The sequence below is a fragment of the Ensifer sp. NM-2 genome (assembly GCF_003024455.1).
Taxonomy (GTDB): Bacteria; Pseudomonadota; Alphaproteobacteria; order Rhizobiales; family Rhizobiaceae; genus Ensifer; species Ensifer canadensis.
In genome coordinates, this window is the sequence record NZ_PVZR01000027.1 from 1 (window position 1) to 91,100 (window position 91,100).

Annotated in this window: 89 protein-coding genes and 4 pseudogenes; 45 read left to right on the top strand and 48 right to left on the bottom strand. The window is 60.1% G+C overall.

The features are described from left to right. The 6 genes from C6558_RS33160 to C6558_RS33185 form a co-directional block, all read right to left on the bottom strand. Positions 1 to 236, bottom strand: a 236-nt coding sequence (locus C6558_RS33160) for a sugar phosphate nucleotidyltransferase (protein WP_158268989.1), incomplete at its 3' end; no start/stop codon positions are given. Further along, positions 233 to 1,144, bottom strand: coding sequence for a dTDP-4-dehydrorhamnose reductase (rfbD, locus tag C6558_RS33165; RefSeq protein ID WP_107028315.1), 912 nt, complete (start codon positions 1,142 to 1,144; stop codon positions 233 to 235). The genes rfbD and C6558_RS33160, both read right to left, overlap by 4 nt. Then, on the bottom strand, positions 1,141 to 2,196 hold the full coding sequence (gene rfbB / locus C6558_RS33170) for a dTDP-glucose 4,6-dehydratase (RefSeq protein ID WP_107028364.1): 1,056 nt from the start codon (positions 2,194 to 2,196) through the stop codon (positions 1,141 to 1,143). Before rfbB ends, rfbD begins: the two co-directional genes overlap by 4 nt. Positions 2,197 to 2,214: 18 nt before the next feature. Beyond that, positions 2,215 to 2,787, bottom strand: coding sequence for a dTDP-4-dehydrorhamnose 3,5-epimerase (gene rfbC, locus C6558_RS33175; protein WP_107028316.1), 573 nt, complete (start codon positions 2,785 to 2,787; stop codon positions 2,215 to 2,217). Positions 2,788 to 2,848: 61 nt separating this feature from the next. Continuing rightward, positions 2,849 to 3,958 carry a hypothetical protein gene (locus tag C6558_RS33180; protein ID WP_107028317.1) on the bottom strand — a complete coding sequence of 370 codons (1,110 nt, stop codon included), beginning with the start codon at positions 3,956 to 3,958 and terminating at the stop codon, positions 2,849 to 2,851. Next, the gene (locus C6558_RS33185; RefSeq protein ID WP_158268990.1) at positions 3,955 to 5,886 is read right to left on the bottom strand and encodes a glycosyltransferase; all 1,932 of its coding nucleotides are present in this window, start codon (positions 5,884 to 5,886) and stop codon (positions 3,955 to 3,957) included. The genes C6558_RS33180 and C6558_RS33185 overlap by 4 nt, the downstream gene beginning before the upstream one ends. Positions 5,887 to 6,476: 590 nt before the next feature. Here C6558_RS33185 and C6558_RS33190 point away from each other — a divergent pair. After that, on the top strand, positions 6,477 to 6,806 hold the full coding sequence (locus C6558_RS33190; RefSeq protein WP_244494747.1) for a DUF6516 family protein: 330 nt from the start codon (positions 6,477 to 6,479) through the stop codon (positions 6,804 to 6,806). Beyond that, the gene (locus C6558_RS33195) at positions 6,803 to 7,174 is read left to right on the top strand and encodes a hypothetical protein (protein WP_107028319.1); all 372 of its coding nucleotides are present in this window, start codon (positions 6,803 to 6,805) and stop codon (positions 7,172 to 7,174) included. Before C6558_RS33190 ends, C6558_RS33195 begins: the two co-directional genes overlap by 4 nt. Positions 7,175 to 7,483: 309 nt before the next feature. Here C6558_RS33195 and C6558_RS33200 read toward each other — a convergent pair whose 3' ends face one another. The 9 genes from C6558_RS33200 to C6558_RS33240 form a co-directional block, all read right to left on the bottom strand. Continuing rightward, the gene (locus tag C6558_RS33200) at positions 7,484 to 8,509 is read right to left on the bottom strand and encodes a sulfate/molybdate ABC transporter ATP-binding protein (RefSeq protein ID WP_057204526.1); all 1,026 of its coding nucleotides are present in this window, start codon (positions 8,507 to 8,509) and stop codon (positions 7,484 to 7,486) included. Continuing rightward, positions 8,506 to 9,393 carry a sulfate ABC transporter permease subunit CysW gene (cysW, locus tag C6558_RS33205; RefSeq protein ID WP_107028320.1) on the bottom strand — a complete coding sequence of 296 codons (888 nt, stop codon included), beginning with the start codon at positions 9,391 to 9,393 and terminating at the stop codon, positions 8,506 to 8,508. The genes C6558_RS33200 and cysW overlap by 4 nt, the downstream gene beginning before the upstream one ends. Positions 9,394 to 9,395: 2 nt before the next feature. Beyond that, the gene (gene cysT, locus C6558_RS33210) at positions 9,396 to 10,217 is read right to left on the bottom strand and encodes a sulfate ABC transporter permease subunit CysT (RefSeq protein WP_057204530.1); all 822 of its coding nucleotides are present in this window, start codon (positions 10,215 to 10,217) and stop codon (positions 9,396 to 9,398) included. A gap of 92 nt (positions 10,218 to 10,309) precedes the next feature. Continuing rightward, positions 10,310 to 11,296 (bottom strand): sulfate ABC transporter substrate-binding protein, encoded by a 987-nt coding sequence (locus tag C6558_RS33215; protein ID WP_107028321.1) that lies wholly within the window; start codon positions 11,294 to 11,296, stop codon positions 10,310 to 10,312. 160 nt (positions 11,297 to 11,456) lie between these two features. Further along, complete coding sequence (locus tag C6558_RS33220) at positions 11,457 to 12,275, bottom strand: sterol desaturase family protein (RefSeq protein ID WP_199197095.1); 819 nt, start codon at positions 12,273 to 12,275, stop codon at positions 11,457 to 11,459. A gap of 85 nt (positions 12,276 to 12,360) precedes the next feature. Then, complete coding sequence (locus tag C6558_RS33225) at positions 12,361 to 13,158, bottom strand: 3-methyl-2-oxobutanoate hydroxymethyltransferase (RefSeq protein WP_107028323.1); 798 nt, start codon at positions 13,156 to 13,158, stop codon at positions 12,361 to 12,363. Positions 13,159 to 13,211: 53 nt separating this feature from the next. Continuing rightward, on the bottom strand, positions 13,212 to 14,438 hold the full coding sequence (locus tag C6558_RS33230; RefSeq protein WP_107028324.1) for an NAD(P)/FAD-dependent oxidoreductase: 1,227 nt from the start codon (positions 14,436 to 14,438) through the stop codon (positions 13,212 to 13,214). A gap of 39 nt (positions 14,439 to 14,477) precedes the next feature. After that, entirely contained in the window at positions 14,478 to 14,795 is a 318-nt protein-coding gene (locus tag C6558_RS33235; RefSeq protein ID WP_025428998.1) for a MocE family 2Fe-2S type ferredoxin, read from the bottom strand. Positions 14,796 to 14,831: 36 nt separating this feature from the next. After that, the gene (locus tag C6558_RS33240) at positions 14,832 to 15,923 is read right to left on the bottom strand and encodes a fatty acid desaturase family protein (protein WP_107028325.1); all 1,092 of its coding nucleotides are present in this window, start codon (positions 15,921 to 15,923) and stop codon (positions 14,832 to 14,834) included. Positions 15,924 to 16,088: 165 nt separating this feature from the next. Here C6558_RS33240 and C6558_RS33245 point away from each other — a divergent pair, with 165 nt between their 5' ends. Then, positions 16,089 to 17,120 carry a LacI family DNA-binding transcriptional regulator gene (locus tag C6558_RS33245; RefSeq protein ID WP_107028326.1) on the top strand — a complete coding sequence of 344 codons (1,032 nt, stop codon included), beginning with the start codon at positions 16,089 to 16,091 and terminating at the stop codon, positions 17,118 to 17,120. A 519-nt stretch (positions 17,121 to 17,639) separates the two neighbouring features. Here C6558_RS33245 and C6558_RS33250 read toward each other — a convergent pair. Next, positions 17,640 to 18,689, bottom strand: coding sequence for a capsular biosynthesis protein (locus C6558_RS33250; RefSeq protein ID WP_107028327.1), 1,050 nt, complete (start codon positions 18,687 to 18,689; stop codon positions 17,640 to 17,642). A gap of 350 nt (positions 18,690 to 19,039) precedes the next feature. On the opposite strand from C6558_RS33250, the gene C6558_RS33255 reads away from it, so the two are divergent. The 4 genes from C6558_RS33255 (at position 19,040) to C6558_RS33270 (ending at position 23,787) form a co-directional block, all read left to right on the top strand. Continuing rightward, the gene (locus tag C6558_RS33255) at positions 19,040 to 19,852 is read left to right on the top strand and encodes a TIM barrel protein (RefSeq protein WP_107028328.1); all 813 of its coding nucleotides are present in this window, start codon (positions 19,040 to 19,042) and stop codon (positions 19,850 to 19,852) included. A 237-nt stretch (positions 19,853 to 20,089) separates the two neighbouring features. Then, positions 20,090 to 21,019, top strand: a complete 930-nt coding sequence (locus tag C6558_RS33260; RefSeq protein WP_107028329.1) for a sugar ABC transporter substrate-binding protein — start codon at positions 20,090 to 20,092, stop codon at positions 21,017 to 21,019. Positions 21,020 to 21,184: 165 nt separating this feature from the next. After that, a complete protein-coding gene (locus C6558_RS33265) occupies positions 21,185 to 22,726 on the top strand; it encodes a sugar ABC transporter ATP-binding protein (RefSeq protein ID WP_025429004.1) in 1,542 nt (513 codons plus the stop codon). A 35-nt stretch (positions 22,727 to 22,761) separates the two neighbouring features. After that, complete coding sequence (locus C6558_RS33270; RefSeq protein WP_057204556.1) at positions 22,762 to 23,787, top strand: ABC transporter permease; 1,026 nt, start codon at positions 22,762 to 22,764, stop codon at positions 23,785 to 23,787. A gap of 121 nt (positions 23,788 to 23,908) precedes the next feature. Here the strand turns inward: C6558_RS33270 and C6558_RS33275 are convergent. Both C6558_RS33275 and C6558_RS33280 read right to left on the bottom strand, forming a co-directional pair. After that, positions 23,909 to 24,285 (bottom strand): annotated as a pseudogene (locus C6558_RS33275) (DUF2213 domain-containing protein); the annotation flags it as partial. A gap of 416 nt (positions 24,286 to 24,701) precedes the next feature. After that, positions 24,702 to 25,473: pseudogene (locus tag C6558_RS33280) on the bottom strand (anti-CBASS protein Acb1 family protein); the annotation flags it as partial. A 162-nt stretch (positions 25,474 to 25,635) separates the two neighbouring features. On the opposite strand from C6558_RS33280, the gene C6558_RS33285 reads away from it, so the two are divergent. After that, positions 25,636 to 25,989, top strand: coding sequence for a hypothetical protein (locus C6558_RS33285; RefSeq protein ID WP_057218776.1), 354 nt, complete (start codon positions 25,636 to 25,638; stop codon positions 25,987 to 25,989). 5 nt (positions 25,990 to 25,994) lie between these two features. Here C6558_RS33285 and C6558_RS33290 read toward each other — a convergent pair whose 3' ends face one another. Then, positions 25,995 to 26,267: a putative metallopeptidase gene (locus tag C6558_RS33290; RefSeq protein ID WP_371412322.1), complete on the bottom strand. Its 273-nt coding sequence runs from the start codon at positions 26,265 to 26,267 to the stop codon at positions 25,995 to 25,997. A 196-nt stretch (positions 26,268 to 26,463) separates the two neighbouring features. On the opposite strand from C6558_RS33290, the gene C6558_RS33295 reads away from it, so the two are divergent. Both C6558_RS33295 and C6558_RS33300 read left to right on the top strand, forming a co-directional pair. Then, on the top strand, positions 26,464 to 26,793 hold the full coding sequence (locus tag C6558_RS33295; RefSeq protein ID WP_146160940.1) for a hypothetical protein: 330 nt from the start codon (positions 26,464 to 26,466) through the stop codon (positions 26,791 to 26,793). 474 nt (positions 26,794 to 27,267) lie between these two features. Then, positions 27,268 to 27,507 carry a hypothetical protein gene (locus tag C6558_RS33300; RefSeq protein ID WP_107028331.1) on the top strand — a complete coding sequence of 80 codons (240 nt, stop codon included), beginning with the start codon at positions 27,268 to 27,270 and terminating at the stop codon, positions 27,505 to 27,507. Between the two features lie 50 nt (positions 27,508 to 27,557). Here the strand turns inward: C6558_RS33300 and C6558_RS41810 are convergent, their stop codons facing one another. Then, positions 27,558 to 27,908 (bottom strand): DUF2750 domain-containing protein, encoded by a 351-nt coding sequence (locus C6558_RS41810; protein ID WP_107028332.1) that lies wholly within the window; start codon positions 27,906 to 27,908, stop codon positions 27,558 to 27,560. A gap of 227 nt (positions 27,909 to 28,135) precedes the next feature. Here C6558_RS41810 and C6558_RS33310 point away from each other — a divergent pair. The 3 genes and pseudogenes from C6558_RS33310 (at position 28,136) to C6558_RS41815 (ending at position 29,292) form a co-directional block, all read left to right on the top strand. Then, positions 28,136 to 28,395, top strand: a pseudogene (locus C6558_RS33310) (CopG family ribbon-helix-helix protein). Then, positions 28,395 to 28,670 carry a type II toxin-antitoxin system RelE/ParE family toxin gene (locus C6558_RS33315; RefSeq protein WP_107028334.1) on the top strand — a complete coding sequence of 92 codons (276 nt, stop codon included), beginning with the start codon at positions 28,395 to 28,397 and terminating at the stop codon, positions 28,668 to 28,670. Before C6558_RS33310 ends, C6558_RS33315 begins: the two are co-directional and overlap by 1 nt. Positions 28,671 to 28,785: 115 nt before the next feature. Continuing rightward, entirely contained in the window at positions 28,786 to 29,292 is a 507-nt protein-coding gene (locus tag C6558_RS41815; RefSeq protein ID WP_158268991.1) for a hypothetical protein, read from the top strand. Between the two features lie 333 nt (positions 29,293 to 29,625). Here C6558_RS41815 and C6558_RS33330 read toward each other — a convergent pair whose 3' ends face one another. The 3 genes from C6558_RS33330 to C6558_RS33340 form a co-directional block, all read right to left on the bottom strand. Then, positions 29,626 to 30,282 (bottom strand): NUDIX domain-containing protein, encoded by a 657-nt coding sequence (locus tag C6558_RS33330; protein ID WP_107028337.1) that lies wholly within the window; start codon positions 30,280 to 30,282, stop codon positions 29,626 to 29,628. A gap of 397 nt (positions 30,283 to 30,679) precedes the next feature. Then, complete coding sequence (locus C6558_RS33335; RefSeq protein WP_107028338.1) at positions 30,680 to 32,059, bottom strand: sensor histidine kinase; 1,380 nt, start codon at positions 32,057 to 32,059, stop codon at positions 30,680 to 30,682. Beyond that, positions 32,056 to 32,733, bottom strand: coding sequence for a response regulator transcription factor (locus C6558_RS33340; protein WP_107028339.1), 678 nt, complete (start codon positions 32,731 to 32,733; stop codon positions 32,056 to 32,058). The genes C6558_RS33335 and C6558_RS33340 overlap by 4 nt, the downstream gene beginning before the upstream one ends. Positions 32,734 to 32,810: 77 nt before the next feature. On the opposite strand from C6558_RS33340, the gene C6558_RS33345 reads away from it, so the two are divergent. Beyond that, positions 32,811 to 33,878, top strand: coding sequence for an ABC transporter substrate-binding protein (locus tag C6558_RS33345; protein ID WP_107028340.1), 1,068 nt, complete (start codon positions 32,811 to 32,813; stop codon positions 33,876 to 33,878). Positions 33,879 to 33,983: 105 nt separating this feature from the next. Here C6558_RS33345 and C6558_RS33350 read toward each other — a convergent pair whose 3' ends face one another. Further along, a complete protein-coding gene (locus tag C6558_RS33350) occupies positions 33,984 to 34,898 on the bottom strand; it encodes a LysR family transcriptional regulator (protein ID WP_107028341.1) in 915 nt (304 codons plus the stop codon). 94 nt (positions 34,899 to 34,992) lie between these two features. Between C6558_RS33350 and C6558_RS33355 the strand changes: the two genes are divergently transcribed. Further along, positions 34,993 to 35,790, top strand: coding sequence for an NAD(P)H-dependent oxidoreductase (locus tag C6558_RS33355; RefSeq protein WP_107028365.1), 798 nt, complete (start codon positions 34,993 to 34,995; stop codon positions 35,788 to 35,790). A 238-nt stretch (positions 35,791 to 36,028) separates the two neighbouring features. On the opposite strand, the gene C6558_RS33360 is transcribed toward C6558_RS33355, so the two are convergent. After that, positions 36,029 to 36,466 (bottom strand): type II toxin-antitoxin system VapC family toxin, encoded by a 438-nt coding sequence (locus C6558_RS33360; protein ID WP_107028342.1) that lies wholly within the window; start codon positions 36,464 to 36,466, stop codon positions 36,029 to 36,031. Next, positions 36,466 to 36,711, bottom strand: coding sequence for a type II toxin-antitoxin system VapB family antitoxin (locus C6558_RS33365; RefSeq protein ID WP_025429025.1), 246 nt, complete (start codon positions 36,709 to 36,711; stop codon positions 36,466 to 36,468). The genes C6558_RS33360 and C6558_RS33365 overlap by 1 nt, the downstream gene beginning before the upstream one ends. 480 nt (positions 36,712 to 37,191) lie before the next feature. On the opposite strand from C6558_RS33365, the gene C6558_RS33370 reads away from it, so the two are divergent. The 4 genes from C6558_RS33370 (at position 37,192) to C6558_RS33385 (ending at position 40,578) form a co-directional block, all read left to right on the top strand. Beyond that, positions 37,192 to 38,136, top strand: coding sequence for a tripartite tricarboxylate transporter substrate binding protein (locus tag C6558_RS33370; RefSeq protein ID WP_107028343.1), 945 nt, complete (start codon positions 37,192 to 37,194; stop codon positions 38,134 to 38,136). Further along, entirely contained in the window at positions 38,133 to 38,624 is a 492-nt protein-coding gene (locus C6558_RS33375) for a tripartite tricarboxylate transporter TctB family protein (RefSeq protein ID WP_025429027.1), read from the top strand. The genes C6558_RS33370 and C6558_RS33375 overlap by 4 nt, the downstream gene beginning before the upstream one ends. A gap of 14 nt (positions 38,625 to 38,638) precedes the next feature. After that, positions 38,639 to 40,156 carry a tripartite tricarboxylate transporter permease gene (locus C6558_RS33380; RefSeq protein ID WP_025429028.1) on the top strand — a complete coding sequence of 506 codons (1,518 nt, stop codon included), beginning with the start codon at positions 38,639 to 38,641 and terminating at the stop codon, positions 40,154 to 40,156. Positions 40,157 to 40,410: 254 nt separating this feature from the next. Further along, complete coding sequence (locus tag C6558_RS33385) at positions 40,411 to 40,578, top strand: hypothetical protein (RefSeq protein ID WP_107028344.1); 168 nt, start codon at positions 40,411 to 40,413, stop codon at positions 40,576 to 40,578. Positions 40,579 to 40,781: 203 nt separating this feature from the next. On the opposite strand, the gene C6558_RS33390 is transcribed toward C6558_RS33385, so the two are convergent. Further along, positions 40,782 to 41,054 carry a hypothetical protein gene (locus C6558_RS33390; RefSeq protein ID WP_025429029.1) on the bottom strand — a complete coding sequence of 91 codons (273 nt, stop codon included), beginning with the start codon at positions 41,052 to 41,054 and terminating at the stop codon, positions 40,782 to 40,784. Between the two features lie 116 nt (positions 41,055 to 41,170). Further along, entirely contained in the window at positions 41,171 to 42,274 is a 1,104-nt protein-coding gene (locus C6558_RS33395; RefSeq protein WP_025429030.1) for a DUF475 domain-containing protein, read from the bottom strand. Between the two features lie 451 nt (positions 42,275 to 42,725). Here C6558_RS33395 and C6558_RS33405 point away from each other — a divergent pair, with 451 nt between their 5' ends. From C6558_RS33405 to C6558_RS33415, 3 genes are all read left to right on the top strand, one after another. Next, on the top strand, positions 42,726 to 43,634 hold the full coding sequence (locus tag C6558_RS33405) for a DMT family transporter (protein WP_057220283.1): 909 nt from the start codon (positions 42,726 to 42,728) through the stop codon (positions 43,632 to 43,634). Positions 43,635 to 43,725: 91 nt separating this feature from the next. After that, positions 43,726 to 44,121: a VOC family protein gene (locus C6558_RS33410; protein ID WP_057204593.1), complete on the top strand. Its 396-nt coding sequence runs from the start codon at positions 43,726 to 43,728 to the stop codon at positions 44,119 to 44,121. 130 nt (positions 44,122 to 44,251) lie between these two features. Beyond that, positions 44,252 to 45,028: an ABC transporter substrate-binding protein gene (locus C6558_RS33415; RefSeq protein WP_057204595.1), complete on the top strand. Its 777-nt coding sequence runs from the start codon at positions 44,252 to 44,254 to the stop codon at positions 45,026 to 45,028. A gap of 355 nt (positions 45,029 to 45,383) precedes the next feature. Here the strand turns inward: C6558_RS33415 and C6558_RS33420 are convergent, their stop codons facing one another. The 3 genes from C6558_RS33420 to C6558_RS33430 form a co-directional block, all read right to left on the bottom strand. Then, positions 45,384 to 46,703 carry a glycosyltransferase gene (locus C6558_RS33420; protein ID WP_158268992.1) on the bottom strand — a complete coding sequence of 440 codons (1,320 nt, stop codon included), beginning with the start codon at positions 46,701 to 46,703 and terminating at the stop codon, positions 45,384 to 45,386. A 310-nt stretch (positions 46,704 to 47,013) separates the two neighbouring features. After that, a complete protein-coding gene (locus tag C6558_RS33425; protein ID WP_107028346.1) occupies positions 47,014 to 48,144 on the bottom strand; it encodes a DegT/DnrJ/EryC1/StrS aminotransferase family protein in 1,131 nt (376 codons plus the stop codon). Between the two features lie 105 nt (positions 48,145 to 48,249). Then, entirely contained in the window at positions 48,250 to 49,293 is a 1,044-nt protein-coding gene (locus C6558_RS33430) for a Gfo/Idh/MocA family protein (RefSeq protein ID WP_057204602.1), read from the bottom strand. 361 nt (positions 49,294 to 49,654) lie between these two features. On the opposite strand from C6558_RS33430, the gene C6558_RS33435 reads away from it, so the two are divergent. From C6558_RS33435 to C6558_RS33445, 3 genes are read left to right on the top strand one after another with little or no spacing between them, the layout of a single operon-like run. Next, positions 49,655 to 50,653 (top strand): GNAT family N-acetyltransferase, encoded by a 999-nt coding sequence (locus tag C6558_RS33435; protein WP_057204604.1) that lies wholly within the window; start codon positions 49,655 to 49,657, stop codon positions 50,651 to 50,653. 33 nt (positions 50,654 to 50,686) lie between these two features. Further along, positions 50,687 to 52,048 (top strand): FAD-dependent oxidoreductase, encoded by a 1,362-nt coding sequence (locus C6558_RS33440; RefSeq protein WP_084814901.1) that lies wholly within the window; start codon positions 50,687 to 50,689, stop codon positions 52,046 to 52,048. Further along, entirely contained in the window at positions 52,041 to 52,820 is a 780-nt protein-coding gene (locus C6558_RS33445) for a bifunctional 2-polyprenyl-6-hydroxyphenol methylase/3-demethylubiquinol 3-O-methyltransferase UbiG (protein WP_057204608.1), read from the top strand. The genes C6558_RS33440 and C6558_RS33445 overlap by 8 nt, the downstream gene beginning before the upstream one ends. Positions 52,821 to 53,887: 1,067 nt before the next feature. On the opposite strand, the gene C6558_RS33455 is transcribed toward C6558_RS33445, so the two are convergent. The 5 genes and pseudogenes from C6558_RS33455 to C6558_RS41195 form a co-directional block, all read right to left on the bottom strand. Continuing rightward, positions 53,888 to 54,265 carry a helix-turn-helix domain-containing protein gene (locus C6558_RS33455; RefSeq protein ID WP_057204609.1) on the bottom strand — a complete coding sequence of 126 codons (378 nt, stop codon included), beginning with the start codon at positions 54,263 to 54,265 and terminating at the stop codon, positions 53,888 to 53,890. A gap of 504 nt (positions 54,266 to 54,769) precedes the next feature. Continuing rightward, the gene (locus C6558_RS40440; protein WP_199197096.1) at positions 54,770 to 54,967 is read right to left on the bottom strand and encodes a hypothetical protein; all 198 of its coding nucleotides are present in this window, start codon (positions 54,965 to 54,967) and stop codon (positions 54,770 to 54,772) included. Positions 54,968 to 54,977: 10 nt separating this feature from the next. Next, positions 54,978 to 55,883, bottom strand: a complete 906-nt coding sequence (locus C6558_RS33465) for a nucleotidyl transferase AbiEii/AbiGii toxin family protein (protein WP_107028347.1) — start codon at positions 55,881 to 55,883, stop codon at positions 54,978 to 54,980. After that, a complete protein-coding gene (locus tag C6558_RS33470) occupies positions 55,873 to 56,493 on the bottom strand; it encodes a type IV toxin-antitoxin system AbiEi family antitoxin domain-containing protein (protein ID WP_107028366.1) in 621 nt (206 codons plus the stop codon). The genes C6558_RS33465 and C6558_RS33470 overlap by 11 nt, the downstream gene beginning before the upstream one ends. A 223-nt stretch (positions 56,494 to 56,716) precedes the next feature. Beyond that, a pseudogene (locus tag C6558_RS41195) lies at positions 56,717 to 57,370 on the bottom strand (tyrosine-type recombinase/integrase); the annotation flags it as partial. A 284-nt stretch (positions 57,371 to 57,654) separates the two neighbouring features. Here C6558_RS41195 and C6558_RS33480 point away from each other — a divergent pair. Next, positions 57,655 to 58,404, top strand: coding sequence for an SDR family oxidoreductase (locus tag C6558_RS33480; protein ID WP_082523430.1), 750 nt, complete (start codon positions 57,655 to 57,657; stop codon positions 58,402 to 58,404). Positions 58,405 to 58,426: 22 nt separating this feature from the next. Here the strand turns inward: C6558_RS33480 and C6558_RS33485 are convergent, their stop codons facing one another. Continuing rightward, positions 58,427 to 59,290: a LysR substrate-binding domain-containing protein gene (locus tag C6558_RS33485; protein WP_107028348.1), complete on the bottom strand. Its 864-nt coding sequence runs from the start codon at positions 59,288 to 59,290 to the stop codon at positions 58,427 to 58,429. A gap of 105 nt (positions 59,291 to 59,395) precedes the next feature. Here C6558_RS33485 and C6558_RS33490 point away from each other — a divergent pair, with 105 nt between their 5' ends. After that, entirely contained in the window at positions 59,396 to 59,806 is a 411-nt protein-coding gene (locus C6558_RS33490) for a 4-oxalocrotonate tautomerase family protein (protein ID WP_107028349.1), read from the top strand. Positions 59,807 to 59,877: 71 nt separating this feature from the next. Here C6558_RS33490 and mmsB read toward each other — a convergent pair whose 3' ends face one another. The 4 genes from mmsB to C6558_RS33510 form a co-directional block, all read right to left on the bottom strand. Further along, entirely contained in the window at positions 59,878 to 60,774 is an 897-nt protein-coding gene (mmsB, locus tag C6558_RS33495; RefSeq protein WP_107028350.1) for a 3-hydroxyisobutyrate dehydrogenase, read from the bottom strand. A gap of 55 nt (positions 60,775 to 60,829) precedes the next feature. Further along, positions 60,830 to 61,894 carry an enoyl-CoA hydratase/isomerase family protein gene (locus C6558_RS33500; RefSeq protein WP_057204621.1) on the bottom strand — a complete coding sequence of 355 codons (1,065 nt, stop codon included), beginning with the start codon at positions 61,892 to 61,894 and terminating at the stop codon, positions 60,830 to 60,832. Positions 61,895 to 61,906: 12 nt separating this feature from the next. Next, positions 61,907 to 63,049: an isobutyryl-CoA dehydrogenase gene (locus C6558_RS33505; RefSeq protein WP_199197098.1), complete on the bottom strand. Its 1,143-nt coding sequence runs from the start codon at positions 63,047 to 63,049 to the stop codon at positions 61,907 to 61,909. Between the two features lie 122 nt (positions 63,050 to 63,171). Further along, entirely contained in the window at positions 63,172 to 64,590 is a 1,419-nt protein-coding gene (locus C6558_RS33510; RefSeq protein WP_057218849.1) for a short-chain fatty acyl-CoA regulator family protein, read from the bottom strand. 141 nt (positions 64,591 to 64,731) lie between these two features. On the opposite strand from C6558_RS33510, the gene C6558_RS33515 reads away from it, so the two are divergent. From C6558_RS33515 to C6558_RS33545, 6 genes are all read left to right on the top strand, one after another. Further along, the gene (locus C6558_RS33515; protein ID WP_025429056.1) at positions 64,732 to 66,264 is read left to right on the top strand and encodes an acyl-CoA carboxylase subunit beta; all 1,533 of its coding nucleotides are present in this window, start codon (positions 64,732 to 64,734) and stop codon (positions 66,262 to 66,264) included. Between the two features lie 11 nt (positions 66,265 to 66,275). Continuing rightward, positions 66,276 to 66,566: a hypothetical protein gene (locus C6558_RS33520; protein WP_025429057.1), complete on the top strand. Its 291-nt coding sequence runs from the start codon at positions 66,276 to 66,278 to the stop codon at positions 66,564 to 66,566. A gap of 30 nt (positions 66,567 to 66,596) precedes the next feature. Then, complete coding sequence (locus C6558_RS33525; protein WP_107028352.1) at positions 66,597 to 68,600, top strand: acetyl/propionyl/methylcrotonyl-CoA carboxylase subunit alpha; 2,004 nt, start codon at positions 66,597 to 66,599, stop codon at positions 68,598 to 68,600. Between the two features lie 178 nt (positions 68,601 to 68,778). After that, entirely contained in the window at positions 68,779 to 70,917 is a 2,139-nt protein-coding gene (gene scpA, locus C6558_RS33535; RefSeq protein WP_107028354.1) for a methylmalonyl-CoA mutase, read from the top strand. Positions 70,918 to 71,125: 208 nt separating this feature from the next. Next, positions 71,126 to 71,707, top strand: a complete 582-nt coding sequence (locus tag C6558_RS33540) for a VOC family protein (RefSeq protein WP_057204634.1) — start codon at positions 71,126 to 71,128, stop codon at positions 71,705 to 71,707. Between the two features lie 28 nt (positions 71,708 to 71,735). After that, positions 71,736 to 72,464 carry a glutathione S-transferase family protein gene (locus tag C6558_RS33545; protein ID WP_057204636.1) on the top strand — a complete coding sequence of 243 codons (729 nt, stop codon included), beginning with the start codon at positions 71,736 to 71,738 and terminating at the stop codon, positions 72,462 to 72,464. A gap of 46 nt (positions 72,465 to 72,510) precedes the next feature. Here C6558_RS33545 and C6558_RS33550 read toward each other — a convergent pair whose 3' ends face one another. Continuing rightward, positions 72,511 to 73,143 carry a hypothetical protein gene (locus tag C6558_RS33550; RefSeq protein WP_057204638.1) on the bottom strand — a complete coding sequence of 211 codons (633 nt, stop codon included), beginning with the start codon at positions 73,141 to 73,143 and terminating at the stop codon, positions 72,511 to 72,513. Between the two features lie 33 nt (positions 73,144 to 73,176). After that, a complete protein-coding gene (locus C6558_RS33555; protein WP_057204640.1) occupies positions 73,177 to 74,571 on the bottom strand; it encodes a selenium-binding family protein in 1,395 nt (464 codons plus the stop codon). Between the two features lie 248 nt (positions 74,572 to 74,819). Here C6558_RS33555 and C6558_RS33560 point away from each other — a divergent pair, with 248 nt between their 5' ends. Further along, complete coding sequence (locus C6558_RS33560; protein WP_107028355.1) at positions 74,820 to 76,109, top strand: hypothetical protein; 1,290 nt, start codon at positions 74,820 to 74,822, stop codon at positions 76,107 to 76,109. 199 nt (positions 76,110 to 76,308) lie between these two features. Here the strand turns inward: C6558_RS33560 and C6558_RS33565 are convergent, their stop codons facing one another. From C6558_RS33565 to phnF, 5 genes are all read right to left on the bottom strand, one after another. Beyond that, positions 76,309 to 76,848, bottom strand: a complete 540-nt coding sequence (locus tag C6558_RS33565; RefSeq protein WP_107028356.1) for a hypothetical protein — start codon at positions 76,846 to 76,848, stop codon at positions 76,309 to 76,311. 13 nt (positions 76,849 to 76,861) lie between these two features. Then, complete coding sequence (locus C6558_RS33570; protein ID WP_107028357.1) at positions 76,862 to 77,455, bottom strand: hypothetical protein; 594 nt, start codon at positions 77,453 to 77,455, stop codon at positions 76,862 to 76,864. Then, positions 77,452 to 78,051, bottom strand: a complete 600-nt coding sequence (locus C6558_RS33575) for a hypothetical protein (protein WP_107028358.1) — start codon at positions 78,049 to 78,051, stop codon at positions 77,452 to 77,454. Before C6558_RS33575 ends, C6558_RS33570 begins: the two co-directional genes overlap by 4 nt. A 119-nt stretch (positions 78,052 to 78,170) precedes the next feature. Then, positions 78,171 to 78,623: a hypothetical protein gene (locus C6558_RS33580; protein ID WP_107028359.1), complete on the bottom strand. Its 453-nt coding sequence runs from the start codon at positions 78,621 to 78,623 to the stop codon at positions 78,171 to 78,173. Between the two features lie 101 nt (positions 78,624 to 78,724). After that, positions 78,725 to 79,462 carry a phosphonate metabolism transcriptional regulator PhnF gene (gene phnF, locus C6558_RS33585; protein WP_025429070.1) on the bottom strand — a complete coding sequence of 246 codons (738 nt, stop codon included), beginning with the start codon at positions 79,460 to 79,462 and terminating at the stop codon, positions 78,725 to 78,727. Positions 79,463 to 79,546: 84 nt separating this feature from the next. On the opposite strand from phnF, the gene phnG reads away from it, so the two are divergent. The 11 genes from phnG to C6558_RS33640 all read left to right on the top strand — a co-directional run bounded on the left by phnG (position 79,547) and on the right by C6558_RS33640 (position 90,525). Then, positions 79,547 to 80,014: a phosphonate C-P lyase system protein PhnG gene (gene phnG / locus C6558_RS33590; protein ID WP_025429071.1), complete on the top strand. Its 468-nt coding sequence runs from the start codon at positions 79,547 to 79,549 to the stop codon at positions 80,012 to 80,014. Next, on the top strand, positions 80,014 to 80,622 hold the full coding sequence (gene phnH, locus C6558_RS33595; protein ID WP_025429072.1) for a phosphonate C-P lyase system protein PhnH: 609 nt from the start codon (positions 80,014 to 80,016) through the stop codon (positions 80,620 to 80,622). The genes phnG and phnH overlap by 1 nt, the downstream gene beginning before the upstream one ends. A 3-nt stretch (positions 80,623 to 80,625) precedes the next feature. Then, positions 80,626 to 81,732: a carbon-phosphorus lyase complex subunit PhnI gene (locus C6558_RS33600; RefSeq protein ID WP_107028360.1), complete on the top strand. Its 1,107-nt coding sequence runs from the start codon at positions 80,626 to 80,628 to the stop codon at positions 81,730 to 81,732. Then, a complete protein-coding gene (locus tag C6558_RS33605) occupies positions 81,729 to 82,607 on the top strand; it encodes an alpha-D-ribose 1-methylphosphonate 5-phosphate C-P-lyase PhnJ (RefSeq protein WP_057204658.1) in 879 nt (292 codons plus the stop codon). Before C6558_RS33600 ends, C6558_RS33605 begins: the two co-directional genes overlap by 4 nt. After that, positions 82,604 to 83,380 carry a phosphonate C-P lyase system protein PhnK gene (gene phnK, locus C6558_RS33610; protein WP_025429075.1) on the top strand — a complete coding sequence of 259 codons (777 nt, stop codon included), beginning with the start codon at positions 82,604 to 82,606 and terminating at the stop codon, positions 83,378 to 83,380. Before C6558_RS33605 ends, phnK begins: the two co-directional genes overlap by 4 nt. 65 nt (positions 83,381 to 83,445) lie before the next feature. Beyond that, complete coding sequence (gene phnL / locus C6558_RS33615; protein ID WP_107028361.1) at positions 83,446 to 84,153, top strand: phosphonate C-P lyase system protein PhnL; 708 nt, start codon at positions 83,446 to 83,448, stop codon at positions 84,151 to 84,153. Further along, the gene (locus C6558_RS33620; RefSeq protein WP_057204660.1) at positions 84,150 to 84,764 is read left to right on the top strand and encodes a DapH/DapD/GlmU-related protein; all 615 of its coding nucleotides are present in this window, start codon (positions 84,150 to 84,152) and stop codon (positions 84,762 to 84,764) included. The genes phnL and C6558_RS33620 overlap by 4 nt, the downstream gene beginning before the upstream one ends. A gap of 694 nt (positions 84,765 to 85,458) precedes the next feature. After that, positions 85,459 to 86,130, top strand: coding sequence for a peptidyl-prolyl cis-trans isomerase (locus tag C6558_RS33625; RefSeq protein WP_245449257.1), 672 nt, complete (start codon positions 85,459 to 85,461; stop codon positions 86,128 to 86,130). Further along, entirely contained in the window at positions 86,127 to 87,170 is a 1,044-nt protein-coding gene (locus tag C6558_RS33630; protein ID WP_084815286.1) for a HupE/UreJ family protein, read from the top strand. Before C6558_RS33625 ends, C6558_RS33630 begins: the two co-directional genes overlap by 4 nt. An 83-nt stretch (positions 87,171 to 87,253) precedes the next feature. Further along, positions 87,254 to 89,188, top strand: a complete 1,935-nt coding sequence (locus C6558_RS33635) for a DUF3604 domain-containing protein (protein ID WP_107028363.1) — start codon at positions 87,254 to 87,256, stop codon at positions 89,186 to 89,188. Between the two features lie 173 nt (positions 89,189 to 89,361). Further along, the gene (locus tag C6558_RS33640; protein WP_025431442.1) at positions 89,362 to 90,525 is read left to right on the top strand and encodes an IS110 family transposase; all 1,164 of its coding nucleotides are present in this window, start codon (positions 89,362 to 89,364) and stop codon (positions 90,523 to 90,525) included. Positions 90,526 to 91,100: the final 575 nt, after the last annotated feature.

The following is a 91,100-nucleotide window of genomic DNA, read 5'->3' on the forward strand; positions in this document are numbered from 1 at the left end:
CCGGCATACGAGATTGCAAGTCCCCATTCACTGCCGTCGGCAAACAAAGCCTTGTAGCTTTCGATGTATGGTGGGGATGAAATGATTAATATATCACGTATTCCGGCCATCATCAGCACTGATAGCGGATAATAGATCATTGGCTTGTCATACACTGGGAGAAGCTGTTTGTTTACGGCTAACGTCGCAGGATACAAGCGCGTTCCCGAGCCGCCGGCCAAGATAATCCCTTTCATTGCACATCCTTTCGCAACACTTCTGAACTTAAAAGTGCCGCCAATACGTCACTAAGCGGCTCACGCCAATGTTTGGGCACAATTCCGAAGTCTCTTCCTATTTTCGCCAATGAAAGCGCAGAGTTTTTTGGCCTTCTTGCAAGAGTCGGAAACTCATCGGAAGTAATGCACTCGCGCCTTGGGACCGCGTAACCGAGGGCTTCACATTGTTTAAAAATCTCGTCCGCGAAAGCAAACCAAGTGGCCTCGCCTTCGTTAGTAAAGTGGTACGTACCCACGGGAGCGGAGCGTTCACCTAACAACGTGATCGTCATTGCCGTGATGGTCTCCGCGATTGCGCCCGCAGAGGTCGGAGAGCCTTGCTGGTCGTTGACCACTCGCACAATGGAGTTACCGGTGCGCAGACGAAGCATCGTCTTCACGAAGTTTGAACCATGTTCGCTAAACACCCACGCTGTTCGCAGAATAATATGGCGTGGATTTCCCGTCCGGATAGCTTGTTCTCCCGCCTCCTTTGACGCGCCATACACACCAAGCGGCGAAACGTGATCGTTCTCGATGTAGGGTCCATCCTTCGACCCATCGAATACATAATCCGTTGACACGTGAAGAATCGGGATGCCGCGCGTCTTGGTGATTGCGGCCATTATCGCTGGCGCTAAGGCATTCACCTTCCAAGCCGTTTTGACATCCATTTCGGCGCGGTCCACCGCTGTATAGGCACCTGAATTGACAACCGCTGAAAAGTCGTTTGCATCTAGATATTGTTCGATATTGTGGCAATCACTCAGGTCGAGTTCCTGCCGGGTCGGCGCAACTAATTCTATATCACTCGGCCACCGACAACGGAGTAACTCCTTCCCGACCTGTCCCGAGCCGCCGGTAATGAGAATCCGCCGCTTGTTCATGCACCCAACCCTCGCCGTTTGGCCGCCACGGTTTGATCAAGAATTTCGGACCACCAATCACGGTTGCTCAGATACCACGCGACCGTTTTCTCAATGCCGCTTTCGAAGCTTTCAATCGGCTTCCAGCCAAGTTCAATAGCAATCTTCGCTGGGTCGATCGCATACCTCTGGTCATGCCCAGGTCGATCAGCGACATATGTGATCTGATGCGAATAGGAGCCGCCATCCTCGCGGGGGTGCAACCGGTCCAATATCGCACAGACGGTCTTCACCACTTCAATGTTCCGGCGCTCAGAATTCCCGCCCACATTGTAGGTCTGGCCGGGTTTACCCTTTTCAAACACATGTTGCAGTGCACGAACATGGTCCTCGACATAGAGCCAATCGCGAACATTCGTGCCATTTCCATAGACAGGAAGCGGTTCACCAGCGAGCGCCTTCACGATCATCAATGGGATCAGCTTTTCTGGAAAGTGATAGGGGCCGTAATTGTTCGAGCAGTTGGTGATCAGGACTGGCAGACCAAATGTGTGCCCCCAAGCGGAGACGAGGTGGTCCGATCCAGCTTTGGACGCCGAATAAGGGGAGCGGGGATCATACGGCGTTGTCTCGGTGAAGAAGCCGGTTTCACCGAGCGAACCGAAAACCTCGTCCGTCGAAATGTGATGGAAGCGGAATTGCTCAGCGCGCTCGCCTTCGAGCGTGCGCCAATAGTCCAGCGCAGCGGCCAGCATGGTGTAGGTACCGACAAGGTTCGTCTGTATGAATGCCCCCGGCCCGTCGATCGACCTATCCACGTGCGATTCTGCCGCCAAATGGGTAATCACATCAGGCTGGGAGTCATTGATGGCTGCCGCCACGACTCGCTCATCGCAGATATCACCTTGCTTGAAGCGATATCTTGGCGAAGAGGCAACCGAAGACAGAGACGTCAGCGTACCAGCATATGTGAGTTTGTCGAAATTCAACACTTCATGTTCGGTGTTCTCAATGAGGTGCCGAACCAGGGCCGATCCAATGAAGCCGGCGCCGCCGGTGACAAGAATGCGCATGCTCATTCCTTCCGAGATTTACATTTCTACCAGCTCGAGCTGAGTGCCGTCGTAGTCGAACGGACTATCGAAGTCACGCAGCCGCGGCTGCTGCCCGTCCTTGAGGCTCAGGATTGGGTCAACACCCAGAGGCAGGGGCCACTCGATACCGATCTCAGGATCATTCCAGAGAATGCCACCATCATTCGCCGGAGAATAAAGATTGGACACTTTGTAAGTCACTTCGGTCGAGGTTTCGAGCGTCACGAACCCATGAGCGAAACCGACGGGTACATAGAGCTGGTGACCGTTCTCCGCGGAGAGCTCAGCGCCGACCCATCGCCCGAACGTCGGCGAACTACGACGGATGTCAACGGCGACATCAAAAATGCGACCGCGGATGCAACGAACGAGCTTAGCTTGCGCGAAAGGTGGCGTCTGGAAATGCAATCCTCTTAACGTCCCAATAGGAACTGAGAGCGAGTGGTTGTCCTGAACGAAACGATCTGTGATGCCGTATCCAGAGAACGCCTTTTCGCTGTAGATTTCAGAGAACCATCCCCTGTCGTCGCCAAATCGTTTGGGGCGAAGCAACACAACCTTGGACGCCATTAGCAATACCCTATATATAAAGATCGAAGGCCACCGGCCCAGCGCAATGTGCGACAGGGCACTACGCTTGCCACTTCTTAAAAACCTCAAGACCCGTATCCGCTGCCGCCATCATTTGCAAGACCGCTTGCCGCGTCGCAACAGCAATTGTCTCACAGGTCTCCAGATCATCGACAAGCTGCAAAATGGCTTCGCGCCAGGCGGCAGCGCTGTAAGGAAGGCGCAGCTCAGAATCCTCGCCGGAATAACCGTAGGCTGCGCCCTCGGAAAACACACCCGCCGCTTTGTATCGGGCAACATCGATCCGCTTTGTAGGCGCACGGCTATCGTTAACGCGCGACGGGTGAAGCGGGACGAGCATCACATCGATAGTGCGGCTGTCGCCGTCAGCGAGGTATTCGCTCCAGGGTTGTGGTTTGCGGACCGACACGCGCGCCAACCCTTCCCAGATCGATGCGGCACGGCCGTCTGCAAAGACTTCGAAGTGCACATGCGGTCGTTGCGCCAAGACTTCCTCGATGACCGGGCGCAGAAAGCGGTGCTCTTCGAGGTGAACGCCAGTCGCGTGGTAAGCAATCAAAACCTGATCTGATGCCGAATTCGCAACGTGATCAGATCCAGGCGATTGCTGCCTCCATAATGTTTCGGGAGGAGCCGGGGGCAGCACCTGAACCTCCTCATCCAACTGCAATGTCGAAGCCAAATGCGGCGTCGAAGCCCAGACTATATCGAGGTGGCGATTGAGACGGCGCAGCGGCCACAGCGCTCGAAAACACAGGACAAGGCGATACCGAAGGCTCGCATCTCGGCCTGTGACCACTGCCGGGATATCGTCATCGACAAAAAGGCCTACGCCTGAAAACCGGTCAGCATTGTATTCAAGCCACGTCAAAACCTTCGCAGAAGCATAGCGACAAACGATAATGAACGCCCCCTCGGGATCAAGGTCGGCAAGATTGCCGTGCCGGATGTCGACGACCTCAGACGGGGGCATGCCCGGCGCATCGAGCCGAGCAGCAAAATAATAGTCAAAAGTCGGGTTCGGCATCCGCCCGAAGACGATGATCCGTTTGACAGGCCCACGTAGACGACCGGTCGCACCTCGCCTCAATTTCGGGCGCGGCAACTTGCGCTCGATCCAAAGGGCAAGCCGTTCTCTCAGGTCGGTCATCGTGATGACCTCGGAGCTAGGTCGCGCGGGCAGGCCTCGAGAACGAAATCCTCCGCGATCAGAGAGAGGTTCGGGTTGTGATACGGATCATTCCGCAAAATATCGCCCCACCGCTGATACACCGTCTGTTCCTCGCGCGCGAAACGGCCCAGCTTTTCAGGTGTATTGTCCGCACCTCGAGAGACCGATTCCCTATGCAGCATGGCGCTATCGGGTGTCCAAACAATCGTGCATCCCGCCTGCCGCACCTTGACGCAGTAGTCGACATCGTTGAACGCAACGGTCAAATTGCTCTCATCCATCCCGCCAATTTGCATCCAAAGGCCTTTGCGTGTCAGCAGGCAAGCTGCGGTGACTGCCGAGATCTCCCGCCGCTCACTCAAGAGACCATTGTCCTCACCGGATTGCGGGTGCAGGAAATGAAAGCTGTGCCTTGCAACAGTCCCCGCCCCGAGCGTAACACCGCCGTGTTGCACGTAACCATCTGGGAAAAACAATAGGCTGCCCGCGGCGCCGACATCGGGATCATCTAACTCCCGCGCAAGATTCGAAAGCCATCCCGGCTGCAATGGTTCGACGTCATTGTTGAGCAAAAGGATGAATTCGTTGCGCGATGCTTCGACACCAAGATTGCAGGCCCGTGAAAAATTGAACCCACCTGGCAGCGGCAGACGACGGATACGCCCAGCCTTCTCATAGCGGTCCATAAGAGCAAGAGCTGCGGGCTCGCTGCTGTCATTGTCGATGACAATAACATCCAGATCAACGCCATCGGTGCTTTCAAAAAGGCCCTTTAGACATGCCTCTAGCAGGTCAGCTCGATCCCGCGTCGGAATGATGACGCTCACCTTGGGCACGTCAGTTGCATCCGCTTTCAATCGAACAGGTCCCATCATTCGCTGGTATGGAGCGTCTCTGTGCAAGAGGACCCGAGGCACATGAAGAACCGCATCGCGGCGGCCCTTTGCAGCTTTGGCGATCACCTCGCCCATCGGCAGCTTCTCGAGGTCCAAGCCCTCCGGCAGGTCAGCCAGGCGGACAAGGGCGCCGTCCAATGGGAGCCAACCGGATTGAGCAAGGGGCGGGTTCCAGGCCGGCTTGAAGAACGGATCGATCCGGCGACCACGCTTATTGACACGATCTTCGTCGCTGTAGACCGCGGCCACCGAAGACGAGAAAGCGAAGGGGCGGGAAAGCCTCTCCAAAGCGCGCGGCGCCAGGCGCATGCCCGCGGGAAGCCGCATCCATAGTTGCGGTCGGGCTGCGTTCCCATCTTTCATACCTGCGACTTCACTGGCAGGCATCTCGGCGTGGTTGCGCCAGGTCTGGGTGGCGAGTGAAGCGCGTGTTTCGGCGACGGCCTGCTCAGCGCCGCGCCCAATCGAAACGAAGACGAAAGGTTCTGTTGGCCAATCTTGTGGCGCGTCAGAGACCTCCGCGCGCTCCGCCACCTGCTGGGCGTCGATCCATTCGTCATAGCTCGGCGCGGACAAAGCGTCGACTTGCCTGGCAAAGCGAAACGTTGCGCCTTTCACGTTGCGCGCCATGAGAAGACGAAGAATACGAAGAATGAACAAGGGTCGTTGCAGAACCAGGGTAATCCCGATTTCGAGCAGCGACAGCCGCCGCACGTTTATTTCCGGGGTAACGTCCGCGGATATTTCTGCTGTTGCTTCGTCGGCGAAAAGCGTTGCGCCTTCGAATTGCACCGGCAGCCATCCATAAAACCGTCCGCGACCTTTGCTGTTCACCAGGAAAGAGCGGAAGACCGTAGCCGGTACTCTGCCCTTACGATGCAACGCCAAGCGCGGGCGCAGACCCAAACGGTGGCCTGGATCCTTAACCGTTAGAACGACAGCACGGTCGGCATAATCTTCCAGCGCAGCCTTGAGCGGCACTTTGAATTCGACCTGTGAAGCGTCAGCCATCATTCTCTATCTTGCAATTCAGCGAAACCGGAGTCGGTATGCCGCTTATGCCAGAGCTTTGAATGAAATTTAACTCATAATTCCAGTTATCTGCGCAAACCGAATATCCATGCATCCAATGCTGTTTCAGGCAGGTGCTAGCTTGATCGTCCGAGCTCGGCGCGCGGCTACTTTTGTAGGCCTACCTGCACAATCCGGCTTTGGTTAAGGATCACCGGCTGACGAGGCCAGGGCTGCCTCCGCCTATCGGCGTCATGATTGTTGCGTGTTCGATAAATTGGCCTTCCCCGCCAAATTAGCAATCTTTCCAAGCACACAATGTGGACGCCCGTAAGATCTGCGCGCACGAAGGCTCGCGACGAACGGCTGGCCTCGGCCCTCCATGCGACCTTCATTTGATGACGTGCTTAAAGAAATGAAAGCGGCGCCAACGACGAAGCTTCTGAAATTGTTGGAGCATGAAATTGCGTCTTGTGCTCACCGTTGGCGGCGTCGCCCCGGGGCATTACTGGCACCGTCCGCATAGGCCCTTCTATGATACCCCTGCCGGTACTCAGGAAAGCCTGCGATCTGTCTAGAACAACGCAGTGTTGGCCAGATTGACAACAGCGGCGATTGTTGGCATATTAGCCAACATGGATGCGCAAAAAATCACCGAGCACAAAAACGTTGAAGCAGACGGCAGCATCATCCAGTTTGTCATCTGGAAGCTGCCGGAACCCGTTCCCCCGACCACGCACGGTTTCAAGTATCGCATGGTCTATATTCGAAACCGCGAGCGCGTCGTCGGTTTCGATAACGAGCGCGGCAAGGGTGATCATATGCATCTGGACGGCAAGGAGTATCCTTACCAGTTCACGTCGCTTGAGCAACTCATTGAGGACTTCATGTCCGAGATCGAAAAACGGAGGCAGTCATGAGGACATTGACCATCACGACGAACACCGATTGGAAATCGGCCCTGCGCGCCGCCGGAGAGAAGGCCACGGTGGGTCTTGCCACCGGGACCTATCAGGGCGAGACGCTGAATTTTGCTACTCCCGGAGCGTTTTTCTCCCACCTTACCGAACGTCGATGGGAGATGCTGAACGAGCTTCTTAGGAGTGGAACGATCGGAGTCCGTGAACTTGCGCGCCGGCTAGGACGAGACGTCAAGCGCGTGCATGAAGACGCTGCGGTGCTTGTTAATCTAGGACTAATCGAGCGTGATGAACGTGGCGCACTTACATGCCCCTTCGGAAACATTCACGTTGACATGGTAATGACGTCCGCAAAATCGGCGGCGTAGGTGTCCTCCCTAGAAAGGGATGCTGAGAAGACGTAAGGCCGTTGTCCTAATCTTACCGCGCAGGCACTTGGGTAAGGACAAACGGCCGGAATTCCGCTCATCGGCGCGCCGGTTATCGTTGCGTTACGCCCGCCGGCTCCGCTGAACGCCAAAACTCCGTGATCTTCTCTTCTCGATCTCACTGCGATGTTCTGTAGGAGACATGTCTCTCCCCATTTTCATGAAGATCGGTTCAGCATGATAACTTGCGCCGGGTCTCCGACGCCGGTTAATTCGCCCGCCCTTTAAGGTCTGGCACGCGCACTCGATTTAAACACCTCTCGGGAAAACCTGCGGGTTCCTAAGGATAATCCCAGCCCCCTGAGACAGATCGGGTTCAACTTGCTCAGGGATTTCAAACTCCACTCGAACACCATCTTTGGTCGTACCAGCGACAGTCAATCCATCGGGCCGATGTAAGATGCGCTCGATATCCACGGGAATACCTCCCGCATCCTTCTGCCAAACCACATCCCGTGGCCTTACGAATACCTCGACAGGACCAACTTCGCTGGACGCGATACCAGTGGCCGTTTCGCCGACAAAAACGAAACCGTCCCGTGCCACGCCTGGAAACTTATTAACGTCCCCGAGAAACTGCATGACAAATGCCGAGCCCGGATGCCGGCAGACTTCTGCAGGGGTGCCCTCCTGCACGATCTTGCCTTCATTGAGGACCACTACGCGGTCGGCCAGGTCGAGCGCCTCTTCCTGGTCATGCGTCACGAACAAGGTCGTAATGCCGAGTTCGTCGTGAATCTCGCGAAGCCAGCGGCGGAGATCCCGGCGGACGTTGGCATCGAGAGCGCCGAAAGGCTCGTCGAGAAGCAGCACCTTCGGATCGACGGCAAGAGCGCGGGCAAGGGCTACACGCTGACGCTGACCGCCGGAAATCTGGCCGGGGAAACGGTCGCCAAGCCCTTCGAGCTTTACCAACCGCAGGAGTTCCGAGACACGTGTCGCGATCTCCGACTTGCTCCGCTTGGTCTTGGAAACCTTCATGCCGAAGGCGATGTTCTCAGCAACGGTCATATGCGGGAAGAGCGCGTAGTGCTGGAAGACGAAGCCGACGCCGCGGTCACGCACCGGTATGTCGGTCGCGTCCTGATCGCCGAAATAGATGTGGCCGCCGTCGGCATATTCGAGCCCGGCCACCATGCGCAGGATTGTCGTCTTGCCGGAGCCCGAGGGACCAAGGAGTGCCACCAGTTGTCCGCTCTCGATGTCGAGCGAGACACCATGCACGGCGCGGAACGTGTCGAAGGTCTTCACGACCTGCTCGAGACGGATTTTCATGGTCGGGTTCCTGCATTCTGTTCTTTGGCTGCGGCAGCAAGCGCCGGCCGGCGGCCTGCGCCGCGACGCTCAAGCGCGACCTTGGCAATGATGGTGACGACGGCGAGCGTCGCAAGGATTGAGGCAGCGGCAAAGGCGCCCGCCGCCTGGTAGTCGTGATAAAGCAGTTCGATATGGAGCGGCAGCGTGTTGGTCTGGCCGCGAATATTGCCGGAGACCACGGAGACCGCACCAAACTCACCCATGACCCGGGCGTTGCAGAGTACCACGCCGTAAAGCAGCGCCCATTTCACATTGGGAAGCGTGACGGAGAAGAACGTGCGCCAGCCTGACGCGCCAAGCGAGGTTGCCGCCTCTTCGAGGTCCCTGCCCTGCGCCTGCATCAATGGAATGAGCTCACGCGCCACGAAAGGTGCCGTCACGAACATCGATGCAAGCACAATTCCCGGCAGGGCAAACAGGATCTTGATATCCGCAGCCTCCAGCATAGGGCCGAACAACCCTTGCAGACCGTAGACGAAGAGATAGGCGACGCCGGCAACGATCGGCGAGATCGAAAATGGGATCTCGATCACGACGAGAAGGAAGCGTCGTCCCCAAAAATCGAACTTGGTGATTGCCCAGGCGGCCGCAAGACCGAAGGCGGTATTGATAGGAACGGCGATCAACGCGGTTGCCACCGTCATGAAAATGGCGTGGCGTGTATCGGGATGAGCGATGGTCGCCACATAGGCTTTGAGCCCCTGACCGAATGCTTCGACGGCAATCACGATGAGGGGTGCGAGCACCAAAATGGCACCGAAGAACAGGGTCGTGCCAATCAACACACGGCGTATGATCGGCCCATCGCCGACGCGCGGCGGTTTGCGTCTGGTCGGTCTCATGCTCAAGACCTCGCGGTGTAGCGCAAGGCACGGGCCTGCAGGAGATTGGTGGCTGCCAGCATCAGGAAGGCGGTGATCAACAGCACCGACGCAATGGCGGCGGCGGCCTGATAATCGTATTCCTCAAGCCGGATGAAGGCGAGCAATGCGGTGATTTCGGTTTCCATCGGCTGATTGCCGGCGATGAAGATGATCGCGCCGAACTCGCCCAGCGACCGGGCGAAGGACAGTGATAGGCCCGCGAGCAGCGCCGGCATCAGCAAGGGCAGGATAACGCGCACGAAAATGGAGCTGTCCGATCCGCCGAGCGATTGGGCCGCCTCCTCCAGTGCAGGATCGAGGTCTTCAAGCACCGGCTGTACCGTACGGACGATGAAGGGCAGGCTGGTGAAACACATGGCCACCATGATGCCGATTGGCGTGTACGCCACCTTGATACCGAGGGGTGCTAGAAGTGCTCCGAACCACCCATTGGCCGAAAACAGCGTCGTCAGCGCAATGCCGGCCACGGCCGTCGGCAGGGCAAAAGGCAGATCGACAATCGCGTCGATGATCCGACGCCCAGGGAAGCGGTAGCGAACGAGTACCCAGGCAAGCGCCAGGCCGAAGACGAGGTTGAAGGCGGTGGCAACAAGGGCCGAAAGCACGGTGACGCGGTAGCTGGCGACAGCGCGCGGTGAAGAGACGATCGCCCAGTATTCGGCAGGTCCAAGGCTCGCCGCCTTAAAGACCAGCGCCGCCAAGGGCAACACGACGATCAGCCCTACGTAAAAGAGGGTGATGCCCAGCGACAGAGGCAGGCCGGGCAGGACATTGCGTTTCAATTGATCGCCTCCACGGCGGCATAACTTTCATTCATGGCAACCCGGCGAGCAGAACGCGCCGGGTAAATTGGATCGGTTTGATGTCGCGGTTTTCAGCGATTGCCGTAGATCTGGTCGAGCGCAGCGCCGGAAGCGAAATGCTCGTCCTTGATCTTGCCCCAGCCGCCGAACACGTCCTCGACCGTGACCAGGCGGATCTCCGGGAACTGATCCTTGAATTCCGCCGCTACTTTCTCGTTGTGCACGCGGTGGCCATATTCAGCGGCAATCTTCTGGCCCTCGTCGGTATAAAGGAAATCGAGATAGGATTTTGCCAATTCGCGCGAACCGCGCTTGTCTGCCACCTTGTCGACCACCGCAACAGGGAATTCCGCAAGCAGGCTGACGGAAGGCACGATGCTTTCGAACTTGTCGGTGCCATACTGCTTGGCGATCGAGCGGGTCTCCGCCTCGAAGGTGATGATCACGTCGCCGATTTCGCGCTCGACAAAGGTTGTCGTTGCCGCGCGGCCGCCGGTATCAAAGACCGGAACGTTGTCGAAGATCTTCTTGACGAACTCCGTGACCTTGGCCGGGTCGTCCTTGAAGGCTTCCTTGGCATAGGCCGTTGCCGCCAGATAGGTGTAGCGCGCATTGCCCGATGTCTTCGGGTTCGGGAAGATCACCTTGACGTCGTCACGCGCAAGATCGCCCCAATCCTTGATGCCCTTCGGATTGCCGGCGCGTACCAGGAAGGACGGGAAGGAATAGAACGGCGAAGCATTGTTCGGAAACTCCTTCTGCCAGCCCTCGGCGACGAAACCGTTCTTTGCCAGGAAGTCGATGTCGGTGACCTGGTTGAAGGTGACGACATCGGCTTCCAGACCTTCGACGATCGCGCGCGCCTGCTTCGATGTGCCGGCATGCGACTGGTCGACGGTGATCCCCGGATGCGCCTTGATGAAGGCTTCGTTCTCGGCCGCAAAGACTTCCCGCGCAACATCGTAGGAGGCATTGAGAAGGGAGGTCGGCGCTTCGGCAAGGGCCGGTCCGCTCAGGAGCGCAACAATGGCAGCGCCCGCGATCAGCAGTTTCTTCATGGGTATCTCCGGTGGGATAGAGGCGGCAGGTTAGATGAAACCTAACGGCCGCTATCGGAGACGACGAGGCACCATGATCTTCGCTTGTTTCGCGATCGAGAAAAATCGCCTAACGAATTCGGATATCAGAGAAAATGGCGTTGCGGCCGTGGCCCGCGACCTAACGATCGGAGGTTGCCGACGCCTCTTGCGTCGGGGCCGATTGCGAAGGTCGTTTGAGGCTGATGGCCGGTGCCTCGCCTTCAAACGTCTCCACCCGGCGGTCATAGACTGGCGAGATCGTGCCGAGAACACGGTCCCAAAAGGAGAAATAGTTCGCGTAGTTGTAATTGAATTCGGCGTGATGCTGGTCGTGATAGGTTGTGCACAACAGCGGCCACGGATAGCGCGCCGTCGGCGAGGCAAAATACTCGAACCCCGCATGGCCGAAGGTGCCATTGATCTGGTCGAACAGCCTGTGCGCCAGCAGGATCAGCGGCGGAAACGGCACGATGAAGACGATGACGGCGTAATAGCCCTGCGACAAGGCCGTATCCACGAGACCGATCGAATCGTTGCTCCACACGGTCGGGGCGACACTTCGATGGTGCAGCAGGTGATATTTGTAGAACAGCTTGGTGTGCAGCAGCCGGTGCGCGAAATAGAACCAGGCGTCGAACAGCACCATGCAGAGCAGGAAGAGTGGTACCGCCGTCCACCAACTGAAGGCCCAGGGCGTGAACAATGTCCAGCCCTGATACTGGGCAAAGAGACCGATCGCGACCGATGTGCAGGTCACGAGGATCGACGCCATGCTCTGACGGATCTCGACCGCCTTTCGCTTCTCCCCTCGCCGCCCCTTCTGGATGCGCCGCTCCGGATTGCGATCATTGAGCCAGGTGATGCCGTAGCCGAGCGCAAAATAAACGAGCACCGTCGCGGCGTAGATGACCGCAAGAATGGCGAGAAAAGTCAGGGTGCCCTGGACGAACGCGTTCAAGTGGAAATCCAGTGCTGCTTGCGTGGGAGATAATCAGACCGCTAAATACACCAACCAGACCGAGCAAGGCAAGGCAAGCCCCGGCTCAAACCCGCTCAAGATCCGACAGAAACGCGTTCAGTTCCGTTTGGTCTATCCAGACGAGATGGGCTTTGTCGGGATAGGCGCCGGACCGCACGTCTTCGGCAAACTCCGCAAAGGCGGCGATGCGCTCGCGTTGAAGCCGCTCATATTCAGCGGCGAAGTTGCGATAGATTTTTGCGTGACGGGGAACGTGGCCACGATTGGCACCTAGCACGTCATCGCTGAAGAGATACTGCGCGTCGCAGCCCGTGCCGGCGCCCATCGACAGCATGAGCATCGATGACTTCGCGCTGATCGCGGCGGCGACCTCGCCGGGCACCACTTCGATCTCGGCGGCAAAGGCGCCCGCCTCTTCCAACGCTTTTACCTGGCGCCAGATCTCGATGGCGCTTGCCGCCGTCTTGCCGACGGCGCGAAACCCGCCGGTCCAGGTGGCCTTCGACGGGATGAGGCCGACGTGCCCGCAGACCGGGATACCCTCTTCGCGCATGCGGCGAACGGTAGAAAGGCTTGCCGCGCAGTAAACCGCGTCGCCTCCCGCTTTGAGCGCCTTGAATGCGGCGCGGATATATTCGTCGGCCGTGACCAGATCGCCATATTCGAGGCCCGGAAAGGCAAAACAGGTCGGGGCCACTTCGCGAAACTCCGGCCCAAGCAGCGCCGGCGGCACGGAGACCAGGTCGATGCCAGCCGCTTCGGCGGCCTCCGCCTCATCCAGCGTTTCGACCCGCAGCATCGTCAACTGTCTCTTGCCTTTCATCGAAAGAAGGTCGGCAACGGTCGGGCGGCGGTTTCGCATCAGGATCTCCGGGTATCGGTTGTTATTATAACAAGGGGAAAAAGCATCGTGCCTCAGGCGGCGAGCAATGCCTTCAGCTTGATGTCGATTGAGCCGAGCGCCTGCGGATCCGGAGTTTTCCCGGCAGCAATCAGCATCTCGGCAAGGCGGATGTCGCGAGCGATCGCGTTTCCTGTGCCGATACCGCTCGCACTGATCAGTCGACCGCTGGCGTCAAGATGAAAGAGAATGAAGGCGCCATCGCCAAGGTCCCGCTGCACCGTCATCACAGCACTATCGGCAAGGCCGGCGATCTGCAGGGTCAGGTCATATTGATCGGACCAGAACCAGGGCACGCTCACAATCGTCTCGGCAGCACCGAGCAGATTGGCCGCCGCAAGTGTTCCCTGGTCCTGCGCGTTTCGCCAGGCTTCAAGCCTTATGCGTCGACCACCGTAGTGCCCGAGCGGATAGGAGCAGCAATCGCCGGCCGCAAAAATGTCGGGGTCTGAGGTGCAAAGCGTCTCATCGACGGCGATGCCATTGTCGATGGCAAGGCCGGCAGCCTCGGCCAAGGCCGTGTTCGGCACCGCTCCAATGCCGACTACGACCAGGTCGGCGACAAGAATGTCTCCGTCGGCAAGCCGAATTTCAACCTGCTCTTCGCGTTCTTCGATGCCGGCGATCCTGGAATTGCAGCGAATGTCCACACCTTCCAGTCGATGCCGCGCGGCAACGACGGCGGCGATTTCTTCCGGCACACCGCGGGAAAGCACCCGTGGCAGGCCCTCGAGGAGAACGACATCTGCGCCGAGCTTGCGGGCGGTCCCTGCGAGTTCCAGGCCGATAAACCCGCCACCGATAATGGCCAGCACCTTGCCTGGTGCGAGCTTTGAGCGGATGGCAGCAGCATCCGCATGCGTCCGAAGCATCCGGATTAGTGGTGATGCCTCTGACAGGCCCGGCAATGACCTTGGCCTCGCACCAGTGGTCAGCAACAACCTGTCGTAGGAGAGCTGCCGGCCGTCGGCGAGCCGTACCGTTTTCGCATCGCGATCGATGGCCGCCACCGGCGTATCGGTGAGTACCTGGATCCCGGCAGCCTGATAGCGCGCGGCGTCGGCGACGAATTTGGGATCAAGCGGTCCAGCCAGACCTTCCTTCGAGAGTGGCGGCCGCTCGTATGGCAGATGCGGTTCGGCACCAATCAGCGTGATGTCACCCTCATGGCCCTTTTCCCTGAGTGCAAAAGCTGCCCTCGCACCACACTCGCCGGCGCCGACAATGACAATCCTGTTCATGTGCCTCTCCCAATGTTTCCTTGGACGCCTTGAGCTCGCTTAGGCGACCGCGATGAAGACGCTGCCGGCCTCGACCTTGACTGGGTAGGTCTTCAGGTTGACGCAGACGGGGGCGCCCTTGGCTTGGCCGGTCTTGTAGTTGAAGCGACCATTGTGTTTCGGACACTCGATGATGTCGTCCATCACCAGGCCATCGGCGAGGTGGATGTGCTCGTGGGTGCAGAGACCGTCGGTCGCAAAATATTCGTCGTCGGGACTGCGGTAGACGGCAAAGGTGCGTCCGTCATGGTCGAAGCGGATCACATCCTCTTCGTCGATCTCGTCGGCCGCACAGACCTCGATCCAGTTTCCACTCATGGTCTTTCCTCCAAATGCTGTTGTTTGCTGGCGTGCCTATTCGGCAGCATGCACCAGGGCATCGCTGTGAAACTCTTCGCGATAGGGTTTTGCCGTCGGCGGCAGGTCGCGCTTGAGGAAATAATCCTCGTTCCTCAGCTGGCGCAGGAAGGCCGGGATCATCTCGCGGTAGCCGTGGAGCATGGATGGATTCGGCTCCGGCAGATCGTGCTTGATCATGGCGTGAAGCCGCGGCAGCGCATGGTAGGGGACCATCGGGAACATGTGGTGCTCGACGTGGTAGTTCATATTCCAATAGATGAAGCGGCTGATCGGGTTCATGTAGACCGTGCGGCTGTTCAGCCTGTGGTCCGTGACGTTGTCGGCAAGCCCGCCGTGCTGCAGGAGGCCCGTCAGCACATGATGCCATGCACCATAAAGGCGCGGCAGGCCGATCAGCATCATCGGCAGGATCGAGCCGAGATAGAACGACAGGCCGATTGTTGCGAGATAGATCGCAAACCAGATCCGCGCGATCCTGATTGCTTTCGGCTGCTCCATGTCCGGAATGAAGGTTTTCTCGGCTGCGCTGATGACGCCGAAGGCATTGCGCACCATGTCGATGACGGCATGCCAGACATCGAGAATGCCGAAAAAGTTCAAGATGAGCCGGAGCAGATCCGGCGGCCGCATGACGGCGATTTCAGGGTCCCGACCAACGATGACAGTGTCGGTGTGGTGACGCGTGTGGCTCCAGCGCCAGGTCACCGGATTGCGCATGATCATGAAACAGGCGACCTGATAGACGACGTCATTCATCCACATCGTCTTGAACGCCGTGCCATGGCCGCATTCATGCCAACGGCTGTCAGAAGCCGAGCCATAAAGAACGCCATAGACGAGAAAGAAGGGAACGGCCCACCATGTCCCCCAGAAGTAGACGCCGAGGCCGCCGAAGAGGATGAGGCTGGCGAACCAGATGGCCGTATCGCGGATCGCCGGGCCATCCTCGCGCTTCATCAGTTCCTTCATCTGCTTGCGCGGGATCTCCGTGTGATACCACTCCGCCGCAGACAGCCCGTTGGCGACCGCGGCCTGAGCGTCGCGGCCAAGCAAGCTGTAATCACGCTTCGTCGGAACCATCGCCATCCGGATTCTCCTCCCGCAATCGACCACACGCCGGCGGCCGCTCCTCATCTCTTGGAACTGACGATAGGTTGACTTTTGCAAGTCCTCAATGCAGTGATGATATATTCTCTCAAATACCATCATATCTTGCATTTCATGTATGATGGAATAGTTTCAGGGGCAGCCATGAGCAACAGACCGACAATTGCCGATCTTGCCCGAGCCGCGGGCGTCAGCGTTGCAACCGTCGACCGCGTGCTCAACGGCCGACATCCCGTGCGCGAAGAGACGGCGCGACGGGTCTATGATGCGGCCAAGTCCATCGGCTACCACGCGGTCGGCTTGCTTCGTCAGCGGGTCTTCGAGGACCTTCCGCAATACCGCCTCGGTTTTCTCCTGCAAAAGCCGCAACAATCCTTCTACCAAACTGTGGCCAAAGAGATCCAGAACGCAGCGCTCGCGCTGTCAAACGTCCGCGCCCTGCCCCAGATCGAATTCGTCGCCAACTCCACACCGACGGGTATCACCGAGAAGCTGAAGGCAATGGCTGCCCGCAATCAGGCGATTGCCCTCGTCGCGCCCGATTATCCGGCGGTGACCGCAGTGGTCGAAGAACTGAAGGAACGCGGGATCCCGGTTTTCTCCCTGCTTTCCGACTTTGCAGCCGGCATCCGCGAAGGTTACATCGGCTTGAACAATCACAAGGTCGGCAGGACAGCGGCCTGGATGATTGCCAAGGCTGCGAAGAGACCGGGCAAGGTCGCAGCGTTCGTCGGCAGCCATCGCTTTCTCGGCCATGAACTGCGTGAAATCGGCTTCCGATCCTATTTTCGCGAGCACGCGTCCGAATTCGAGGTGCTCGACACCATGGTCAATCTCGACACTGCCGAGATCACCCACGAAGCGACGCTCAACCTCTTGCAACGCCACCCGGATCTGACCGGCTTCTATGTCTGCGGCGGCGGCATGGAAGGAGCAATCTCGGCGATCCGCGAGGAAAAACTCGAAGGCAAGCTGATCGCCGTCGTCAATGAATTGACGCCGGAGTCGCGCTTAGCACTCGCCGACGATGTCGTGACCCTGGCGATATCGACGCCGACGGGGGGCCTTGCACGGGAAACAATCAATCTGATGGTGCAGGCAATCGGCAAAGGGCCGACGGGGGCCCCGGGACAGACCTTCCTGCCGTTCGATCTTTTTACGCCGGAGAACATCTGACGAAGTATGTCGGTGGCCACATCAAACCGGAGTACAAGAAGGTGGACCGCATCGACCGCCGCCGCAAGGAGAACCAGAACGGCAAACGGTGCTTTCCCTGTGCGAACACAATCCCGATCGCCGAACCGCACGATCACCCGTGTAGTCAAGGGCGGCGAAACGCATCGTAGACAAGGTGTGCACGGCGGAAATGACGGTCGGGAAACAGCACCACCTGCGGTGAGCGATTTTGGCTTCGTCACTTCCCCAAGGCATATTTACATTTTCACCACGACACTATTGACACTTTCCCCGGCTTTCTATTGACACTTTCCCCGCAGGTCGCGCTCCCTCTGTCGATATTTTGGTCGTTCAAAGAAAGTTTAGTCTGAATGGACGATTGGACAGCTGCTTTCAGGAACAAAAATGGAACGTGAATTGGAAACTAGCAACTTTTAGCAGAGCAGAAAAATGGGAATGGCGCGTAATCACGGGCTCGAACCGTGGACTCGCTGATTAAGAAATCGAGGCCATAAAAAATCAGGCATTCCGTCCAGTTGTGGCAATTTCTTCGACCAGATAATCGATTGCCTGGAGGGGCTCCAACATCTCCCATGTCTTTGGATGACGATAGACAGGGTAGAGGCCGAACGCTGCGAAAGTAAGCTGATCGAGGGTGGGATGTGCAATTGTCCGTCTCGCATGGGCCAATTGGGCACGATCTTCCACGTGATCGTCTGTCAGCCCCCAGCCCGCATAAAATGGGGTCGCATAACAACGAACGGGAAGGCCACGCAAAAGTGCGTCGAAACCCATTTGGCTGGAGACGGTCCATACTTCATCGACGACGGCGAGAATGGCCGCAGCAGACACCTTGTCGGCCATCAGCGTTACGCCTGGTAACTTCGATGCCCGTTCGGTCATATAGCCCTTGCGATGACCGGCAATGACGTCCGGATGCGTGCGAACGACAATCTGCGCACCGCTTGCAAGTGCGTCATCCAACATGCGGTCAAAGGAGGTAGGCGAGCCTAAGGCCTTTTCAACGGAAACATCCCCAAACACCTGATCGACCAGCAGGATCCGGCGCCGTGTCGAGAGGTCGAGGCGAGGTTCACTGTGAGGGAGGTTGTTGTATTTCGACAGCTTGTGCGCCACCAGGGCCTCGCGGATCGGGGCACCAACATCATGCGCTAAGCCGCCAGCCGCATCGCGGATCAGCAACTCCAATCGGGAGGCGCGACCGGCATCGACCGGCAGCGCTTTATCATCGACGACAATCGAGATCGGAATACTTCCATCCTTGCCGAGACCGACGGAGCGCAGGAAACCATCCTCGAGATGCCAATGCGGAAGCTTGCGCAATCGCGCAATTCGCATCGCTGTCTGTGCTGGCAGGCGACCACCCCAGGAAACGATACCATCGAGCCTGGGGGCAAGCGTCGAGCGAAGCGGGGCATCGCCGAAATAGCGACCCAACCAAGGGAATGCGTTGTGCACGAAATAAGTCGCCCCGAGCCTTGCCCCCCATTTCGGGTGCCAGGGTCGGACTTGTGTCGCGGTTGGTGCGGGATTGTCGAGCACGTCCATATTCTCACTCTGCCAGCCATCACGGCGCGCTCCGCCAGAAATCACCTTGGAAAGGGAAATGCAAACCGAACTTGCGATACGTCGGGCGGTTGAAGACAGCTTTCTCGATCCAGGCCAACCGGGCAAGAGTTCAAGGGCAGTCGCACGCGGACGGTAGATCTGCACTGAGGTCACCTGGAATCTGATTGGATTCCATCATCTGGAAGAGACAATCTTGCAACAATGCAAGTGCTTTGACCGGACACGCGTCAACTACCTCCTAGTCATTGGTGATTTGCACGGGTAGCTATAAATGGAATGAACGTTCCATTTATAGCTACCGACGAACCACACCTGGAGGAGACATTCCCATGACCACCCTACCCTTCGCGCTTAATCACATGACAACCCCCGGCCTGCCGCTCGACGCCTTCTTTGCTCTTGCGCGATCGCTCGGCATGACTGCCGTCGAGATCCGCAACGACCTGACCGGCAATGCCATTCTAGATGGCACACCCGCAAAACACGTTACGGCACTGGCAGCAGAACATGGGTTGACCATTATCTCGATCAACGCCCTGCAGCGGTTCAATGAATGGAACGACACGCGCGCCGCCGAAGCCGCACAACTGATCTCCTATGCCAGGGACTGCGGGGCAAAAGCGCTCGTTCTTGTTCCCCTCAATGATGGCAGCGGCCAGGCCGATGGTGAGCGTCAGGCAAACCTAAAGGAAGCCCTTACGGCGCTGAAGCCGATGCTCGATGCGGCCGGTATCATCGGCCTTGTCGAGCCACTCGGCTTCGAGATCTGCTCGCTTCGCTCCAAGACGGAGGCTGTTGACGGCATAAGGGCAATCGGCGGCGAGGCTACGTTCCGCGTCGTGCACGACACCTTCCACCACCATCTCGCCGGCGAGCAAGCAATCCATCCCGAGATGACCGGTCTCGTTCATATATCCGGCGTCACTGACAGCGATGTGGCGATCGCCGATCTGCGCGATTCACATCGTGTTCTGGTCAACGAAAACGACGCCCTCGATAATGTCGGGCAGATCCGCCGCCTGAAGGCTGCAGGTTATTCCGGCCCCTTCTCGTTCGAACCTTTTGCCGATGAAGTCCATGGCGTCGCCGATCCGGCAGCCGCCCTCAAGACCAGCATGACTTACATCGAAGCCAATACCTGACCGGCAAAGCCGACAGAGCATTGCAAAACGAAGCGAGGCGTCGAAAGACACCCTTGACGACGCCCGCATAAAATGGAATACATATTCCGTAATTGCAAATCACTGGTTCTTTTATTCCGTTTTGATTGGAGCGCAGCGGGAGTACCGCTTCCAATCAGAGATGGGCGCGACCCGATGTGGTCAGCGTTTCCGGCTGGAGAAGGTGTGGCCGGGCACCAAATGTGGAGGAGAAAGACAATGAAGAAATTCCTGCTGGGTACAGCCATGGCGGTGATGATGTCGACGGCGGCCCATGCCGAAACCATCGGCGTTTCCATGGCGCAGTTCGACGACAACTTCCTGACGGTCCTGCGCAATGGCATGTCCGACTACGCCAAGACGCTCGACGGCGTCGACCTGCAGATCGAAGACGCACAGAACGACGTTTCGAAGCAGCAGAGCCAGATCCAGAACTTCATCGCAGCCGGCGTCAGCGCCATCATCGTCAACCCTGTTGATACCGACGCAACGGCCGCGATGTCGAAGATCGCCGCTGACGCGGGCATTGCGCTCGTCTACGTCAACCGCGAGCCTGTCAACGTCGACACCCTGCCGGAAAAGCAGGCCTTCGTCGCTTCCAACGAACAGGAATCCGGCACGCTGCAGACCCAGGAAATCTGCAAGATGCTCGGCGGCAAGGGCAAGGCCGTCGTCATGATGGGTGAGCTTTCCAACCAGGCTGCTCGCATGCGTACCAAGGACATCCATGACGTGCTCGCGACGGAAGCCTGCAAGGGTATCGAGATTGTCGAGGAGCAGACCGCTAACTGGTCGCGCACACAAGGCTCGGACCTGCTCACCAACTGGCTTTCTGCCGGCCTTGAGTTTGACGCCGTGATTTCCAACAACGACGAAATGGCGATCGGCGCGATCCAGGCGCTGAAGGCTGCTGGCCGTCCGATGGACAGCGTCGTCATCGGCGGCATCGACGCGACACAGGATGCGCTTGCAGCCCTGGCCGCAGGTGACCTCGACGTGACAGTGTTCCAGAACGCCGCCGGCCAGGGCAAGGGCTCTGTCGATGCAGCCCTCAAACTCGCCAAGGGCGAGCCGGTCGAGAAGAAGGTCTACATCCCCTTCGAACTTGTCACGAAGGAAAACATGGCCAGCTATCAGGCGAAGAACTGATGCTTGCATTGGGAGCGCGGGATATCTCGCGCTCCCAACCAAAACAGTCCCGCGCGGCAGGTGCGCTGATCCGGTAGATTGGCGCCTGCGAGGAGAATGGCTGGTTGACCCACCAGCTGCGAGGACTTTTCCGCGAAAGCCGGAATTGACGGGGAGGCAATGACAATGACGCTCAGTCCGACAACGATGGCCGCCGTGCGCGCCAGCGGCGCCGTACCCAACGCCGAATACCTTCTCAACGTTGAAGGCATTCGCAAGGAATTTCCCGGCGTCGTCGCGCTCGACGACGTGTCCTTCCGTCTGAGGCGCGGCACCGTCCATGCGCTGATGGGCGAGAATGGCGCCGGCAAATCGACGTTGATGAAGATCCTGGCCGGGATCTATACGCCCGATAAGGGTGAGGTGCGATTGAAGGGCGCCGACATCAGGCTGAAGTCGCCGCTCGACGCGCTCGAAAACGGTATCGCCATGATCCATCAGGAACTGAACCTGATGCCGTTCATGACCGTCGCCGAAAACATCTGGATCCGGCGCGAACCGAAAAACCGCTTCGGCTTTGTCGATCATGGCGAGATGCGCCGCATTACCGCCCGGCTGTTCGATCGCCTGAAGATCAAGCTCGACCCTGAAATCGAGGTCCGCCACCTCTCGGTTGCCAACCGCCAGATGGTCGAGATCGCCAAGGCGGTCTCCTACGAATCCGACGTGCTGATCATGGATGAGCCTACCTCGGCTTTGACGGAGCGCGAGGTCGCGCACCTGTTCGAGATCATCCGCGATCTGCGTTCACAGGGCATCGGCATCGTCTACATCACCCACAAGATGAACGAGCTCTTTGAGATTGCCGACGAGTTCTCGGTCTTCCGTGACGGCAAATATATCGGCACGCATGCTTCAAGCGAAGTCACCCGCGATGACATCATTCGCATGATGGTCGGTCGCGAGATCACCCAGATGTTCCCGAAGGAAGAGGTGCCGATCGGCGACGTCATGCTTTCGGTCAACAATCTGACGCTTGACGGCGTGTTCCACGACGTCTCATTCGACGTGCGTGCCGGCGAAATCCTGGGGATCGCCGGGCTGGTTGGCTCCGGCCGCTCGAATGTCGCCGAGACGCTCTTTGGCGTCACCCCGGCAAGCTCCGGCACCATCGCCATCGACGGCAAGACCGTTTCGATCGATAGCCCCAACACCGCCATCCGCAACCGGATGGCATTCCTGACGGAAGATCGCAAGGACACCGGCTGTCTGCTGATCCTTGACGTGCTTGAAAACATGCAGATCGCCGTACTGCAGGACCGTTTCGTCAGGGCCGGCTTTGTCTCGGAAAAGGACATCACCGCGGCTTGCGAGGAGATGAGCCGCAAGCTTCGGGTCAAGACGCCCAATCTGCAGGAGCGGATCGAGAACCTGTCCGGCGGCAATCAGCAGAAGGTGCTGATCGGCCGTTGGCTGCTGACCAACCCGCGCATCCTGATCCTCGACGAGCCGACGCGCGGCATCGACGTCGGGGCCAAGGCAGAGATCCATCGCCTCGTCACCGAACTCGCCCGCAACGGCGTTGCCGTCATCATGATTTCTTCGGAAATGCCGGAGGTGCTGGGCATGAGCGATCGCATCATGGTCATGCATGAAGGGCGCGTCACAGGCATCCTCGACCGAGCCGAAGCAACCCAGATCAAGGTCATGGAACTCGCCGCCAGCTGAGCGCGAACCGAACGGACCACAGGGAGGAACGAACAATGGAAACCAATGTCGCAGCACAAGGCACCGGCTCGGCCCTTCCGGGTGCGAAGCGTCGGATGCCGCCCGAATTCAGCATCTTCCTGGTGCTGATCGGCATCGCGCTTGTCTACGAAATCCTTGGCTGGATCTTCGTCGGGCAGAGCTTCCTCATGAACCCGCAGCGCCTGACGATCATGATCCTGCAGGTTGCCGTTATCGGCATCATCGCCGTCGGCGTGACCCAGGTGATCATCACCGGCGGCATTGATCTGTCCTCCGGCTCCGTTGTCGGCATGACCGCGATGTTCTCGGCAAGTGTCGCGCAGGCCTCCACCTGGCCGCGTGCGCTTTATCCGTCGCTGACAGACCTGCCGGCCATCGTGCCGATCGGGCTCGGCATCGGCGTCGGCCTGCTTGCTGGTGTCATCAACGGTCAGTTGATCGCCAGAACGAAGATCCCGCCCTTCATCGCCACGCTCGGCATGATGGTCTCGGCACGCGGGATCTCCAAGTGGTACACGAAGGGTCAGCCGGTTTCGGGCCTCACCGAGCAGTTCAATTTCATCGGCACCGGCATCTGGCCCGTCATCGTCTTCCTGGTCGTTGCGATCATCTTCCACATTGCCCTTCGCTACACCCGCTACGGCAAGTTCACCTACGCGATCGGCGCCAATGTTCAGGCAGCCCGCGTCTCGGGTATCAATGTCGAGGCGCATCTGATCAAGGTCTATGCCATTGCCGGCATGCTGGCAGGCCTTGCTGGCGTCGTCACCGCAGCCCGCGCTCAGACGGCGCAGGCCGGCATGGGAGTGATGTACGAACTCGACGCGATCGCCGCGACCGTCATCGGCGGCACATCGCTGACCGGTGGCGTCGGACGCATCACCGGTACCGTGATCGGCACCATCATTCTCGGCGTCATGACCTCCGGCTTCACCTTCCTCAGGGTCGACGCCTACTATCAGGAAATCGTCAAGGGCCTGATCATCGTCGCCGCCGTCGTCATCGACGTCTATCGACAGAAGAACCGCAAGAAAGCCTGATCCTCCAAAGAAGACCTGTTCTCCCAGTGAGCCAACTGGCCGGGGTGATGAAAATCATCCCGGCTTCTTTTATTCAAGCAGCTGAGCGCAAACTGTGCGCCGGACCGGGACACCGGCAATCGCTCGTTTGGCGCTTTCCCTCGTCGACGGCCTTGATTGCCGCGGCATCCATCACGATCAGCGGTATGCGAACGAACTCGCCGTCGCGGGCGGCCTCGTCACAGATCTGGCCGACGGCCAGTCCTTCCAGTTGGCGGCGCTGACCGCTTCGTCAAGGTGAATGTTCGTCACCGGCTTGCGGGCATAGGAGCCAAGGCCGTCGCATGCGAAAACCTGGTCTGCGGACCGATAGTCCTTCACGACCGGCATATCGGGTTTGCCGACCTCATGGCCGGCGTAGTCCCGGATGCCAGTGCGAGCAGTGCGGACCTCGGCGACAAGGTAGCCGTCGGCGGTCCGTCGCATGCCCGCGATCGGTTCTGTGTCTGTGAATTTCATGACTAGTGCCTCAAAAGAAAAGCCACCTGCGGCGATGGTGGTTCGACACACCGTCAACGAAAGCAGCGAGATCAGACCATGGTCCGATACAAAAATTTCAGCGCTGGGCTAGGTTTTGGACCCGTACAACAGTCGTGGAGTTTTGTAGTGACAAAGGTTCTGGTTGCCGCGATGGCGCTGGTAATGGTTGGCTTCTGGGGTTCTGTCGGCGTTCTGATTTACTCGCTGCTTGCGTCTTAATGAGTAGCGGGATCGCCGTCCCTCCCCTATAGTTCCTCCTGGCAATGGAGGTTGCCTACGGAGGATTGCATGAGCGACACCACGTTTGGGTTTCTGTTGGCGGCCGAGTTGTCGGCCTTACTCTGGGCCGCACTTTTTATGGTGATATTCTCGGCCTCTTGATGAGCCGCTCGGGTTCATCGCTCCTGACTTGACTGTGCGGCTGCTGCGGCCGCATGCTCGTCTTCGGAGGGCTCTTGCTCGCTCAGCTTGCCATATTCCTCGATCGCCGCATCGAGTCCGGGCAGCGAGCCATCCTCGACGAGCGCGTTGACCAGAGCGTCGGACACAGCTTCGCGGGGAATAATTTCCTGACCCGGCGAAGTACCCACCAACTGGCGCGCAGCGTCGGCTTTCGTTTTGAACGACGTCGGCCTTTTCCTTCTCAGACATTCCCCAGAGGGGCGCCCACTCATAGTAGATGTCGGCGTCGCGTGAGCCGGTACCGCTGCGGATGATACACTCGTCGAGCTGCATCATGGCCGGGGTCATCTCGACTTCCTGCATGGCCTGCAGGCGATCGTAATAGTTGCACAGGTCGCTTTCGCCGGTGGCGTTCATGCCAGCCGGTGGCTGGCCGAGAAGCCGGGTCGCCGGGATGTCGGCTGCGCCCGAAACGATCTGCAGGAACGCCATGAGGACTTCCGGTAGAGTGGCAAAACTGGCCGTCTTCTGCTCGAACTCCTCTTCCTTGTCGAGCAACAGGTCGCCGTTGATGCCCTTGGCCGTGGCGGCGAGCGTGTAGCGCTCAAGGATCTTCGCGCGGTACTCGGCGTTGCCAATGTTCTGCATGAAATCCGGCAGCCGGATGATGTTGACCTTAGCTTCGAACACCAAGCTGGCGATGTTCGCCGCGGTACCATCGGCCTGCTTGATGGCCTCGACGACAGACAAGAGCACGCTGTCGCCCAGGCATAATTCAGGTTCCACGCCAAGGAGCGAGGAGTATGCTGGCAACGGGCGGTGTCCGGGCCGCTGAACGCATCTAAGCATCGGCCAGACAAATCGTTCTTGCAAACCAGCAAGCAACCTCTCGGCGTTTTCGAAGGGCTGCCTCCAAGGAGGTGCACAATGACATTCGCCACATCAACCGTACCCCTGATGACACTTGCAGCAATCTCAGTCGGCGTAGTTCGGACCGACGCTCACCAGACGATGACGGGCTGGACCTATCCTCCGGCGTGCTGCAAGGCTCATGAGGTAGGTGGCGATTGTGAAGCCATTCCCGCTCCGGACATAATGCGAGGAGCTCGTGGTTTTTCTGTCTTCTTGCATGCGGGCGACCACCACCTCGCGACAAGGCCACACATGTTCTTCATCCCGTATGGCGATGAGATTCCCTCGGGCGATGGGCGATATCATATCTGCCTGCATCCGACGGAAGACAACGTGAACTGCTTCTTTGCCCCGCCTGACAGCAGCTAACGGAACTACGCGACCCTAAGCTGGCAGGTGCCGCATGCATGTGCGATCTGCATTCTGGCGATCTCGGGTTTCTGGTTGGCTGCATCGACCATGGCGCGAACGCCGGCAGCATCTGCCCCATAACGACGAACGATGCCGACAAACTCTTCGACATCGTGCCCACGAATGACGAACACGGGGCGGCCGGTCGATCGGCTGAAACGCCCAGGCGCAAGCAGCCGACGAGCACCTAGACATTCTCGCAAACCTCCGGGCTCTCGCGCTAGCCCTTGCCGCAAAGTACCCGCACCGCTCCCCCGATGAAATTGAACGTCAGGCGAAAATCATGTGGCGCGCGCCGCCTGCACTGGAAAGAATGAACCTGCGATCTCCAACCTATGAGGCTGGCGAGCTACCGGGCTGCTCTACCGACAAATTTCCTGGAGTTGTATTTGCCCAACCTTTACGGGTAGAAGGCAATGACTTGGAGGCTGCATGAGAACCGGTTTGGCGCTCGCTATCGTTTTGTTTATCGCGGTGCCTCTACCAGCGTCCGCTGAGCAAGGGCCGCCATTGGCGGAGCCTGCATTTGCTGCGATTGCTGCCGAGCTACGCACTTCGGCGAAGGCACGTGAGGCCCAGATCGAGCGCTGCACAGAGAGCCGTACCGGCGCACTTCCATCGAGGCAGGCGGAGTTTCGCCCCTACATTAAGCAAACCCGCGCCAGAATTATCGAGGGCATCGCGTTTGGCAGTATCACCTACGCCAGGTACCGAATACTTTGGGCCTCTGATGCCCGAGAAATGGTTGAAACACTCAACTGAAGGCCACCACCCTACCGCATAGGCGGCGGTCATTGGTCGCGCCCAATTTCAAGCTACACGTAAAACGCGAGAACGAGCAGCGAACATCCACAGGACATACCGCGCATGTCTAAGCTGGATTAGCTCGTCCGCAGTAGGAACAAATTGAGATCAATTCCCATGAAAAAAGGCCGGGGCGAAACCGCACCGACCTTCCTCATCATCGCTTACCAACCAGTGCCAGTACATCCGTGGTCAAAAGTCTAAAGCGACGAGGCATTTGCGAGCGGCGAATCATTCAGCGCTCATAGCAATGCCAACGACGAGGTATATGGGAGCCCAATGTGTCCGAAACAAGTCGGTAACCATTTCGAGGGGTCGCGGATCGCGGAACGGTCGAAATACGACACCTGCCGTATGTCGCCGTCTCGGCAATAGTCCTAGGCCAAATCTCCCGCAATCCTTGGCGGGAGGTTCGAACCTAGGAGACTACCAATGAAGATAGTTATCGCCGCCCTGGCGTCGCTCGCTTTTGCGACTTCCGCCATTGCTGCCGTCCCGTCGACGCCAGCTGAAAAGCAGTCCACCGTCAAAAGAGCCGGTCAGATTGAATTAGCCTTCGGATCGTCGCGCGGTCTTGCCGCGTCAACCAAGAACGTAAACACCGACCCTGGCAAGAAGAGCTCGGCCAAGGGCGGCGCGCAGACTGGTGGAAAGACAATGTTCGCCAAATAATCAAACGAGAAAGGGCGGCTTCGGCCGCCTGATTTTTGGATGCATTTCTTCTACGAACCGGATGTAAGCCTTCTGCGAACGTCGGCAGGCGCGACATCGAAGCCAGTCGCACGCTCACCGCTCCAGTTTATGCCAACCCTAAGGGCATCCTTTTCCAACCCTACCAACCAGCGATCGCGAAACACCTCCAGGGTTAGCTGGTGTGGCATGAAGTCGCGATACGACGCAACAGTCTCAATAGTGAGCCGAGCCCGAGTTTCTGACGACCAGAAAGGCATGGCGGCTTCGTTTGATTGGTTTGTCGAAGTTGGAAAGCCCGCGTCGTCACGTATGGTCCAAACGACCCTGCTCTCGGCGATTTCCTTGAAGAAGATTTCATAGTGGGCTGCGGCGATGCTCATTGGTCTTTGTATTTATGATGCTACCGGGGCGATCAGGAGGACGGCAAGCACTGTGCGCTCGGCCCTTGATGAAAGGTGAGCGACGATGCAATTGCCAAATATGTGCATCACAATGGATCGTCCGGATTTAGTTGTCCGAGGTCGGTTGGTGCATTCGACGCTTACAGCCTCTCCACTTGAGCAAATCTAATCACTATGATTAAGGTCGATTACACAGGAAGCGTTCGATGGAAACCAAGGTATTGACAGCGCATGTTCCGCTGCCGCTTGCGGAGAGGGTAGATCAGTTGGCTATCCGGCTGGAACGTTCGCGCGGCTGGATCATCAAGCAGGCACTCACTGCCTGGGTAGATCAAGAGGATGAACGACGGCTGTTCACACTTGAAGCGCTCGCGGACGTGGACGCCGGTCAAGTTATTGACCATCAGGCCGTGCAAGCCTGGGCCGATAGTCTGGACAAGACAAGCCGCTCTCTGTTCCGCTCTGATGCAGGTTAAATGGACAAGTAAGACCCTTCGTGATCTCGCGCCCCTTTTCGAATTTCTAGCTCCCGTTAATCGGCGGGCCGCTGCACGCACGGTTCAATCGTTGACGACTGCACCGACACGCCTAGTTGAACAGCCTCGACTTGGCGAGAAGCTCGAAGAATTTGCGCCTCGCGAAGTTCGCCGAATCCTCGTTGGGCATTATGAGATCCGATACGAGATTCAACAGTCGATCATCTATGTTCTGCGCGTATGGCATACCCGTGAGGCCCGTTGAGCCAAGGCCAGCCCCCACTTCGCACTTGCACGATAGACGTCGCGATGGAACAGAAATTCCGACCCGGCTCGCAATCACTCTTGTTACATATCCGCGTTTCGACACATCATAGCGCATGGGATTGATCGGTTTTGCCGAGCGCATCACCCCCCATCTTCGATGCTATGAACGCCGGCTTCACTTTCCTGCGAGTCGACACCTGCCATCAGGAAATCGCCCACAGCTTGATCGTCGTTGCCGCCGTCGTCCTCGGTGTCTATCAACAGAAGAAGCGCAAGAAAGCCTGATCCTCCAAAGAAGATCTATTCCCACAGTGAGCCAACTGGCCGGGTTGATGAAAATCATCCCGGCATTTTATTGTCCACGTCGACGTATTTTGGCGGCGGCGAGCGGATTTCGACATATGCTTGCCGCGCAGGGCTGCCACGGCGCTACCGCTCTGGCAACTGCTTCTGCGATCGACTATATCAAAGCCATCCAAAACTATCGGAGATTTATCATGTTGTCGCAGCGCAAGCTTGCGAGCCAGTTCCAGCCGCGTTTCGTTCTTCAGCTTTGGAACGCGATGCTTCGGGTCCAGACCCGCGAAACAGCTTCCCTCTTCGGTCAGCGCAGCCGCTAAAGCGCACCTCCAATCCTTGTCCGGCTTGCTCTATGGCAAGCGGCATGCTGGGGCCGTTCAGGCGACGTAGTTCCAGTGCATGAGCGTCTCGTGCTCGTCGAAGACGGCGACGCCATCGACGCTCATGGCCAGCTTTTGCAGCTCGACCTTCCGGAAAAGGAGATCCTCAGCGTCGGGGCCCTTTTGCTGCAGCCTAAGGCCGAATACCGACGCGGGGTGTTGGCCAAGTTTGCGGTTTGCTCCGCCCCGCAAATGAAGGTGCAGCCGCTGGCTGATGCTCCAGGTCGGACGCAAATCCGGACGGAAGACTGCGTCGTCCTTTTATCGCATTGCTCAAAGGTTGCCGCGACGGCCGGTGACTGCTGCCGTCTCAGGAAAGCTGGCTGCGCCAACGTCGATTGGCGTGCGATTGGAGAAGAGGTTCAAGGCGGCATACTGCAGCAGCATGATCGTTTTTCCATCCCGAATTGCCCCCGATCCGACCATCGCAAGCGCCTCGTCGATACCAATTTCCAGGACGGCAATATCCTCCCCTTCAGCCTCGTTGCCACCACCCGCCGAAGCCTGGTCACCTGGCTGGTACTCGCCAACAAAGAAATGCAGCCGCTCCGTTACGGAGCCGGGGCTCATGAATGCGTCGAACGCCAAGCGTACATCGCGCACACGAAAGCCTGTCTCCTCTTCCGTTTCTGCACGGATGCGTGCTTCCGGCTCGGCATTGTCGAGTAATCCGGCCGGCGCTTCGATGAGAAGGTCGTCATGACCGTTGACGAAGGCTGGATAGCGAAACTGACGGGTGAGTATCACCGTGCGGCGTTTCGGATCGTAGAGAAGGATCGTCGCACCGTTTCCCCGGTCGTAGGTCTCTCGCGACTGTCGCTGCCAATTGCCGTCGGCGCGCTGGAAGGAAAAAGTCGTTTTCTTTAGGACGTACCAGTCGTCCGAGAGGATGGTGACATCCTCTACGCGAACGCGGTGTGCAATGCTCATCGTGACCTCCTCCATTGTGGCAAGGTCAGCAGAAGTTGCCATCCTTGTTTGATGGCAAAATTCGTGCATTTTCGTGCAATGTCAAGCAGTTTCGTGCACACCGAGAATAAGGCCGCCGCAGCGCGCCTCCCCAAGCACCGCCCGTTGCGCCGAAAAACTTGAGGTCGCGCGCTCCCAACCGCTTTGAATAACTCCTCCTTGCTCGTGGCGGGGATTATGGCGCAACGCCCGCTAGCTTCGCAGCCTCGGAGAGGCTCTCGAATGATGTGCAGATGTAGATCCTGGGTTGGATACGTTCCGTTTGCCGGATCGAGGACCGAACTATGGATCGGTGGCCTACAACGGTGGAACAACTCTGTTTGCGCGCGCCGGATGGGGACTGAGCGGCCCGCCCTGTTCAGCCGGCCGGAAACAGGATGGCAACCCTAAGCCCGCGCCCACCTGCTCCATCGGTCAGGCTGGTTCGCGCTCCGTAGAGGGCAGCAATTTCCTCGACGATCGGCAGACCGAGCCCCGTTCCAGGCGCTTCGCTGGCGCCGCGCTGAAACCGCCTGAGCACGCCCTCGCGCAATTCCGGCCTGATCCCGGGTCCACTGTCTTCGACCTCCAGCGATACGACGCCTTCCTTTTCGCTCACCCGCGTCGTGACCTCCGCCCCTCGCCCGGCATAGAGCAACGCGTTGCCGATCAGGTTCTTCAGCATCTCGCCGACCAGCAAAGGCTCTGCACGAACGAAGGCTTCGCCCTCGCCGTCGAAACCCAGATCGATGCCGGCGTCACCGGCGGCTGGTACATGTTCGGCGGTGATGCCGCGCGCCAGCTCGACCAGGTCGATCCGCTCCAGCTTGCGCGCCTCATCCTTGCCAACAGCGTCGATCTTCGCCATCAGCAGTAACTGCGCCAGAATGCGCTCGGCGTTCGCAACGGCCTCGTCGGCCTTTTTCACCGCCTTCTTGGTGTCCTCGATCGAGCCTGCGCGCAGTGCCAATGCCAGCTGCGTTCGGATGATTGCGAGCGGTGTGCGCAGTTGATGGCTGGCGTTGCCGGTAAAATTGCGCAGCGCGTCGAGCGCCGACTGAAGACGCCCCATGAACGAGTTGACCGTGTCGACAAGCCCCTGGACTTCGTTGGGCACACGCTCGCCGATTGGATGCAGATCGTCGGGACTGCGCTCGGCAATGGCATCGCCTAAGCGAAAGAGCGGCCTGAGCGAGAAGGTAACGGCAATCCAGACAATGACCGCCGCACCGGCGATCATTAGGCCGAGGCGCAAGGCGGAACGAACGAGAATCGTCTGTGCCAGTTGTCGGCGCGCGATGGTCGTTTCGGCAACCGTCACGACAAAAGGAACCGAGTTGATACCTGTCGAGGCCGAGCGGCGCAGTGCCGCGATCCGGATGGGCTCGCCGCGGAACGAGGAGTCTGCAAAGGTCGTGGAGCTGCCGGGGACTTCATCGAGGGAAGGCAGGGTCTGGTAACCGGTAATGAACTGTCCGGGAGGACCATCGACCCGGTAGAAGACGCGATCCTGCGCCGCCGAGGTCAACATCTCGAGCGCCACATAGGGGATGTCCACCTCGAGCGACCCATCCTCTGCAACAACCACGCGTTCGGCGATGGCAAGCGCCGAACCGGCGAGAACGCGGTCCGACACGACATTGGCTGTTGTCACCGCTTCGCGGTAGGTATCGGTGAGCGCGGCGACGCCGATGACGGCGGTTGAGATCAACAGCCAGCCAAGCAGCCTGCGGCGAAGGGAATAGACCGCCGCCCTCATTCCGGCCCGGCCGCTTTGTCGAGATAGTAGCCGATACCGCGCGCCGTTCTGACCGTCAGGCCGTGTGGCGCAAGCCGCTTCCTGAGGCGGCTGACATATTGTTCGATCGCATTCGGGCTCAGATCGTCATCAAAGCCGGTCAGCGATTGCATGATCGCCTCCTTGGCGACGACCTTGCCGGCGCGCATGAACAGGAGTTCGAGCAGCCCCAGCTCTCGGGCCGGGATTTCGATCGGCACGCCACCGGACGAAAAGCTGCGCGCATTGAGGTCGAGCGACACATTGCCGTAACTGACCGTTGACGCGCGCAATCCCGCCTGCCGGCGAAGCAGCACGCGTACGCGCGCTTCAAACTCGCCGATATCGAACGGCTTGATCATGTAATCGTCGGCGCCGAGATCGAGCCCCTTCACCCGCTCCTCCGGCGTGCCCCGCGCCGTCAGGATGAGTACAGCCGCACGGTTCTGCCTAGCACGCATCGCCCTGAGCACATCAAGCCCGTCCATCTCCGGCAGGTTCAGGTCGAGGATCACCAGATCGAACGTCTCGGCCGCGGCAACCGCGTGGGCCGACGCGCCGTCGCTGACGACGTCGACGGCATAGCCGCTACCACGCAGGATGGCCGACAGACCCTCGGCAAGGACCTGATTGTCTTCAACAAGCAATATGCGCAATTGTCTTCACTCCCCGCTTCACTCTATCCGCCGTTGCCTTGCTTGTGAACGGTGGCGTGCTGAGGCATTGTGGATTTATGCGGTACTTGATTTCTTTTCTCTTTTTGCTTCTTTGTCCCCGGCTCCTTCTGGCCGCACCGGTCATTTTCCCGGCGCTTTCAGGTGCCTCGGACGCCAGGACGCTGGTCGTCTACTCCTCGCTCGACGAGCCGCTCGCCAAACCCATGATCCTCGGCTTTCAAAAAGCCAATCCGGATGTCGCGGTGCGCTATGAGGATATGCTGACGGGGGAGATCTACGACCGGATCGTCAAGGAAACCGATGCGGGGCTGAAGACCGCGGACTTCGCCTTCTCGTCTGCGATGGACCTGCAAGTCAAGCTGAGCAACGACGGCTATGCCCAGCGCAGCGACCTGCCGATGAGCGGCCGCTGGCCGACCTGGGCCAATTGGCGCAATACCGCCTATGCGCTGACTTTCGAGCCGGCGGTCTTCGTCTATCACAAGCCGAGCTTTACCAAGGAAGCGCCGCCTTCGACCCGCGCCGAATTCGTCGCCTATCTCAAGCGTCAGGGCGCCGATGTCTTCGGCCGGATCGGCACCTATGACATCGAGCGCTCCGGCGTCGGCTTTCTCTTCATGTCTCGCGACCAGGAGCAGTTCGGCGACATCTGGGATGTCATCCAGGCCATGGGCGCTGCCGGCGTCAAACTCTATTCCACCAGCCAGGCCATTCTGGAGCGGGTCGCCGACGGGCGGTTCGTGCTCGGCTACAACATCCTCGGCTCCTACGCCGCCGATTGGGCAGCCCGACACCCGGATGTCGGCATTGTCCTGCCCAAGGACTATACCGTAGTGATGTCGCGGATCGGTCTCGTGCCGCAGGCGTCCGCTTCTCCCGACCTCGGTCGTCGCTATCTGGAATTCTTCATGTCCAAGGAAGGTCAGACGATCATGGCGCGGCAATTGCAGATCCCCGCCGTCAGCCCGGATGTCGCTGGCGAAAACACCGCCAACACCATGCAGGAAATGCTCGGTGCCCAATTGCGGCCGGTTCCCGTCAGTCCCGGGCTGATGGTCTATCTCGACCAGGTAAAGCGGTCCCGGCTGATCGCACGCTGGAACGAGGTGCTGCGGCTCCACTAGTTCCAACGATCGACCCAGTGAAATGTGCTTCCTTGGCCTCGGTAAATACCGGATCGCTCAAACGTGTCTGCGACCATGGACGGTCGTATGTCAGCGCAACCCCGGTTACTCCAGACCTGCAATGTCGCCGATACGCTCCGCGAGATAGTCGACAAGCAACCGCACCCGGGCAATGCCTGCACGCTCCGGCACGATCAGCATGCTCAAGGGCACGGCCGGCAGAAAATAGTCCGGAAGGATGGGTATCAACCGGCCATCAGCGAGCAGATCATCGACCAACCAACGGTGCGCGGGGGCGATGCCGCGGCCGGCGACGAGCGCCTCGCGCGCCGCCAATCCATGGTCGACGCGTAGACGCCCGTGGAAAGGCACCATATGCCGCTCCCCGGTGTTCCCGTGAAGTTCCAGCATGTCGCTGCCCGCCACGTTCGACATGCGAATGCCTTCATGGTCCGATAGATCCCGGGGAATGACCGGTGTCCCTCGCCTGGCGAGATAGTCCGGCGCGGCGACCAGCAGACGCTGGCTTTGGCCCAGTGCCCGCAGTTTCAGCGAACTGTCGGTAAGCGGCCCCAGGCGGAGCGCGATATCGATGCCCTCCCGCACAAGATCGATGCGCTCGTCCGTCAGGCTGAGATCAACACCGATATCCGGGTATTTCTCCTGAAAGGCAAAGATCAGTCGCGTGGCGTGCAGAACGCCGAAAGCCGCGGTGCAGGAGACCCGGATCGTGCCGGCCGAAGCACCACGGGTGCCGCGTGCCTCGTCGCCGGCCTGCTCCACGAGGCGCAGGATCTGGACGCTGTTGGCATAGTACCTGTTGCCCTCGTCGGTCATCGTCACGCGCCGGGTCGTGCGGCTGATGAGAGGCACGCCCAGCGCCTCCTCCAGTTCGCGCAGATGCCGCGTGACCGTCGACTGCCCGAGCCCAAGCTCTCGCGCAACGGCTGACAGGCTGCCACGCTCGGCAACGCGCACGAATGTCCGCATGCGTTCGAGCGTGATGTCGGACTTATCCATTTTTCGGCACAATCATATGCATTCCCAAGTTATAGTGAAACACTTGGGTGTCGTCTACATCAGGGGTCGGTTTCTCATCACAGGAATGCTGACCATGAAAGTTTTGCTTGTTTTCGCCCATCCAGAACCGCGTTCGCTCAACGGCGCGCTCCGCGACGTCGCCATCCGCGAACTCGAGGCTCAGGGCCACGAAGTCCGTGTCTCTGACCTCTATGCCGACAAATGGAAATCCGAGGTCGATCGGAGCGACTTCCCTTCGCTTTCAGCCGACACGCAGTTCAAGCCGAGCCGCGCCTCGAAAGGCGCCTTCACGACCGATACCCTGACGCAGGATGTGAAGGCGGAACACGAGAAGCTCTTATGGGCGGATACACTCATCCTGCAGTTTCCGCTCTGGTGGTACACAATGCCAGCCATCCTGAAAGGCTGGGTGGATCGGGTCTATGCCTACGGATTTGCCTATGGTGTCGGCGAACACAACGACACCTATTGGGGCGACCGGTTTGGCGAGGGCACGTTCAAGGGCAAGCGCGCGATGCTGATCGTCACCACCGGCGGCTGGCAGGAACACTACTCCGCCCGGGGGGTCAATGGACCGATCGAAGACCTCTTGTTTCCCATCAACCACGGTATCCTTTACTATCCCGGATATGATGTGCTGCCACCGTTCGTGGCCTACCGGGTCGATCGTATCGATGAAGCTGGCTTCGTAGATGTTGCGGAACGTCTGGGCGAGCGGATGCGGACGCTTGCCACAACGCCGCCTATTCCCTACCGGCGACAGAACGGTGGGGACTATCTGATCCCGAGCCTTCAGCTCCGTCCAGACCTCGCCAATCCGGGTGACCGCGGCTTCGCCCTCCACGTCGATCGGCAAGAAGCAGCCGAGTAGCGTTTCAGATGAAATTTGCAGAAGCGGCTCCACCAGCTCTTGCGCATCATCGCCATCCGTTTCCGGGCCTGATCGGAAAACGGATGGCGGACGGAACTCCGGCCTCAGCCTTTTGGCGCCGAACGACCACACGCCGCATTGCATTCCGGCGATGGTGCCGGGGTGAGGACGCTGGCTGCTACTCAGGACAAGGTATTGGTGAGGCGTCTACGACCTGGGATCGCCGCGGCTGGCGATCTCAGGCAACATCGATATCTGTCCTGGAAAAATCATCACCTTTGAACAGAAGCGGCACATGCTGGGACTTCGCACAAGCATAAGCGAAACAATCGCCGAAATTCAGCCGAGCCGGATGGCCGACAAAGCGACCATAGTTGCGTGCCGCCTCAATCGCTGCGCGGTGCAGGGATCCGCTGATAGGCATTTCTTGCCCATCGATTGCTTCAAGGAATTGCGCAACACTCTCCTGCGCCAGTTCGATGATATCCGGTGGCGTTGGAGCCTGGTTGCCGTTGTGCGAGATGGCAATGATACGTGCCAGGCTGATCACCGCTTCGAACACAGCAAGTGACGAATAGAAGACTGGCGTCTTTGACATCTCGATTTTGGCGAGATGATATCCGGCATCTTCCTCGCCGGCCAAAACCGCCACGATCACAGAGGCGTCCAGAAACATCAGAGTTCCCACATCTCGTCGGTGAAGCGCTTCATGTCAAAGTTGGGCTTGTTCGACCCCATACGCGCTCGGAACTTGTCTTGAATTTTCGCGACGCGCTCGCGTAACGGCACTTCTTCCCGGATGCGATCGAGTTCATGTTGCAAGGCGCGACGAACGGCCTCGGTCTTGTTAGGAGCCTTGGACAGCTTCTGGAGCTCGGAAGCGAGATCGTCGACTGTATCGTCACGAATATAGAGCGCCATGGCTTTCTCCTGAATATGCAGAAGGGAATATTCGAATATTCTATTCCGAATATTCATGCGACGCAAGACAGATACAGTTAGCTTGCAATGCGCCATGAAACGAAGAGAATTAGCCTTCTCGCCCCACATCTTAGTTGGCAAATGGCCCGCGAACGTTTGCGATTCGCGCAACAACCGGAAACGGCAGGGCGCCTGCCCCACGGCGAGCCCTTTCGCGCCGCAAGCGGCAAGCAACAGCCTAAGATTCCGTAAACACTACGCTTCATTTTCGCAATGAGGACTTGATGTCAGCTTAATGTCAGCTTTCTATGATGGCTTAGCAGTCGCTGGCGCCCCGTGGAGGCGGGCCCGCCGGTTGCGCACTGGGAGGAAGTCACCAATCCGGTCAGCGACAAGGGTCCTTTGGGCACCGTCGCGTCTTCCCGTTCGCACGCAGAAACAACGTGCGCGTGGAAAATCGCGCCTCATGGAGGACTGACCTTGAAACACTTTTTCCTGGCATCCATTCTCGCCGGCGCAATGGCGCTGCCGGCCTATGCGGCTGACTACACCATCATCGCTCCGGCAAATCCGGGCGGCGGCTGGGACCAGACGGCTCGCTCGCTCCAGACCGTAATGCAGCAGGAAGGCATTTCCGGCAACGTTCAGGTTCAGAACGTACCAGGCGCCGGCGGCACCATCGGCCTCGCCCAGTTCGCAAGCCAGCAGAAGGGCAACCCGAACGCCCTGATCGTCGGCGGTTACGTCATGGTCGGCGCAATCCTGACCAACAAGTCGCCGGTTACCCTCAAGGATGTCACTCCGATCGCACGCCTCACTGGCGAATATGAAGCGATCGTCGTTCCGGCCGCTTCCGAGATCAAGACGATGGCTGACCTCGTCGAAGCCCTCAAGAAGGATCCGGGCGCCGTTTCCTGGGCTGGCGGCTCTGCCGGCGGTACCGACCACATCGCCGTTGGCCTGATTGCTAAGGCAGCCGGTGTCGACCCGACCAAGATCAACTACATCGCCTATTCCGGCGGCGGCGAAGCCCTCGCAGCCATCCTCGGCAGCCAGGTCACGGCCGGCATCTCCGGCTACGGCGAGTTCGAGGCCCAGGTCAAGGCCGGTACGCTGCGCCTGATCGCAGTATCGAGCGGCGAGCGCCTCCCCGGCATCGACGCGCCGACGCTGAAGGAATCCGGCCTCGACGTCGTCGTTGAAAACTGGCGCATGGTTGCAGCCGCTCCGGGCTTGACCGACGAGCAGAAGGCAGCCGTTTCGGCCGACGTCGAAAAGCTCGCCAAGTCGGCCGGCTGGCAGGAAGTCCTGAAGACCAAGGGTTGGCAGGATAGCTACCTCGCAGGTGACGCTTTCGCCGCCCAGCTCGACAAGGACGTTTCGGCCACCGAGACCGTCCTCAAGGACATTGGACTGGTGAAATGACCAAGGGGCTCAACCCTTCGACCACAACGCGTCGCCCGGATCGGGCGGCGCTCTTCATCGCGGCCGTGCTGGCCGCCATCGCTGGCCTCATTTTCTGGGACGTGTCGCGCCTGGCAGGCGCTGCCGGTTACTCCCAGGTCGGACCGACGACGGTCCCCTATGCGATCGCCTGCTGTCTTGCGGCCCTCGCCATCTGGACTGTCTTTGCCGCATTCCGCCACGATTTTCCCGAGCGCGAGCACCAGGAAATCTCACCGGTCATCTGGATCGTCGCCGGACTTGCAGCGCAGATGCTGCTCTTGAACGTCGCAGGCTTTTCGATCGCCACCGGCATTCTCTTTGCGCTCACCGCGCGCGGCTTTGGCAAGCGCAAACTCTGGTTCTCCCTGCCAGTTGGTATCGCGCTCTGTTTTGCCGTCTGGGTGATTTTCGCCAAGCTCCTGCAGTTGTCGCTGCCCGCAGGGCCGCTTGAACATCTGTTCTTCTAAGAGGGCCGTCGACCATGGCTACTTTTGAATTCCTGTTGCAGGGACTATGGGTTGCTGCCCAACCGATGAACCTGTTTTACGCATTGATCGGCGTCACGCTCGGAACCGCCGTCGGCGTTCTCCCCGGCATCGGCCCGGCCCTGACCGTCGCGCTTCTGCTGCCTGTCACCTACCAGCTCGATCCGGCCGGCTCGCTGATCATGTTCGCCGGTATCTACTACGGCGGCATGTATGGCGGCTCGACCACCTCGATCCTGCTCAACACACCGGGCGAAAGCGCCTCGATCGTCACCGCGCTCGAAGGCAACAAGATGGCGCGTGCCGGAAGGGGCGGACCTGCGCTTGCGACTGCCGCCATCGGCTCGTTCGTTGCCGGCCTGATCGCGACGCTCGGCCTTGCCTTCATCGCGCCCTATATCGTCAAGCTCGCCCTGGTCTTCGGTCCGCGTGAATATTTCGCGCTGATGGTGCTCGCCTTCGTGACCGTTTCATCTGCGTTCGGCGATTCCACGCTTCGCGGCCTGACGGCGCTCTTTGTCGGCCTGGCGCTTTCGGTCGTCGGCATCGACCAGTTGACCGGACAGGCGCGCCTTTCCTTCGGTGTTCCCGAGTTGCTTGACGGTATCGAGGTCACGACGCTTGCAGTGGCGATGTTCGCGATCGGCGAAACGCTGTTCATTGCCGCACAGGGCGAGAAAGGCCCGGATAAGGTCGAGGCCGTCCGTGGTTCGATCTGGATGAGCAAGGCCGACTGGGCGCGCTCGTGGAAGCCCTGGCTTCGCGGCACGGTCATTGGCTTCCCGATCGGCGCAATGCCGGCCGGTGGCGCCGAGATCGGCACCTTCCTGTCCTATGCAGCGGAAAAGCGTCTGGCGAAACATCCCGAAGAGTTCGGTAACGGCGCCATTGAAGGCGTCGCGGGTCCGGAAGCTGCCAACAATGCATCCGCTGCCGGTACGCTCGTGCCGCTCCTGACCCTCGGCCTGCCGACGACGGCGACAGCGGCGATCATGCTTGCCGGCTTCCAGCAGTATGGGCTGCAGCCCGGTCCGCTGTTGTTTGCCACCAACCCGCAGCTCGTCTGGGGTCTGATCGCCAGCCTCCTGATTGCCAACTTCATGCTGCTGGTCCTGAACCTGCCGCTGATCGGCCTTTGGGTTAAGCTGCTGACCATTCCAAAGCCGTGGCTTTACGCAGGCATCCTGCTGTTTGCGACGCTCGGCACCATCGGCGCCAACCCGTCGGTCTACGAACTGGGCATGCTGCTCGCCTTTGGTCTGCTCGGCTATGCCATGCGGGTGTTCGGCTATCCGATTGCCCCTGTCGTCGTCGGCCTGATCCTCGGGCCGCTCGCAGAGCAGCAGCTCCGCCGGGCGCTGGCAATCAGCCAGGGCGACGTCAGCGTCCTCTTCACATCGCCGATCGCCGCCGTGCTCTTGGTCATTGCCGCTGCGGCACTGATCATCCCGCTGGTCCTCAGGGCCCGCGGACGTGGCGAGGTGCTGGCACAGCTCGCCGCCAACGAAGACTAAATAGCCCTGCCGCGCCGCACCCAATCGGGTGCAGTGCAGCAATGCTTAGACCTTCGGCATAATCTTCCTCAAATCGTCTCCGATTTGGCGAATTATGCAGGAGCCTCCCAAGGCTCAATCAGCAGGCCCGGTCGATGGATAGTCGACCGGGCCTGCTTCCGTTGCATGGCTGGAGTGTCCAATTGTGCATTGCAAAAAGACCTGGCAAACCCCATCTTTTGCTCATCAGAGAGAAAACGAAAGCGAGCAAAGAGATGGCTACCACAACTTACCGCAACGGTTTCATCGGCCGCGCATTCGCAGTTCTCGGCGCCGCTAGCGCCGCTGCCGCTGCTGTCGAAGGCCACCGCCGCCCGAAGGCGAGCGACCTGCGCACGCTCGGCATCGATCCGGCCAATTTCCCGGACGCACGCCGCAGCTAACAGAGATTTCCAGCGCCCGTTGCGACGGGGCGCCTTATCCTCCCAAGGATGAAACGGCTCGACATTGAGAGATGGCGGGCCGTTATTTTTTTGCCGCTCGCTCGCAGCGCATTTCCAGGCCGAATTGCCTGGCGGTTTTTCGTCAGGAACCATCTGCAAAATGAGAAGAGCGTTTCTGTGACTGCGCATAAGGCTGAAGCGTCCTAACGCCACGTCGCCATGCGCATCAGATCACGCATGCGCTGCCGCAGGATGCGGCCCCATGGCACCTCCGCATCGATTGCCCGGTATCCCGCCTGCGTCAGCGAAAAGCGGACGCTACCGTCGATCTCGCGTCTGGTGATGTATTGCATGTTCAAGGCGCGAAAGACGGCGGCATGAAGCTCCTGCGGCCAATCGATATCGTCGGCCGGCACCCGATGGGCGCCCGCCCGGTAAACCTCTTCCAAGACCCGCTTCAGATCGCCTGAAATCATCAACCGGTTATCCAGGGATGATGGCCGTTTGGCAATGCCGGCCCGGCCCTTCCATGCAAATGGCCCCGGTGCGCGTGCACCGGGGCCATTTTAAGAGCGCCTATGGTCGAAGGCGTTTATGCCTCGACGCGAGCATGGCCGTGGCTTGCTTCACCACCCAGCTCTGCCTCACGCTCCCGCTTGTTGTAACGGATAGAGGACCAGAGCGAGATACCGATCAGGGCAGCGCCGCCGAGGCCGGTGATCACTTCAGGGATGTGCACCAGCGTCTGGAAGTACATGACCACCGACAGGATCAGGATCGCGTAGAACGCGCCATGCTCCAGATAGCGGTACTCGTTGAGCGTACCCTTCTCCACCAGCATGATCGTCATCGAGCGCACATACATCGCGCCGATGCCAAGGCCGATGGCGATGACGAAGAGGTTCTGCGTCAACGCGAAGGCGCCGATAACGCCGTCGAACGAGAAGCTCGCATCAAGCACTTCGAGGTAAAGGAAGGCACCGAAGCCGCCCTTTGCCGCCGCACTCATCGTCTGCTGCGATGCGTCGAGCAGACCGCCGACGACCTCGACGACGAGGAAGGTCAAGAGGCCGTAGATGCCCGAATAGACGAAAGTATGCGCCTCTGCCGGATCGAGCAGGGTCGAGAAACCAAGGATCAGCGCCAGCACGAAGGCAATTTCGATGCCCTTGATCGTGGCGAAACGCGCCATCTTGCTTTCGACCCAGGAGATCCAATGCACATCCTTCTCATGATCGAAGAAGTAGGTGAGGCCCACCATCATCAGGAAGGTTCCGCCGAAGGCTGCGATCGGCAGATGCGCATCATTCATGATGCGGGCATACTCTTCCGGCTTGCTTGCCGCCAGAACGATCGCATCGATCGGGCCGATGCCCGCCGCGATGACGACGATGAGCAGCGGAAAGACGATACGCATGCCGAAGACGGCGATGATGATACCCCAGGTCAGGAAGCGGTGCTGCCATTCCGGGGTCATGTCCTTCAGCTTGTTGGCATTGACGATCGCGTTGTCGAAAGACAGCGAGATTTCGAGAACGGCCAACACGGTGCAGATGAAGAATACCGCGGCCATGCCGCCGATCGTGCCGGTCGACTGCCAGCCGAGCCAGGCACCGAGCACCAGGCCGATCGCGGTGACGATGAATGCCCACTTGAAATAGCCAATGGTGCTCGTGTGCGTTTGAGGCTGCGTCATCGACGGACCTCCTTCGCGCGCACGACACCCGGTTCGGAGAAGAAGTGGGGTTTGGAAACGAAAACACGCACGGCCGAAAGGGCACATGCGTTAGGCATGAGATCAGTTTTCATGGTAGCTAATCCGCCGGCTAATTTGCTGGCGGTACCGACATCACGAGAGCGCCGTAAAAACTCTCGCCAGAGGGGCCCGGCACCAGTGTTCATCCCGCGGTCCGATGTCTGGACGGCAGGATCACCCCTTAAGTAGCAGCGCCGCGCGTTACGTCAAGAGGCAACGCCATCTCCCACAAGGTGATCTGGGTGTTCCAGGATTGAAATCATCCCAAGCAGATTGACGGGCGGTCCCGGCCGGAATCATTCGTAAAACTTATCGTCCCATTCGAACAGCACGATGGATCGGCGTGCCGGAATGTGTCAAAGGCACGCGAACACGTTTGAAAGCCGCTCCCATGACTATAATAGCCGCCTCCGCAACTGCGCCGAATGCCGCTCGGACCGGTGTCATCATCATGCTTCTCGGCATGTTGATGTTCTCGCTCAACGACGTCATGGGCAAATGGCTGGTGGCGACCTATTCCGTCAGCCAGTTGATGGTCATTCGCAGCATTGCAGCCCTGCTCGTGCTTTCGCCGTTCATCCTGAAACGCGGGCTGCGTTCGATGTTGAAGGTCGAGCGACCGTGGCTCCAGGCGCTGCGTTCGCTGCTTTTTGCCGTAGACGCGTCTGCCTTCTATTTCGCCGTCGCCTACATGCCGCTCGCCGACACCATGACCTACTGGTTGGCGGCGCCAATCTATGTTGCCGCGGCCTCACCGTTCCTGCTCGGCGAGAAGGTCGGCTGGAGGCGATGGACAGCGATCCTCGTCGGCTTTGCCGGCGTCGTAATCGCGCTCGAACCGTCAAAAGACACCTTCAGTCTGCCGGCGCTGATCGCCCTTGTCGGCAGCGCCGCCTTCGCCTTCGCGCTGATGCTCGGCCGAACGCTGCGCTCGACCCCGGATACGACACTGGTCTTCTGGCAGGTGATCGGCGCGCTGGTCTTTTCCCTGGTCGGCGTTGCCGCCAACCCAGCCGGTTGGGCGCCCGTCGATGGCGAGGCGATCCTTCAGCTCGGCATGCTGGGCATCGTGGCGATGCTCGCGCACATTCTGGTCAACCGTGCGCTGAAACTCGCGGATGCGGCGACGGTGGTGCCACTGCAATACACGCTGCTGCTTTGGGCCGTCGTCTTCGGCTGGTGGTTCTTCGGCGACACGCCACGTCCGACCGTCATCATCGGCGCCGGGCTGATCGTCGCCTCGGGTCTCTTCATCTTCTTCCGCGAACAGCAGTTGAAGAAGCGGGGCCGAACCATCTAGCCATTGGGCGATCGGAACTTCTGGACGAAGGGTTCCATCCTTCTTCGTCCTCTGCTACCTCGCACGCGTCTCAAAGCTGAAGGAGGCTCACTTGGCCAAAGCAATCCACTCGATGATCCGGGTGCTCGACGAGCAGAAGTCCCTGGATTTCTACAGAGTGGCATTCGGGCTTTCCGTAGCCGAGCGGCTCGATTTCGAAACCTTCACGCTTGTTTATCTCAGCAATGAAGAGAGCGAGTTCGAGCTCGAGCTGACAATCAACAAGGATCGAACCGAGCCCTATGCGCTCGGCGATGGCTACGGTCACCTCGCTTTGTCGGTGAGCGATCTCGACAGCGAGCACAAGCGATTGACCGATGCGGGGCTTGGTCCGAACAAGATCGTCGAGTTCAATCGAGACGGCGCACTTCTGGCGCGGTTCTTCTTCATCATCGATCCGGATGGCTACAAGATCGAGGTCCTGCAGCGCCACGGCCGGTATAAGTGATCGTCCGATGGCGGTCATGATCAATCGAAACAATACCGATTATCGCGCCTATCTATTTCGCTTATAGGCGGACCGGACTTAGTGTTCTCCCGGAAGCATCAAGAATGATGCGCTAACAAGGGGAACACGGATGAAGAAACAGATTGCAGCAATGATGCTGGCTGTCATGGCGACGGCAACGGCGGCGACAGCCGCTGACAAGATCAAGATCGGCACCGAAGGCGCCTATCCGCCCTTCAACTTCGTCGATTCCGCCGGCAAGATCGGGGGCTTCGATGTCGATATCGGGCTGGCGCTTTGCGAGCGCATGAAGGCCGACTGCGAGGTTGTCGCGCAGGATTGGGACGGCATTATCCCCGGTCTACTAGCCAAAAAATACGACCTCATCATCGCGTCGATGTTCATCACCGAGGAACGCAAGAAGCAGGTCGCCTTCACCAATCCCTACTATCTTGCGGCCATGACGCATGTGGCGCCGAAGGGCGCTGGCATCACCACGTTTACCAATGAAGCCCTCAAGGGCAAGGTGATCGGCGCCCAGTCGGGCACCACGCAGGCCGATTTTATCGCCGCCACCTATCCGGACGCCGAGATCAAGCTCTATCCGACCCAGGATGAAGCCAATCTCGACATGGTCAACGGCCGCCTTGATCTGCAGGTCGGTGACATGCTGCCGCTCCTGGATTGGGTGACGAAGAACGACGACGGCAAGGCTTGCTGCGAAATCATCGGCGAACCGATCACCGACAAGAAGTTCGTCGGCGACGGCGTTGGCATAGCCGTGCGCCAGGACGACAACGACCTGCGCGAGAAGCTCAACAAGGCACTCGACGAAATCCGCGCCGACGGCACCTACAAGAAGATCAACGACAAGTACTTCACCATCGATGTCTATACGATGAAGTAGGCCAAACGTGATTTCACCGGCCGCCATAGTGGCGGTCGGGGATGCGTTGTCGCGTACAATGTGCGTGCTTGGCCACAGCAACACCCAGTCCTGAGAAATTGCAGCGCTTAAGCTCTGGGACACCAGATCGACAAGCGAAACTCGTCGTCGTCCTGTTCCGCGAATTCTACGAAGTCGCACCGTCGAAAACAAGCAAGGCTTGCGGCGTTGTCGATCTCGATGTGTGCGCGGATCTCGGCGAAGGCGAAGCCCGGCCCACGCAAATACACAAGCAGACTTCCTTTGCCGCAGCCATTGGCGCATAGTTCCGGCCGCGGCCACCGATAGCAGATATGCCATCGGAATCTTAGGCGGGCTACACCGCGATCGCTTTCGCCGAGGCGATACCGGAAAGGCCATCAGCCAAAACGCGGATCATCGCGGCCTGGTCGGGGAGATTGCAGCCGTTCAGGACCCGTTCCATGAGCGCCAGCCATTGGGAAAAATCTTCCTGGCCGAACCAATGAATGGAGAGGCAATCCCCAGGCATCGGGCCCTCCAGGCCGGCCTTCTCGAAATCGATGCACTGCACCGGTCCGGATATCAGCCACATGGCGCGACGAATGCTGACATGAGGCACGGTTTCTGCCTGCCGCATCATCATTTCGCGCAGATCTGAGTCGTTCAACAACGCCGACAGCAGCAAAAGCCACGCGATCTCGCAGGGATCCAGCCGACCCATGTTGGGACTGAGCCGGCCTTGTGCGTTCCCCCTGCGGGTAAAGAGCACGATCGCGTCCTCAAGCTGGCCCTGAAGCATCGCCAGTATGCCCAGCATGAATGGCGGCTCGGCAATGTGACCAATCCATTGGCTCGCGTCGGTGAGCGCGGCCTGCGCTTGCCCCAAATCGTCTCCGGTCAGAATCGCGTCGCGGGCATCACGTAGGATGGCAGACATCGGGTTGTCGTGAAGCGAAAAATCGGCGATCGCAGGCGTATCCGGCTTGCCCGGCACGTTCCTGAACCGTCCGAACTGTCTCGTTTGCTGCGTCATCTCACCTGGCTTGCGCGCCATGCGGCACTCGTACCAGTCGAGCAGATACGTCCATTTCTCGCGGGTGAAATTGTCCTGTATCAGCCGGTAACCGCTTTTCTTGATGCGGTTGTACGCGTCAGGCTTCGAGGATACCGCAACGATCTTGGCATAGAGTTCCTCGCCGCTGCCCAGGATGCAGTTCTCAAGATCGACGAAGCCGTATCTCTTGACGACCTCGGAGTCGGGCGCAACGAGGATCGCGCCGGCGGCCGGTATCTCCAGGTGTTTTCGCACCACATAATCCAGCCGGGTCGTATCGGCGATCGAGAAGTAACTTTGCGATATCAGCCGGGCATATTTTTCGTCGCGAACTTCAAAGGGTGCTGGCGTGCCGGACTGGTAGCCCGGATGCGTGTAGACTAGCGTTGGCAGGAAATGCTGTATCTCCTGCGTAACCTTCGCTCGCCACGGGTAAAAGGCGGGAAACAAATGGCCGCTGAAGATCGTGACCGGGATCGTCTTTTCGACAGCGTAGTCCCTGAATATCTTGCTGTCGATAAACAGCGGCAGGAGGTGGCAGGTAAAACGCTCCAGCTCCGGCGTGTGCTGCAAGTGTTCAATGCCGCAGAATATGGTCTCGACGCCATAGGTTTCCAGCATGCCGAAAAGAAGCGGTCTCATCGGATCATGGGGATCGCAATTGAGGTACAAGACCCGCGGTATTTCCGGGAACGCGGCGATGTTAGCGATATTGAGCCGTTGGGGACGGACCCAATGGACAGCGTCAAACACGACGAAATCGGGCTTCAGCTTTCGGCAGGCCTCCTCGAAGTCGAAATCCTGATCGATCGTGTCGACATGGCAATGCAGCGCAAGCGCATCCACCCACTCGCTGGATATCCTGCGCAGCAATGGGCCGGCGTCCGGATTGAGAGTCGGCCTGACACACAGGACCCGCCTACGGGGCGCTTTACTGGTCATTCTCGTCACCTCGCTCGAAGAAGCCCCTTACTGCATCGATGACTCGGTCCTGCTGGTCCAAAGTGAGGCCAGCGAACATCGGCAGCGACAGTGCCGTGCAGGCATAGTCATCGGCGACGGGGAAATTGCCCTGGGCCGATGCCATGTCGGCAAAACATGGCTGCCGATGAAGCGGAATGGGATAGTGAAGCCCCGTCTGCACGCCGTGTCCTTCGAGATAGCTCTTGAGCGCGTCGCGATGCGATGTGCGGACGACATAGAGGTGGAACACGTGATCGCCGTGGACAACCTCCGGCAGCTTCAAGGGAAGCCCTGAAAGGCCTTCCGCATAGCGCAAGGCGATCTGCCGCCGCTGGTTCGTCCAATCGTCGAGATGAGCGAGCTTGTGGCCGAGCACCAGCGCCTGAATACCATCCATACGATAGTTGTAACCGATCATCTGGTGGACGTAACGCTGTGCCTGACCGTGATCGCGCAATGCCCGCATCGCGTGGGCGCTGCGATCGTCATTCGTGACGACAAGACCACCCTCGCCGGCCGCGCCAAGGTTTTTTCCAGGATAGAAGCTGAAGCAGCCAAAGTCTCCGAGAGAGCCCAGCGGCTGCCCATCGTAGCGGGCGCCGATCGCCTGCGCGACATCCTCGATCACCAACAGCTTGTGCCGCCGGGCGAACTCCAGGACCGCCGCCATGTCCGCAGGCTGCCCGTAGAGGTGAACCGGTATGATCGCCTTCACCTTTTCGTCCAGTTTGCTCTCGGCGTCGCTTACATCGATCGTTCCAGCGCCCGGCTCCACATCGCAGAACACCGGAATGGCGCCGGCATAGATCAGACCCCACACCGTCCCGATGAAGGTGTGGGTCGGAACCAGGACCTTGTCGCCCGGAACAATTCCCGCAGCGATCACCGCGACATGCAACGCGGCGCTGCCACTGCTGACAGCCACGGCATGGCGCACGCCGAGATATTCGGCAATCCGCTGCTCGAAGTCCTTGGCCCAGGGGCCGAGGCAAAAGGCGCTTGCTTCGAACAGGCGCTCCATATCAGGCAATACGCTGCTGCGTATCTGGTTCCACTGTATCGACAGGTCCACGAAGGGCACTGTGGAATGGGCGTTCATCTAAGTCTCTTTCCCTGCATTCGAACTCCTTGCCCACGCACGACGATTGGGAAAGCGAACGTTGCTGATCAATGTTTCGGCTAAAGGTATAGGGTCAAACGGATCTCATTCCGCCGCGACGACGCTGGCTTGTTGAGCGGCTAGCCCGTTGCGAACACGCAGCAGGCTGAAGTCCAGTTTCGCCTGCGCCTGCTCAAGGGTGCGCACGACCCGTAGCCCCAGGCGACCATCCGTCTTGCATCGCTCCTGCCCCAGCATGACCCGGCGGAAATGCTCGAGCACATCCACCAGCGGTTCCGAACCCGCAAGGCGTGGAGAATGGACCGAGCCGATGCGGTAGCTCGGCAGGATCATGTGGCGCTCCTGCTCCGATTGGAAGGTGATGCCCGAATCATAGACCTTGAGCGGCTCTTCACGATTGAGATCGTCCCAGACTGCCATTTGGGCGCTGCCTCCGACGGCGATGCGTCGCACCTTGACCGGAGACATCCAGCTCAGGTTGAGATGCGCAACCATCGATCCTGGGTAATGGAACGTCAGGTAGGCGATATCAGGAGAGGTGGGATTGACGTGGCAGTACCCGCTTGCCTCGATCTCGACCGGCTCGTGCTGGAAGAGGTAATCGATGATCGAGAGATCGTGCGGGGCCAGATCCCACAGGACGTTCACGTCGGGCTGAAACAGGCCGAGATTGACGCGTTGCGAATCGAAATAGGAGATGCGCCCAAGCGCCTCGGAGTGCACGAGCTCGGCGAGCTTCATGACGGCCGGATGAAAGAGGAACGTGTGATCCACCATCAGCGTCAGGCCGCGAGCAGCAGCCCGGAAAACGAGATCGGCGGCTTCGTCGCTCGAGCTGCACATCGGCTTCTCGACCATGACATGCTTGCCGGCATCCAGGGCAGCGCGCGCGAGATCGTAGTGCGACGCGACCGGCGTCGCGATCACAACAGCATCAATGTCACTGTCGGCCATCACCGGTGCCGCGTCGGGGTAGACTTTGACGTTAGGGTGAGATGCCGCCAGTCTTTCCTGCAGGCCGGGCGCAGGATCAACGACAGCGGCCAATTGAAGGCCGGGATTGTTGGAAATCACCCGGAACAGGTTTCGGCCCCAATACCCCATTCCAAACAATGCGACCTTGATCATATCCCCATCCATCAAGAAAACTACTCGGCCCAAACTGGACAACAAAGCTTGTCCCGGCCTGAACGCGGCTAATTTCCCAATAGATGATCGCTGACCGAATACTCAGCGACGGAAAGCCTGGCAAAAGATTGCCCAAATACAACACGAGTGCGGTCGACCTCGAAAAGCAATCGTCGTTGCTGCACCATGACAATGAATTGACTAGCAATATTCCGGATTGGAAACATTTCGGACAACGTGACGAGGTTGACGAGCCGGCTGAGAATCGCCGTTCGCTTCTCGTCGGATTTCACCACCCACCGACCGATGCCGCGAACCAAGCGCCGAGGTCAGCGGAAACTCTATAGCGGCGAAACTACGCATGGTTCATCACATCACGTCCTACGACGCCAGCGCCAAACAAGCGTGGGATGATTTCGTGCCCACGACGCAGGCCGGCACGATCATGCACAGCCGCCGGTTTCTCGAATACCATGGCAAGCGCTTCGAAGACGAAAGCCTGTGCGTCTGGAGCGACCCCGGCGTTCGGCTGAAGGCGGCCATTGCGCTGGCGCGCGCACCAAACTCCACGGACGTCGTGGCCTCTCATCCGGGAAGCACTTTCGGCGGCATGATTGCCAACGTGATCGACCCCTCGGAGCGAGCCAGCATCCTTTCGGCGGTCGCCGGGACGCTGCTTGAGCGAGGATATCGCAAGCTCGTCTACAAGACTGTGCCCGCGATCTTCGGACAACAATTCGATGAAAGTGATCTAAGGCTGCTTCTGAGAACAGGAACGGTGCGCCGTGCCGATCTCTGGAGTTTCATCCGGATCGACAGAGCCTATGCCTTTTCAGCCAAGAGGCGCGCCTCCATCAAAGCCGCCGAACGCAAAGGCGTGCAGCTACGGCAAGCCCAACAAGAGGCAGATTGGGTGGCCTTCCACACGCTGCTGTGCAGCAACCTGCAGGAGCGGCATTCGACTGTGCCGGTGCACAACCTCGCCGAGATGCTCGATCTGCGCCGTCGCCTCGAAGGCGAAAACCAGCTATGGCTCGCATACGGGTCGGACGGCGAGATTCTTGCCGGGACATGGTGCTTTGCCTACAACGCCGAAACGCTCCACACCCAATACATCGCCTCCAATCCTCGCGGGCGAGAACTTGGCGCCGTGGATTACCTGCTGGCCGGCGTAATCGACGCGACAGCGGCCAGCAGCTTCAAGGTGATGTCGTTCGGCATCAACACCCTATCCGATGGATACGCGATCAACACCAATCTGCTGAAGCAGAAACTGCGTTTCGGCTCTGGCGTCGCGGTGCACTGGCATTTCGACGTCGATCTGGAGCAACTGGCGAATGGGGATGCGGGTTTTGCATAAGGACAATGTGGCTCAGGATCTGGAAGGTTTGACATGACGGAACTCGTTGTCATCGGAGCCGGCGTCGCAGGGCTCGTATGCGCGGCGCTTGCGAGGGCGCAAGGCGCTTCGGTAACCGTGGTCGAGGCCGGCGCTTTGGCAGGAGGCCTGTGGAAGTCGACCGCCGTCGACCTCGGCGGGCAGTCGTATAGGCTTGATGCCGGTCTGCGGCTCCCGGTTCTTTCGGGAACGAAGTCGATCGACGATGCGATCTTTCACCGCCCCGACTTCCAGTTTTCCTGGGTCTACTATGACGGCTGGCCACGCGAGAGCGCCATCACTGCGGACAGCTTCAATTCGGAAAGCTCCTGTCTCGACACAACCGTCCTGGGGACGCAGCTAAACGTTGCGCTCGACGAAATGCGTGCAACGAGACCGGTCGAAAATGCCGACAATGCCGAGGACTACAGCCTGAACTGGTTCGGGCCGACGTTGACGAACGGCCTCGTTCGCGACGCCGTGCTCGGGCTCTTTGAGACGGAACTGTCTGAGCTGGCGCCGAATGCCGTAACGTGGTTCCTGCCGCGCCGCATGATCGCCGGGGACCATCAGGCAACTTCGAGACTGCTGGACGACGAGGCTCTCGCCGGGCGCATCGCGCATGCACGCTACAGCGACTTGCCCAAAAACGCTGCGCGGCAGTTCCTGCGGCCGCAGAGTGGCGGCATTTCGACCTGGATCAATGCCCTGCAGCAGAGCCTCGCCGCAGACGGCGTGACGTTCCTCTTCAACGACGCAGTGCAGGAGATTCATCGTGCGCCAGTCACGCAGCGTCTGGAGCGCATAGTGCTGCGGTCTGGCGAGGTCATCCGCCCGGCAGGCGTGATCAGCACGATCGCGCCCGCGCTCGTCGCTCGCGCCATGGCCGTGTCCCCCGGCGCCCTGCCGCGGTTCCGCCATTTGCAGATCTCCCACGCACTCGTGGACCGGCCTGTTACCCATCAGGCCGAGTATGCGCTGAACTTCAACCGTCACCCGGCCTTCTTCCGCGCCATCTTCCACGACAACATCGGTGATATCCCGGCCGGCGGCCACATCATCACCTTCGAGCATCTCGTTGACGAACTCTTGCCGGCGGACCTTGCAGGTGCAGCGCTGAATGAATGCAGGCGATGCGGCATCATTGATGCCGGGGCCACCGTTCTCGGCAGTCACAGCGATCTCTATCGCAACATCATTCCTGTTCCCACCTCGGACTACGGCAGAGCAACCGCGCAGTTGAAGCAGGATACGCTCGACCGCGTTCCCAATCTGCGCTTTGTCGGGCGCTCGGCGGGCACGCCATTCCTCGATGGAATCATCCAGGAGGCCTCATTGGCAATCAAAACAACGATCGGAGCCGAAAGTTATGCCTGACGCCATTGCCACAGCGTCCAAATTGATTGGCGCCGAGGAGTATGCCCAGAAGTATCTCATCGACATGGCGTTCGAGCGGCATCTCATAACCGCCCGTCAGGACAACTGCCTGGAGTTCCTCGGGCAACTTGCCCCAACGTCTGTCGTAGAGGTGGGCTGCGGTCCCGATCTGCTGATAAACCGCTTCGATCTCGCCGGTTCGTCCATCCGAAGCTGGTTAGTGATAGAACCCTCGTTCTATGCCGACCTGATCGAGGAAAAACGGACGTCCATCGACAAGCTTGAGCTTGAACGCGGTTATCTCGAAGAGAGGGTCGAAGCGGCAAGGACAAGAATGCCGGAAGGATTTGACGCCGTTCTGCTATCGGGCCTGCTGCACGAGACAACCAATCCTCAGACCATGCTGTCGGCCGCCAACGCGCTTCTGAGGCGCGGCGGCTCGCTTCTGGTCAGCGTGCCGAATGCCATGTCTTTTCATCGCCTGCTCGGCGTCGAAATGGGCCTGATGCAATCGCCAACACAACTCTCCGAACGAAACATCGAACTCGGGCAACCTAATGTCTTCCATCGGGAGACGCTGGAGAAAATGGTAATTGATGCAGGCTTCGGCGAACTCGCGTTCTCCGGATACATGTTCAAGCCGTTCTCCAACGGCCAGATGCGCGAGGTGCTCGACATCGTCGGCAACAACACGGTCGAAGGACTGATCCGGCTAGGCAAACGTTTCCCGGAGAACGCTGCAGAGATCGCGATCTTCGCCCGCAAGCTTTAGCAATACGTTGGCAGTAAGCAGACAAAGTGCGGTCACCGCACGAGGTCGCCGATGCCAACCGATTTGGCGGGCAGGTACTGATAGATCCGACGACCACGGGACCGGTGTAGATCGTCTCCAACCTGGCATAGGCTTGGAGAACCTTTCGACCTGGATTGCCCTTGTCGAGCGCGTACTGGCTGCCAATGGCAGGGCAGATCGCATTCGCTACGGTGCTGTTCTTGACGGCCGGTCCAAGATCATGCTCGGACAAGCTAAATTGAGGCGAAGGGCGGCCATTGATATCAACGGGCTCATCGCGACCACGGCCTCGCTGGCCTCCGCTTGTCTTTCGATCCTTGACGAACACTTTGCGTTCGACAACCTCGACGCGCTGGGCGAAGGCGCGCAGGTTCGGGCTGAAGACGAGATAGGCTCGACAAGCATACCGCGGTTAATCCACTGCTGGTCGCTGCGTCGGAACCGGCGCCCAGCATCGTTGAACCGCTGTCTCTCGCCGCTACAAGGCGCGCGATCTCGAAAACGCGTCCGGACGATCAGGGCTTCGCGATCATTCGGTACAAGGGCGTTGTCCCTCTCAAAATCGCTCCGACTTCCATTGAACGGGGAATTCGCGTCCGAAGTCAGTTGTTCGCTCTTGGAGAAACTCAAGGCCATTTGTCCAAGGCAACCGAGAACGGGTGCTCGTTGTCGAGAATGAATCAATTGCGTTCGGCCTGGAGGAACAGTCCGAAAAAACATCAGCCGACAACCGCAGAATTGAAGCGGTGGGATGAAAAACCGTTGCCATAGGTACGTTCGAGAAGCCTCCGGACCCAACTATCCGGCGCGGCGTCGGCGAAGACGCGCCGCCAATGCACCGCGCATGTCTCCGGGCTAACCAGATGTGTGAAATGGCCCAGCTTCAAGCGGAAAGGTTGGCTGCACGGCAAAGGCGCGGGGACTGTCGATCCAGGCTGGATCATAGGCAAAAGTCGAGAACTGCCGCGGCCCGGCCTGCGTGAAACCCAGCTGACCAACGGGTGTCAGGCTCTCGCCGAGAACGGCATGGGCGTTGGCGTCGGGCTTCAGAATGACGCGCCGTCCGGATCGACGGCATCCGGATCATCCAGTGCCGTTTTACCCTTGGCCTTCTGCCTGCGCAGTGTGGTCGCAATAGACCGTCCGCGACGCGGCTGGCGTTCGGCGGTCAACGCTAGACCCAGATCATCCTTGCGGATGTCGATTAGGTCGGCCAGCCGGTCGACAAGACCAAGCACAACCAGGATATCGGCGAGCGTGCCGATTCCGACACCGGGATCCCCCTTCTCGAGGCGCGAGACGGTGCTCGGTGACGTGCCCGCACGCACCGCCAGATCGGCCACGGCGATGCCGCGCCACAAACGAGCGCCGCGCACGTCGTGTCCAAGTCTTTCTAGGGCGGACTTTGATTTCGGCGATCCCATAGCAATGATCCAGATACGATGATAAAATAGCCGTATCACGTCATATATGACTAATTGTGGAATTCAACAAGGGTGCCATAGAGCAGTGGCTCGATTTGGCGGCCGACTAGGCGACGTGCCTGAGCGCTTCCTTCCCGGTCGATGCGTCCCTGCCTGGGACCAGTCAGGGCTAAATAAGACCCGACGCCGGTCCGGCTCCAATAAGCAGCATCGCCACGGATAATCTGCACGGTGCGCAATGTGATCTTTTGCAGGACACGCTTGCCCACGAACGATCCGATGAACGCCCAAACCGTGCCCACTGCAACCGGCGCAAGCAGTTGCTACGACTGAATAAGCTGCTCGGATAGGACGCCCGTGGCGACGAACGCCTCCTTCGTCAGGCCGGTTTTCAGCAGAAAGGCGGAACGTAGTGCCCCATGATTGCCGGAGAGACCGGTACTCCGACAGCACGCCTCCAAGTGGCAGCCAGTGCAACAGGAAAGCCAGTGTCTGGAAACGCGGTCACAGTTCCTGAATGGCGAATACGACGATCAGCACTCCGATGACGGCCTTGACGACAGTGATTTCATAGGTCCATCCGCCGAGCGTGTAGCTCGCAAGAGCCGGCATCTTGTCGAACCAGGTGAGCAAGCTTGCTCCGACAATGACAGCGACGGCCGCCGGAATACCGAACCGCGCCACGACCGGCACTCGCGTCAACGGCGCGGCCTTACAGCTGAATCCATCCCGCACGCGGCTTCCAAAGCCAATTGCCATCACGGGCCCAAGTGAGGGGCAGCAGAAAGCGTCCGAGGTCCCCCACTACCGTGGCCAAGCCTGGCGGCGCGACCGCCATACGTTCGCGACCGAGAAACGCCCGCCACTGCCGATCCCATACTTCGGCATAGGCATCGCTGAGACCCATCGGCCTCTCCTTCGGAAAGTCCGTCCCCCTTCGAGCGAAAGTCTGGCGCACGGCCTTCGCGAGGGTGGACCACTCAAGCTCGAACGTCTCGGCGATCAGCCAAAGATCGTAGAAATCCTTTAGGCGGCTATTCGCCATGCCTAGCGTCACCAGCGCCTCGAACTTCTCTGCGACCACGGTTGCGACCGGATAGGCTCGCAGGTGCGGCGCCGGAGCATCGAGCAATGATGGATATTCTATTTCGACCGGTCCGGGTGTGATGGCATCCCCGAAGCCGATGTCCACCTGAATCGGGATGCGGGCGCCTGCGATGGTGGCTGTGGTGCGGACTCGAATTCCGCCATATTCGACTTCTTCACGGATCGGCGCGGCTTCGAGCGCATCGACATCGAAAACGACGCCATCATCGTCGACCGGCTGCGTGCAAATGGCATGGAAAGTTTCGGCGATGGCCTTCGGGCTGTTCGCACCATAACCCAGCAGGTCGAGGTCACGCGTCGGCCGAAACGGGTCGGCGACCCATGTAACGAACAGCATCGCGCCCTTTAGGATGAAGCGGTCGCGATGCGCGGATAGGGTCAGCCGGTACAGGAGCCTTTCGAGCGCGTAGCGCGTCAGCAGGATCAGAAAGTCCGTGCGCTCCGCGCGGGACCGATCCAGAAGCCGGGCGCGCACTGATGCCCCGACGTTTTTCTTTGGTTCAAGCGCCATCAGCCACCGTCGCTTCGACATAGGGTCGCATGGTCGACCAGATTCTGGCCCTCTTCGCATATGTCCAGAGTTCGTCGCTTGTGGTTTTGCGCCGCCGGAGCCCCTCGCGCAGCCCCTCCATCGCAACATCGAGGCCGACTTTCGTCCTATAACGGAAGCAATCGACGATCGAACGCGCCGGATTTGTGATCGGCACGTCGACCCCCTCGATGCGATGCCGTTCGACACCCTCGGCGAGAGCGGTGCCGGTGAAGCGTACGAAACGGATAGGCGGATAGTCGATCTTGGGGCGCCAGGCCGTTCGATCGATGGCCATCCAGACCGCCGACGGCATTTGCAGCGTCAGCTGATGAAACTGCAGCGCCGAGATTAGGCAGACGATCCCTCTCGGCACAAGCGCCGATGCCTCGGCTAGGGCATGTCGTGCGTCGGCCGTGGCGTCGGGAAGCTGGTAGAGGCCGCGCGCCGGACGAACGACTTCTTCATCTCGTACCAGGCGCGCGAGCGTCTCTGAGCCAATGCCGTGCGCGGCGAAATCCTTCAGCCGCAGCATATGCCGGGCTTTCAGGAGTTCCAGTGCGCGAGTCCGTTGGGTGCCAGCCGTGTCCACTTCCGTGATGTTTCCTCTGCTGAAAATCATACCAGCAGAGGTTTTAACACATTCGCCTCTGAAAAACACCCATGCTCACCTGCTCCTTGACTTCTACCCCAAACTAGAACGAATATAGAACATTACGTGCCCGTCCCTGGAGGTCAAGAACGAACGTGCGGTCAGAGCCCGCCACTACGTCAGCCATCAAGCCCTAAGCGGCATGTCCCCTTCCCAGAACGTGGGTAAACGGCTCCAGTGGCAAACCTTCCGCTTTCGCCCGTTCGACGACTGCGTAGGTCACCCGGTTCAAGGTGGCGCGCGACATCGGAGCATCCGCGTGATGCCGCGACGGCAGCAGATATCTTGAATTCCGTTACACAGGTCTTCAGGGCGATCATAATGTCGTACCTGGCGCGACAGGCGTTATTCGCCTTGGAGCGCTTGATCCGCTCTGGGGATCGTCCAGACCGCATTCTCGAAGTCGACCTCGTCCCATACGCGTTCTGCAGCTCGCTCTTGCGAACCACCGTGAGGAGATAGAGCCGCATTCCCAAACGGATCGTGGGAAGCGTGGCGATGTGGTCGAGTTGCTTCAGCATCACTCGAATTTCGGAGGATGAGAGCGCGCGGTTTTTAGGCACGAAAGTGGTGATCGACGCTGGTCCCACTTCGGCTGCCGGGTTCGCGACCTTCTCTCCGTTCAGGATGGCAAATCCGTAGATCTACTTCACAGGATGTCTCGCACGTGGATGGCCGTCGCCGGAGCGCCGCGTTCAGCGATTTTCCCGCAATGGGCTCGTAGATCGTCGGGCGTGATCTCCGTCAGGAGACGATTGCGCCATGCCGGCAGAAGTTCTCGCTCGAAGATGGAGCGCGTGCTGTCAGCCAGAGCGCCGGTGAGCCCATACTACTGACACGCTCTTATCCGGAAATAGAAAATAGCAGACTGCCACCAATATACGCTGGGCATTAGCAAACGGGCGCGTCGATCATCTGTTATTCCCCAATGACCGTGCACTCCGTATCCGTGAAAGCCCGCGCCACGCCGATCGGGGCACTGACTGGCGACGCACCGTGTCGCCGTCAAACCTGCGGTTGGCTGACACGGCAACACGCGCTAAACGTTGGATGTCGAGACTTGGCGTTGTTTCGACCGCGATGACAAGTCACGAGGTATATATGTTCGATCTCAACGGCAAATCAGCTCTCGTCACCGGCGGTGGCCGTGGACTTGGCTTTGAGATGGCAAAGGCACTTGCCAAGGCGGGCGCGTCGGTGGCAATCAATGGCCGCAATCGCTCGGCATTGGAGGCGGCACGCGATCGGGCCGCGAGTGAAGGCATCACGCTTGAGACCGCGGCCGGCGATGTGGCGGCAGATGTGGACGAGATCCTGGCCGCGGCGACAGGTAGTACCGGAAGGCTGGATATTGTGATCCACGCCGTCGGTGAGCGCGACCGGCGCGGTGCGGACGAGATGGATGCTGCCGGCTTTGCAGCCCTCATCAACACCGATCTCACTGCCGCTTACGGGATGGCGAAGGCAGCGCTGCCTTATCTTCGACAATCGGACGCCGGACGGCTGATCTTCGTCACCTCGATCGCGGCCTTTGCAGCCCGCGCCGGCGACCCCGCCTATACCGCGGCAAAGGGCGGACTTGACGCATTGACGCGATCGCTTGCGGTCGAACTCGGCTCTGACAGCCTGACCGTTAACGCCATCGCGCCCGGCTGGTTTGCTACGGAAACCAACGCTGCACTTGCCGCCGATCCCGTGCTGCAGCAATTCATCGATGTCCGCATCCCATTGAAGCGCTGGGGAAGGCCGGAAGAAATCGCACCTGCCGCCGTGTTCCTCGCGTCACCAGCCTCAAGCTTCGTCAACGGTATCACCTTGACGGTGGATGGCGGCATGACGGTCCAGATGTAAGCCGCGGCACTCGAAGCAACTGTCAGGGCGCAGAAACCGCTTTTGAAAGTCCGTCGACAAGAAGGCTCGCAAGCGTCGTCGCCGCCTTTTCGGCGCTGGCTTTGAGACGCAGGCTGAACTCGGCATCGGGCAGGGCCGGCAGCGCCAACCTTTCGGGCGCAATCGCCACACCCTCGCCGACGAAGCGTTCGGTTCGCGCCGTCAGCGCGATGCTAGCGCGAACCGCGGCGCGAAGCCCGGAGAGGCTCGGGCTTGTCGCTGCTATCCGGTAAGGCCGACCACTTCCCTCAAGTGCGTCGATAGCTGCGGAACGGAAACCACAGGGCGGATCGAGGACGGCAAGCGGCAATTGCTCGTCGACAGGCAGGACCTCCGGCGACGCTGATAGCCAGACCATCGGTTCGCGCAACACTGCGACTTCGTCGCTCGCGGCGCTTTGCCGCATGACGATCATCACGTCCACAGCGCCCTGATCATATTGGGCCACAAGCTCTTTCGAACGACCGACCCGCAGATCCAACCGCACCCGCGGGTGTGCGCGTGCAAACTGTTGCAGCAGCGTCGGCAACGTGCTGTCGGCAAAATCCTGGGTGCAGCCGAGCGACACGCGGCCATCAGTGCGTGCGCCCTTGAGGCTGAGCCACGCGTCACGGTGAGCGTCGAGGATCTTGCGGGCGTGGACGACGACATCTTCACCGGCTGGCGTCAGCACCCGGCCGCGCCCGGATGGTGCCAGCAACGCCTCGCCGATCAGAGCCTCCAGCCGCTGCATCTGGGCAGTGACCGCCGAAGGGGTTCGACCGACGACCGTGGCTGCATGAGCCAGCGAGCCGCTTTCGGCAAAGGCCAAGAATGTGCGCAACAGGTCAGGATCAAGCGTCTGCATAACTTCATGATAATCGAACTATTACTCAAAAACAATTCGATTTATTTTCACCAATAGAACTGCGAATTTGGCTTCAACACCAACCGACACTTGAAGGAGCCAACCATGCCTATCATCAATGTCACCGTCACCGGCAAGGCCGACCCTGCCCTGTCCAAGCGCATCGCCACCCTCGTCAGCGAACTGACGGCCACGCATTTGCGCAAGGACCCGACGATTACGGCCATCGTCGTCAACTATGCTGATCCGCTTCACTGGTTCGCCGGCGGCCGCTCGCTTGCAGAACAGGGCACCAACAGCTTCTGGCTTGATATCAAGGTTGTGGACGGCACCAACACCAAGCAGGAGATGGCGAGCTACCTTCAAGCGGTCTTCGCCGGTTTTCAGCAGCTGCTCGGCAACATGCATCCGGAAAGCTATATCCTTGTGCACGAGGTCTCGGCTGCCGCCTATGGCTTCGAAGGCAAGACGCAGGAGTTTCGCTATATCAGCAACCAGCTCAAAGCGGCAGTTTAGCCGCCACGTCTGGGATGGCCAAAAGTATACGGCGTCGGCTCGTATCGACGCCGTATACCGGTTACACCCGGTCAGCTGGGCTTTGCTTCCTCATTGCCGCGCAGCAGATGAATGAGCGCGGAAAAGTCTTCGCCACCATGGCCGAGTTTCTCGAACATGGAATAAAGCTGCGCTGCCTGGGCGCCCATCGGCGTCGAGGCGCCGCTTGTGCTGGCGGCCTGCTGCGACAGCTTCAGATCCTTCAGCATCAGGCTTGCTGCAAAACCGGGCTTATAGTCGTGGTTGGCAGGTGATGTGGGCACGGGCCCTGGTACCGGGCAATAGGTCGTCAGCGACCAGCATTGACCGGACGAAGTCGACGCAACATCGAACAATGCCTGATGCGACAGACCGAGGCGCTCGGCGAGGACAAAGGCCTCGCAGACGCCGGCCATGGAAATGCCGAGGATCATGTTGTTGCAGATCTTTGCCGCCTGGCCCGCACCGACGTCACCGCAATGAACGATCTTCTTGCCCATGGCGTCGAGCAGCGGCTTGCCGCGGGAAAAGGCATCATCCGTACCGCCGACCATGAAGGTGAGCGTGCCGGCGGCGGCCCCGCCGGTGCCACCCGAAACGGGCGCGTCCAGCGACAGGCATCCGGCCTTGTCGGCAAGCGCATGCGCCTTGCGGGCGCTGTCGACGTCGATGGTCGAACTATCGATCAGCAAAGTGCCGGGGTCGACGAAGCCGAGCAGTTCATCCCAGACATAGAGCACATGCGCGCCAGCCGGCAGCATGGTGATGACGCATTCCGCCTCGCGCACCGCATGCGTGATCGAACCTGCAACCGAAACACCCGTCTTTGCCGCAGCGTTGCGCGATGCCTCCGACAGATCGAAGCCAGTCACCGCGTGGCCGGCCTTCACCAGATTGGCGGCCATTGGGCCGCCCATGTTGCCAAGCCCGATAAAGGCGATCTTCGTCATCTTCACTCCTCCTGAATTGCAATTCGACCGACGCCAACCGGAGCGACTGGCTCCCTCAGGCGACAAACAATGGCAGGTGATCTCGGTTCGTAAATTGCGCGCGCTTCTCTTCCGTCACATCGGAAAGGCCCACCGACCATCTCGGGTTGCGGTCCTTGTCGATGACGGCGGCACGTACGCCCTCATAGAAATCGGGATTGGAAAGCATGCCGAGCGTGGCCGAGTATTCCCGCTCGAGGCATTCATTGAGCGAGGCGCTCTTGCGTCCGGCACGCAGGAGATCGAGCGTTAGTGCCATGCTCAGCGCCGAACGCGAGCGAAGCAGCGCCAGCGTTTCCCTGCCGAAGTCACTGTCTTCCGCCTCGAGCGCGGCAAGGATCTCCTCGACCGTATCGAAGGCGAAGCACCGGTCGATTGCCTTGAGATGCGCCGCGAGCGGCGATGGCGGAACCTCATCGGCCACCCCTTGAATTGCGGCATCGACATCCGCGGCCTTGGCTGAAGGCGGCAGCGCGGCAAGGGTCGAGAACAGCTCATCGAGCTTGGCGGTCGGCACATAATGGTCGGCAAGGCGCGCATGGATTGCATCAGTGGCGCCGATGTCGCGGCCGGTAAGCCCGAGATAGGTGCCGAATTCGCCGGGCGCGTGAGGCAGCAGCCAGGTGGCGCCGACATCCGGGAAATAGCCGATGCCAGTTTCCGGCATGGCAAGCCGGGTGCGCTCGGTGACGACACGGTGGCTGCCATGTGCCGAGATGCCGACACCGCCGCCCATGACGATGCCGTCCATGATGGCAACGTAGGGCTTCGGGTAAGCGGAAATCCGGCTGTTGACGATGAACTCCTCGCGCCAGAACTGTGCGCCTTCGGCCGGCCGCTCGCGCCCGCTCTCATAGATCATACGGATGTCGCCGCCGGCGCAAAGCCCGCGCTCGCCTTCGCCGGTCACCATCACGGCCGCGACAGAAGGATCGCTCTCGAACTCGGTCAGCGCTTCGGCGATCAACCGGATCATCGGAACGTTGAGGCTGTTCAACGCCTTCATGCGATTGAGCCGGATGCGGCCGATTGCGCCCTGGCGTTCGACGATGACTTCCGGTGCTACCGCCTGCATTTCCATGAAAAGCCCATCCTATTTCCGGCCGAAGATCGAGCGCGCCACGATAAGCCGCATGATCTCGTTGGTACCCTCGAGTATCTGGTGCACTCTCAGGTCCCTGACAATCTTCTCGACGCCGTAGTCGGCGAGATAACCATAGCCGCCATGGAGCTGCAGCGCGTCGTTGGCGACGGCAAAGCAGCGATCGGTGACGAAGCGTTTGGCCATGGCGCAAAGTTTCGTCGCCTCGGGGTCACCAGCATCAAGTGCCGAGGCCGCGCGCCAGAGGAAGGTACGGGCGATTTCGAGATCGGTTGCCATATCGGCGAGGCGAAACTGCAGTGCCTGGAACTCGCCGATCGCCTTGCCGAAGGCGCGACGTTCCTGGACATAGGCGAGTGCCCGGTCGAAGGCGGCCTGCGCACCGCCGAGCGAGGCTGCGGCAATGTTCAGCCGGCCGCCGTCGAGCCCGCCCATGGCGATCTTGAAGCCGTCACCCTCGGCACCGAGGCGGTTTTCAGCGGGGACCCGCACGCCATCGAGCATCACGGCGCGGGTGGGCTGTACGTGCCAACCCATCTTCTTCTCGTTCGCGCCGAAGGTGAGGCCGGCCGCATCTTTTTCCACCACGAAGGTGGAGATGCCCTTCGGCCCGTCCTCGCCGGTTCTCGCCATGATCACATAGAGGCCGGACACACCGGCACCGGAGATGAACTGCTTCTGGCCGGTCAGCACGTAACTGTCACCGTCCTTGACTGCCTTGGTCTTGAGCGCTGCCGCATCCGAACCGGATCCCGGCTCGGTCAGGCAGTAGCTCGCCAGCGTCTCCATGGTCAGCAGCTTCGGCAGCAGCCGATGGCGCTGCTCGTCGGTGCCATAGCGGTCGATCATGCCGGCGCACATGTTGTGAATGGAAACGAAGGAGGCAACCGCCGGGCAGCCGGTTGCCAGAGCTTCGATGATGATTGCGGCATCGAGCCGCGTCAGGCCGGTGCCGCCGACATCGTCGCTGATATAGATGCCTGCCATGCCGAGGGCGGCTGCGGCCTGCAGCTTATCGACCGGGAAATGCTTTTCCTGATCCCACTCAATGGCGTGAGGCGCCAATTCGTCGCGAGCGAAGTCGAGTGCCATCTGGCGGATGGCTTCCTGTTCCTCTGACAGGTGAAAATCCATATGCATGTCCTCCCTGACCGCATATTGAACGATTGGGGCTAGTTACACCAAATTCCGTACAGGCACAGGTGCAACTTCTCACAGGTTCTGTTCAAAAACGAACAGATCCCTGCAAAAGTCCATTAGCTTTCACTCAGACGATACGGCAGAGCGCCGCGTAAGTCATGGTCGACGATCAGCCTTCGCTTCAGTGGCGGCACGGCGCGGCTGGCGCATTTGGTGCGCTCGCAGATGCGGCAGGATATGCCAATAGGATCGAACGCCGCGCGGTTGCCGAGATCGAGGTCGTCGGCGTAGACGAAGGCGTCGGCGTAGGAGATCTCGCAACCGAGCGCCAAGGCGTAACGCGGCTGTGCGGCGCGGAAGCCGCCACCACCCTTGGTGATCTGCGTTGCAAGGCAAAGATAGCGCACACCATCAGGCGTCTCAGCGAGCTGACGAATGATGCGGCCGGGCGTCTCAAACGCCTGATGCACGTTCCAGAGCGGACATGCCGCACCGAAACGGGCAAACTGCAGCTTGGCCGCACTATGGCGCTTGGTGATGTTGCCGGCCCGATCGATACGGGCAAAGAAGATCGGCACGCCCTTCTGGCCCGGACGCTGCAGCGTCGACAGGCGATGACAGACCTGCTCGAGCGACGCACCAAAACGCGCCGCCAGCAGCTCGACGTCGTGCCGGAGCTCGCGCGCCGCCTTGTGAAAGGCCTGGTAAGGCAGGATCAGCGCACCGGCGAAATAGTTTTGCAGCCCAATGCGACAGATCTCGTAGGCTTCCTCCGTGCGGAAACCGGCGCCGCCGGCCACCCGGTCGATCTCTTCTCGGGCGTGCAGTTGAGCGATCTGCAGTGCAATCTGGAAATCGCGTGTCGCGGCCGGGGCATAGGGGTTCAGCGTCAACAGACGGGCACGCGGATCGTACCGCCGGATCGCCTCGTCGCCGGCCGCACCCCGCAAGACACGCACGCCGTGGCGCTGCTCGAGATAGGCGGCCAATGCTGCATGGTTGTCGCCCTCACCGAGCCCGAGTTCGCCTGCAAGTCGCTCGGCGAGAACGTCGATGTCGTGGATATAGTTGTCGACGAAGTGGAAGAAGTCGCGAACTTCTTCATAGGGCGTCGTCTCCACGGAAGACCCGCCGCGGCCGATGGTATCGTCGATGCTGGCCAGTTGCTCGCTGTTGCGGCGATAGGCCTGGTGACAACTGATCAGCGCATGCGCTAGCCCCGGCGCATTCTGGGTGATCAGCTTCAATTCCTGCAGGCTCGGCGAATAGGTCTCGAACAGCGGATCGCTCAAGGCTTCCGACAGGGCAGACAGCAGCCTGTCGCCCTCCCCGGTCGAAAGTTCGGCGATATCGATCTGAAACTTTTCGGCAAGTGCCAGAAGAACGGAAGCCGATACGGGCCGCTGGTTGTTCTCTATCTGATTGAGGTAGCTGGTGGAGATGCCGATGCGCTCGGCGAACTGTCCCTGCGTCGCCCGGTTTGCATCCCGAAGTTCCCTGACCTTGCGGCCGATATAGAGTTTGCCGATCGCCATGTTCGCAACTTTGCAATTTACATTTCGCAATATTCTCTATTTCACATTTGCACATGAACGGGCGTTTTACCATCCGTCCTTCGAGGCTATTGCGAAGCGACAAACGCCTCTGCACAATCACGGAAAAACCGGGAGGGAATTATGCGCGCCATACTTGAACAGGTCGAAGCTCGCCGGGCGGAGGCAAGAGCCGGCGGCGGCCAGCGGCGCATCGACGCCCAGCACGGCAAAGGCAAGCTGACGGCACGCGAGCGCATCGAGGTTCTGCTCGATGAAGATTCCTTTGAAGAATACGACATGTATGTCACGCATCGCTGCGTCGACTTCGGCATGGACAGCCAGAAGGTGGCCGGCGACGGTGTCGTCACCGGCTGGGGCACGATCAACGGCCGGCAGGTCTATGTGTTCTCCCAGGACTTCACGGTTCTCGGCGGCTCGCTGTCGGAAACCCACGCGCAGAAGATCTGCAAGATCATGGATATGGCAGTCAGGAACGGCGCGCCGGTCATCGGCCTCAACGATTCAGGCGGTGCGCGCATCCAGGAAGGCGTCGCCTCACTTGCAGGTTATGCCGAGGTCTTTCGCCGCAATGCCGAGGCATCGGGCGTTATCCCGCAGATCTCGGTGATCATGGGCCCTTGCGCTGGCGGCGCCGTCTATTCGCCAGCGATGACCGACTTCATCTTCATGGTGCGTGACTCATCCTACATGTTCGTCACCGGCCCCGACGTGGTGAAGACCGTCACCAACGAAATCGTCACCGCCGAAGAGCTTGGCGGCGCCGGCACGCACACGAAAAAATCCTCCGTCGCCGACGCGGCCTACGAAAACGACATCGAGACGCTTGAGCATGTACGCCTGCTCTTCGATTTCCTGCCGCTCAACAATCGCGAGAAGCCACCGGTCCGGCCATTCCACGATGATCCGTCGCGGCTGGAACGCAGGCTGGACAGTCTCATCCCCGACAGCGCGGCAAAACCCTACGATATGAAGGAACTCATCCTTGCGCTTGCCGACGAGGGCGATTTCTTCGAGCTGCAGCAGAGTTTCGCGCGCAACATCATCACCGGCTTCATTCGGATGGAAGGCCAGACCGTCGGCGTCGTCGCAAACCAGCCGATGGTCCTTGCCGGCTGCCTCGATATAGATAGTTCGCGCAAGGCGGCCCGCTTCGTCCGGTTCTGTGACGCCTTCTCGATCCCGATCCTGACCCTCGTCGATGTGCCGGGCTTCCTGCCGGGCACCGCCCAGGAATATGGCGGCGTCATCAAGCATGGCGCCAAACTGCTTTTCGCCTACAGTCAGGCAACCGTACCGATGGTGACGCTGATCACGCGCAAGGCCTATGGCGGCGCCTATGACGTCATGGCCTCCAAGCATATCGGCGCCGACGTCAACTATGCCTGGCCGACCGCCGAGATCGCGGTGATGGGCGCCAAGGGCGCGACCGAAATCCTCTACCGCTCCGAACTCGGCGACGCCGAGAAGATCGCGGCGCGTACGAAGGAATACGAAGAGCGCTTCGCCAATCCGTTCGTCGCCGCAGAACGTGGTTTCATCGATGAAGTGATCATGCCGCACTCTTCGCGCCGCCGCATCGCCCGCGCCTTTGCCTCGCTTCGCAACAAGCAGGTCGATGTCCGCTGGCGCAAGCATGACACGATCCCGTTGTGATGGAGGCAATCATGGAGCCGGAACGCGAACGCATCATGACACCGGAAGAGGCCCGCCGCGACCATCGCGAGATGCTGCGCTACCTGGCCGTCAACGCGCTCTATGGCCTTGCGACCGGCGCGACCGTCGCTGGCGTGCTGATCTGGCTCAACATCGGCGCGGTCGGCACCCATATCGCCCGCTCCACCAGCCCCATCCTCGCCACGGCCATGGTTGTCGTGCCGTTTGCGCTGCTCTTCGGCGGCGCCGTTGCGGCATCGTCGATTGCGCTCCTGCCCTATCGGCGCAAATTCAAACGCTGACGCGACACCAAGGATTTGAAAGAGAAACGCATGTTCAAGAAGATCCTCATCGCCAACCGTGGCGAAATCGCCTGCCGCGTCATCAGAACCGCGAAGAAACTCGGCATCGCCACCGTCGCCGTCTATTCCGACGCCGATCGCGATGCCATGCATGTGCGCATGGCGGATGAGGCCGTGCATATCGGCCCCTCGCCCTCGGCGCAGTCCTATATCGTCATCGACAAGATTATCTATGCTATCCGCAAGACCGGCGCCGATGCGGTTCATCCCGGCTACGGCTTCCTGTCGGAAAATGCCGCCTTCGCCGAAGCGCTCGAAAAGGAAGGCGTTGCCTTCATCGGCCCGCCGGTTGGCGCAATCCGGGCGATGGGCGACAAGATCACCTCGAAGAAGCTTGCGGCCGAAGCCGGCGTCTCCACCGTTCCCGGTCACATGGGCTTGATTGCGGATGCCGATGAGGCCGTGAAGATCTCCGGATCGATCGGCTATCCCGTGATGATCAAGGCGTCGGCCGGCGGCGGCGGCAAGGGCATGCGCATCGCCTGGAACGACCAGGAAGCACGCGAAGGCTTCCAGTCCTCCAAGAACGAGGCGAAGAACTCGTTCGGCGACGACCGGATTTTCATCGAAAAATTCGTCACCGAACCGCGCCATATCGAAATCCAGGTGCTCGGCGACAAGCACGGCAACACGCTCTATCTCGGCGAGCGCGAATGCTCGATCCAGCGCCGCAACCAGAAGGTCATCGAGGAAGCCCCCTCGCCGTTCCTGGATGCCGCCACCCGCAAGGCCATGGGCGAACAGGCCGTGGCACTGTCAAAGGCCGTCGGCTATCATTCGGCCGGCACGGTCGAGTTCATCGTCGATGGCAATCGCAACTTTTATTTCCTCGAGATGAACACCCGCCTGCAGGTGGAACACCCAGTCACCGAACTCGTGACCGGCCTTGATCTAGTCGAGCAGATGATCCGCGTCGCGGCCGGCGAAAAGCTTGCCTTCGGTCAGGCGGACGTGAAGCTCAACGGTTGGGCGGTTGAGAGCCGGCTCTATGCCGAAGACCCCTATCGCAACTTCCTGCCCTCGATTGGCCGGCTGACGCGCTATCGCCCGCCTGTGGAAGGTGCAAACGACGACGGCACGGTGACGCGCAACGACACCGGCGTCTTCGAGGGCGGCGAAATCTCGATGTATTATGATCCGATGATCGCCAAGCTCTGCACCTGGGGACCGGACCGCCTGACGGCCGTCGAGGCCATGGCGGAAGCACTCGACCAGTTCGAGGTCGAAGGCATCGGTCACAACCTGCCGTTCCTGTCCGCCGTGATGCAGCAACAGCGCTTTCGCGACGGCCGCCTGACAACCGCCTACATCGCCGAGGAATTCACCGACGGTTTCCATGGCGTGACGCCGGATGAAGCGTCGGCGCGCAAGCTGGCGGCGATCGCCGTTTCCATCAACCAGACCCTGCAGGAACGTGCCAGCCAGATTTCCGGCACGATCGGCAACCATCGTCGCATCGTCGGCTACGATTGGGTGGTCAATCTTGCCGACATGGACTTTGCGTTGACGTCAGGCGCTTCGGCCGATGGCGCCTATGTCCGCTTTGAAGACGGCACGTCCGCCTCGATCGCCGGCGACTGGACGCCGGGCCGCACGCTCGCCACCTTCAACATCGACAATCAGCCGATGAGCGTGAAGGTGGAACTGACGGGCACCGCGATCCGGCTGCGCTGGCGCGGCATCGACGTGATTGCCCGGGTTAGAAGCCCGCGTGTCGCCGAGCTTGCCAAACTGATGCCGAAGAAGCTGCCGCCGGACACCTCCAGGATGCTGCTCTGCCCGATGCCCGGCGTCATCACCTCGGTCTCGGTCAAGGCCGGCGACACGGTGGAAGCGGGCCAGTCGCTGGCAATTGTCGAGGCGATGAAGATGGAGAACATCCTGCGCGCCGAGAAGCGCGCCACCGTCAAGCGCGTGGCCGTTACCGCCGGCGCAAGCCTCGCGGTCGACGAATTGATCATGGAATTCGAATGATGGTTGCCAAGCAATCAAGTCCTCACCCTCATTCCTGTGCTTGTCGCAGGAATCCAGCAGCGCCGCGTGCGCGGTGCACGAGATCATTTCTTCACGCGAAGAACTTCGCGTGACTGGATCCCTGTGACAGGCACTGGGATGAGGTCCGAAAGGTGCCCTTTGGGCCAAGGAGTTACCGATGAGCGATAAGACCGTGAAAGATTGGGAAAACCTCGCCGAGCGCGAACTCAAGATGGCGCCGGAAAATCTTACCTGGCAGACGCCGGAAGGCATCGCGGTCAAGCCGCTATATACCGCTGACGATCTCGATGGCATCGGCCATCTCGGCTCATTGCCCGGCTTCGCGCCATTCCTGCGCGGCCCGCGCGCGACGATGTATGCCGGCCGACCCTGGACGATCCGGCAATATGCGGGATTCTCGACGGCAGAAGCCTCGAACGCCTTTTATCGCAAGAACCTCGCCGCCGGTCAGAAGGGCCTTTCGGTTGCATTCGATCTTGCCACCCACCGCGGTTACGACAGCGATCATCCGCGCGTCGAGGGCGATGTCGGCAAGGCGGGGGTGGCGATCGACAGCGTCGAGGACATGAAGATCCTGTTCGATGGCATTCCGCTGGAGGAAATGTCGGTGTCGATGACCATGAACGGTGCTGTGATCCCGATCCTCGCCTCCTTCATCGTCGCCGGCGAGGAACAGGGCGTTTCACGCGACAAGCTGTCGGGGACCATCCAGAACGACATCCTCAAGGAGTTCATGGTCCGCAACACCTATATCTACCCTCCGGAACCCTCGATGCGCATCGTTGCCGATATCATCGAGTATACGGCAAAGGAGATGCCGAAGTTCAACTCGATCTCGATCTCGGGCTATCACATGCAGGAGGCGGGCGCGACGCTGGTGCAGGAGCTCGCCTTCACGCTCGCCGATGGCCGCGAATACGTGCGCGCCGCCCTTGCCAAGGGCCTGAACGTCGACGAGTTCGCCGGTCGCCTCTCCTTCTTCTTCGCCATCGGCATGAACTTCTTCATGGAGGCCGCCAAGCTTCGGGCAGCACGGCTGCTGTGGACGCGGATCATGACGGAGTTCGAGCCGAAGAAGCCGTCGTCACTGATGCTGCGCACCCATTGCCAGACATCGGGCGTCTCGCTGCAGGAGCAGGATCCGTACAACAACATCATCCGCACCGCCTTCGAGGCGATGTCGGCAGCCCTTGGCGGCACCCAGTCGCTGCACACCAATTCCTTCGACGAGGCGATTGCGCTGCCGACCGAGTTTTCGGCGCGCATCGCCCGCAATACCCAGCTGATCCTGCAACATGAGACGGGCGTCACCAAGGTCGTCGATCCGCTGGCGGGCTCCTATTACGTCGAGAGCCTCACCAACGAGCTGGCGGAAAAAGCCTGGGCGCTGATCGAAGAGATCGAGGCGATGGGCGGCATGACCGAGGCGGTCAATGCCGGACTGCCGAAACGGCTGATTGAAGAGGCGGCCACCCGCCGGCAGGCGGCGGTCGACAAGGGCGAAGAAGTGATCGTCGGCGTCAACAAATACCGTCTCGACAACGAAGAGCCGATCGACATCCTGGAGATCGACAATACCGCCGTGCGTGCCGCCCAGATCCGCCGGATCGAGGAAACCAAGCGTCGGCGCAACTCGCAGGATGTGGCAAAGACACTGGCCACTATTACCGAATTTGCCCGCACCGGCGACGGCAATCTGTTGACCGCCGCGGTCGAGGCGGCCCGTGCCCGGGCAACCGTCGGCGAGATCTCTGACGCGATGCGCGCGGCCTTCGGCGACCATGCCGCAACGCCCAAGGTCGTCAGCAAGATCTATGGCAAGGCCTACGAGGGTGAGCCCGAACTGGCCGTGCTCACCGAACGGCTGGGCGAGGTCTCGGACAAGCTCGGCCGCAAGCCGAAGATCATGGTGGCAAAGCTCGGCCAAGATGGCCACGACCGGGGGGCCAAGGTGATCGCTTCGGCCTTTGGCGATATCGGCTTCGACGTTCTGGCCGGCCCGCTGTTCCAGACCCCCGAAGAGGCGGCCGACATGGCGCTTGCCAGCAAGGTCAACGTCATCGGCGTGTCATCGCTTGCCGCCGGCCACAAGACCCTGATGCCGCAGCTTGCCGATGCGCTGAAAAAGCGCGGCGGCGAGGATATCATCGTCATCTGCGGCGGCGTCATCCCGCGGCAGGATTACGAGTATCTGATGGATAACGGCGTGTCCGCCGTCTTCGGCCCCGGCACGAACGTCCTTGATGCCGCCCGCGCGGTGCTCGACCTGATCGAAGGCAAGCGGCGAAACATTTGAAGCCTGACCGCACCGGGATTCCACCGGTGCCTTCTTCAAAGGACGGGCGCGACTGCGCACAATAGCAGTCCATCCAGTCCGCTCCGGTGTTCGACAAGCAAGAGCCGAAGTCGAAACGGGTGTAACATTGCTGTCTGGAACCCGAGCGGCGCGCACAATTGTCCAAGGACCGTTTTTCCGCCGGGGTTCGATCTGCGGGAGGACGGCAATGCGCAAACTTCAATCGCAAGGGGTCCATCACATCACGCTCGTCGGCGCGAACCGCCAGACGTCGATCGACTTCTGGGAGGGCGTGCTCGGCATGCCCTTCATCTTCGAGCAACCGAACCTCGACAGGGCGGCGGAAAGCCATCTTTATTTCGATCCGGGCGATGGCCGCCTGATCACCGTCTTCACCGACGAGGCCCGCAAGCCCGATCCCGATCGGACATCGACGGATATCGGCTGCGTGCATCACATCGCTTTCGCCGTCTCGCGCGCGACGTTCCAGCAAGCGGTCGACCGTCTCAACGAGCGGGAGATCCGCCATAGCGGCGTCAAGGATCGCGGCTTTATGGATTCGATCTATTTCGAGGACCCGCTTGGCCTGTTGATTGAGCTTGCGTCCTATCGGTTCGAACCGCCGGCCGGCCATACTCATGCCGAGGTCCTGATGGAAGCGCACCGGATTCGCGTCGCCCGCAGCGAATACGCCATCGCCGAGGAGCATCTCGCCGATGCCATCGAGGCCCTGGTCGAGCGGACCCGGCCTTCATTGTCAACCGATCGGGTGCCCAGGAATCCGTACTGAGCACCCCCGCGAAAAGGGAGGAACACTCGTGTCTGCAATCAAACTCAATGTCATCAAGCCCAGCGTCAACAACCTGACGGCCCGCGTGTTCGTTCGCGCCGCAGGTCTCGATTTCAGCGAGCATGACGTTTATGGGCTTACGCGCTCGGCCGAGTATCTGGCGAGGGCGCCTTCGCACCTGACGCCGATGATCGAAACGGCGGATTTGCCCAAGGGCGCACTGTGGGAAAGCTGCGCGATCATGCAGTATCTCTGCAACAAGCACGGGCTCAACGACTTTTATCCGAAGGATCCCGAGGCGCGCGCAATGATCGACAGCGCTATGTTCTACCTGATCGGCACCTTCTATCCCTATCTCGCGCGCGCCACTTATCCGGTGCTCAAGTTCCCACAATATCCGGGCGAAGTCGGCTATAGTGATGCAGACGCCGCCACCAAGGAGCATGCGCGCAAGCAAGCTGCGGATGCGCTGGCCGAACCGCTCGAAGTCTTCCACACGTTCTATATGGGCGAGAAACCCTTCATCGGTGGCACCAAACCGTCGATTGCCGACATGAGGCTTGCAGCGACGCTCGAGTTCCTCGCGGTAATCGACTATTCCCTGCCGGCCTGGGCGGCAACCTATATGGCGGCGATCGAGAAATCGCTCGGCAACGCCTACTCCGAACCCGCCGCAGATGTTCGCGGCTATATCGACTACGTGAGAGCCCAGAGGCAAGAGGAACTGACAGGAAATAAACGTGATCGGATAGAATGAGTGAGAGCGGATGCGGGAGAAGAACCGCAATGGCGGCATCGGCCGTTCATTGGACAAGAAGCGCGATGCCGGTCGCGCCGAGCGCCAATGTCCAGAGACGATCGAAGTTGATCCACGCTGAGCGCAGGGCCGCAAGGCCCAGCCACTCGAAGACGGCGAGCGCGACCGCCGCGATGACCGCGAGCATGGCGCCGCTATGCACCGCAAGGGCGGCAAGCGCGACCGGGAGGGAGCTCGCCATCGGCATTGCGAGGTCGCCAGAGCGATCGGCGAGACAGATGCTGAACACTGCGGGCACCAGCATCAACCCCGCCCCGTGGCTCGTTGCCATCAGGAAGGACCAGAACGCAAGGCCGCCCATGCCGGTTCGCATTCCCACTCTGACGCGTTGGCGGTGTCCGTAAACGGCGCCGTAGGCGGCAAGGCCAAGTATGAGCGAGGCAGCGGCAAGCCTGAAGCTGTCCAGATCCAGGGCTGCGCCGAATGCGATGACCACCACCAACACGGTCGCGATGGAAATCGCATGGCCAATCGCAATGGGAACAAGGGACAACCAGACGGTCCGCCGGCTCTGGCGGTGAAGCCCCAGCGCCACGGCGAAGAGCCAGCCCATCGCCGGATTGAGACCGTGAAAGGCGCCGAGGCCGGCAAGCGAAAGCCATGGCCAGAAGGTCGTCATTCGCCATGGTAGGGCCGCACGCCCGCACCCTCCTTACGGATAACAGTAGGAATCGGACGAGCAGTCCCCGCCTTCCAGGCGAACCTGATGCGGGCGATGGCCTTTCGGCCAATCGACGAAGAAACTCTCGTCAAACGCGATTCCGCCGCCCTCATTGACATCCAGCTTGACCATCCACCCGTCGATACCGTCGGGATAGAATTGCGGGTCGATTGCGCCATAGAGCGAATTGGTGAAATAGACCCGCTTGCCGTCCCGGCTGATCTCCACCATCTGCGGCCCGCCGCTCAACGCTCCGTTTGCAGCCTTCGGATGGGTCGCACGTGAGACGATCCCACCGATGCGCACTCGGCCCGTCTCCTTCGGCGCGAATGGGTCGGAAACATCATACTGGATCATGTCACCGGTGCCCCAGCAGGAAACATAGAGGAACCGATCGTCCATCGACAGGTCGATGTCCGTGACGAGCGGTGCGACCGCGCCGAAGCCCTTGAGCACGGGCGGCAGGAGATCCGGATCGGCGGGCTCTGCCGGGATTTCTATCACCTTCTTGACCGCCCATTGATCTCCGTCACGATACCAGGTCCAGATCGACGCCGAGAGATCCTTGAGGCTGATGACACAGCCGACGAAGCCATAGGCCTTGGTCGGATCGTGGGCCGGGCGCAGTTCAAAGACGAGCTGGTGCTCCTCGCCGAAGTCGATCTCTTGCAGGTGCTTGCGCTTGTGCAGATCCCAGAAGTGCAGCCTGCGGCCGTATTTCGAACCGAGCAACACTTCCGGAACCAGCCCGTTCTCGAAGGTATCGGGCGTGCCCCATTCGCTGGTAATCAGCGTGTCGTGACCGAGATGCCACCAGAAGTCATAGGCGAGCTTCTGCGGTCCACGATCCATTTCCCATTGGCCGAGCACGTCGAAACTCTCGTGATCCAGCAAGAAGATGCCGCCGGGCGCATTACCGTCGCGGTCGGCGAGCGCGTTGACGTAGATGCCCTCGGGGCCGCAATGGATGGTGTGCAACCGCGAATAGTTCGCCTTTTCGGCAATTTCGGAAGGCTCGATCACGCGGATGATCTTCGGATTGCGCGGGTCCGGCTTGGTGTCGATGATGTGGAGCCGCGAGGATCTCAAACCCGGGACTACGAGATAGCGACGCTCGACATGCGGGTGCGGCGCATTGGGGCAAAGACAGGAGGAGCAGGCGTTCCAGCCGAAATGATGGAGCTCGTCGCCAACGTTCGGCATATCGACCTGTGCAACGATTTGCGAATAGCTCGGTGACGTCGGGTCGACATCGACCACGGCGATCGCATCCGGCCTCGCCCGCTCAGGATCGAAGGCTGCGACATAGGCTAAGGTTTCCTTAGGAGCCTTGGCCGCCATGCGTGGTGAAGGATAAAAAGAAGGATCGGGTCGCCACGTCGCCATTTCCATTCTCCCTGGAGAATTCCCAATGCGTGGATCCTGATGCAGCCTTTGGTGATGCGGCAAAAACGCGTCGGAAATGCGGCGCATTGCCCCATTTCCTCAAAAGGAGCGATGCGGCTTCCTGTCGGGCATCGCATCGATCATCGCCTGGGGCTTACCGCCCCGCTTGCCGCCCTTTCTTATGCCTCGATCTTGGCTTGGTGCGCCGCGCGGTTGTGCTCTGGCCAAAGTGCACTTATGTTCTGGTCATGACGTCGATAGCAGATGCGCTCGGTCCCATTGGCCTCATGGGACGTTTGCTTGCCCGCTTTTGGCCGCAACTGCTCCTGATCGGGGCGGCAGGCTATATCGTGCGAGACCTGCTGCTGCGTGCCGCAGTGGAGGTAGGTTTGCGCCACCCGCTCGGCGGCATGGTGGTGCTGTCGCTCGTCGTCCTTGCCAAGCTCATCATCGTCGTCCTGATGTTTCTAGCCCTGCGTCCCGGATTGCCCGCGCTGGAGTCGCTCCGGCAGACGAAGAGCGTGCCGGTCTCGTCAGGCAAATCCGGCAGCAACGATCGGCGCTTGCTGGCCGCAACCGCCGCAGCGATTTTGCCGTTCTTCGCCTATTACGCGGCGTGGGGCTTCCTCGGCAACACGGTGCGTGAATATTCCCGGCTGGCACTCGACAAGGTCGCTTTCGGCGGGAAGGCCGATTTCTTTAACATTCTCAGTTCACGCGGCCTGCTTCTGTCCATCGCTATTTGCTGGGTGGTACGTTGGGCCGCCAAGCAAATGAGCAAAAAGAGCGAAGCGCCAACTTGGCGCTTGCTGATCGTTGCAGCCGACGCGAGCTGGATCTTTATCGGTCTTTACGGGCTTTCGATCTGGAAGGATGAATTCATCACCTGGCTCGGCGCCGGAAAACTGCTGAGCACTCTTGATTGGGGCAACAGCTTGCAACTGATCGGCGTTGCCTATGCCGCGGAGAACTTCATACCCGTCGAATTTCGCGAGCCCGACTGGCTGACACAGGCGCAGAGCCTGTTCTTCTACGCCCTCTTGCCGATGGTCTGGCTGGTGATGGCGGCAATCATCAACGGCTATGAACTTTCCGCGGTCGGTCCCCGCACCATGCCGGCACGGACCAGTGCACGGAGCTGGCGCAAATGGCTCATCGATTTTCTCGAACACTTCGTCAGCGACTATCGCTCGCGTTATGGGCCGGTCTGGACCTGCCTGAAGCTGACACTCGGCGCAGGGCTTGCAACCTTGCTCACCTTCATCGTCGCCTATCGCCTGATCGGTTGGCTTGGGGCCTGGCTCTGGTTTGCAACAACGCGCCTGCTCGGCGTCGAAGAGTTCGCGACCTGGGAGTTTGTATCCAGCATCCTGGTCGTCTTCATCGGCAGTCCCAGCGATCTCGACGGCGGCATCTTGCTCGATGCCATGCGCATCTCGCTGCTGGCAGCCATACTCGAACGAGCCATTTCGCAGGCAACACCTGCGGTGGCCCCTGAAGCGCCGCGCATCTTATCAGACGCGCAAAGGTTGCTGTAACACTTTGAATTGCTGCGGGCGTGCAATCCTATCGTCGCACCTGATGTCCGAACTTCGGCTAGCGACCAAAGGGGAAGTTCGACCCAATGCGGGCCTGACGCGTCGACGCGAACCTGTCGGGCGCGTTGCGTGATTAGGCAGGAACGTAGGTCCCAACCTGATCACGTCATCCCGGATACCAGGCGTCAGATTCTATCCACTAACCACGCTTCCATTTGAATACGAGCGCGCCGTCGCCTGCTCCCAGAACCTCGACCACGAGCGAAAGATCGCTTGCCTTGGCCGGCACCATAAAACTTTCCGCCATTCTGACTGTGCCGCCGTTTCCGGCATTTGCAAAAGCGAGGCTCGAACAGCGCGGGCGATCCGCCACTTCGGGATACATCTCGCGCACGATTGGTTCCGTCAGCATCAAGGGCTCGAAGCGCCGCCCCTCCGCATCCACCAGCCGAACGCGGCACGCACTCTCAGCCAGCATTGCCAGATCTTTCGGTTCGCTCTCGAATTCCGCCAGAACAACGCGCGCGTCATTAGATGGACCGGGCAGTCGTTTCAGATCCGCAAGCTTCCATTGCCCGCCCGCATAGGGCTGGACCACACCGCTTTCGACGATGATGTCGCGCTTACCGGAAAACAAAGGCATCTCACGCAAACTATCCCAGGCGTGGACCACTATCGCCAATGGCAGCACGGCGACGAGTGCCACGAGGCAGGTCCAGAACAGGCGTCTTTCGCTCATGACCTGCCTCTCGTCATTTTGCAGCCAGCGTCCACGGCATGCTGCCGCTGCCGCGCGCAAGCGTGATCGATGGTTTGATTTCCAGTGGTGCCTTCTGGTCGAGCGCGATCCAAAGTTCTTCGCCGAGAGGGGTCAGACCAGAGCGCGCGATGAGCAGACGACCGCCGCTGATCGCCGTCTCGGGCAACTCGAATGCTACGAGCACCGGCTTGGGCAAGCCCGGCTCCAGTCGCTCCGTCGGCAGATAGCCATGCATGGTCGAGAAGCGTTGACTAAGGGCATAGCGGATTCCGCTTGGCGACAACCATTCCGCTGATAGCAACGTAAGGCTCTCTTTCTTGGCAACCGCTGCACCTTCGATGACCAACCAGACACCCGAGCTTGAATAGTCGCGCACCCGTCCGAAGCTCTCGGTCTTGACCGCCCGCGCCAGATGCACATTCGCGGCACCATAGGCAAAGGCATGGCTTTCCACCCGCTCGCCCGCTTTGCCACGGATCGCAATCGGCGACGTGATATCGCCATAGCCCGGCGTGTTGTGCTGCATGGCGTAGAGCACGAGAGCGCCAAGTCCGAGCAACAGGATTGTACGCAACCCGGCGATCATCGCACTGCCTCGTCCGTTTGCCCGCTTACGGCCAATTCGACGATGGCGGCCTTGCCGTCATCAAACCATCCGGGCGCGCCATAGAGATTGTCGCGCGGTTTGTAGATCTGCTTGGCGACCGAAAAGCGCAGCGCCTTCGGGTTCGGCAAACCCTCCGGCCATTCCCAAACAGCGATGAGTTTCTCCGGCATGCCAGGGTTGATCGCGCTCGCGATCCATTTGTCACGGGCGAGGTAGTAGACCGGCTCTGGAAGTTGGACCGACATCTGCGTCTCGATCGAGACGAGCTGCATGAACGCATTGCTTGTCGCGGCCGAGCGATTGTCGAGTTCAAGGTCGACCGTCAGGAACCGCTTGGGGTCGACTGGCTTGGTTCCCGTAGGGGGAACTTCCGCCATCGAGGCATTGTTTATCGTGATAACCCAACGACCTGTGTCGATTGGCTCGCCGATCCTGGCAAGCTCAACGGGAGCGGGATTGGCCGCCTGATAGACTGCGGTTGCGAAGGAGGCGGCCGCAGCCGCCATGCCTCCGATGCCCGTCACGAGCATCGCCAGAAGACGCCGCTTCAATTTCGACCGTCGCGCGATCGACATCGCACCTCCGCCCAGGTTTGATCGCTCCTGCAACCGCAAGATAGTATGGCTTGGCCGAGAAATCAAAGTTCTCAGGCTTTTCAGCAGCCCCCATCGCACTACGGCAGGCACCGCCTAGATCATTCTTCACTTATCTTGATCTTGCGGACCTTTCCAAAACTCTTGTCTAAGGCGGGCAGCCGCCTCTCGTAGTTGACCTTGACATGGGGGGACGCACCGTGGTCGCTCTCCTTCATCAGGACGACGACCAGCCGACTGTCTGCGAGGGAGAGATGCACCTCAAACGGTTCATCCGCCTGTTTGGCGCCGATGTTAGGCCGCCATCGCCCAGTTCCGCTGGCGTAGGATGTCGGGACGTAACTGTTGGCAGTCACAACTGCCGACCAGCCCGCTTCGCTGACAACGGTAAGGACAGTGCCGTGCCGAACAACGCTGAGGCAGCCTTGGCAGCGTATGAGCGTCGCGCCCACTTCGCGCCAGAGCCCAGAGATTCCGCTATCGTCCGCCCGCACGGATTGCGCCGCCAGCAGCAAAGTACCGATCAAAACCAGTAAGCCTACACGTCCGCTCACCGAAGCTCGTCTCCACCAATCCGTTCAGACATTTCCTATTGGTCGACTGGGCACGAAGATCAACTTTTGCAGGCAAAAACGAATTAACGCAACCCGGAAGATTACGTTTCGATCCGCAATTTCATTCGGTCGGCGGCAAAACAGCTGCGGGAATACTCCACGGGCTTGCCGTCGAGGTCCGCATTGACCGACTGCGCCTCCAGCACGATCGCACCAGCCGAGAGTTTCAGCATCGAGAGTTCGTCGCTGTCGGCATGGCGGGCGACGATCTCGGTCGAAACGCGCACGTAGTCGTCAAGGCCGTGGGCGGCAAACGCTTTGGTTACGGAATGCCGTTGCTCGAACTCTTCCGCCATGCGGGGAAACCGGGCGGCGGGATAGTAACTTGACGAAACGGAGAGCGGACGGCCATCGCCGCTGCTGACGGTGCGCAATTCGATCACAGGTTCACCCGGCGCGATACCCAGTGCCGAGGCAATGTCGCCAAATGCCTTCAGTTCGGCATGGCCGAGCAGGCGGGTGCCGATCTCCTTCACCTGCCGGCCGAGACCCTGCGAGAAGCGGGTGCGACGCGAGATTGGATAGCTCACCCTCTCCTTGCGCTCGATCATCGTACCGCGGCCCTGGACGGCACGAACCAACCCTTCCTCGGCAAGGGCTGCCAGTGCACTCCTGACGGTGTGCCTGTTGACGCCAAACTCGCCCGCAAGCACCGTTTCGGGCGGCACCATGCCGGCAGCGTCGTAGTCGCCATTGCTGATCGCCAGCCGGATCCGGTCTGCGATCTGCCGCCAGAGTGCGACCCCTGTCTGCCGTTCAACCACTTTTCGCATTGCCATGTCACAAGCCTGTCATTTGCGGACGCTAAGGAAAAGTATAAGATGTGCACTTGTCTAGATCAATAGACATTTGAGGTGAAAATGATGGATGCGAAGCTGAAACAGGAAAGTCCGCCGGAGATGGCGCGCAAGGAAGGCATGCGGCTGCTGGCCCGCGCGTCTTCGGAAGAACTCATGACCGCCTGGGAGGCACTTGCCGACAAGCCTGATGTGTCGCCCGTGCGCGGACCGGAAACGGGCTTGGTCATGGTTCGCGGCCGCATCGGCGGCGGCGGCGATGCCTTCAATCTGGGCGAGGCAACCGTATCGCGCGCGACGATCCGGCTTTCGACCGGCGAAATCGGCCATGGCCAGTTGCTGGGCACTGACAAGCAGCGCGCCCGCCTTGCTGCAATCTTCGATGCGCTCTTCCAGCGTGAAGCCGACCGCCCGGCCGTCGAGGCGCTTCACCGCGCAATTGCTTCGCGCATCGAGGCGGAGGACCGCCGCAGCGCAGAGGAAACCGCCGCGACCCGCGTCGACTTTTTCACCATGGTTCGCGGAGACGACTGATGGCCAGCCAATCGCAAATCTATGCCGGCGCCTTCGCCGACCCGGTGTTTTCCGCCCAATCCGTATTCAAGAGCCTGATGGACGGCTTTGCCCGCCCGGGGCAGATCATCCGCCTGGAGGCGTCGAGCATCCCGCCGGCGCCAATGGGTGCGGCTGCCGGAGCCGTCGCCTTGACGCTGTGCGATCACGACACGGCAGTCTGGCTCACGCCCGCCCTTGGCAAATCCGCAGTACCGCAGTGGATCGCGTTCCACACCGGCGCACCGGTGACGGACACCAAAACCGATGCACGCTTTGCCTTTGTCGAGAAGGGCGCGCCGGTTCCGGGCTTCGACCAGTTTTCGCTCGGCACGCAGGAATACCCGGATCGCTCGACTACGCTCGTCATCGAGATTGAGGCGCTGACCGGCGGCGAACCGCTGACCGCCCGCGGACCTGGTATCAAGGACGACATCACCATTGCGGTGCGTGGCCTGCCTGAAGTCTTCCTCGACTTTTGGAGCGCCAACCGCGCGATTTTCCCGCGCGGCATCGACCTCGTGCTGACATCAGGCGACAGCGTTCTTTGCCTGCCGCGCACCACCCGACTCGTTCGCCAGGAGGTTTAACCCATGTATGTTGCAGTGAAGGGCGGCGAAGCCGCCATTGCCAACGCCCATCGCCTCCTTGCCGATCGGCGCCGCGGCGACCGCGCCCTACCGTCGATCACCATCCAGCAGGTCGTCGAACAGCTCGGCCTTGCCGTCGATCGCGTCATGGCCGAAGCCTCGCTTTACGACCGTGAGCTCGCAGCCCTTGCCGTGCGCCAGGCGCGCGGTGACATGATCGAGGCGATCTTCATCCTGCGCGCCTACCGCACGACGCTGCCGCGCTTCGGCTATTCCGAGCCGGTCGATACCGCGACCATGAAGGTCGAGCGCCGCGTCTCGGCCACCTACAAGGACCTGCCCGGCGGACAATTGCTGGGCCCAACCTTCGACTACACCCATCGTCTGCTCGACCCCTCGTTGATCGACGACGCAGCGGTCGAGGAGCCGGCCGTCAAGGAGCCTGGCGAACATGTGATGCGCGTCTCCGACATTCTCGACGGCGAAGGGCTGATCGAAGGCGACGGCCGCATGCCCGAAGGCCATGTCATGGGCGACCTCACCCGCGAGCCGATGGAATTTCCAATGGCCCGCGACCTGCGCCTGCAGGCCCTGGCACGCGGCGACGAGGGCTTTCTGCTGGCGCTCGCCTACTCGACCCAGCGCGGCTATGGCCGCACGCATCCCTTCGTCGGCGAAGTCCGCATCGGCGAAGTCGAAGTCGAACTGGACCTGCCCGAGCTCGGCTTTGCCGTCTCCCTCGGCGTCATCCGCGTCACCGAGTGCCAGATGGTCAACCAGTTCATGGGATCGGCGAAACAGCCGCCGCAGTTCACCCGCGGCTACGGCCTCGTCTTCGGCCAAAGCGAACGCAAGGCCATGTCGATGTCACTCGTCGACCGCGCGTTGCGCACCGACGAATTCAGCGAAGACATCGTTGCGCCGGCGCAGGACCAGGAATTCGTGATTTCTCATGCGGACAACGTGCAGGCGACCGGTTTCGTCGAACACCTGAAGCTGCCGCACTATGTCGATTTCCAGGCTGAACTCGACCTCGTTCGGCGCATGCGCCGCGACTATGACGCTGCCCGCCCCGGCGGCCAGGACGGCATGAAGGAGGCCGCCGAATGACCGACCTTGCCACCTACAACTTTGCATATCTGGACGAGCAAACCAAGCGGATGATCCGCCGCGCCATTCTGAAGGCGATCGCCATCCCAGGTTACCAGGTTCCCTTCGCCTCGCGCGAAATGCCGATGCCCTACGGCTGGGGCACCGGCGGCGTGCAGGTTACCGCGTCGATCCTCGGACCGAAGGACGTGCTGAAGGTCATCGACCAGGGTGCCGACGACACCACCAACGCCGTGTCGATCCGCGCCTTCTTCCAGAAGGTCGCCGATGTCGCAGTGACGACGAAGACTAAGGAAGCAACCATCATTCAGACGCGCCACCGCATTCCCGAGGAAGGCCTCAGGGAGGGCCAGACGCTGGTCTACCAGGTACCGATCCCGGAGCCCCTGCGCTTCCTCGAGCCGCGTGAGACCGAGACCCGCAAGATGCACGCGCTCGAAGAATACGGGTTGATGCATGTGAAGCTCTATGAGGACATTGCCCGCAACGGCCATATCGCCACCACCTATGCCTATCCGGTGAAGGTCGAGGGTCGCTACGTCATGGATCCCTCGCCGACGCCGAAGTTCGACAATCCGAAGATGCACATGTCGGAAGCGCTCCAGCTTTTCGGCGCCGGCCGTGAAAAGCGCATCTATGCGGTTCCGCCCTATACCGAGGTCGTCAGCCTCGATTTCGACGATCACCCGTTCGAAGTGCAGAAGTTCGACAAGCCCTGCGCCCTCTGCGGCGCCGAGAACGTCTATCTCGACGAAGTGGTGCTCGACGACAAGGGCGGACGCATGTTCGTCTGCTCCGACACCGACCATTGCGAAGACCGCCGCGACTGCGGCCATGCTGGACACATGCTTGCCCGCCAGGAGGCCGCAGAATGAGTGCCGTACCGCTTCTGAAAGTCAACGACGTCTCGAAATTCTACGGAAGCCGCATCGGGTGCCGGAACGTCTCCTTCGACCTCTTCCCCGGCGAAGTGCTGGCGATCGTCGGAGAATCCGGCTCGGGCAAGACGACGCTTCTGTCCTGCCTTTCTACCCGGTTGATGCCGACATCCGGCATCGTCGAATACCATATGCGCGACGGCCAGTATCGGGATCTCGCCCGCATGGGCGAGGCCGAGCGACGCTTCCTGATGCGCACCGACTGGGGCTTCGTCCACCAGAACCCGGCCGATGGCCTCAGAATGACGGTCTCGGCCGGTGCCAATGTCGGCGAGCGCCTGATGGCCGTTGGCGACCGGCACTATGGCAACATCCGTGCCGCCGCCAGCGACTGGCTGGAACGCGTCGAGATCGGCATCGACCGCATCGACGACCAGCCCCGCGCCTTTTCGGGCGGCATGCGCCAGCGCCTGCAGATTGCCCGCAATCTCGTCACCTCCCCTCGCCTCGTCTTCATGGACGAGCCGACCGGCGGCCTTGACGTTTCGGTGCAGGCTCGCCTGCTCGATCTCGTGCGCGGGCTTGTGCACGATCTTGGCCTTGCCGCCATCATCGTCACCCACGATCTCGCTGTCGCACGGCTTTTGTCGCACCGCATGATGGTGATGAAGGACGGCGCCGTCATCGAGCAGGGGCTAACCGACCGCGTGCTCGACGATCCGCGCGAGCCCTATACCCAGCTCCTCGTCTCCTCCATCCTGCAGGTATGACGCATGATCCCGAAAAGTAAAAATCGGTTTTCGATCAAGATCATGCGCAAAGGAAAGTAAGAATCATGGCTACGCCCCTTGTTGTTTCCGAAGTCGCAAAGAGCTTCACCATGCACCTGCGCGACGGCGTGCGCCTGCCTGTCGTCGCCAACGTCTCCTTCTCGGTCAAATCAGGCGAATGCGTCGTCCTTGGCGGCCCCTCAGGCGTCGGCAAAAGCTCTATCCTGAAAATGCTCTACGGCAATTACGGCGTCGATGAGGGCCAGATCCTGATGGAGCACGACGGCAAGCTGGTGAACCTCGCCACTGCCGAACCGCGCACCGTGCTTGAAGTCCGGCGCGCAACGCTCGGATATGTCAGCCAGTTCCTGCGCGTCGTGCCGCGTGTCTCGGCGCTCGATATCGTCGCCGAGCCGCTGCAGGCGCGTGGCGTCGCCATGGAAGATTCCCGCGCACGGGCCGCCGAGCTTCTGTCTAAGCTCAACCTGCCGAAAGAACTATGGTCGTTGCCGCCAGCCACGTTCTCCGGCGGCGAGCAGCAGCGCGTCAACATCGCCCGCGGCTTCATCACCGACCACAAGATCCTGCTTCTCGACGAACCGACGGCTTCGCTGGACGCGAAAAACCGTGCGGTGGTCGTCGAGATGATCGCCGAGAAGAAGGCGAAGGGAACGGCATTGATCGGCATCTTCCACGATGAGGAAGTCCGCGACGCGGTGGCTGACCGCATTCTCGACGTATCGGCCTTCTCACCGCGAAAGGCAGCCGCATGAGCCATAAACTCGGTCTTGAGCCTTTCATCCACCCGACCGCGAGCGTCAACAACTCGACGCTCGGCCGCTACACCGAAATCCAGGAGCGCTCGCGCCTGGAAGAGGTCGAGTTCGGCGACTACTCCTACATCATGCAGGACGGCTCGATCTGGTGCGCGACGGTCGGCAAATTCGTCAATATCGCTGCCGCGGTGCGCATCAACGCCACCAACCATCCGACCTGGCGCGCAACGCTGCATCACTTCACCTATCGCGCTCCGAACTACTGGGACGATACCGAAGTCGATCACGATCTTTTCGCCTGGCGCCGGTCGAACCGGGTGACGATCGGCCATGACGTCTGGATCGGTCACGGTGCGACGGTGCTGCCAGGCGTCAATGTCGGCAACGGTGCGGTGATCGGAGCCGGCGCTGTCGTCTCCAAGGACGTGGCACCCTATACGATCGTCGGCGGCGTGCCGGCAAAGCTCATCCGCGATCGGTTCAATGCCGGTATCGGCGAACGGATGGACAGCCTTGCCTGGTGGGATTGGGACCATCAGCGCCTGCGCAAGGCGCTCGACGATTTCCGCGAGCTGACGGCCGAAGAGTTTCTCGTTCGCTACGCCTGAGCACGCCGACATCAGCGCCGCAGTTGGGGCCGAAGCTGCCCCGCGGCAGAAACGCCTCGAAAGTCCGGATTGGTGGGGGTTTGCGGACGCTAGGGAGCGTCATGTGAAGTTGGATGTTCGCCGTCGAGCGCGCTTTCTTCAGTCCTGGATTGCAAACCAACTGATTGCAACTAGTATATATCACCCAGAATCACAAAGCTTATCGGGGGTAAGGACAATCATTTCTACCGACAAAGAAAGCCGACAGGCATCCGCAAGTTAAACCGCAGTGCGCGATAGGGATATACACTATGCAAGCGGGATAAAGCCATGCGAAGTGACGTAAACATCACCTCGAATACATATTGCAGATTATGCCGTTCCGGGCGCATAAATGTCATCGGCACCGCCCTGGAAAAAAGGTGGCGGACGTTGGCCGAATAGAGGAACTGCACTGACCTTGTGACTTTGAATTTTCTTCTCTGCCACTCACCGGAAGGAACACGGAGATGGCTGTATGAAGTTGCTCAGAGAACCTCTACTGCATTTCGCCGTCGCCGGCGCGCTCGTGTTTTGCGGCTACTCATGGCTGCATGACAAGCGGGCTGAGGACGGGGCTGAACCTGTCCGCATCGGCGAGGGCGACATCCGATGGCTGAGGCAGACGTGGTCGAGCCAATGGTTACGTGATCCGACCGCCGGCGAGTTGAAGGGAATGGTCGACGGTCTCCTGAACGAAAGGCTTCTGGCACGCGAGGCCAAGGAGATGGGCCTCGATCAGGATGACACCATCATCCGCCGCCGCCTGGCGCAAAAACTCAAATTCATGATTGAGGACACCGCCCAACTGGCTGAGCCGACTGAGGCGGAACTGCGGAAATTCTACGCCGCCAACTCGTCGCGCTTCGAGACGCCTGGCAAGTTGTCGTTCAAGCAGGCCTACTTCAGTCCCGAGCGCCGCGTTGACGCTGCGGCAGACGCCAAGGCGGCGCTCGCCAAATTGAACGGCGGCGACGTCGAGCCGGCGGCAGGCGACCGGCTGCTCCTCGGGAACAGCTTCGACGATGCAGACGCAGCGGCTATTTCGGCCATGTTCGGTGCCGATTTCGCGCACGACGTCCTGGCACTTCAACCGGGCGGGTGGAGCGGACCGGTGAAATCCGGCTATGGCTTCCATCTGGTGTTTGTCACACAGCGCGCGTCGGCAACTCCGAAACCTTTCGAAACGGCGCGCGACGCTGTCCTCGCCGAGTGGCGCAGCGCGAAGCAAGCCGAACTTACCCGCAATTATCTCGCCGAGCTTCGCAGGAAGTATGGAGTCGAACTGGATGACGGCGTGAGCGCGACTCTGGGTTCCGAGCTCGCGTCGAAGGCGGCTGCGAAATGAGCGGGCGACCCCGCCCATCCGTGTTCGAGCGAGAGGTTTGCTCCGCAGCCAGGTTGGTCTGGCTGGTTGCACTTACGGTGGCTGCCATGCTGTTCTCGTTGGCCGCCTTCGCCCATGAAGTGCGCCCTGCCTACCTCAGCATCCGGGAAGAAGCGCCGAACGAGTTGCGCGTACTCTTCAAGACGCCCATGCAGGGCAATGCGCGGCTGGCGCTGAAAGCCTTGTTCTCCGGCAGGATCGAGATGATGACCCCGGTCGTCTCGCATCCGACCGGCGATGCGATGGTACAGACCTGGCGCATCCGAACCTTGGAGCCACTCGCCGGCCAGACGGTGCTGATCGACGGGTTGCAGAACACCATGACCGACGCCCTGGTCCACCTGGTTCTTGCCAATGGCAACACCTGGACGGCTCGGCTGACACCCGGCGCGCCATCTGCGCTGATACCCGCATCGCAAAGCACCTGGGGCGTCTTTACCACCTATGTTCGTCAGGGCATCGAGCACATCGCGTTTGGCTTCGATCACCTGCTCTTCGTCGCCGCTCTGATGCTGATCGTGCGCGACTGGCGCAAGCTGGTGAAGGCGGTTACCGCCTTCACCGTTGCTCACTCGATCACGTTGACCTGCGCGACGCTCGGCTGGGTGACACTGCCATCGCGACCAGTCGAGGCGATGATCGCCATCAGCATCGTCATGGTGGCGGCAGAGATCGTGCGCATGGAGCGTGGCCAGACCAGCCTTGCGATAACCAGTCCATGGATGGTGGCCTTCGCCTTCGGGCTGCTGCATGGTTTCGGTTTCGCTGGCGCGCTTGTCGAAATCGGCTTGCCGCAAGGCGACATTCCGCTGGCATTGGTGGCGTTTAATTTCGGGGTCGAACTTGGGCAACTGGCGTTCATCGGAGCATTGCTGACGCTGGCGCATGTTGTCCGTCGCTTTGCCGCAATGCCGCGCGGGGCAGCCGTTGCCTCGGCGTACGCGATCGGGATTGTCGCGGCATTTTGGTGCGTCCAGCGGCTTGACGCCATGTTCCTGTAGGGCAGCGCAAGCCGTGAAGTTCTTACAGTTCGTTGAGTAGGAAAGATGAGAGCGAGAAGTTAACCGTCGATCGGGAGGATGTCATGCGCGTTTTGATGCCTTTGGCCGGATTGGCCTTGGTTGCGACCACGGCATTTGGTTACCCCACACTGGCACAGGAAACCATAGATAAGGGGACGCTCGATCCCAATATGGTCGACACACTCTTCCCGAAGCCGGGGTATTCGCCTTACGCCGGCAATAGGTTCCCGTCCCGTCCGCTGTTTGGCGATACGCACCTGCACACGTCTCAGTCGTTCGACGCCATCGCCTTCGGCAACTCCCTCGGACCGGAGGAAGCCTATCGCTTCGCACGCGGCGAGGAAGTCATCTCCTCGACCGGTCAGCATGCACGATTGAGCCGCCCGCTTGATTTTCTGGTCGTGTCCGATCACGCCGAGAACATGGGCACGCTGGGCGAAATCAAGACCGGAAACCCGACCTTGATGAATGATCCTGAACTGAAACGCTGGAACCAGATGATGGCAGCCGGCGGTGACCAGGCGATGAACGTCTACTACGAAATCATGGCGAGCGTCGGCGGTGGAGGCAAGCCTTTGCCGGCTGCGCTTCGTTCGGACGACCTGACGCGGTCGGTATGGCAAAAGAACGTCCAGGCTGCGGATAAATACAACGATCCCGGCACGTTTACTGCGTTGATCGGCTATGAGTGGTCATCCAACACCGGCGGCAACAACTTGCATCGCGTGGTCGTCTTCCGCGATGGCGCGGAAAAGACGGAGCCGATCCTGCCATTCTCGTCCTTGCAGAGCGACAATCCGGAAGACCTATGGAAGGCTCTCCAAAACTACCAGACGAAGACCGGCGGCAGCGTGCTCGCCATCCCTCATAACGGTAATCTGTCGAACGGCCTGATGTTCCCGTTGATCAATCCCGTCGGAGGAAAGCCTATCACCGCGGAGTATGCGCGCACCCGCGCAAGCCTTGAGCCACTGATGGAAGTTACCCAGATGAAAGGCGACGGGGAGACGCATCCTACTCTGTCGCCGACTGACGAGTTCGCCAACTTCGAGCGGTGGGATATGGGCAACCTCGACCTGAGTGCGGCGAAAACTCCTGATATGCTGCAGTTCGAGTATGCGCGCTCGGCCCTCAAGAACGGCCTGAAACTCGATAAAGAGCTTGGCGTGAACCCGTACAAATATGGATTGATCGGATCGACGGATTCCCACACGTCGCTCGCCGCGGTCGAAGAGAACAACTTCTTTGGCAAACTCCCTGCGGCAGAACCGAGCGCCGGCCGCGCGACACACCCAATCGCCAAGTTCGGCGACAAGGAGGTCATGGGCTGGGAAGTCGTTTCGAGCGGCTATGCTGCCGTCTGGGCGATGGAGAACACGCGTGAAGCCATCTTCGACGCAATGAAGCGTAAGGAGGTCTACGCCACCACTGGGCCGCGGATGCTGGTTCGGCTGTTTGGCGGATGGGAGTTCGCCGAGGCGGACGCCAAGACGCGAAGCCCGGCAGCGGTCGGATACGCCAAGGGTGTTCCGATGGGAGGCGACCTGCCGCCCCCGCCCGCAGGGAAAAAGGCTCCTACGTTTCTGGTGGCTGCGCTGAAGGACCCGATCGGCGCGAACCTCGACCGCTATCAGATCGTCAAGGGCTGGATGGATGCGGCGGGGCAATTGCACGAGCAAGTCTATGACGCCGCATGGTCCGGAGAACGTAAGCCTGGCGCTGACGGCAAGCTGCCGCCTGTGGGAAACACGGTTGACGTCGCCGACGCCACCTGGACCAATACCATCGGCGCGCCAGAATTGATCTCGGTCTGGACCGACCCCGCCTTCGACCCGGCCCAGCGCGCCTTCTACTACGCTAGAGTGCTGGAAATTCCGACGCCGCGCTGGACGGCCTACGACGCGAAGTACTTCGGCGTCACCATGCCGTCCGAAGTGCCAATGACGTCGCAGGAGCGGGCTTACACGTCGCCGATCTGGTACAATCCTGCGGGCTAGGCGAGAAGGTTGATACGCGCCCCGCGCGCAACGACTAGCAAAGACTAGCAAAGACTGGCCTTTGCTAGGGACATCAGCGAAGTTAGGTAGATCCTATGAGGAGGGTGGATAGCAACCAGCGCCGTGGCAAGGTGAGGTTGCTTAACCACAAACACCCTACCTTGGAGGCAAGCATGCCCGTTGCAGCTCACCGATCCGAAGCGCCGGCCGCTATCCGGACTGATCTTGGCGCAATCTTCGTCTCGTTGGAACTCAGTCAATCTAAATGGCTCATCACCTCGCTGTCGCCGAGTGGTGGCGAGAAGATGTCTAAGCATGCGGTGGCGGCCGGCGATGTCGCCGGCATGCTGGGGCGTTTTGCTGAACTCAAGAGGAAGGCGCGGGCGCGAACCGGGCGGTGTTTTCCGATCGTTGTCATCCAGGAGGCCGGGCTAGACGGCTTCTGGATCCATCGCGTATTGGAGGCCGAAGGGATCGAAAGCCATGTGGTCGATCCGGCCTCGATTGCAATCTCGCGCCGTCGGCGGCGGGCGAAGACAGACAGGATCGACGGCGAAGCGCTGGTTCGCGCATTGCTCGCTTATCAGCGGGGCGAACCGCGGGTGTGTGCGATGGTCCGGGTGCCGACACCCGAGGAAGAGGATCGACGCCGCCTTTCGCGTGAGCGCCAAGCGTTGACTAACGAGCGCATACGGCACGTCAACCGCATCAAGGGCCTGCTGTTCAGTCAGGGCGTATCCGGCTACGAGCCGCTGCGCCGCGATCGACGCAAGCAACTGGAGGAATGCAAGACCGGCGACGGCCGTCCGCTGCCGGCACACTTGAAGGCGCAGATCGGTCGCGAACTCGATCGGCTGGAACTGCTGCTCCAGCAGATCAAGGCTGTCGAGGCCACCCGCGACGCCATGCTCGCTGCTACACAGGCCGTCTCGCCAGCACCGGCGATGCTGCTCACCCTAAAAGGCATCGGGCCGGAGTTTGCCGCCGTGCTCTGGTCGGAGGGGCTGTCGCGTCACTTCGACAATCGACGACAGGTTGCCGCCTATGCCGGCCTCGCGCCGACGCCTTGGCAGAGCGGCTCGGTCGATCACGATCAAGGGGTTTCGAAATCCGGTAATCCAAGGTTACGAACGACGATGATCCAGATGGCCTGGCTGTGGGTGCGTCATCAACCGCAGGCGGTGCTCACCTTGTGGTTTAGAGATCGGGTCAAGCAGAACGGCGGCCGTCTCAAGAAGACGACCATCGTCGCGCTCGCCCGAAAGCTGCTCGTCGCGCTGTGGAAATACGTCAATGCCGGCGTCGTTATCGAGGGAGCGGTCATGAAGACCGCCTGATCGGTTACCCAAACTGAATTCTGCAGTCTTCCAGGACCCGATCAGTCCTGGCGGATCCAGGTGGACGAACCTAGCATTTGCTTGGCTCAAAAATAGGCCGCTCGTATAGAATGGTATCGCCCTCCTGAGCCTTGTCCGCCCGCAAGCGGGATGTTGGTGCTGCTGTCTCGAACAGCGACCGTATATAAGTTGGATTTGGCTTGGCAACGAGCCGCGTCGCGCAACGGGCTCAGGCCATGGATGCCGCAATGAATCACGGAGTGCCAGATGTCACCCTGACGAAAGTTCTGTGTTGACCCTCCTCATATATAAGCAAATGCCACCACCGACCACGATGCGGCGTTGGCCGCTTTGCGCCAGAGAACGAACCCGCTCGCGCGGGAGGGAAGGCGCGGGCCTTGAGACGTGTGCCTCGTTGAAGGCATCGGTGAGGCTTTGATCGATCAGAGGTGACGAACGGCCGGAGTCCTCCGAGCATGAAGGGGTCAACCTTCAGCTTGAGAGGAGCATCCGATGACCGTCGTTCCTAATCCATCCGGTAGCGCGCTTCGTGAGCGCATGATCGAAGACATGTC

What these genes read in the sequence shown, in the direction of transcription:
- C6558_RS33235 (WP_025428998.1), bottom strand. Translation starts at nt 14,795, where the DNA reads ATGAGTGGAAACTGGATCGAGGTCTGTGCGGCCGACGAGATCGACGAA.
- C6558_RS33550 (WP_057204638.1), bottom strand. Translation starts at nt 73,143, where the DNA reads ATGACGACCTTCTGGCCATGGCTTTCGCTTGCCGGCCTCGGCGCCTTT.
- C6558_RS33215 (WP_107028321.1), bottom strand. Translation starts at nt 11,296, where the DNA reads ATGAAGAAACTGCTGATCGCGGGCGCTGCCATTGTTGCGCTCCTGAGC.
- C6558_RS33425 (WP_107028346.1), bottom strand. Translation starts at nt 48,144, where the DNA reads ATGAACGCCCATTCCACAGTGCCCTTCGTGGACCTGTCGATACAGTGG.
- mmsB (WP_107028350.1), bottom strand. Translation starts at nt 60,774, where the DNA reads ATGACGAAGATCGCCTTTATCGGGCTTGGCAACATGGGCGGCCCAATG.
- phnH (WP_025429072.1), top strand. Translation starts at nt 80,014, where the DNA reads ATGGCCAGCCAATCGCAAATCTATGCCGGCGCCTTCGCCGACCCGGTG.
- C6558_RS33345 (WP_107028340.1), top strand. Translation starts at nt 32,811, where the DNA reads ATGCGGTACTTGATTTCTTTTCTCTTTTTGCTTCTTTGTCCCCGGCTC.
- C6558_RS33415 (WP_057204595.1), top strand. Translation starts at nt 44,252, where the DNA reads ATGAAGAAACAGATTGCAGCAATGATGCTGGCTGTCATGGCGACGGCA.
- C6558_RS41815 (WP_158268991.1), top strand. Translation starts at nt 28,786, where the DNA reads ATGGGATTGATCGGTTTTGCCGAGCGCATCACCCCCCATCTTCGATGC.
- phnG (WP_025429071.1), top strand. Translation starts at nt 79,547, where the DNA reads ATGGATGCGAAGCTGAAACAGGAAAGTCCGCCGGAGATGGCGCGCAAG.
- C6558_RS33565 (WP_107028356.1), bottom strand. Translation starts at nt 76,848, where the DNA reads ATGAGCGAAAGACGCCTGTTCTGGACCTGCCTCGTGGCACTCGTCGCC.
- C6558_RS33350 (WP_107028341.1), bottom strand. Translation starts at nt 34,898, where the DNA reads ATGGATAAGTCCGACATCACGCTCGAACGCATGCGGACATTCGTGCGC.
- C6558_RS33500 (WP_057204621.1), bottom strand. Translation starts at nt 61,894, where the DNA reads ATGGAAATGCAGGCGGTAGCACCGGAAGTCATCGTCGAACGCCAGGGC.
- C6558_RS33630 (WP_084815286.1), top strand. Translation starts at nt 86,127, where the DNA reads ATGAGCGGGCGACCCCGCCCATCCGTGTTCGAGCGAGAGGTTTGCTCC.
- C6558_RS33625 (WP_245449257.1), top strand. Translation starts at nt 85,459, where the DNA reads ATGGTCGACGGTCTCCTGAACGAAAGGCTTCTGGCACGCGAGGCCAAG.
- C6558_RS33520 (WP_025429057.1), top strand. Translation starts at nt 66,276, where the DNA reads ATGGAGCCGGAACGCGAACGCATCATGACACCGGAAGAGGCCCGCCGC.
- C6558_RS33380 (WP_025429028.1), top strand. Translation starts at nt 38,639, where the DNA reads ATGGCTACTTTTGAATTCCTGTTGCAGGGACTATGGGTTGCTGCCCAA.
- C6558_RS33405 (WP_057220283.1), top strand. Translation starts at nt 42,726, where the DNA reads ATGACTATAATAGCCGCCTCCGCAACTGCGCCGAATGCCGCTCGGACC.
- C6558_RS33445 (WP_057204608.1), top strand. Translation starts at nt 52,041, where the DNA reads ATGCCTGACGCCATTGCCACAGCGTCCAAATTGATTGGCGCCGAGGAG.
- C6558_RS33315 (WP_107028334.1), top strand. Translation starts at nt 28,395, where the DNA reads ATGCAGGTTAAATGGACAAGTAAGACCCTTCGTGATCTCGCGCCCCTT.
- C6558_RS33640 (WP_025431442.1), top strand. Translation starts at nt 89,362, where the DNA reads ATGCCCGTTGCAGCTCACCGATCCGAAGCGCCGGCCGCTATCCGGACT.
- C6558_RS33200 (WP_057204526.1), bottom strand. Translation starts at nt 8,509, where the DNA reads ATGAAAATCCGTCTCGAGCAGGTCGTGAAGACCTTCGACACGTTCCGC.
- C6558_RS33435 (WP_057204604.1), top strand. Translation starts at nt 49,655, where the DNA reads ATGGTTCATCACATCACGTCCTACGACGCCAGCGCCAAACAAGCGTGG.
- rfbC (WP_107028316.1), bottom strand. Translation starts at nt 2,787, where the DNA reads ATGGCGTCCAAGGTTGTGTTGCTTCGCCCCAAACGATTTGGCGACGAC.
- C6558_RS33270 (WP_057204556.1), top strand. Translation starts at nt 22,762, where the DNA reads ATGGAAACCAATGTCGCAGCACAAGGCACCGGCTCGGCCCTTCCGGGT.
- C6558_RS33225 (WP_107028323.1), bottom strand. Translation starts at nt 13,158, where the DNA reads ATGCGAAACCGCCGCCCGACCGTTGCCGACCTTCTTTCGATGAAAGGC.
- C6558_RS33540 (WP_057204634.1), top strand. Translation starts at nt 71,126, where the DNA reads ATGCGCAAACTTCAATCGCAAGGGGTCCATCACATCACGCTCGTCGGC.
- C6558_RS33420 (WP_158268992.1), bottom strand. Translation starts at nt 46,703, where the DNA reads ATGCTGGAAACCTATGGCGTCGAGACCATATTCTGCGGCATTGAACAC.
- C6558_RS33360 (WP_107028342.1), bottom strand. Translation starts at nt 36,466, where the DNA reads ATGTTTCTGGACGCCTCTGTGATCGTGGCGGTTTTGGCCGGCGAGGAA.
- C6558_RS33605 (WP_057204658.1), top strand. Translation starts at nt 81,729, where the DNA reads ATGACCGACCTTGCCACCTACAACTTTGCATATCTGGACGAGCAAACC.
- C6558_RS33300 (WP_107028331.1), top strand. Translation starts at nt 27,268, where the DNA reads ATGAAGATAGTTATCGCCGCCCTGGCGTCGCTCGCTTTTGCGACTTCC.
- C6558_RS33335 (WP_107028338.1), bottom strand. Translation starts at nt 32,059, where the DNA reads ATGAGGGCGGCGGTCTATTCCCTTCGCCGCAGGCTGCTTGGCTGGCTG.
- C6558_RS33195 (WP_107028319.1), top strand. Translation starts at nt 6,803, where the DNA reads ATGAGGACATTGACCATCACGACGAACACCGATTGGAAATCGGCCCTG.
- C6558_RS33385 (WP_107028344.1), top strand. Translation starts at nt 40,411, where the DNA reads ATGGCTACCACAACTTACCGCAACGGTTTCATCGGCCGCGCATTCGCA.
- phnK (WP_025429075.1), top strand. Translation starts at nt 82,604, where the DNA reads ATGAGTGCCGTACCGCTTCTGAAAGTCAACGACGTCTCGAAATTCTAC.
- C6558_RS33390 (WP_025429029.1), bottom strand. Translation starts at nt 41,054, where the DNA reads ATGATTTCAGGCGATCTGAAGCGGGTCTTGGAAGAGGTTTACCGGGCG.
- C6558_RS33375 (WP_025429027.1), top strand. Translation starts at nt 38,133, where the DNA reads ATGACCAAGGGGCTCAACCCTTCGACCACAACGCGTCGCCCGGATCGG.
- C6558_RS33250 (WP_107028327.1), bottom strand. Translation starts at nt 18,689, where the DNA reads ATGGACGTGCTCGACAATCCCGCACCAACCGCGACACAAGTCCGACCC.
- C6558_RS33575 (WP_107028358.1), bottom strand. Translation starts at nt 78,051, where the DNA reads ATGTCGATCGCGCGACGGTCGAAATTGAAGCGGCGTCTTCTGGCGATG.
- C6558_RS33480 (WP_082523430.1), top strand. Translation starts at nt 57,655, where the DNA reads ATGTTCGATCTCAACGGCAAATCAGCTCTCGTCACCGGCGGTGGCCGT.
- C6558_RS33265 (WP_025429004.1), top strand. Translation starts at nt 21,185, where the DNA reads ATGACGCTCAGTCCGACAACGATGGCCGCCGTGCGCGCCAGCGGCGCC.
- C6558_RS33620 (WP_057204660.1), top strand. Translation starts at nt 84,150, where the DNA reads ATGAGCCATAAACTCGGTCTTGAGCCTTTCATCCACCCGACCGCGAGC.
- C6558_RS33560 (WP_107028355.1), top strand. Translation starts at nt 74,820, where the DNA reads ATGACGTCGATAGCAGATGCGCTCGGTCCCATTGGCCTCATGGGACGT.
- C6558_RS33240 (WP_107028325.1), bottom strand. Translation starts at nt 15,923, where the DNA reads ATGGCGATGGTTCCGACGAAGCGTGATTACAGCTTGCTTGGCCGCGAC.
- C6558_RS33180 (WP_107028317.1), bottom strand. Translation starts at nt 3,958, where the DNA reads ATGACCGACCTGAGAGAACGGCTTGCCCTTTGGATCGAGCGCAAGTTG.
- C6558_RS33295 (WP_146160940.1), top strand. Translation starts at nt 26,464, where the DNA reads ATGAGAACCGGTTTGGCGCTCGCTATCGTTTTGTTTATCGCGGTGCCT.
- C6558_RS33255 (WP_107028328.1), top strand. Translation starts at nt 19,040, where the DNA reads ATGACCACCCTACCCTTCGCGCTTAATCACATGACAACCCCCGGCCTG.
- C6558_RS33430 (WP_057204602.1), bottom strand. Translation starts at nt 49,293, where the DNA reads ATGATCAAGGTCGCATTGTTTGGAATGGGGTATTGGGGCCGAAACCTG.
- C6558_RS33440 (WP_084814901.1), top strand. Translation starts at nt 50,687, where the DNA reads ATGACGGAACTCGTTGTCATCGGAGCCGGCGTCGCAGGGCTCGTATGC.
- C6558_RS33395 (WP_025429030.1), bottom strand. Translation starts at nt 42,274, where the DNA reads ATGACGCAGCCTCAAACGCACACGAGCACCATTGGCTATTTCAAGTGG.
- rfbD (WP_107028315.1), bottom strand. Translation starts at nt 1,144, where the DNA reads ATGAACAAGCGGCGGATTCTCATTACCGGCGGCTCGGGACAGGTCGGG.
- C6558_RS33230 (WP_107028324.1), bottom strand. Translation starts at nt 14,438, where the DNA reads ATGAACAGGATTGTCATTGTCGGCGCCGGCGAGTGTGGTGCGAGGGCA.
- C6558_RS41810 (WP_107028332.1), bottom strand. Translation starts at nt 27,908, where the DNA reads ATGAGCATCGCCGCAGCCCACTATGAAATCTTCTTCAAGGAAATCGCC.
- phnL (WP_107028361.1), top strand. Translation starts at nt 83,446, where the DNA reads ATGGCTACGCCCCTTGTTGTTTCCGAAGTCGCAAAGAGCTTCACCATG.
- C6558_RS33285 (WP_057218776.1), top strand. Translation starts at nt 25,636, where the DNA reads ATGACATTCGCCACATCAACCGTACCCCTGATGACACTTGCAGCAATC.
- C6558_RS33355 (WP_107028365.1), top strand. Translation starts at nt 34,993, where the DNA reads ATGAAAGTTTTGCTTGTTTTCGCCCATCCAGAACCGCGTTCGCTCAAC.
- scpA (WP_107028354.1), top strand. Translation starts at nt 68,779, where the DNA reads ATGAGCGATAAGACCGTGAAAGATTGGGAAAACCTCGCCGAGCGCGAA.
- C6558_RS33635 (WP_107028363.1), top strand. Translation starts at nt 87,254, where the DNA reads ATGCGCGTTTTGATGCCTTTGGCCGGATTGGCCTTGGTTGCGACCACG.
- C6558_RS33570 (WP_107028357.1), bottom strand. Translation starts at nt 77,455, where the DNA reads ATGATCGCCGGGTTGCGTACAATCCTGTTGCTCGGACTTGGCGCTCTC.
- C6558_RS33525 (WP_107028352.1), top strand. Translation starts at nt 66,597, where the DNA reads ATGTTCAAGAAGATCCTCATCGCCAACCGTGGCGAAATCGCCTGCCGC.
- phnF (WP_025429070.1), bottom strand. Translation starts at nt 79,462, where the DNA reads ATGGCAATGCGAAAAGTGGTTGAACGGCAGACAGGGGTCGCACTCTGG.
- cysW (WP_107028320.1), bottom strand. Translation starts at nt 9,393, where the DNA reads ATGAGACCGACCAGACGCAAACCGCCGCGCGTCGGCGATGGGCCGATC.
- C6558_RS33260 (WP_107028329.1), top strand. Translation starts at nt 20,090, where the DNA reads ATGAAGAAATTCCTGCTGGGTACAGCCATGGCGGTGATGATGTCGACG.
- C6558_RS33365 (WP_025429025.1), bottom strand. Translation starts at nt 36,711, where the DNA reads ATGGCGCTCTATATTCGTGACGATACAGTCGACGATCTCGCTTCCGAG.
- C6558_RS33455 (WP_057204609.1), bottom strand. Translation starts at nt 54,265, where the DNA reads ATGGGATCGCCGAAATCAAAGTCCGCCCTAGAAAGACTTGGACACGAC.
- C6558_RS33245 (WP_107028326.1), top strand. Translation starts at nt 16,089, where the DNA reads ATGAGCAACAGACCGACAATTGCCGATCTTGCCCGAGCCGCGGGCGTC.
- C6558_RS33510 (WP_057218849.1), bottom strand. Translation starts at nt 64,590, where the DNA reads ATGGCGATCGGCAAACTCTATATCGGCCGCAAGGTCAGGGAACTTCGG.
- C6558_RS33185 (WP_158268990.1), bottom strand. Translation starts at nt 5,886, where the DNA reads ATGGCTGACGCTTCACAGGTCGAATTCAAAGTGCCGCTCAAGGCTGCG.
- C6558_RS33490 (WP_107028349.1), top strand. Translation starts at nt 59,396, where the DNA reads ATGCCTATCATCAATGTCACCGTCACCGGCAAGGCCGACCCTGCCCTG.
- C6558_RS33330 (WP_107028337.1), bottom strand. Translation starts at nt 30,282, where the DNA reads ATGAGCATTGCACACCGCGTTCGCGTAGAGGATGTCACCATCCTCTCG.
- C6558_RS33600 (WP_107028360.1), top strand. Translation starts at nt 80,626, where the DNA reads ATGTATGTTGCAGTGAAGGGCGGCGAAGCCGCCATTGCCAACGCCCAT.
- C6558_RS33555 (WP_057204640.1), bottom strand. Translation starts at nt 74,571, where the DNA reads ATGGCGACGTGGCGACCCGATCCTTCTTTTTATCCTTCACCACGCATG.
- C6558_RS33465 (WP_107028347.1), bottom strand. Translation starts at nt 55,883, where the DNA reads ATGGCGCTTGAACCAAAGAAAAACGTCGGGGCATCAGTGCGCGCCCGG.
- C6558_RS33485 (WP_107028348.1), bottom strand. Translation starts at nt 59,290, where the DNA reads ATGCAGACGCTTGATCCTGACCTGTTGCGCACATTCTTGGCCTTTGCC.
- C6558_RS33505 (WP_199197098.1), bottom strand. Translation starts at nt 63,049, where the DNA reads ATGGATTTTCACCTGTCAGAGGAACAGGAAGCCATCCGCCAGATGGCA.
- rfbB (WP_107028364.1), bottom strand. Translation starts at nt 2,196, where the DNA reads ATGCGCATTCTTGTCACCGGCGGCGCCGGCTTCATTGGATCGGCCCTG.
- C6558_RS33515 (WP_025429056.1), top strand. Translation starts at nt 64,732, where the DNA reads ATGCGCGCCATACTTGAACAGGTCGAAGCTCGCCGGGCGGAGGCAAGA.